110 protein-coding genes and 3 tRNA genes (2 of these 113 running past the window's edge) are annotated in these 112,222 nt (G+C 62.0%); 56 read left to right on the plus strand and 57 right to left on the minus strand.

Annotated elements, in window-relative coordinates:
* From pdxH to K3758_RS08750, 10 genes are all read left to right on the plus strand, one after another.
* On the plus strand, positions 1 to 531 hold the 3' portion of the coding sequence (gene pdxH, locus K3758_RS08705; RefSeq protein WP_259943996.1) for a pyridoxamine 5'-phosphate oxidase. Its footprint begins 75 nt before the window's first position; 531 of the gene's 606 nt are visible here — the last part of the coding sequence; its start codon lies off the left edge, out of view; it ends in the stop codon at positions 529 to 531.
* A 20-nt stretch (positions 532 to 551) separates the two neighbouring features.
* On the plus strand, positions 552 to 1,100 hold the full coding sequence (locus K3758_RS08710) for a cold shock domain-containing protein (RefSeq protein ID WP_205570849.1): 549 nt from the start codon (positions 552 to 554) through the stop codon (positions 1,098 to 1,100).
* The gene (locus tag K3758_RS08715; RefSeq protein WP_259943997.1) at positions 1,076 to 1,582 is read left to right on the plus strand and encodes a DUF192 domain-containing protein; all 507 of its coding nucleotides are present in this window, start codon (positions 1,076 to 1,078) and stop codon (positions 1,580 to 1,582) included. The genes K3758_RS08710 and K3758_RS08715 overlap by 25 nt, the downstream gene beginning before the upstream one ends.
* A gap of 77 nt (positions 1,583 to 1,659) precedes the next feature.
* Positions 1,660 to 1,736: transfer RNA gene (locus tag K3758_RS08720), tRNA-Pro, on the plus strand.
* Between the two features lie 697 nt (positions 1,737 to 2,433).
* Entirely contained in the window at positions 2,434 to 6,090 is a 3,657-nt protein-coding gene (locus tag K3758_RS08725) for a vitamin B12-dependent ribonucleotide reductase (RefSeq protein ID WP_259943998.1), read from the plus strand.
* Positions 6,091 to 6,752: 662 nt separating this feature from the next.
* On the plus strand, positions 6,753 to 9,146 hold the full coding sequence (locus K3758_RS08730; RefSeq protein ID WP_259943999.1) for a TonB-dependent siderophore receptor: 2,394 nt from the start codon (positions 6,753 to 6,755) through the stop codon (positions 9,144 to 9,146).
* Positions 9,147 to 9,207: 61 nt separating this feature from the next.
* Positions 9,208 to 9,891, plus strand: a complete 684-nt coding sequence (locus K3758_RS08735) for a Fe2+-dependent dioxygenase (RefSeq protein WP_259944001.1) — start codon at positions 9,208 to 9,210, stop codon at positions 9,889 to 9,891.
* 3 nt (positions 9,892 to 9,894) lie between these two features.
* Positions 9,895 to 10,740, plus strand: coding sequence for a tonB-system energizer ExbB (gene exbB, locus K3758_RS08740; protein WP_259944002.1), 846 nt, complete (start codon positions 9,895 to 9,897; stop codon positions 10,738 to 10,740).
* A gap of 5 nt (positions 10,741 to 10,745) precedes the next feature.
* The gene (gene exbD / locus K3758_RS08745) at positions 10,746 to 11,204 is read left to right on the plus strand and encodes a TonB system transport protein ExbD (RefSeq protein ID WP_259944005.1); all 459 of its coding nucleotides are present in this window, start codon (positions 10,746 to 10,748) and stop codon (positions 11,202 to 11,204) included.
* The gene (locus K3758_RS08750) at positions 11,201 to 12,046 is read left to right on the plus strand and encodes an energy transducer TonB (protein WP_259944009.1); all 846 of its coding nucleotides are present in this window, start codon (positions 11,201 to 11,203) and stop codon (positions 12,044 to 12,046) included. Before exbD ends, K3758_RS08750 begins: the two co-directional genes overlap by 4 nt.
* Here the strand turns inward: K3758_RS08750 and K3758_RS08755 are convergent.
* The 4 genes from K3758_RS08755 to K3758_RS08770 form a co-directional block, all read right to left on the minus strand.
* Positions 12,031 to 13,131: an alpha-hydroxy acid oxidase gene (locus tag K3758_RS08755; protein WP_259944013.1), complete on the minus strand. Its 1,101-nt coding sequence runs from the start codon at positions 13,129 to 13,131 to the stop codon at positions 12,031 to 12,033. The two genes, K3758_RS08750 and K3758_RS08755, sit on opposite strands and share 16 nt — an antisense overlap.
* Before the next feature lie 196 nt (positions 13,132 to 13,327).
* On the minus strand, positions 13,328 to 14,395 hold the full coding sequence (tcuB, locus tag K3758_RS08760; RefSeq protein WP_259944016.1) for a tricarballylate utilization 4Fe-4S protein TcuB: 1,068 nt from the start codon (positions 14,393 to 14,395) through the stop codon (positions 13,328 to 13,330).
* Entirely contained in the window at positions 14,385 to 15,770 is a 1,386-nt protein-coding gene (tcuA, locus tag K3758_RS08765; protein ID WP_259944020.1) for an FAD-dependent tricarballylate dehydrogenase TcuA, read from the minus strand. Before tcuA ends, tcuB begins: the two co-directional genes overlap by 11 nt.
* A complete protein-coding gene (locus K3758_RS08770; RefSeq protein ID WP_259944023.1) occupies positions 15,767 to 16,447 on the minus strand; it encodes a GntR family transcriptional regulator in 681 nt (226 codons plus the stop codon). The genes tcuA and K3758_RS08770 overlap by 4 nt, the downstream gene beginning before the upstream one ends.
* Positions 16,448 to 16,535: 88 nt before the next feature.
* Between K3758_RS08770 and K3758_RS08775 the strand changes: the two genes are divergently transcribed.
* Entirely contained in the window at positions 16,536 to 17,582 is a 1,047-nt protein-coding gene (locus K3758_RS08775) for an AbrB family transcriptional regulator (RefSeq protein WP_259944026.1), read from the plus strand.
* Here the strand turns inward: K3758_RS08775 and K3758_RS08780 are convergent.
* The 6 genes from K3758_RS08780 to K3758_RS08805 all read right to left on the minus strand — a co-directional run bounded on the left by K3758_RS08780 (position 17,557) and on the right by K3758_RS08805 (position 23,803).
* Complete coding sequence (locus K3758_RS08780; protein WP_259944030.1) at positions 17,557 to 18,531, minus strand: D-2-hydroxyacid dehydrogenase family protein; 975 nt, start codon at positions 18,529 to 18,531, stop codon at positions 17,557 to 17,559. The two genes, K3758_RS08775 and K3758_RS08780, sit on opposite strands and share 26 nt — an antisense overlap.
* Before the next feature lie 10 nt (positions 18,532 to 18,541).
* Entirely contained in the window at positions 18,542 to 18,700 is a 159-nt protein-coding gene (locus K3758_RS08785; RefSeq protein WP_162931835.1) for a hypothetical protein, read from the minus strand.
* Positions 18,701 to 18,707: 7 nt separating this feature from the next.
* Positions 18,708 to 19,523, minus strand: a complete 816-nt coding sequence (locus K3758_RS08790; RefSeq protein ID WP_259944033.1) for a universal stress protein — start codon at positions 19,521 to 19,523, stop codon at positions 18,708 to 18,710.
* 1 nt (position 19,524) lies between these two features.
* The gene (locus K3758_RS08795) at positions 19,525 to 20,613 is read right to left on the minus strand and encodes a 4-oxalomesaconate tautomerase (RefSeq protein ID WP_259944035.1); all 1,089 of its coding nucleotides are present in this window, start codon (positions 20,611 to 20,613) and stop codon (positions 19,525 to 19,527) included.
* An 11-nt stretch (positions 20,614 to 20,624) separates the two neighbouring features.
* Positions 20,625 to 22,655 carry a tripartite tricarboxylate transporter permease gene (locus K3758_RS08800; protein ID WP_259944036.1) on the minus strand — a complete coding sequence of 677 codons (2,031 nt, stop codon included), beginning with the start codon at positions 22,653 to 22,655 and terminating at the stop codon, positions 20,625 to 20,627.
* 71 nt (positions 22,656 to 22,726) lie between these two features.
* Positions 22,727 to 23,803 (minus strand): tricarboxylate transporter, encoded by a 1,077-nt coding sequence (locus K3758_RS08805; RefSeq protein WP_259944038.1) that lies wholly within the window; start codon positions 23,801 to 23,803, stop codon positions 22,727 to 22,729.
* 150 nt (positions 23,804 to 23,953) lie between these two features.
* Between K3758_RS08805 and K3758_RS08810 the strand changes: the two genes are divergently transcribed.
* The gene (locus K3758_RS08810) at positions 23,954 to 24,625 is read left to right on the plus strand and encodes a response regulator transcription factor (protein ID WP_259944041.1); all 672 of its coding nucleotides are present in this window, start codon (positions 23,954 to 23,956) and stop codon (positions 24,623 to 24,625) included.
* Positions 24,622 to 26,022 (plus strand): sensor histidine kinase, encoded by a 1,401-nt coding sequence (locus K3758_RS08815; RefSeq protein WP_259944044.1) that lies wholly within the window; start codon positions 24,622 to 24,624, stop codon positions 26,020 to 26,022. Before K3758_RS08810 ends, K3758_RS08815 begins: the two co-directional genes overlap by 4 nt.
* Here the strand turns inward: K3758_RS08815 and K3758_RS08820 are convergent.
* Positions 26,000 to 31,852, minus strand: coding sequence for a DUF11 domain-containing protein (locus K3758_RS08820; protein ID WP_259944047.1), 5,853 nt, complete (start codon positions 31,850 to 31,852; stop codon positions 26,000 to 26,002). The two genes, K3758_RS08815 and K3758_RS08820, sit on opposite strands and share 23 nt — an antisense overlap.
* A 345-nt stretch (positions 31,853 to 32,197) precedes the next feature.
* Here K3758_RS08820 and K3758_RS08825 point away from each other — a divergent pair, with 345 nt between their 5' ends.
* Positions 32,198 to 32,536, plus strand: coding sequence for a hypothetical protein (locus tag K3758_RS08825; protein ID WP_067622059.1), 339 nt, complete (start codon positions 32,198 to 32,200; stop codon positions 32,534 to 32,536).
* A 6-nt stretch (positions 32,537 to 32,542) separates the two neighbouring features.
* Here K3758_RS08825 and K3758_RS08830 read toward each other — a convergent pair whose 3' ends face one another.
* Together K3758_RS08830 and K3758_RS08835 are read right to left on the minus strand one after the other, a co-directional pair.
* Positions 32,543 to 33,253, minus strand: a complete 711-nt coding sequence (locus K3758_RS08830) for an endonuclease/exonuclease/phosphatase family protein (protein ID WP_259944052.1) — start codon at positions 33,251 to 33,253, stop codon at positions 32,543 to 32,545.
* Complete coding sequence (locus K3758_RS08835; protein ID WP_259944053.1) at positions 33,250 to 34,620, minus strand: phosphatidylserine/phosphatidylglycerophosphate/cardiolipin synthase family protein; 1,371 nt, start codon at positions 34,618 to 34,620, stop codon at positions 33,250 to 33,252. The genes K3758_RS08830 and K3758_RS08835 overlap by 4 nt, the downstream gene beginning before the upstream one ends.
* 456 nt (positions 34,621 to 35,076) lie before the next feature.
* Between K3758_RS08835 and K3758_RS08840 the strand changes: the two genes are divergently transcribed.
* The 5 genes from K3758_RS08840 (at position 35,077) to K3758_RS08860 (ending at position 40,490) form a co-directional block, all read left to right on the plus strand.
* The gene (locus K3758_RS08840; protein WP_067621921.1) at positions 35,077 to 35,676 is read left to right on the plus strand and encodes an outer membrane protein; all 600 of its coding nucleotides are present in this window, start codon (positions 35,077 to 35,079) and stop codon (positions 35,674 to 35,676) included.
* Between the two features lie 353 nt (positions 35,677 to 36,029).
* Positions 36,030 to 37,400 (plus strand): cysteine--tRNA ligase, encoded by a 1,371-nt coding sequence (gene cysS, locus K3758_RS08845; RefSeq protein ID WP_259944055.1) that lies wholly within the window; start codon positions 36,030 to 36,032, stop codon positions 37,398 to 37,400.
* The gene (gene cimA / locus K3758_RS08850) at positions 37,397 to 39,013 is read left to right on the plus strand and encodes a citramalate synthase (protein ID WP_259944056.1); all 1,617 of its coding nucleotides are present in this window, start codon (positions 37,397 to 37,399) and stop codon (positions 39,011 to 39,013) included. Before cysS ends, cimA begins: the two co-directional genes overlap by 4 nt.
* On the plus strand, positions 39,010 to 39,729 hold the full coding sequence (locus K3758_RS08855) for a trans-aconitate 2-methyltransferase (RefSeq protein WP_259944057.1): 720 nt from the start codon (positions 39,010 to 39,012) through the stop codon (positions 39,727 to 39,729). The genes cimA and K3758_RS08855 overlap by 4 nt, the downstream gene beginning before the upstream one ends.
* Positions 39,726 to 40,490: a squalene/phytoene synthase family protein gene (locus K3758_RS08860; RefSeq protein ID WP_259944058.1), complete on the plus strand. Its 765-nt coding sequence runs from the start codon at positions 39,726 to 39,728 to the stop codon at positions 40,488 to 40,490. The genes K3758_RS08855 and K3758_RS08860 overlap by 4 nt, the downstream gene beginning before the upstream one ends.
* Positions 40,491 to 40,494: 4 nt before the next feature.
* Here the strand turns inward: K3758_RS08860 and K3758_RS08865 are convergent, their stop codons facing one another.
* Positions 40,495 to 41,706, minus strand: coding sequence for an MFS transporter (locus tag K3758_RS08865; RefSeq protein WP_259944059.1), 1,212 nt, complete (start codon positions 41,704 to 41,706; stop codon positions 40,495 to 40,497).
* A 123-nt stretch (positions 41,707 to 41,829) separates the two neighbouring features.
* Between K3758_RS08865 and K3758_RS08870 the strand changes: the two genes are divergently transcribed.
* The 3 genes from K3758_RS08870 to K3758_RS08880 are packed head-to-tail and all read left to right on the plus strand — an operon-like array spanning position 41,830 to position 43,867.
* Positions 41,830 to 42,576, plus strand: coding sequence for a precorrin-6A/cobalt-precorrin-6A reductase (locus K3758_RS08870; protein WP_259944061.1), 747 nt, complete (start codon positions 41,830 to 41,832; stop codon positions 42,574 to 42,576).
* Entirely contained in the window at positions 42,573 to 43,205 is a 633-nt protein-coding gene (locus K3758_RS08875) for a DNA-3-methyladenine glycosylase (RefSeq protein ID WP_259944063.1), read from the plus strand. Before K3758_RS08870 ends, K3758_RS08875 begins: the two co-directional genes overlap by 4 nt.
* Positions 43,202 to 43,867: an alpha/beta hydrolase gene (locus K3758_RS08880; RefSeq protein WP_067267442.1), complete on the plus strand. Its 666-nt coding sequence runs from the start codon at positions 43,202 to 43,204 to the stop codon at positions 43,865 to 43,867. Before K3758_RS08875 ends, K3758_RS08880 begins: the two co-directional genes overlap by 4 nt.
* Here K3758_RS08880 and K3758_RS08885 read toward each other — a convergent pair.
* Positions 43,864 to 44,307, minus strand: coding sequence for a VOC family protein (locus K3758_RS08885; protein WP_259944065.1), 444 nt, complete (start codon positions 44,305 to 44,307; stop codon positions 43,864 to 43,866). The genes K3758_RS08880 and K3758_RS08885 overlap by 4 nt on opposite strands.
* 145 nt (positions 44,308 to 44,452) lie before the next feature.
* Here K3758_RS08885 and K3758_RS08890 point away from each other — a divergent pair, with 145 nt between their 5' ends.
* Positions 44,453 to 45,037: an HNH endonuclease gene (locus K3758_RS08890; RefSeq protein ID WP_067621954.1), complete on the plus strand. Its 585-nt coding sequence runs from the start codon at positions 44,453 to 44,455 to the stop codon at positions 45,035 to 45,037.
* 3 nt (positions 45,038 to 45,040) lie between these two features.
* Here K3758_RS08890 and xth read toward each other — a convergent pair whose 3' ends face one another.
* Entirely contained in the window at positions 45,041 to 45,823 is a 783-nt protein-coding gene (gene xth, locus K3758_RS08895) for an exodeoxyribonuclease III (protein ID WP_259944066.1), read from the minus strand.
* A gap of 348 nt (positions 45,824 to 46,171) precedes the next feature.
* Between xth and K3758_RS08900 the strand changes: the two genes are divergently transcribed.
* Positions 46,172 to 46,435 carry a DUF6749 family protein gene (locus K3758_RS08900; protein ID WP_259944069.1) on the plus strand — a complete coding sequence of 88 codons (264 nt, stop codon included), beginning with the start codon at positions 46,172 to 46,174 and terminating at the stop codon, positions 46,433 to 46,435.
* A gap of 53 nt (positions 46,436 to 46,488) precedes the next feature.
* Entirely contained in the window at positions 46,489 to 47,550 is a 1,062-nt protein-coding gene (locus tag K3758_RS08905; protein WP_259944072.1) for a DUF6902 family protein, read from the plus strand.
* A gap of 16 nt (positions 47,551 to 47,566) precedes the next feature.
* Here the strand turns inward: K3758_RS08905 and K3758_RS08910 are convergent, their stop codons facing one another.
* Positions 47,567 to 47,890 carry an iron-sulfur cluster assembly accessory protein gene (locus K3758_RS08910; RefSeq protein ID WP_067627534.1) on the minus strand — a complete coding sequence of 108 codons (324 nt, stop codon included), beginning with the start codon at positions 47,888 to 47,890 and terminating at the stop codon, positions 47,567 to 47,569.
* A 96-nt stretch (positions 47,891 to 47,986) separates the two neighbouring features.
* On the opposite strand from K3758_RS08910, the gene K3758_RS08915 reads away from it, so the two are divergent.
* The 7 genes from K3758_RS08915 (at position 47,987) to scpB (ending at position 55,217) form a co-directional block, all read left to right on the plus strand.
* Complete coding sequence (locus K3758_RS08915; RefSeq protein ID WP_259944077.1) at positions 47,987 to 49,144, plus strand: deoxyguanosinetriphosphate triphosphohydrolase; 1,158 nt, start codon at positions 47,987 to 47,989, stop codon at positions 49,142 to 49,144.
* A 48-nt stretch (positions 49,145 to 49,192) separates the two neighbouring features.
* Positions 49,193 to 49,813, plus strand: a complete 621-nt coding sequence (locus tag K3758_RS08920) for a hypothetical protein (RefSeq protein WP_259944079.1) — start codon at positions 49,193 to 49,195, stop codon at positions 49,811 to 49,813.
* Between the two features lie 117 nt (positions 49,814 to 49,930).
* Positions 49,931 to 51,676 carry an arginine--tRNA ligase gene (gene argS / locus K3758_RS08925; RefSeq protein ID WP_259944081.1) on the plus strand — a complete coding sequence of 582 codons (1,746 nt, stop codon included), beginning with the start codon at positions 49,931 to 49,933 and terminating at the stop codon, positions 51,674 to 51,676.
* 79 nt (positions 51,677 to 51,755) lie between these two features.
* Positions 51,756 to 52,763: an SPOR domain-containing protein gene (locus tag K3758_RS08930; protein ID WP_259944083.1), complete on the plus strand. Its 1,008-nt coding sequence runs from the start codon at positions 51,756 to 51,758 to the stop codon at positions 52,761 to 52,763.
* Positions 52,763 to 53,770, plus strand: coding sequence for a beta-N-acetylhexosaminidase (nagZ, locus tag K3758_RS08935; RefSeq protein WP_259944086.1), 1,008 nt, complete (start codon positions 52,763 to 52,765; stop codon positions 53,768 to 53,770). Before K3758_RS08930 ends, nagZ begins: the two co-directional genes overlap by 1 nt.
* Positions 53,763 to 54,557 (plus strand): ScpA family protein, encoded by a 795-nt coding sequence (locus K3758_RS08940; protein ID WP_259944089.1) that lies wholly within the window; start codon positions 53,763 to 53,765, stop codon positions 54,555 to 54,557. The genes nagZ and K3758_RS08940 overlap by 8 nt, the downstream gene beginning before the upstream one ends.
* A 3-nt stretch (positions 54,558 to 54,560) precedes the next feature.
* Complete coding sequence (scpB, locus tag K3758_RS08945) at positions 54,561 to 55,217, plus strand: SMC-Scp complex subunit ScpB (RefSeq protein ID WP_067628995.1); 657 nt, start codon at positions 54,561 to 54,563, stop codon at positions 55,215 to 55,217.
* A 256-nt stretch (positions 55,218 to 55,473) separates the two neighbouring features.
* Here scpB and K3758_RS08950 read toward each other — a convergent pair whose 3' ends face one another.
* The 8 genes from K3758_RS08950 to K3758_RS08985 form a co-directional block, all read right to left on the minus strand.
* A complete protein-coding gene (locus K3758_RS08950) occupies positions 55,474 to 56,550 on the minus strand; it encodes a 2'-deoxycytidine 5'-triphosphate deaminase (RefSeq protein WP_259950043.1) in 1,077 nt (358 codons plus the stop codon).
* Positions 56,551 to 56,628: 78 nt separating this feature from the next.
* Positions 56,629 to 56,705: transfer RNA gene (locus tag K3758_RS08955), tRNA-Pro, on the minus strand.
* A gap of 67 nt (positions 56,706 to 56,772) precedes the next feature.
* Entirely contained in the window at positions 56,773 to 57,822 is a 1,050-nt protein-coding gene (locus K3758_RS08960; RefSeq protein WP_259944094.1) for a MerR family transcriptional regulator, read from the minus strand.
* Positions 57,823 to 57,825: 3 nt separating this feature from the next.
* Positions 57,826 to 58,128 (minus strand): integration host factor subunit alpha, encoded by a 303-nt coding sequence (gene ihfA / locus K3758_RS08965; protein ID WP_067265868.1) that lies wholly within the window; start codon positions 58,126 to 58,128, stop codon positions 57,826 to 57,828.
* A gap of 109 nt (positions 58,129 to 58,237) precedes the next feature.
* Positions 58,238 to 59,209, minus strand: coding sequence for a beta-ketoacyl-ACP synthase III (locus K3758_RS08970; RefSeq protein WP_067628999.1), 972 nt, complete (start codon positions 59,207 to 59,209; stop codon positions 58,238 to 58,240).
* Entirely contained in the window at positions 59,206 to 60,282 is a 1,077-nt protein-coding gene (gene plsX / locus K3758_RS08975; RefSeq protein WP_259944096.1) for a phosphate acyltransferase PlsX, read from the minus strand. Before plsX ends, K3758_RS08970 begins: the two co-directional genes overlap by 4 nt.
* Positions 60,283 to 60,332: 50 nt before the next feature.
* A complete protein-coding gene (rpmF, locus tag K3758_RS08980; RefSeq protein WP_067629003.1) occupies positions 60,333 to 60,539 on the minus strand; it encodes a 50S ribosomal protein L32 in 207 nt (68 codons plus the stop codon).
* A 201-nt stretch (positions 60,540 to 60,740) separates the two neighbouring features.
* The gene (locus K3758_RS08985; protein ID WP_259950045.1) at positions 60,741 to 61,292 is read right to left on the minus strand and encodes a DUF177 domain-containing protein; all 552 of its coding nucleotides are present in this window, start codon (positions 61,290 to 61,292) and stop codon (positions 60,741 to 60,743) included.
* Positions 61,293 to 61,382: 90 nt separating this feature from the next.
* Here K3758_RS08985 and K3758_RS08990 point away from each other — a divergent pair, with 90 nt between their 5' ends.
* The 3 genes from K3758_RS08990 (at position 61,383) to K3758_RS09000 (ending at position 64,502) form a co-directional block, all read left to right on the plus strand.
* Entirely contained in the window at positions 61,383 to 61,847 is a 465-nt protein-coding gene (locus tag K3758_RS08990; RefSeq protein ID WP_259944100.1) for an outer membrane protein assembly factor BamE, read from the plus strand.
* A gap of 65 nt (positions 61,848 to 61,912) precedes the next feature.
* A complete protein-coding gene (locus K3758_RS08995) occupies positions 61,913 to 62,635 on the plus strand; it encodes a GNAT family N-acetyltransferase (RefSeq protein ID WP_259944101.1) in 723 nt (240 codons plus the stop codon).
* Positions 62,636 to 62,690: 55 nt separating this feature from the next.
* Positions 62,691 to 64,502 (plus strand): ABC-F family ATP-binding cassette domain-containing protein, encoded by a 1,812-nt coding sequence (locus tag K3758_RS09000; protein ID WP_259944103.1) that lies wholly within the window; start codon positions 62,691 to 62,693, stop codon positions 64,500 to 64,502.
* Here K3758_RS09000 and K3758_RS09005 read toward each other — a convergent pair.
* The 3 genes from K3758_RS09005 to tyrS form a co-directional block, all read right to left on the minus strand.
* Positions 64,499 to 65,110, minus strand: a complete 612-nt coding sequence (locus K3758_RS09005) for a hypothetical protein (RefSeq protein ID WP_259944105.1) — start codon at positions 65,108 to 65,110, stop codon at positions 64,499 to 64,501. The two genes, K3758_RS09000 and K3758_RS09005, sit on opposite strands and share 4 nt — an antisense overlap.
* Positions 65,110 to 65,865 (minus strand): 3-hydroxyacyl-CoA dehydrogenase, encoded by a 756-nt coding sequence (locus K3758_RS09010; protein ID WP_259944106.1) that lies wholly within the window; start codon positions 65,863 to 65,865, stop codon positions 65,110 to 65,112. Before K3758_RS09010 ends, K3758_RS09005 begins: the two co-directional genes overlap by 1 nt.
* Positions 65,866 to 65,977: 112 nt before the next feature.
* Entirely contained in the window at positions 65,978 to 67,228 is a 1,251-nt protein-coding gene (gene tyrS / locus K3758_RS09015) for a tyrosine--tRNA ligase (protein ID WP_259944108.1), read from the minus strand.
* A gap of 66 nt (positions 67,229 to 67,294) precedes the next feature.
* Here tyrS and K3758_RS09020 point away from each other — a divergent pair, with 66 nt between their 5' ends.
* Positions 67,295 to 68,422: an anhydro-N-acetylmuramic acid kinase gene (locus tag K3758_RS09020; protein ID WP_259944110.1), complete on the plus strand. Its 1,128-nt coding sequence runs from the start codon at positions 67,295 to 67,297 to the stop codon at positions 68,420 to 68,422.
* 6 nt (positions 68,423 to 68,428) lie between these two features.
* On the opposite strand, the gene K3758_RS09025 is transcribed toward K3758_RS09020, so the two are convergent.
* Genes K3758_RS09025 through K3758_RS09035 form a run of 3 tightly spaced genes read right to left on the minus strand, consistent with a single transcriptional unit; the run spans position 68,429 to position 71,184 of the window.
* Positions 68,429 to 68,971 carry a GNAT family N-acetyltransferase gene (locus K3758_RS09025; protein WP_259944111.1) on the minus strand — a complete coding sequence of 181 codons (543 nt, stop codon included), beginning with the start codon at positions 68,969 to 68,971 and terminating at the stop codon, positions 68,429 to 68,431.
* Positions 68,971 to 70,248 (minus strand): phosphopyruvate hydratase, encoded by a 1,278-nt coding sequence (gene eno / locus K3758_RS09030; RefSeq protein ID WP_259944113.1) that lies wholly within the window; start codon positions 70,246 to 70,248, stop codon positions 68,971 to 68,973. Before eno ends, K3758_RS09025 begins: the two co-directional genes overlap by 1 nt.
* Before the next feature lie 33 nt (positions 70,249 to 70,281).
* Positions 70,282 to 71,184 (minus strand): DMT family transporter, encoded by a 903-nt coding sequence (locus tag K3758_RS09035; protein WP_067939274.1) that lies wholly within the window; start codon positions 71,182 to 71,184, stop codon positions 70,282 to 70,284.
* A gap of 129 nt (positions 71,185 to 71,313) precedes the next feature.
* Between K3758_RS09035 and K3758_RS09040 the strand changes: the two genes are divergently transcribed.
* A complete protein-coding gene (locus K3758_RS09040) occupies positions 71,314 to 72,375 on the plus strand; it encodes an AbrB family transcriptional regulator (protein WP_259944117.1) in 1,062 nt (353 codons plus the stop codon).
* A gap of 10 nt (positions 72,376 to 72,385) precedes the next feature.
* Here the strand turns inward: K3758_RS09040 and K3758_RS09045 are convergent, their stop codons facing one another.
* Entirely contained in the window at positions 72,386 to 73,084 is a 699-nt protein-coding gene (locus K3758_RS09045) for an NYN domain-containing protein (protein WP_120351010.1), read from the minus strand.
* Positions 73,081 to 73,500 (minus strand): Fur family transcriptional regulator, encoded by a 420-nt coding sequence (locus K3758_RS09050; RefSeq protein ID WP_067629018.1) that lies wholly within the window; start codon positions 73,498 to 73,500, stop codon positions 73,081 to 73,083. Before K3758_RS09050 ends, K3758_RS09045 begins: the two co-directional genes overlap by 4 nt.
* 348 nt (positions 73,501 to 73,848) lie before the next feature.
* Here K3758_RS09050 and K3758_RS09055 point away from each other — a divergent pair, with 348 nt between their 5' ends.
* Positions 73,849 to 75,159: a DEAD/DEAH box helicase gene (locus K3758_RS09055; RefSeq protein WP_259944123.1), complete on the plus strand. Its 1,311-nt coding sequence runs from the start codon at positions 73,849 to 73,851 to the stop codon at positions 75,157 to 75,159.
* A gap of 27 nt (positions 75,160 to 75,186) precedes the next feature.
* Positions 75,187 to 75,366 (plus strand): hypothetical protein, encoded by a 180-nt coding sequence (locus tag K3758_RS09060; RefSeq protein ID WP_259944126.1) that lies wholly within the window; start codon positions 75,187 to 75,189, stop codon positions 75,364 to 75,366.
* Between the two features lie 2 nt (positions 75,367 to 75,368).
* On the opposite strand, the gene K3758_RS09065 is transcribed toward K3758_RS09060, so the two are convergent.
* The 4 genes from K3758_RS09065 to mazG all read right to left on the minus strand — a co-directional run bounded on the left by K3758_RS09065 (position 75,369) and on the right by mazG (position 79,067).
* The gene (locus K3758_RS09065; RefSeq protein WP_259944128.1) at positions 75,369 to 76,778 is read right to left on the minus strand and encodes a YdiU family protein; all 1,410 of its coding nucleotides are present in this window, start codon (positions 76,776 to 76,778) and stop codon (positions 75,369 to 75,371) included.
* Positions 76,778 to 77,227, minus strand: a complete 450-nt coding sequence (locus tag K3758_RS09070) for an N-acetyltransferase (protein ID WP_067629022.1) — start codon at positions 77,225 to 77,227, stop codon at positions 76,778 to 76,780. Before K3758_RS09070 ends, K3758_RS09065 begins: the two co-directional genes overlap by 1 nt.
* A complete protein-coding gene (locus K3758_RS09075; RefSeq protein WP_259944130.1) occupies positions 77,224 to 78,165 on the minus strand; it encodes a nucleoside hydrolase in 942 nt (313 codons plus the stop codon). The genes K3758_RS09070 and K3758_RS09075 overlap by 4 nt, the downstream gene beginning before the upstream one ends.
* Positions 78,166 to 78,242: 77 nt before the next feature.
* Positions 78,243 to 79,067: a nucleoside triphosphate pyrophosphohydrolase gene (gene mazG, locus K3758_RS09080; RefSeq protein ID WP_259944134.1), complete on the minus strand. Its 825-nt coding sequence runs from the start codon at positions 79,065 to 79,067 to the stop codon at positions 78,243 to 78,245.
* 64 nt (positions 79,068 to 79,131) lie between these two features.
* Between mazG and K3758_RS09085 the strand changes: the two genes are divergently transcribed.
* The 3 genes from K3758_RS09085 (at position 79,132) to K3758_RS09095 (ending at position 81,797) form a co-directional block, all read left to right on the plus strand.
* A complete protein-coding gene (locus K3758_RS09085; RefSeq protein WP_259944137.1) occupies positions 79,132 to 80,301 on the plus strand; it encodes a M20 aminoacylase family protein in 1,170 nt (389 codons plus the stop codon).
* Positions 80,301 to 81,266 carry an agmatinase gene (gene speB / locus K3758_RS09090; protein ID WP_259944140.1) on the plus strand — a complete coding sequence of 322 codons (966 nt, stop codon included), beginning with the start codon at positions 80,301 to 80,303 and terminating at the stop codon, positions 81,264 to 81,266. The genes K3758_RS09085 and speB overlap by 1 nt, the downstream gene beginning before the upstream one ends.
* A gap of 105 nt (positions 81,267 to 81,371) precedes the next feature.
* Positions 81,372 to 81,797, plus strand: a complete 426-nt coding sequence (locus K3758_RS09095) for a DUF1499 domain-containing protein (protein ID WP_259944143.1) — start codon at positions 81,372 to 81,374, stop codon at positions 81,795 to 81,797.
* On the opposite strand, the gene K3758_RS09100 is transcribed toward K3758_RS09095, so the two are convergent.
* Positions 81,735 to 82,034, minus strand: a complete 300-nt coding sequence (locus tag K3758_RS09100) for a hypothetical protein (protein ID WP_259950046.1) — start codon at positions 82,032 to 82,034, stop codon at positions 81,735 to 81,737. The two genes, K3758_RS09095 and K3758_RS09100, sit on opposite strands and share 63 nt — an antisense overlap.
* A gap of 60 nt (positions 82,035 to 82,094) precedes the next feature.
* Between K3758_RS09100 and prfA the strand changes: the two genes are divergently transcribed.
* From prfA to K3758_RS09115, 3 genes are all read left to right on the plus strand, one after another.
* A complete protein-coding gene (gene prfA, locus K3758_RS09105) occupies positions 82,095 to 83,150 on the plus strand; it encodes a peptide chain release factor 1 (RefSeq protein ID WP_259944145.1) in 1,056 nt (351 codons plus the stop codon).
* Positions 83,147 to 83,989: a peptide chain release factor N(5)-glutamine methyltransferase gene (gene prmC / locus K3758_RS09110; RefSeq protein WP_259944148.1), complete on the plus strand. Its 843-nt coding sequence runs from the start codon at positions 83,147 to 83,149 to the stop codon at positions 83,987 to 83,989. Before prfA ends, prmC begins: the two co-directional genes overlap by 4 nt.
* Positions 83,990 to 84,198: 209 nt before the next feature.
* The gene (locus tag K3758_RS09115; protein WP_259944150.1) at positions 84,199 to 84,807 is read left to right on the plus strand and encodes a DUF4167 domain-containing protein; all 609 of its coding nucleotides are present in this window, start codon (positions 84,199 to 84,201) and stop codon (positions 84,805 to 84,807) included.
* A gap of 64 nt (positions 84,808 to 84,871) precedes the next feature.
* Here K3758_RS09115 and K3758_RS09120 read toward each other — a convergent pair whose 3' ends face one another.
* Genes K3758_RS09120 through lptF form a run of 7 tightly spaced genes read right to left on the minus strand, consistent with a single transcriptional unit; the run spans position 84,872 to position 92,883 of the window.
* Entirely contained in the window at positions 84,872 to 85,450 is a 579-nt protein-coding gene (locus tag K3758_RS09120) for a hypothetical protein (protein WP_259944152.1), read from the minus strand.
* 2 nt (positions 85,451 to 85,452) lie between these two features.
* Positions 85,453 to 86,295, minus strand: coding sequence for a 16S rRNA (adenine(1518)-N(6)/adenine(1519)-N(6))-dimethyltransferase RsmA (gene rsmA, locus K3758_RS09125; RefSeq protein WP_259944155.1), 843 nt, complete (start codon positions 86,293 to 86,295; stop codon positions 85,453 to 85,455).
* The gene (gene pdxA, locus K3758_RS09130; protein ID WP_259944158.1) at positions 86,292 to 87,266 is read right to left on the minus strand and encodes a 4-hydroxythreonine-4-phosphate dehydrogenase PdxA; all 975 of its coding nucleotides are present in this window, start codon (positions 87,264 to 87,266) and stop codon (positions 86,292 to 86,294) included. The genes rsmA and pdxA overlap by 4 nt, the downstream gene beginning before the upstream one ends.
* The gene (locus K3758_RS09135; protein ID WP_259944161.1) at positions 87,263 to 88,501 is read right to left on the minus strand and encodes a peptidylprolyl isomerase; all 1,239 of its coding nucleotides are present in this window, start codon (positions 88,499 to 88,501) and stop codon (positions 87,263 to 87,265) included. Before K3758_RS09135 ends, pdxA begins: the two co-directional genes overlap by 4 nt.
* Positions 88,489 to 90,654 (minus strand): LPS-assembly protein LptD, encoded by a 2,166-nt coding sequence (locus K3758_RS09140; RefSeq protein WP_259944164.1) that lies wholly within the window; start codon positions 90,652 to 90,654, stop codon positions 88,489 to 88,491. The genes K3758_RS09135 and K3758_RS09140 overlap by 13 nt, the downstream gene beginning before the upstream one ends.
* A gap of 1 nt (position 90,655) precedes the next feature.
* Positions 90,656 to 91,753, minus strand: a complete 1,098-nt coding sequence (gene lptG, locus K3758_RS09145) for an LPS export ABC transporter permease LptG (protein WP_259944165.1) — start codon at positions 91,751 to 91,753, stop codon at positions 90,656 to 90,658.
* Complete coding sequence (lptF, locus tag K3758_RS09150; protein WP_259944167.1) at positions 91,750 to 92,883, minus strand: LPS export ABC transporter permease LptF; 1,134 nt, start codon at positions 92,881 to 92,883, stop codon at positions 91,750 to 91,752. The genes lptG and lptF overlap by 4 nt, the downstream gene beginning before the upstream one ends.
* Positions 92,884 to 93,014: 131 nt before the next feature.
* Between lptF and K3758_RS09155 the strand changes: the two genes are divergently transcribed.
* Positions 93,015 to 94,487, plus strand: coding sequence for a leucyl aminopeptidase (locus K3758_RS09155; protein ID WP_259944169.1), 1,473 nt, complete (start codon positions 93,015 to 93,017; stop codon positions 94,485 to 94,487).
* 7 nt (positions 94,488 to 94,494) lie between these two features.
* A complete protein-coding gene (locus K3758_RS09160) occupies positions 94,495 to 94,953 on the plus strand; it encodes a DNA polymerase III subunit chi (protein ID WP_259944170.1) in 459 nt (152 codons plus the stop codon).
* A 51-nt stretch (positions 94,954 to 95,004) separates the two neighbouring features.
* Here the strand turns inward: K3758_RS09160 and K3758_RS09165 are convergent, their stop codons facing one another.
* From K3758_RS09165 to K3758_RS09180, 4 genes are all read right to left on the minus strand, one after another.
* A complete protein-coding gene (locus K3758_RS09165) occupies positions 95,005 to 95,478 on the minus strand; it encodes a hypothetical protein (RefSeq protein WP_259944171.1) in 474 nt (157 codons plus the stop codon).
* A gap of 149 nt (positions 95,479 to 95,627) precedes the next feature.
* Positions 95,628 to 96,209: a TIGR02281 family clan AA aspartic protease gene (locus tag K3758_RS09170; protein ID WP_259944172.1), complete on the minus strand. Its 582-nt coding sequence runs from the start codon at positions 96,207 to 96,209 to the stop codon at positions 95,628 to 95,630.
* A gap of 45 nt (positions 96,210 to 96,254) precedes the next feature.
* Positions 96,255 to 96,893 carry a MarC family protein gene (locus K3758_RS09175; RefSeq protein ID WP_259944174.1) on the minus strand — a complete coding sequence of 213 codons (639 nt, stop codon included), beginning with the start codon at positions 96,891 to 96,893 and terminating at the stop codon, positions 96,255 to 96,257.
* A 91-nt stretch (positions 96,894 to 96,984) separates the two neighbouring features.
* The gene (locus tag K3758_RS09180) at positions 96,985 to 98,850 is read right to left on the minus strand and encodes an ABC-F family ATP-binding cassette domain-containing protein (RefSeq protein ID WP_259944176.1); all 1,866 of its coding nucleotides are present in this window, start codon (positions 98,848 to 98,850) and stop codon (positions 96,985 to 96,987) included.
* A 106-nt stretch (positions 98,851 to 98,956) separates the two neighbouring features.
* On the opposite strand from K3758_RS09180, the gene ndk reads away from it, so the two are divergent.
* The gene (ndk, locus tag K3758_RS09185; protein ID WP_067266630.1) at positions 98,957 to 99,379 is read left to right on the plus strand and encodes a nucleoside-diphosphate kinase; all 423 of its coding nucleotides are present in this window, start codon (positions 98,957 to 98,959) and stop codon (positions 99,377 to 99,379) included.
* A 63-nt stretch (positions 99,380 to 99,442) separates the two neighbouring features.
* On the opposite strand, the gene K3758_RS09190 is transcribed toward ndk, so the two are convergent.
* Positions 99,443 to 99,865 carry a DUF4112 domain-containing protein gene (locus tag K3758_RS09190; protein ID WP_259944185.1) on the minus strand — a complete coding sequence of 141 codons (423 nt, stop codon included), beginning with the start codon at positions 99,863 to 99,865 and terminating at the stop codon, positions 99,443 to 99,445.
* A gap of 363 nt (positions 99,866 to 100,228) precedes the next feature.
* Entirely contained in the window at positions 100,229 to 101,143 is a 915-nt protein-coding gene (locus tag K3758_RS09195) for an MBL fold metallo-hydrolase (RefSeq protein WP_259944187.1), read from the minus strand.
* A gap of 44 nt (positions 101,144 to 101,187) precedes the next feature.
* Here K3758_RS09195 and K3758_RS09200 point away from each other — a divergent pair, with 44 nt between their 5' ends.
* Together K3758_RS09200 and K3758_RS09205 are read left to right on the plus strand one after the other, a co-directional pair.
* Positions 101,188 to 102,510: an ATP-binding protein gene (locus K3758_RS09200; protein ID WP_259944188.1), complete on the plus strand. Its 1,323-nt coding sequence runs from the start codon at positions 101,188 to 101,190 to the stop codon at positions 102,508 to 102,510.
* A 69-nt stretch (positions 102,511 to 102,579) separates the two neighbouring features.
* The gene (locus K3758_RS09205; RefSeq protein ID WP_259944189.1) at positions 102,580 to 103,029 is read left to right on the plus strand and encodes a DUF4442 domain-containing protein; all 450 of its coding nucleotides are present in this window, start codon (positions 102,580 to 102,582) and stop codon (positions 103,027 to 103,029) included.
* 26 nt (positions 103,030 to 103,055) lie between these two features.
* Here K3758_RS09205 and K3758_RS09210 read toward each other — a convergent pair.
* A tRNA-Ile gene (locus K3758_RS09210) sits at positions 103,056 to 103,132 on the minus strand.
* A gap of 128 nt (positions 103,133 to 103,260) precedes the next feature.
* Between K3758_RS09210 and purM the strand changes: the two genes are divergently transcribed.
* The 3 genes from purM to rnd all read left to right on the plus strand — a co-directional run bounded on the left by purM (position 103,261) and on the right by rnd (position 106,137).
* On the plus strand, positions 103,261 to 104,307 hold the full coding sequence (purM, locus tag K3758_RS09215) for a phosphoribosylformylglycinamidine cyclo-ligase (protein WP_259944190.1): 1,047 nt from the start codon (positions 103,261 to 103,263) through the stop codon (positions 104,305 to 104,307).
* Complete coding sequence (gene purN, locus K3758_RS09220) at positions 104,304 to 104,900, plus strand: phosphoribosylglycinamide formyltransferase (protein ID WP_259944191.1); 597 nt, start codon at positions 104,304 to 104,306, stop codon at positions 104,898 to 104,900. The genes purM and purN overlap by 4 nt, the downstream gene beginning before the upstream one ends.
* 79 nt (positions 104,901 to 104,979) lie before the next feature.
* Complete coding sequence (gene rnd / locus K3758_RS09225; protein WP_259944192.1) at positions 104,980 to 106,137, plus strand: ribonuclease D; 1,158 nt, start codon at positions 104,980 to 104,982, stop codon at positions 106,135 to 106,137.
* A 57-nt stretch (positions 106,138 to 106,194) separates the two neighbouring features.
* On the opposite strand, the gene K3758_RS09230 is transcribed toward rnd, so the two are convergent.
* A complete protein-coding gene (locus tag K3758_RS09230; protein ID WP_259944193.1) occupies positions 106,195 to 106,713 on the minus strand; it encodes a hypothetical protein in 519 nt (172 codons plus the stop codon).
* A gap of 126 nt (positions 106,714 to 106,839) precedes the next feature.
* Between K3758_RS09230 and K3758_RS09235 the strand changes: the two genes are divergently transcribed.
* Positions 106,840 to 107,250, plus strand: coding sequence for a SufE family protein (locus K3758_RS09235; RefSeq protein ID WP_259944194.1), 411 nt, complete (start codon positions 106,840 to 106,842; stop codon positions 107,248 to 107,250).
* 4 nt (positions 107,251 to 107,254) lie between these two features.
* Here K3758_RS09235 and K3758_RS09240 read toward each other — a convergent pair whose 3' ends face one another.
* Together K3758_RS09240 and K3758_RS09245 are read right to left on the minus strand one after the other, a co-directional pair.
* Positions 107,255 to 107,899 (minus strand): DUF1638 domain-containing protein, encoded by a 645-nt coding sequence (locus K3758_RS09240; protein ID WP_259944196.1) that lies wholly within the window; start codon positions 107,897 to 107,899, stop codon positions 107,255 to 107,257.
* Between the two features lie 50 nt (positions 107,900 to 107,949).
* On the minus strand, positions 107,950 to 108,648 hold the full coding sequence (locus tag K3758_RS09245) for a B12-binding domain-containing protein (protein ID WP_259944197.1): 699 nt from the start codon (positions 108,646 to 108,648) through the stop codon (positions 107,950 to 107,952).
* Positions 108,649 to 108,849: 201 nt separating this feature from the next.
* Here K3758_RS09245 and K3758_RS09250 point away from each other — a divergent pair, with 201 nt between their 5' ends.
* A complete protein-coding gene (locus K3758_RS09250) occupies positions 108,850 to 109,926 on the plus strand; it encodes a PA0069 family radical SAM protein (RefSeq protein WP_259944201.1) in 1,077 nt (358 codons plus the stop codon).
* Positions 109,927 to 109,929: 3 nt separating this feature from the next.
* On the opposite strand, the gene bmt is transcribed toward K3758_RS09250, so the two are convergent.
* Both bmt and K3758_RS09260 read right to left on the minus strand, forming a co-directional pair.
* Complete coding sequence (gene bmt, locus K3758_RS09255) at positions 109,930 to 110,943, minus strand: betaine--homocysteine S-methyltransferase (RefSeq protein WP_132443426.1); 1,014 nt, start codon at positions 110,941 to 110,943, stop codon at positions 109,930 to 109,932.
* Positions 110,944 to 111,075: 132 nt separating this feature from the next.
* Complete coding sequence (locus K3758_RS09260; RefSeq protein WP_259944203.1) at positions 111,076 to 111,393, minus strand: DUF1476 domain-containing protein; 318 nt, start codon at positions 111,391 to 111,393, stop codon at positions 111,076 to 111,078.
* A gap of 167 nt (positions 111,394 to 111,560) precedes the next feature.
* Between K3758_RS09260 and purC the strand changes: the two genes are divergently transcribed.
* A protein-coding gene (gene purC / locus K3758_RS09265; RefSeq protein ID WP_067629081.1) for a phosphoribosylaminoimidazolesuccinocarboxamide synthase crosses the window boundary here: on the plus strand, positions 111,561 to 112,222 show its 5' portion. The gene runs 100 nt beyond the window's last position; 662 of the gene's 762 nt are visible here — the first part of the coding sequence; it begins with the start codon at positions 111,561 to 111,563; its stop codon lies beyond the right edge, outside the window.

Below are 112,222 nucleotides of genomic sequence, written 5' to 3' on the forward strand. Positions count from 1 at the left end.
ACGAGCGAGCCGAATGACCCCAACGCCATCGCGCTGAGCACGGTAGATTCGCAAGGGCTGCCAAACGCCCGCATGGTGCTGTTGAAAGAGATCGAACCGGACGCCTTTGTCTTTTACACCAATTACGAAAGCCAAAAGGCCCAGGAACTGGATGGCGCGGGCAAGGCGGCTTTTGTCATGCATTGGAAATCATTGCGCCGTCAGGTGCGGGTGCGCGGGCTGATCAGCCGCGAAGACGGGCCAAAGGCCGATGACTACTACGCATCGCGCTCGCTCAAGAGCCGCTTGGGGGCTTGGGCCTCGCGCCAATCGCAGCCTCTTTCAGGGCGCGGGGCGTTGATGGCCGAAGTCGCCAAAGTGACCGCGCAGCAGGGGGTGAACCCCACACGTCCGCCGTTCTGGGGCGGCTACCGGATCACCCCGCTGGAAATCGAATTCTGGGCAGATGTCGAATTCCGCCTGCATGACCGTTTTCAATGGCGCCGCGCGGATGCCGCAGCGCCCTGGGCCGTCACACGGCTCAATCCTTGATAGGACGGCACGGATTAGCGATGAAAGATGTGTCTGATACCCAACCGGCAGAAACGCCGGGACTAAACGATCCCCTTGAGGGCGTGGTCAAATGGTTCGATCCGCTCAAAGGCTTCGGCTTTGTCGTGGCCGACGCGGGCGGGGCCGACATATTGCTGCACGTCAATGTCCTGCGCAATTTCGGCCAAAGCTCTGTCGCTGATGGGGCCCGGGTGACGGTGCGGGTGCAGCAGACCGATCGCGGCGCGCAGGCGGTCGAGGTGCTCGCCGTCACGCCCCCCAGTGAGCCGCCCGCCGCCGTGGTCGAATTCGCAGGATTTGACCCCGATCAACTTGCCGCTGCCGAGTTCGAGCCCGCCCGTGTGAAATGGTTCGACAAGGCCAAGGGTTTTGGGTTTGCAAATGTCTTTGGCTGCGCGGAAGATGTGTTTCTGCATATCGATGTACTGCGCCAATCCGGACTTTGTGATTTGCAACCGGGCGAAGCGCTTGCCATGCGGGTGATTGTTGGCGATCGGGGCCATCTGGCGGCGGAGGTAAGTTCATGGGACGCGGTGATAGACGGCTGAATGTACGACATCTGACAGGGCAAATTGCAGGGGCGGCGCTAGCCAGCCTGCTGCTGACCGGTGCGGCGCTGGCCGAGGTCTGTCGCGCCGATAGCGTGAGCCTGCGGGGCGACTGGGGCAAGGCGCGGTTCTCCGTCGAAGTGGCGGATGACACGGCGGAACGCGCCAAGGGGCTGATGCACCGGCGCTCTCTGCCGCTGAGTGCGGGGATGCTCTTTATCTATGAGACCCCCCAACCGCTGAGCTTTTGGATGCGCAACACGCTGATCCCACTCGACCTGCTGTTCATCGACGATCGGGGCGTGGTGCAGAAAATTCACCACTCCGCCATACCACTGGATGAGACACCGATTCCGGGCGGGGATGATCTGCTGTCGGTCTTGGAGATTAACGGCGGTCTGGCGAAACGTCTGGGCATCACCGGAGGCAGCGAAATCCGCCATCCGGCCTTTGCTGGGAACACCCCGGCCTGGCCTTGCTAAAGACTTCGTCGTTTTTCTGAGTTTAAGGTCAATCGGGGCTTTTCAATCGGCGGGCTTATGGCTAAAGAAGCCCCAGTCGGAGCGTGGCGCAGCCTGGTAGCGCACCTGTTTTGGGTACAGGGGGTCGGAGGTTCGAATCCTCTCGCTCCGACCACTTTCTTCCAGTCTTGAGATTATCTCAGTCCTTAGCGATCTAGGGGCTGTATCGGCTGGGATATTTCCACTCTGCACAAGATATAGTGTCTGCCGCCTGTGCTTTGGCAGATTTGCGCCAATGCCCGCGATGACCGTGATGATTCTGTCGCGGTTTTGCATTGAGCTGACGGGCAGGGGTGCTGGACCGCCTTCGGCGGCGATGTGCGGCCAGCTTCGGCGGGGCTGTCGCCCGCTCGGGCGCCCGGGGCTGTGGATGAATTCGACCAATCCCTCAAGCACCGCCCCTAACTCTGCCGGGGCAATGGATTATTTGGAATTCAGCGCTGCACCGGGCTTGCGGGTATCTCTGGGGATATCCTGAGGCTGAATCACTTCGCGCGCGGATGGCGCAAATAGGGGCGCATCGGTCAACTGTCTTGCCGGAAATAAAACGTAAAAAAACCGTTGACCGATTAGGTCTATCTACGTCAGTTTGTGGGGGTCAAGTAGAGCGCCACAAGATGTTGTGTGCAACGCAGCCGGTGCTTTGGCAGTGGGGACAGAATACAAGAACCAGTGTTTCAATGGGATTCCAGCCGCCTGCGTCAGCAGGTGGCACGGCGAAGCTCTGTCCAAACTGCCAACAAACGGGGGGAGGCGGTCTGCTTAGAGCGGGTCGGCTAAAGATTTTAAAAGTTTAGAAAAGGGCAGCGACGATGAAGATTGAACGGAATTTCACCAAAGCCGGGCAGGACGCCTATGCGGATTTGGACTTTGTCACCACGGTGTCAGAGATCCGCAACCCTGACGGTTCGGTGGTGTTCAAGCTCGACAACGTCGAAGTCCCGAAATCCTGGAGCCAGGTCGCAAGCGACGTGATCGCGCAGAAGTATTTCCGCAAGGCGGGCGTGCCAAGCGCCACGCGCCGCGTCAAAGAAAAGGGCGTGCCAGAGTTTCTCTGGCGGTCGGTCCCTGCCGAGGGCGCCGAGATGGGGGGGGAGACCTCCTCCAAGCAGGTCTTTGACCGTCTGGCGGGCGCTTGGGCCTATTGGGGATGGAAGGGTGGTTATTTCTCGACCGAAGAAGACGCCCGCGCCTATTACGACGAAATGCGCCACATGTTGGCCAGCCAGCGCGCGGCTCCCAATAGCCCGCAATGGTTTAACACCGGGTTGCACTGGGCCTACGGCATCGATGGCCCGGCGCAGGGGCATTACTACGTCGACTTCAAAACCGGGAAACTGACCCGTTCGAAGTCTTCCTATGAGCACCCGCAGCCTCATGCCTGCTTCATCCAATCGGTCGCCGACGATCTGGTGGGCGACGGCGGTATCATGGACCTCTGGGTTCGTGAGGCGCGGCTTTTCAAATACGGCTCAGGCACAGGCACCAACTTTTCATCGCTCCGCGGAGAGGGCGAGAAGCTGTCGGGCGGCGGCAAGTCGTCGGGTTTGATGGGGTTCCTTAAGATCGGGGACCGCGCCGCTGGCGCCATCAAATCCGGCGGCACCACCCGTCGCGCGGCCAAAATGGTGATCGTCGACGCCGACCACCCCGATATCGAAGATTTCATCAACTGGAAGGTGCTCGAAGAGCAGAAGGTGGCAAGCATCGTCGCCGGCTCCAAGATGCACGAGCAGAAGTTGAACCTCTTGTTCGACGCGATCAAGGCATGGGACGGCGCCGCGGTGGATGCCTATGACCCCGCCAAGAACGACCAACTAAAGGCCGCGATCCGCGAGGCCAAGAAGGTCGCGATCCCCGAAACCTACGTCAAGCGCGTGCTGGATTACGCCAAGCAGGGCCATACCGGCATCGAATTCCCGACCTATGACACTGATTGGGACTCTGAGGCGTACAACTCGGTCTCGGGCCAGAACTCCAACAACTCGATCCGGGTCACCAACGCCTTCCTCAAGGCGGTGGAAAAGGACGCCGATTGGGAATTGATCAGCCGCACCGAGAACCGTGTGGTGAAAACCATCCGGGCCCGCGATCTTTGGGATCAGGTCGGCCATGCCGCATGGGCCTGCGCCGATCCGGGGATCCAGTACCACGACACGGTGAACGACTGGCACACTTGCCCCGAAGACGGTGCGATCCGCGGCTCGAACCCCTGTTCGGAATACATGTTCCTTGACGACACCGCCTGCAACTTGGCGTCGATGAACCTGCTGACCTTCCTCAAGGACGGCGTTTTTCAGGTCGAGGATTACATGCATGCCTCGCGTCTGTGGACCGTGACGCTGGAGATCAGCGTGATGATGGCGCAGTTCCCCTCCAAGGAGATCGCGCAGCGCTCTTATGACTTCCGCACACTTGGGCTTGGCTATGCCAATATCGGCGGGCTGTTGATGAACATGGGCTATTCCTACGACAGTGACGAGGGCCGTGCCCTTGGCGGGGCGCTGACCGCGATCATGACCGGCGTGGCCTATGCAACGTCGGCGGAAATGGCGGGCGAATTGGGGGCCTTTCCGGGCTATGCCAAGAACGCCGAGCATATGCTGCGCGTCATCCGCAACCACCGCACCGCCGCCTATGGCAAGGCGGATGGCTATGAGCAGCTTTCGGTCAAGCCAGTCCCGCTGGATCACGCCAATTGCCCACAGGCTGGGTTGGTCGACATCGCCAAATCCTGCTGGGACGAGGCGCTGAAGCTGGGTGAGGTGCATGGCTACCGTAACGCCCAGACCTCTGTCATCGCACCCACCGGCACCATCGGTCTGGTGATGGATTGTGACACCACGGGGATCGAGCCCGACTTCGCGTTGGTGAAGTTCAAGAAACTCGCCGGGGGCGGGTACTTTAAGATCATCAACCAATCCGTGCCCGCAGCGCTTGAGAAACTCGGCTACGGCTCGGCCCAGATCGAAGAGATCGTCAGCTACGCCGTGGGCCACGGCACCATCGGCAACGCGCCTGCGATCAACCATACCACGCTGGCGGGCCACGGCTTTGGCGCGAATGAGTTGGCCAAGGTGGATGCCGCGCTGAAGCAGGCATTTGATATCCGTTTCGTGTTTAACCAATGGACGCTGGGCGAGGCGTTTTGCACGCAGGTGCTGGGCATCCCGACCGAAAAGCTGAACGACCCAACCTTCGATCTGCTCCGCTCCCTCGGTTTCAGCAAGGCGGATATCGAAGCGGCCAATGACCACGTCTGCGGCACCATGACGCTGGAAGGCGCGCCGCACCTCAAGGCAGCGCATTACGGCATCTTCGATTGCGCCAACCCCTGCGGCAAGAAGGGCAAACGCTATCTGTCGGTCAACAGCCACATCCATATGATGGCGGCGGCTCAGAGCTTCATCTCGGGGGCGATCTCCAAGACGATCAACATGCCGAATAACGCCACCATTGAGGACTGCCAAAAGGCCTATGAGCTAAGCTGGTCCTTGGGGATCAAAGCCAATGCGCTTTACCGCGACGGTTCAAAGCTGAGCCAGCCGCTGGCAGCCGCGCTGGTCGAAGACGACGATGACGCCGCCGAAACGCTGGAAAGCGGCAACGCGCATGAGAAAGCCGCCGTGCTGGCCGAGAAGATTGTCGAAAAGGTGATCGTCAAAGAGATCATCAAATCGCACCGCGAGAAGATGCCGCAGCGCCGCAAGGGTTATACCCAAAAGGCGAATGTCGGCGGGCATAAGGTCTATCTGCGCACCGGCGAATACGAAGACGGCAAGCTGGGTGAAATCTTCATCGACATGCACAAGGAAGGCGCGGGTTTCCGGGCGATGATGAACAACTTCGCCATCGCGGTTTCCGTGGGCCTGCAATACGGCGTGCCGCTGGAGGAGTTCGTCGACGCCTTCACCTTCACCAAATTCGAGCCCGCCGGCATGGTGCAGGGCAACGACAGCATCAAACAGGCGACCTCGATCCTTGACTATGTGTTCCGCGAACTCGCCGTGTCCTACCTCGACCGGACCGATCTGGCGCATGTGAAGCCTGAAGGCGCGACCTTTGACGATCTGGGCCGGGGTGAGGAAGAGAACCTTGGGAATGTGAGCGAGTTGAGTGAGAACGCGGCGAATAAATCGCTTGAGGTGCTCAAGCAAATCAGCTCGTCCGGGTATCTGCGCAACCGCCTGCCGCAAGATCTTGTGGTGCTGCAAGGCGGCCAAAACGCGGACGCAGATGCGGGCCTGCAGGGCCTCGCGCCACAGATCAGCGGCAGCGGTGACATGGCCTTGGCGGTGAAGTCCTCCACTGCCGTGAGTTCCGGCGGGGTCAGCCTTGATGCGCGGGCCAAGGCCAAGATGCAGGGCTACGAAGGCGAAGCCTGCGGCGAATGCGGCAACTATACGCTGGTTCGCAACGGCACCTGCATGAAGTGCAACACCTGCGGCGGCACCAGCGGCTGTAGCTAAACGGGGTTGTGGCGCTCATTTGCGAGGGTTTTGAAGCCCGAGGGCGCCTAAGTGCTCGCAATTTAAAAAGGCAAAGCTTCAGGTCCATTGGGTCTGGAGCTTTATTTATGTCCGGGTGCTACGTCTGTACCCACTGGTTCAGACGTTTTGCGCTTTCCGATGTCGGAGATACGAAATCGCGTGGCCGTCTTACTGATCGCGGTCTGCAGACGCGCTGCGCGACGCCGAAGACACCCTCTGTGAACCTGACTTCCGCTGGTTCTTGGGGGCACCGGTTCGATGCGCCCCCGCCCGAATAGCGAAGACGCAGGCTGCTACCACGCTAGAGCCCAGCCGCTTTCACCGCCCATCCAGCCTCAGTCATGAAATCCTTCACTGCCCGCGCCCGGGCGCAAACGCCGCTCCCCAAGTGGTGTAGCCTCACAACAGGGCGCTATACTTGACTATTTTAATAAGGTTCATATCTTTACTTACTAAAATACGCAGGTTAAGCGGTGGCCCATTCAAATAGCCAGCCGTTGGAAGCGCGGTCAGCAAGAAAAAATCTTCTCCGCGAGGGACTTATGCGCCGTACCAACGACAGTCAAAACTGCACAGACAAAATTCACAGACATTCCACGCTGGTGGTCGGGGGCTTCGGGGCCTCCTTGGCCATGGCTTGCATGGCCACACCCGGCGCCGCGCAGGACAGTGATCTGATCATCCTGCCAACAGTCGAGGTCGAGACGACCGAAGAACCAACCCCCCAGCCGGCGGCAAAGCCTGCGCCTCGCGCCGCCCAGCCAGCGCCACGCCGAGCGGCCCAGCCGCGTGCCGCTGAACCCACTGTCTGCACAGCTGCATTGGCGGGCACCCCCGTCTGCGCCGCCGAAGAAGCCGCGGAACGCCAAGCGCAGGAACTGGCCGATGCGCAGGCCCGCGCGGCCGCAAAAGCGGCGGCAGGCGGCAGTTCGTACGTTGATCAAGACGCCCCATTCAAAGCCAATACGCTTGCCAACAGTCGGATGCCCGGCCCGCTGAAAGACAATCCGCGCACGGTGACAGCGATCACCCAAGAGGTCTTGGAAACCACCGGCACAACCAGCGTGCGTGAGTTGGCGCGGTCGACACCGGGCATTTCGCTTGGCTTCGGCGAGGGCGGGAACTCCTTTGGGGACAACATTTATATCCGCGGGTTCAAAGCCAACAACGACACCTATACCGATGGCATCCGCAGCCCCGGCACCGGTGTCGCCGAGACGTTCAACACTGAGCAGGTCGAAGTCACCAAAGGCCCGGCGGGCACAGTCGGCGGGCGCGGTACCACGGGCGGCGCGATCGATGTGATCACCAAAAGCCCGCAGGATGTTGATTTCACCAAAACGGTGACCACTGTCACCGACGCGACCACCGTGCGTCAGACCATCGACACCAACAAGGTTATCAACGACCGTCTGCAACTGCGTTTCAACGGAATGCTGCAAGATGGCGAAGTGGCCGGGCGCGATGAGATCACCGATGACCGCCGGGGTGCTGCACTGGCGCTGAAATTCGCGGCGACCGATGCGCTGACTTTGGAAGGCAACCTGAGCTACACCAAGATCGAGCAGACGCCCGATTGGGGGGTGCCCTACGTCAACAACGAAGACCTGGGCCTGGTCGGTCCGGTCACGGAATACGGCATCGACCGGGATACTTTCTACGGGGTGCCGGGCCGCGATTTCCAGACTGTCGAAGAGACGGTGGCCACGGCCAAGGCAACCTATGCCTTTGACAACGGCATGACGCTGACCAACACATTCCGTGCGGCACGGTCGACCAACGACTATGTTTTGACAGCACCCAGCAGCCTGATCGACAATGATTCCACCAATCCCGAAGATTGGGACGTCGGGCTCAGCTTCAAAAGCTGGAACCAGCAAACCGATGTGCTCGCCAACGTTCTGGAACTGAGCGGAGCCGCCCAATTCGCCGGCGCGTCGCATGCCTATGTGTTTGGCCTTGCCACCTCGCGTGAAGAGATTGAGAAGTTGAGCTACTCAAACCTCTCCAGCGAGGATTATGAGCCACCGGCTGGCCAACGCGGCTGCACCGTCAGCGCCGTCAATCCCGATCCCATCGGGGAAGGCTGCTGGAGCGGCGAAGAACCCGTATTGGGAACGGACCTTACGGAAACGACGGTCAAGACCACCTCCCTCTATGCGCTGGATACCGTGACCCTGTCGAACCGCCTAAAGGTCAACGGCGGGCTGCGGGTGGATATGTATGACATCTCGCGTAGTGGCGGCACCGGCGAAGATGCCTATGAGCTGTCGCGCGATGATGTCATGCTGAACTGGAACTTGGGGGCGACCTATGCCTTCACCGACCGTCTGAACATCTATGCAGCGGCGGCTACTTCGACCAACCCGGCGGGGCAGGAACTGGAAGCGGGCGGCGGTTTTTACGGCGGGCTGGATGATAACGGGTCAGGGCTTGCACCCGAAGAGAACACCTCGCTTGAAATCGGTGCGAAATACAGCTTCACGCCGAACCTTCTGTTCACTGCGGCGCTCTATCAAACCACCAAAGACCAAGCGCGTGAGGATATCGGGCCGCGCGGTGCGACCGTCACCTCCGACACGCTGAAGTACCGCATGCGGGGTCTTGAACTCGGCGTTGCGGGCAAGGTGACCGAACGGCTGAGCCTTTTCGGCGGCGCCAACTTCATGGACAGCGAAGTCTTGCGCAGTGCCGACAGCGACAACATCGGTCTGTCGGTGGCAAATGTCGCACATGAGCAGTTGAACTTGTTGGCCACCTATCAGGTGACGGACCGTTTGATGCTCGGCGGGCGGGTGAACTATCAAGGTGCGATTGATCTGGGCAGCGTGGCCGCCAATGGCCGGTCCATTCCCGACGCCTTTACCTTTGATTTGCTGGGTGAATACGAAGTCGCCGACAACACCATGTTGAAGTTGGCCGTCACCAATGTCGCGGATGAAACGGTCTATGACGCCGCTTACCGTTCGGGCACGCCATTCACCTATGTCGCGCCGGGCCGTGAAGTCTCCGTCTCTCTGGAAATGAAGTTCTAAACCGCAGCCATCAAGGCGGGCAGCCCTCCTGGGGTTGCCCGCTGACAGCAAGAGGTATGATATGCTGATCACGATCCCTTCGATCCTGAGCAAAGACGACGTCAAACAGGTCCGCGCGCATCTTGATGCAGCTGATTGGGAGGACGGAGCCAAAACCGCAGGCGCGCAATCACGGGAGGTCAAACGCAATCAACAATTGCCGCCAACCTCGGACACGGCGCAAACATTGGGTAAGTTCATCTTGCAAAAGCTGACCAGTGATCCGCTGTTTCTGTCTGCCGCGCTGCCCGCAAAAATCCTGCCGCCGATGTTCAACAAATACGCGCAGGCCGAAACCTTTGGGGCGCATATCGACAATGCCATTCGGGTGAACCCGCTGACCCAGGAACGGCTGCGCACCGATCTGTCGATGACGCTATTTCTCAGCGAGCCAGAAGACTACGACGGCGGCGAATTGGTGATCGAGGATCACTATGGCCGCCAGACCGTGAAACTGCCTGCGGGGGATATGATCCTTTATCCGGCCACCAGCCTGCATGAGGTCACCCCCGTGACCCAAGGGGCGCGGGTGTCGTCGTTTTTCTGGCTGCAAAGCATGATCCGCTCTGACGCAAACCGCCGCATCCTGTTCGATCTGGATCAATCCATCCAGGCGCTCAGCGACAGCATCGGGGCCAACGATCCCGAAACAGTGCGTCTGACCGGGATCTATCACAACCTTATTCGCACATGGGCCGAGACTTAAACGATGAAGCTTTTTCTGGTTTTTCCCGCTGCTGCCTTTTGTATCGCCGCAGCCCCCGCCGCCGCTTTCGATCTTGAGACGGTAACCACGCTCCTTGAGCAGGCCGAGCATGACGAGATGTCGCCCCTTGGCATGTTCATGGCGGCCGATTGGGTTGTCAAAGGCGTCATGCTGTCGCTGCTCTTTGCCTCGGCTCTGGTCTGGGTGATTTTTGTCGCACGGGTGATGATCCTGCGATGGGAACGCGGCGTGCTGCGCCGCCGGTATCGCGATCTGGACAAGGCAGGCTCGCTGGTTGCGGCGCGTGCGCGTTTCGCCAAACGCAAAGGCGTCATGGGGCAGATGGTGCGCGCAGCCGAGCGTGAGCGCGCAGCCTCGGGCACGAGTGCCGGGATGAAGGCAGGGATGAAGGCCGGGATCAAGGAACGCGCGGGGTCGGAAATCGCGCGGATTGAGGCCGGGGCCGCCCGGCGCATGGGGCTAGGGGCAGGGGTCTTGGCCAATGTCGGCTCGGTTGCCCCTTTTGTTGGGCTGTTCGGCACCGTTTGGGGGATCATGAACAGCTTCATCTCGATCTCGGAAAGCAACACCACCAATCTGGCCATCGTGGCGCCGGGCATTGCCGAGGCATTGTTGGCAACGGCCATCGGTCTTGTCGCGGCGATTCCTGCGGTGATTTTCTACAACATCCTCGCGCGGGGCTTGGGGGGCTATAAGGTGATGCTGGCCGATGCGGGCGCGCTGGTCGAGCGGACCTTGTCGCGCGATTTGGACCTTGCCGATGATGAGATGGCAGGGGCACGACCCGCCTACCATCTGGGGTCCGTTTCAGCCCCGGCGGCGGAGTAGGCGGCGTGGGTGCGCGGCTGCGCGGTGACGACGAGGGCGATCTCAGCGAAAACAGCGAGATCAACGTCACCCCCTTTATCGATGTCATGTTGGTTCTGCTGATCATCTTCATGATCGCGGCCCCGCTGTCGACGGTCGACATCCCGGTGGAACTGCCCGTAGCGGTCGCCGAAGCCCCGGAGCGCCCCGCCGAGCCGGTTTTCATCACCATCACTGAAGACCTCGCCCTTTCAGTGGGCGAGACGGCCACGACGCACGACAGGCTTTATATCGACGTCGGCATCGCCACCTTGCAAAAACGCGACACGCGGATCTTCATCCGCGCGGATAAATCCGTGCCCTATGGTGAGTTCATGCGGGTGATGAACATCCTGCGCGCAGACGGGTTTCTGAAAGTCGGGCTGGTCGGACTGGATGAAAATGTAGAAGAGGCAGCCATGCCTGAGCCGGAGGCGGCGCAGTGAGCCTGACCTACGCCTCGCGCAGCGTCAGGCCCGTTTTCTGGGGCGTCGCGATCGCCCTAAGCGGTGCGCTGCATGCAGGGCTTCCCGTCTTGCTGCTTGATCAGCCCCCCGCCGCAGAACCCGCCGAGCCCAAGACAGAGGGGATTACCGGCGCGATGATGTTCGATCTGTCGGACATCATCGCGGCCCCCTCGGCCTTGCAAGAAGACAGCGTGGCGCAGATCGAGGCCCAGGATGCGCCGACGGTAACCGAAAGCCCTGAAGTTTTGGAGGCCGCTAAGGCCGCCGAACAGCCAATTCTAAGTCAGATACCCTATGACGTTGAGGACGAGAGCCTGAAATTCGGCGTGGCCGCCCCCGAGCCCGAAGCCGAGACTGAGGAGGTGGCCGAAGAGATCGCTGCCGAGCAGGACCCCGAGCAAATCGACGCGGAAAGCCAGATCGGCGCCGAAGCGCGGCAGGCCTCTGAGCAGTCTGTCGCCGGGGTTGAGGCAGAAACCGAAGCGGAAACCGCCAAGGCTGAAAGTGAAGGGCTGACCGCCGAGCAGACGGAAGAGATCCGCGACTGGCAGAAAAGCATCGTGTTGTTGATCAGCGGTGCCAAAACCTATCCGGCCAAGGCGCGTAGCGACCGGATCGAAGGCGAGGTGCAGGTGCGTTTCACGCTGGACCGCTACGGCGCGCTAATCGCGGCTGAGGTGGCGCATTCCTCGGGTTCAGAAATCCTCGACATGGCTGCCGTGCAGACGGTCAAGACGCTGGAAAAGATGCCCACGCCGCCCAACTATCTGAAAGGCGACGAATTCACGCTGATCATCCCGCTGCGTTATAGTTTCAGGTGAACCATATCGCGCTCTATGTCTTGCACCGTTGCGCAGCCGCTTAGCAACATAGCGATTTCCAACTCGTCGCGCAGCAAGCGCAACACATGGCTGACGCCCAAATCGCCAGCCACCGCCAATCCGCAGGCGATGGGCCGCCCGATCAAAACGGCCTTTGCCCCGAGGGCTAGCGCGATCAGGATATCAACCCCGCGCCGGATGCCTCCGTCCATCAACACAGGGTAATCCGGTCCGACCTTGGCAACTATGGCGGGCAGGGCGCTTAGCGTTGAGGGCCCGCGGTCCAGCACCCGGCCACCATGGTTTGACACGATGACGCTCGCCGCGCCGATCCTCTGCGCCTGCGCTGCATCCTCTGGATGCAGGATGCCTTTCAGCAGCAGCGGAGCCTCTATCGCCTCAATCAGCCAAGCGACATCTGCCCATGTGGGCAGGGTCTCGGCGATGTGGTCAAAGATGATCGACTGCGCGTCTTCACGCGGCGTGAAGGCAGGCGGCGTGAACCGCGCAAGGTTGACCGCGCTGACATCAGCCGGCAGCTGAAACTGCGCCTCGATTTCGCGGTCCCGCACCCCTTGGACGGGCGCATCAATGGTCAGGATCAATCTGGTGAAACCCGCGTCCAGTGCCATCTGCGCAAGCGCTTGCGTGGCCTCTCTGCTCCCCAACCAGTGCAGCTGAAACCAGTCACTGCCGGGGCCGCTGCTGCGCACCCTGTCGAGCGGTTCGCTGCTCTGCGCGCTCAGCACCATCTTGATCGACTGGGCCTCGGCCGCGCGGGCGGTTGCCCTCTCGCCTGCGTCATGCAGCAGTCGGTGATAGGCAAAGGGCGCAATCAGAAAGGGCGCAACAAGCTTTTGTCCCAGCAGCGACACCTCTGTCGACCCGCCCCGCAGATCGCGCAGCATCCGTGGTGTGACCTGCGCCTGCTGAAAAGCGGTTTCATTGGCTGAAGCGGTCTGCCCATCCCCGGCACCGGCCAAGAAATACGCGCGGTTGCGCGGGCTCATCCCTGCGCGTGCACGGCTGTAATAATCGTTCAATGTGCGGGGCAATTGGTCTGAATCAGGGGCTGTAAAACTCAATGTTCCGGCTCCATGCAACGCCCGACCTTGCAAGCCGCCAGAGCCTATGCTTCGACGGATAGGCGTTATTTACCGCAATTGGATGCTGGGTAAAACCCAATGCTGGCCTTATCGGCTCAGAGGATGAACATTCCCAACATTGGTTTTGTCATGAACCTGCGCCGCTGCGGGTCCGGCCCACGCTGTACCATTTCTCTCAACCCCCCTCACGCCGCTGCGCATCACGTACCAAAGCCGCCATTCGGTAAAACCCATGCGCCATTTTGGTGAAGGGTGTCAGCAAAAAGAACGCAAGCACGGCGCCGAGGTGAATAACCAACAGGCCCGGCATCCAGCCAGAACCGCTTGCCGCATAGAGCAACAGCCCGCTCAGCCCGACAAACCCCAGCAACCCGGTAAATGCGATCTCTCCGCCAAAAGCGTTGGTCGCACCGAGTGATTTATCTGACCGCAGCTTGAGCCAGACCATTTTCCCACAGCCCAACACCAACAGAACACCGCCCGACAGTCCAAGGATTTTGGGGGCGGAGAACAGCCCGTAAGGAGCGGGCATACCAAGCAGGTAATGCATCAGCGTCGCCACGCTGGTCGAAGCAAAGCACAACAGAAAGCCGTACATGATTGCCTGATGCGCATAGCGGCGGGCGTGGGTGAAACGGTCTTCGTCTTCAAAGTTGCAACCGTCGCCATGCCCGCCCTTGAGGTTGCGCATGTTCGCGATTGAGGCGATGGCGCCGCGCAGATGGGGCAGACGAACCGGGGCACCGCCGACTGTTTGCCAGTAACGGCGCAGCCCGATGGCGATGCTAATCAGCGGAAACAGAAAGGCGGGCAGAAAGATGGCCACCATCGCATTGTGGGACAGCACCGCATAGAAACCTACGCCCCCCGCAGCGGCCAACGCGCGGGCGGCCCAGAACAGCAGGGCAAAGCCCAAGACAGTGACGAGCACAATGGCAAGGCCGTTTTTCTGGAAGGCCTTCCCGGCGGCACGGGGAAAGGCGAACTCCTCCCAACTGTCTTGGCGCACATCGGCCAAGGCTTGGGGCAGGTTCAGGTCAAATTCATGCGGAGCGGTGTATTGGCAGGCGTAATAGCAGCCCCGGCAGTTGTGACAAAGGTTCGCCAGTTGCGTCAGATCCCCGTCAGAAAAGGCGCGTTCGACCTGAAGGGCAGGGAAGACCGAACAGTAGCCCTCGCAATAGCGGCAGGCGTTGCAGATTTCGGCCTGACGGCGTGCTTCTTGGAGTAGATCAATTTGCATGGGCTGCGGCCTCCTTGCCTGCGATACGTCCGAAAACGGTGCCGATGGTCATGCCAAATCCGGCAAGATAGCCTTGGCCCAAGATCGAGCCCGCCATGGTTTCGCCCGCCGCCCAGAGGTTGCTGACCGGGCGGTCGCCGATGGAGCATTGCGCGTTTTCGTCCACTTTCAGGCCAAGGTAGGTAAAGGTGACGCCGGTCCTGAGGGAATAGCCGTAGAACGGCGGCTCGGTGATCGGTCGCGCCCAGTTTGTCTTGGGCGGGGTCAGACCCGTGGTCGCTACGCCATCAAGTTCGGTGGGGTGGAAGGCACTTTGATCGCCGCAGGCTTCGTTGAACTCGGCCACGGTGTGCTCCAGCGCATCAGCGGGCAGGCCCATCTTTCCCGCCAGTTCCGCCAGCGTATCGGCCTTGATCGGGGGGAAGACCGAAGGCATGAACAGGTTCAACGATTTCGCGTCGATGATGACATAGCCGACCTGATCGGGCTGGGCGGCCACCAGTCGGCCCCAGATGGCGTAGCGTTTGGGCCAGACATCCTCGCCCTCGTCATAGAACCGCTGTGCGTCTTTGTTCACGACAATGGAGAAGGGCACGCAGTCAAGCCGCGTAACGATTCCGCCGTCGAACTTCGGCGCGCGCCCGTCAATGGCGACCGCGTGGCACTGGGTCGGGTCGCCCACCTGTGCAATGCCTTGATCCAGCAGGTCTGCCAGAACCACGCCGCGATTGTAGGGTGTGCCCCGGATCAGGAAGTTCTTCGCCGCCGGCCCCCAGGCGCGCGCCAGCCAATCGGTGTCCGCCTGAAAGCCGCCAGAGGCCACGACCACGGATTTGGGCGAGAGGCTCTTGGCGGCCCCCTCGTGGGTGTAATCCACCCGCGTCACCCGGTCGCCGTCCAACTCCAGATGGGTGACGGCAGCTTCATAGAGCACATCCACGCCCAATCCTTCGGTGGTGCGGTAATAGGCATTCACAAGGCTTTTGCCACCGCCACGGAAGAAGGCGTTGGTGCGGGCAAGGGACAGGGTGCCCGAGAGCGAAGGCTGAAACCGCACGCCATGTTCTTCCATCCACGGTAGGCATTCCTCCGACGTGCGGATGGCGAGACGGGCGAGGTGCTCATCCGTCTTGCCACCCGTCACCTTCATCAGGTCGGCAAGATATTCGTCTTCGGTGTAGCTTTCGACCAGCGGCCCCAGTGGTCCGTGGTGCATGCAGCGAAAGTTGCGGGTATGGCGCGAATTGCCGCCCCGGTAGGGTTTTGGCGCGGTCTCAAGGATCAGCACGCGGGCGCCCGCTTCTGCGGCGGTGATCGCGGCACAAAGGGCTGCATTGCCGCCGCCGATCACGACGATATCGTAAGCCTCGGTCACAGCAGGTCTCCGTCATAGGTCTCATCACGCGAGGGCTGCGCGCGCAGGGCGCGCACCCGGACCCGTTGGGCCGCTTCGATATGCGCGCGCATGGCCGCTTCGGCGAGGGCAGCATCGCGGGCCTTGATCGCATCGAGAACCCCAAAGTGCTCTTCCACCGCATTCTCGGCGCGGGCAGGGTCGGTCAGCGTCGTCGGGCCGAGGATCATCAGCGTCTTTTGCAGCGTATGGATTGACCGGGTCAGGAAGCGGTTCTTCGCAGCGTCCAGAAGGGCTGCGTGGAACTGACGGTTGAGCGTGAAGGCCTCAGGCACATTGCCCAAGGTGGCGAGCTGCTGGTTCATGTCCTGAAGCTCTTCGATCTCGATGTCCGATGCGGCGCGGGCGGCCAACCGTGCGGCGGTGCCCTCCAACACGGCGCGCATCTCGTAAAGCTCCATCACCTCGGCATAGTCCAGCGTGCGGATGCTTGCGCCTTGGCGGGGGATATGGGCCACGACGCCATCGGCCTCCAACTGGCGGATCGCTTCGCGCACGGGGGTGCGGGAGACGCCCAAGCGCTCGGCCAGCTCCGTCTCACGCAGGCGGTCGCCGGGGTTGAGCCGTCCGGCGCGCAGTTCATCCATCAACTGATTGTAGGCAGAGTTGCCCTGCGGTGTGCGGTCTTCTTCGCTCATGAAACCCCCTCTGATAGGTATTGCATACAGGTGGATACAATCGTATCCAGAAAGGGTCAAGCCCGGAAGAAAAAGTGAGTTGAACCCTATGCGCCTCTCCCAACCGACCCGCCGTCGTGCGCTGACCTTGATCCTCGCCGCGGCTGGTACTGCGCTCTTTTGGTGGCTCGATCTGCCGCTGCCATTCCTTTTCGGGCCGATGGCCGCCTGCCTTATCGCGGCATTGTCGAAGGTGCCGATCAAAGGCTTCGGCCAAGTCTCGGTCGCGGCGCGCACGATCCTTGGGGTGGCGGTTGGGGCCTCGATCACGCCTGATCTGTTCTACCAACTGCCACAGATGGCGATGTCGGTGACGCTGGTCCCGGTCTTTATCGCGCTGATCGGGATTATCGGCGTCCCGTTCTTTCGGCATGTGTGGGGCTTCGACGCGCCGACGGCCTATTACGCCGCGATGCCGGGCGGCTTGCAGGATATGGTGATCTTTGGCACCGAAGCGGGGGGCGATCCGCGGGCGCTGTCGTTGATCCACGCAACGCGGGTGTTGATTATCGTCACCCTCGCGCCTGCTTTTCTGACGCTGGCTTACGGGGCAGGGCTGACCAATCCCATCGGCGCGCCGGTAACGGAACTGCCGGTGGGGGAGATGGCCTTGATGGCCGCCGCCGCCCTGATCGGCTGGAAAGGAGGAGAGAAGATCGGCCTTTTTGGCGCGTCCATCCTTGGCCCCATGATCGTGACCGCCGTTCTGTCACTGGCCGGCCTGATCCACAGCCGCCCGCCAGCCGAGGCCATCCTTGCCGCGCAGTTCTTCATCGGCTGCGGGATCGGGGTGCATTTTCTGGGCGTGACATGGGGCGAGCTGACGCGGGTGGTGCTGGCGGGCATCGCCTATGTACTAGTGCTCGCCGTCTTGGCCGCAGGTTTCACCGGGCTCGTCACCTGGGCTGGGTTGGGCGATCCGGTCGAGGCGTTCCTTGCCTTCGCGCCGGGCGGGCAGGCCGAGATGACGGTGCTGGCCATCGTCACCGGGGCCGATCTGGGCTTTGTCATCACGCACCACCTGACCCGCATCGTGTTGGTGATCGTCGGCGCGCCGCTGGTCGCGGGGCTTATGGCGCGTAGACGGAAGGGTTGATCATATGGATCGGCGCGCCCGCTGCATAGGCGTTCACCTGTTCGAATATATCCGCGAATTGCTTGTCGAATTCGTCTTCGGTGACAAAGCCGATATGCGGGGTGGCGATCAGTCTGGGGTGCGAGAGCAGCGGGTCATTGGGATCCGTTAGCGGCTCGGTATCAAAGACATCCACTGCCGCTGCGCCCAGATGCCCGGCGTTGAGCGCTTGCAGCAGCGCGCCTTCGGCAATGAGCCCGGCGCGCGAGGTGTTTACCAGAACCGCGCGGGGCGACATGGCGCTGAGGTCTTCCGCGGTGACACTGCCGCGGGTCTTAGGTGTTAGCCGGAGATGCAGGGAGACCACGTCGCAGGACCCGAAGAACGCCACGCGGCTCGCGGCGACGGGTTCCCCATCAGCTTTCGCCCGCGCGCGCCCGGCGTCAGAGCCCCACCAGATAACATCCATGCCAAAGGCGCGGGCATAGACCGCCACAACACGCCCGATGCGTCCATAGCCATAAAGCCCCAGCCGACGCCCGCGCAGGCTGCGCCCTACGCCCATCTGCCAGTTGCCCGCCTTGGCGCTCGCCATCTGCTGCGGGAGTTGCCGCATGGCTGAAAGGATCAGCGCAAAGGTTAGTTCAGCTGCCGCGTGATTGGCCCCATCCGCGCCTTTGTTGGAACACAGCAGCACGCCCTTATCGGTGCAGGCCGCGACATCCACATGCGGATAGGCGCCGCGCTGCGAGATCAGGCGCAAGTTCGGCAGGCGCTCCAGCAGCCCGCGCGTCACCTTCGTCCGCTCGCGAAAGAGCACCACGCAATCGGCATCCCGCAAATGGTCGGCCAAGATCGCCTCGTCAGAATGATGGTCTGTCCAGACGGTGACTTCGTGCCCCGCCAGCAGGTCAAAGCAAGGCAACCCGCGCAGGGTGTCGAACCAGTCGTCGAGGATATGAACCTTCATCCCGGGCACCCTATGCGGAAAGCGCGTTGATCGCTTTGCTGACCCGCTCATGCAGGATGAGCAGATCAGGGTCGCGATCCTTCTGCGTGCCGATGCTGGCGATCAACTCGGCGCGCAGTTTTTCCAGATCACGGCGGGCGACGTGGATTTTCTCGTAATTGGTCATCATTCGCTTCTCAATGGGACAACAAAACGGGGATTTTGATCTTTTCCAGCACCTCGGCGGTCACGCCACCAAGGAAATCTTCGCGGAACTTGGAGTGCTCATAGGCACCGAGCACCAGCAGCGAGGGATCGTGCCGCTCGCAGTAGGACAGCAGGGTCTGCGCCACCGGATGGGTGGTGGGAAAGTTCTCATGCACCGCTTCGACGCCGTGGCGGTCAAGATGGGTCATCAGATCGGGAATCGGCCAAGAGGTGCGTTTGCCGACCGTCAGAACACTGACCCGGCCATCGGCCTCAAGCAGGCGCAGGCTGTCCGACAAGGCCCGCGCGGCGGCGCGGCCCCCGTCCCATGCCAGCGCCGCGTGGCTGTGCTGCGCGCCCGCGTCATAGCCTGCCGGAACCACGATCACCGGACGCCCAGATTGTAGCGCGATCCGGTCTGGGTGGTGGGTCACATGGGCATCATCGCTTTCGGCCCGCGCGCCGACGATCAGCATATCATAGTACCGCGCGCCTTCGGAAAGCAGCGTGTCGACGCGGCCCGTCTCCTCGCGGAAATCCAGTGCGTCGCCCAGACCAACGGCCGGGCGTAGCTCTTCGAACCGGCGGGTGACTTCGGCCAAGATTTCGCTGTTGGCAGCCTCCAACAGGGCGCGGGCCTCTTCGGGGATCCAGCGCGAGCGGCGGTCGATCACCTCATGGGCGGTATGGGCAAGGATCGCCGTGACATGCGCGCCGCGCTGTTTGGCGAGGGAAGCGGCATAGCGCAGCGCGGCGACGGAGGCGTCGGATCCGTTGAAAGCGACAAGAAGGTTCATCACGGGCATGTCAGTGACCCTCCCAAATGCGCGAGGGGACAAAGACACAGCCATCCGCCAGCTTGCGCGCCGTCCGCAGCAGCCCGGCAGAGTTCAGCGCAAAGCCGTCAGACGTGTCGTAATCCACCAGCACGTCAATCGTGCCGGAGGCATGTTCGAGCACCACATCGGCGGGGCTTTGGGTGGGGCGTTCCAACAGGCCATCGGCCACACTGCCGGGCGTGAGCGCGCAAGACGCGAGGCATTGCGCCCCGGTCACCGCCATGGAGGGGTGCGTGTTCCACGGCATGAAATAGCGCGTCGCGATGGTGCCGCCGTCGCGGGCCGGGGCCAGCAGACCGAACTTTGGCGTGACGGATTTTGCCACGTCCCCCATGCCCATGGCGGCTCCGGCCTGAAGGCGAATTGCCTCCATCCGCGCTAAGAAATCTTTGTTCGCGTCGAGTTCGGCGACGCTCTCATAGCCCGTCAAACCAAAGTCCGCCGCGCGGGCGATGACCATCGGCATGGCGACATCCATGCAGGTGACTTCGATCCCGTCAAAGGTATCGCGGATGTTGCCCGTGGGCAAAAACGCCCCGGTCGAAGATCCGACGACGCCCATGAAATTCAACGCCACGGCGGCGCCGGCACCGGGCACGCCCGCGATCTCGGTGTCGCCGTCATAGGTGAGCACGCCGCCGGGGGTTAGGACTTTGGACAGCACCTTGGCCCCGGTGTTGACGGCGTGGATTTTGACATCTGTCACATCGCCGGTGGGGTGGACGAGGCCCAATTCCACCGCCGCTGGCCCGACGCCCGACAGGATGTTGCCGCAGGTCGGTTTGAAATCGACCAGCCGATCCTCGACCGAGACTTGGGCAAAGAAATAGTCCACATCGGCCCAACCGTCGTCCGAAGGCGAAAGCATCGCGACCTTGGTGGTCACCGCCGCGCCGCCGCCGATCCCGTCGATGTTCAGCGGATGGCCGGAGCCGACCACGGCGAGCAGCACTTCGGCCAGCGTTTCGCGGTCTTCGGGCAAATCCGCGCGGTTGAAGTATGGCCCCCGCGAGGTGCCGCCGCGCATGAAGAGATAGGGGATAGCTGTCTGTGTCATCTCTAAACTCCTCAGTTCAGCGGCCAGGGCAGATCGACTGCGCCTTGCAGCAGACCCGGCGGGAAATCACGGTTGAGTGCCCCGGCCATGACGCACATCAGCGCGATGCCGCAGGCCGTCAGGATCAGGGTTTTCGGCCAATGCGCCTGCGCGCGAACCCTCAGGAAGCTGATCAAAAAGCCCAAGAGCGCGAGGATAAAGCCGACGAAGTAGGTCGCGACGATCAGACCCACGAACCACGCGAGCGTGCTCCACAGGCCATAGGGCGCATCCGCGTCCTCGCCCGAGACTTCCTTGTCGGCAAAAATCGCATCGCTTTCGGGACGCAGGATCATCTGCACCAGCAGGATCAGCAGCGCAGCCAGGGCGATGCCCCCCACGACCAGCGGCACGATCTTGTCGGTCATGTTGTAGTCGGGGATCAGCGAGGCATTGATCAGCGCGGCCACGACGTAGCCCATGAGGGCCAGCAAAAAGACCAATGGCGCGCGTTTGGAGCCGGACTGGACATCGCCTTCGGCCATGATCGACTTGGCCTGCCGCAGACCCAGCACGACCGAGATCACGGTGATGATCAGCAGCACGATGACGATGGGGGAGAAGACATACTCCATGCCTTCCTCAAAAGATTTGCGGAACCGGAAAGAGGCGATTTGGAACGCTTGGTTCGAGAATTTCTCGACCGGGTTGGACAGAACGAAACCAATCAAGAAGGCTGGGCGCGACCAGTCGAAGCGGCGCAGGAAGATGCCGATCAGGCCGATCACGAAGAGCGCGAGGATGTCTTCGAAGTTCTGCCCCGACTGGAACGCCGCGAAAGAGATCAGCATGAACAGGAACGGCGCAAGGTAGGTGAAACGGATGGTGGTCAGCTTGGCGATGCCGCCCGAAGCCGCGATGCACAGAAGCGTGCCGACGACATTGGCCAGCGCCAGCAACCAGACGATCGAATAGGTGATGTCGAGGTTGTCGCGCAGCATCGAGGGGCCGACTTCGATCTCGCCGGAGCCCAGCAGGGCGATGGCACCGATGAAAATCGCCATCGAGCCGGAACCGGGAATACCGAAGAGCAGGGTAGGGACCAAGCCGCCGCCCTCTTTCGCGTTGTTCGAGCTTTCCGGCCCGATCACGCCGCGCACTTCGCCTTTACCGAAATTCGATTTGTCTTTCGTCGTTTGAACCGCGTGGCCATAGGCGATCCAGTCAACGACTGACCCACCAAGGCCGGGGATGACGCCAACGACCACGCCGATCAGCGAACAGCGCACCGACAGCCATTTGTTGGCAACCCAGTCGCGCACGCCCTCGCCCCAGCCCGCGCCGAGTTTGGCTTCTTTGGAAATCGCCCGGTCTTGGCGCAGAAGCGAGACGATTTCTGGCACGGCAAAGATGCCAAGGCCGACGATCACCAGTTTCAAGCCGTCTGTTAGATAGGGGATGTCATAGGTCGCCATGCGCAGGGAGCCGCCCGCGTCCGCCTCACCGATGGTGCCGATCAGCAGGCCGAGGCCCGCGGCCGCGAGACCTTTGAGCGCCACGCGACCCGCGAGTACCGCCACCATCGACAGGCCGAGGATCGAGATCATCAGCATCTCGGGCAGGCCGAAGGACAAGACGATGGGCCGCGCGATGACGATGAACATCGTCAGGAACGCCGCGCCGACCAGACCGCCGAAGAGCGATGAGGTGAACGCCGCCGAAAGCGCCCGCGCGGCTTGGCCTTTCTTGGCCATCGGAAAGCCATCGAGCACCGTGGCTTGGCTGGCCGAAGACCCCGGAATGCCCATGAGGACCGAGGCGAATGTGTCAGAGGTTGGCACCACCGCGACCATGCCGATCATCAGCGCCAGACCCAGCACAGGGTCCATGCCGAACATGAAAGGCAAGAGCAGCGACAGCCCCGCGATCCCGCCGAGGCCGGGAAAGACCCCGACAGCGAGGCCCATGACCACGCCCAGCACCAGATATCCCAGAACCATAGGTTGCAGAATGAGAGCCCATGCCTGGCCAAGCGCAGGCAGAGCGGTTGCGAACAGATCCATCGCACCGACCTCGAAATGTTAGAATAAAGGGGGGCGGCCCCGGAATTGACCCGGGGCCGAGAGGGTTCCGCTTACTTCAGCGAAACGCCATAGGCTTCTTGCAGCCAGTTGGTGACGAAGGCTTTCGCCTCCGCAGAGACGGTCGTGCCGCGCTTCGTCGCCTTTGCCGCGCCTTCGCCTACGAAGACGGGGTACTTACCGACACGTTTCTCGGCAATCTGGGCAAAGTCTTCGCGGTTGCGCACCGCGTCAAAGGCCGCCGTGTAGGTCGCGATCACATCGTCGGGTGTGCCTGCGGGCAGGAAGGCAATCTTTTGCACAGGGAAACCTGCGATAAAGAAGGCTTTCCATGCGTCCCATGCCTCGCCTTCGGTGGCGCAGCCTTCGGTCGCTTCGCAAACTTCCTTGAAAGTCGCGATGTCGGGGAAGGTGGGGTCGCGAACGATGTTGCCGTCCTCGTCCAGTGCGCCCCAAGTCATCATCGGCACGGCCTGACCTTTTTCGACCAGATCCGCTGAGGCCCCGAGGTAGCTCGACGAGGTCTGATAGTCGATCGTGGCCTCGCCGCGCTCAAACATCAGACGGCCATCGCCACGGCCCTTGATGCCAAAGACAGGCTCGACGTTCATGCCCAGCATTTCCCATGCCAGCAGCGGCACGAGGTCAAGGCGCGTGGCCCCCTGCGAGCCATAGATGAAGTTGACGTCTTTGAGGTTATTGGCAGTGCCGTCGAATTTCTCACCGTCTGTGGGGTTCAGATAAGCGACCCCACCGGTGCCCGAGGCCATGACCGGGTTCCAGTCGCTGTACTCATAGCGCACCCGCGGATCGTCCAGCAGATAGGGGAACTGGGTCGAACCGGAGGTGCCGAAAAGGACCGTACCGTCGTCATGCTCTTGCTCTTGGAACCAGTTGGCGCCTTTGGTTGAACCTGCACCCGGCATGAACTTCACGACGACCGTGGGGTTGCCGGGCAGTTCTTCGGACAAAAGCGGCGCAAAGAAGTTGGCCCATTTGGCCGAGCCGCCGGTTTCCGAGAAGGGGATGACCCACTCGATGGTTTTGCCTGCAAAATCGACCTCGGCCAGCGCCGGGGCGGCGAGGCAGGCGGCGGATGCAGCGGTGGCGGCGAAATACTTGATAGTCATAGGTGTCCTCCCGTAGACATTCTGTAGCGGTCAGACTTTCACATCTGCCGTCGTTCGGATTTGTTTTAGGGAACGAATCCCTCCTCCAACACGGGCACACTGCCTTTCCAACCTTGCGCGAAACTTGCGCATCAGGATTAAGTTTTAATCATGCGCATAGCAGTCATCGAAGACAATGAGGCCCTTGCTCAAGGAATTGCCCATCGCCTGCGCGATCGCGGCCACGCGGTGGACCTGCTGCACGATGGGGAAGACGCGGATGCTTTTCTGCGCCATGAGGGGGCAGACTTGATCGTACTGGATTGCAATCTGCCCGGCTGTGATGGGCTGGAGGTTCTGAGCCGCCTGCGCCGCCGGGGCGATGGAACGCCGGTGATCCTGCTGACCGCGCGGGCAGAGACGTCAGAGCGGGTTGCCGGGCTGGATGCCGGGGCCGATGATTATCTGACCAAACCCTTCGAGATGGATGAGTTGGAGGCGCGGCTGCGGGCCATGGCGCGGCGCAAGAACCTTGAATTCGCCGCCCGCGACGCGATTGGCCCCTTGGTCTTTGACCGAACCAACCGCCAGTTGTTGAAGGACGAACAGCCACTGGCCTTCCCCCGCAAAGAACTGGCGACGCTTGAATGCCTTCTCGAAAGGCGCGGGCGGATCGTCTCGAAATCACAACTGATCACCCATGTCTATGGCACCGGTGCCGCGCAGGAAGACAGCGCAATCGAGCCGCATGTCTCCCGTCTTCGCAAACGGTTGGAGCCCTTCGGCATCCGCATCAAAGCCGCGCGCGGGCTGGGCTATATGCTGGAGGTCGATAGCGCATGACCTCGAGGTCGCTGCGCTCCCGGCTGTTCATGCTGATCCTGCCGCCGCTGCTGTTGCTTTCGATCTTTCTGGGATTTTGGCGCTTTGAAGTGGCGCAGCGCACCTCTGAAACCCTGTTCGACCGGAGCCTGCTGGCAGCAGCTTTGGCGATTTCCCGCGATGTGGCGATTTCGGGCGGGGACGCACTTTCGCCCAGCACGCGGGATTTCGTCTCGGACGCCGGGGGCGGTGAGCTTTTTTACCATGTCACGGGCCCCGGTGGCATTTACATCACCGGTTATGCCTATCCACCCGTCTCTGGTGGCCGGGCGGGCGAGGATCGGCTGAACTACACGATGGCTGAATACCGGGGCGAGCCTGTGCGCGTTTTGCGGATGCGGGAGAGTACGACCATCGGCAACCTGACGGGCGATACGATTGTCACAGTCTGGCAAAGGGACAGTGATCGCAATGCCTTCGCCGCCGCCTTGGCGCGCCGCGCGGCGGCTTTGATCGCCAGTCTGATGGCGGCCCTTGCTTTGGTGGTCTGGTTCGGGGTGAAGATCGGCCTGCGCCCCTTGAACGATTTGCAAGATGCGATCCAACACCGATCCCCCGATGACCTGCGCGATATTCGCCGCCCGGTCCCGGCTGAGGCCTTTGGTATTGTCGCCACGTTGAACCGGCTGTTCGGGCAGGTGCGCCAGAGCATTGAGGACCATCAGGTCTTTATCTCCAACGCCGCGCATCAACTGCGCAACCCCGCTTCAGCTTTGTTGTCATTGGCCGAGGTTTTGCCAGATGTCAGCGACCCGCAAGAGCGTCGATTGAGAGAACGCGAATTGATTGCTGCGGCCCGCAAATCAGCGCGGCTGGCCAATCAGTTGCTGTCTCTTGAACGGTTGCGCTACGACGAGGTCCCTGCATTCGATACGCTTGAGCTCAACGCTGTCGCTGCCGAAGTGTGCAGTGACTTTGCCCCCACCGTCCTGTCGCGGGACATTGGCTTTGGCTTTGAACCATGCACCACACCGCTACATGTTGCGGGCGACACTGTGCTGCTCGCCGAAGCGATCACCAATTTGCTTGAAAACGCGCTGACCCATGGCGGCGGCGGCCTCACCGCGATCGGCGTCAGCACCATGGTAGAGGGGCAATTTGCGGTTTTGGCTGTAGAGGATGACGGCACCGGCATTCCCGAAGGCAGTGCCGAGGCCGCGTTCGAGAGGTTCGGCCAACTAAGCGAAGGGCAAGGCAGTGGTCTTGGTCTTGCGATTGTTAAAGATGTCCTGCGCCGTCACGGCGGCCAAGCCGAACTGGTGCCGCAAGACAAGGGTTTGATCGTAAAGATCAAGATCCCACTGTCTGCGCCGACTGTCTGGCCGGCGGTTCCGATCAAGGGGTCACGCGGACCTTGAAAAACACACTCCCTTCGGCGCCTGCGGCATGCGTCCCGCTGCAATCCCACCGCAGGGGGCCTTCATATCCCGGAAGGTTGTCGCTTGGGTTTGCGAGATCGCAGATCAGCGAGGGGCTCACGGTTTGCGGTGTGGCTACGGCCTCCGACAATTGCGTATAGGGCGGCGTTCGGTCGTAAATAACGATGGCGGATGCAATGCGCTGGCTCGGGTTCACCACTGTGATGCGGTATACCAGTACATCCCCGGGCGAGGCTTGATTTGAATAGCCCTCACCCGTGCCTTGCGTTTCGTTCTGTACAGTTTTCACCAGAACGAGCTGACTGCCACCGACTTCGACCGTCACGCGATCCGTATCGGTTGTAATGTGCGAAGCAGTGGTTTCGGAAAAGTCCGTGGCGGCTTGCACCTCGTAGGTCAAAGCGCTGCCCGGAGGCAGGCCGCCACCCGCCGAGACCCTTGAAATGAGGCAGAGTTCGTCACCCGCTTGCACGGAAATTGGCACGGTCAGCGGGGTGTCGGGCGCGCCATCGCAATCGTTGTCGATAAAGAGTGCAACCGAGAATGCGCCGACCGCAGGCTCGGAAATGCTCTCTACTGTAAAGGTGGTGATCCCAGATGAACTGGCTCGATAGAGATGGGGCAGAAGGGCGATTTGGCCCGCGCCGATGTACGCGTCACGGTCCTCACTCAAAGTGGGAAGTGGAATAATGCCCAAGGTAAGTCCGCTGTAATCGGTCTCAGGAGAAGGGGTGAAGCTGAACGAGCCATCATGTGGATCGCTGTTCACCAATCCCGGCAGTGAGCCCGGTCGCTCGGAAATCGCTCTCCACCCTTCGGCGGGCACCGTTGAGACGGTCAGGCTGCCGGTGTAGTTCGGCGCGAGCCGATAGGCCCATCGTCCATCGGCGCCGACCTGCGGGCTTGCCAAAAGCGCACCGGCATCGTCCAGCAGCTGAATGGTTCCTGCATTCGTGCCTACCTCGTCGCCCGTGGCAGAGCCATCATGCGCGACCCCGCCGCGACCATCATCCCGGATCAGCTGGCCTGAAATTTCACCGCCCGAGGTTGCGAGAGCGATCGTGACGCTGGCTTCGTCGTCGTCGGCAATCCCGTCCTGCAAGTCATCTTGGGCCAGACCAACGGCTGGATCGCTGTCGAGGTCGGGTAGGGAACTGCTCACGATCTCGACAACGTTTGTATAGTTGCCACCCGCCGTGACACGGACACGTATGGTAAGGGTTTCTGTCGCACCCGGCAGGATTTCATCGACGAACCAAAGTCCCGTACTTGGGTCGAAGTAATCGCCGGTCGGAGGGGCCGTGTCGCTGATATAAGCGAAACCTGCGGGGATGTTTTCAATCACCTGGACCCCCGAAGGCGAGCCGGGGCCGTCATTCGTCACGCTGATCACCCAGTCGATGATGTCGCCTTCGACAGCGGTTGTGACGGGAGAGGTGGTGCCCGCCTGGAAAGCCTCTTTGGTGATCGAGAGGTCAGAAAACTGCGGATCGAAACCAAAGTCATAGGCCACTGTGAAGGCACCGGAATCGGCCTTTACACCGACGAGGGGGTTCGACGTCCCGATCTGCGCCCCGGGGAGGAGGTCGGCATCATTGACATCCACCTCTACCCGGTAGGTGGTGCCCGCAGGCAAACCGACAAAGGCATAAGTTCCGTCAGGCTCAGTATCGACTGTCTGGAGAAAACTGTCATCGTCCAGATCATTTGGCGTTGCGTTATCGGAGTACAGATCCACCCGGATCCCGCCCGCCAAGTTCTCTTCCGCGCCGTCTTTTATGTCGGAACCGTCTTGATCGATATAGATGTTGCCGCCCAGTCCGGACAGTACGAAAGGTGTCCCGCCGCGGCACGAGGTGCCATCGCTGAAACCGCCCTCATCCGTTCCCGTGGCCAGCCTTAACCGATTGCCGGTCGACGTATCGATTAGGAAAATAGAGTTCGATACCTCTTCATAGGCGTACATCTGGCCGTTCTCGTCAAAGAAAACCGCAGACCAGATGCCCGTGTAAACACTAGGCCCAAATTCCACCACCGTGGTGAAACCGGCGAGACCATTGTTCGCGAAGACGCGAAACAGGCTGCCGGTGTTTTCGTTGATGCCGTAGATGAAGCCGTCCAATGGATTTACGGCGAAATCGGACACCGTGACAGCTTGAGAGAGGGTCAATTGCCCGGCATCAATGGGATTGTTGGGGTCGGCCAAATCCAACAACTGCCAGGTGACATCGTCTACTTCGTAGACCAGTGTACCGTTGGGCAAGATATCGCCCGCATCTTCGGCCCGTTCGGCGCTGTTTGGGAATGAAGGCATTTCTGTAAAGTTTCCGGTGCCGTCCACGCGCCACAGTTCATCTTTGCCGGGGCGGACGCCATAGATATAGCCATCGAGTTCGTTGTATCCCCAGCCAGCTGCCAGCCGGCGCGGCGCTGTCCCGATGGGTTGCGATGACATGGAGTAGCCCGACCCGGTGTCGGTAAAGCGCAGTTTGCGCAACTGCGTTGGATCGTCAGACAGCAGGTAGAGGCCACTGTCGCAGGAAACCGGAGGAACATCGCCGGAAACTGTCAGCCTGTAGTCCTCAACCTCTCCGTCAAGTGCGAGGGGGACAACGCCCTCGGTGGTTGACCACCTGAACCGCGCGAATGTCGGCGTGAGCACGGAACTTCCCGGCACGTTTACATCAAATCGGATCTCGCCATTCAGGGTGCCGTCTTTATCCGAAGCGCTGCCGTCCTGCAGATCAGAGGCGATCTGCTCTGTGGCGTCGAATAGTCCGTTGCCGTTAAAGTCAATCCACACCTGAAGATAGGCCACGCCGCCTGTCAAACTGCCGACCCCGCCGGTCACCTCGTTTACAAACACGGTTATTTCAGTCGTGCCGCCAGCAAAGAGCTGGGGGAGCGTGACCCCGTCTTCGTCGTCATTACCGTCAAGATCGTCGCCCAAAGCATCGGCACTTGCTTGAGAGGCAGCCTCGGGGTCAGGAGGGAGGGCCCCTAAGTAGGTCCCCGCGATGCCGGTTTCAGCGATGATGTGCAAAGGGTCGCCATAGCTTGCCGGAGCATCACCGCGATCGACCAGAGGGGCTGCGGCGATGTTGATCGGGTAGTCTTCGACCTCCCCATCCAAGGAGACATCCGCCACGCCGACAACCGGGGTCGTAGACCACCGAAAGCGGGCAAAGGTCTGGTCCAATACCGCGTCACCCGGGACAATCACGTCAAATTGGATCAGGCCATCGCCTGCGACCTGATCCCCACCGGTGCCATCATCTTGCAAATCGCGCGCGATTTCTTCGGCGGTTGCAAGGGCCATGACATCGTTGCCGTCGTAGTCGATCCAAGCGGTCAAAAAGCCACCGTCGCCTTGGACACGTGCTTCTAGTGTTGCGATAAAACCTTGGATGAGCGGGGGAATCGTTATGCCATCGTCATCGTCCGACCCCGCATCATCGGCGTTCCCTGGCCCCGCATCGCTTGTCAAAGCATCGCCCAGATAGACCTTGGGCTCTGACCCCATCGTATGGAGTGCATCCCCATATATCGATGGCGCGTCAGTAAAGTCGGCACAGGCTTGGATGTCGGTCAGTTGCAGAGATCCGGCGAAGTTTGCGCTGTTGTTTTTGCGGGTGCCATGATCGATCACGACCCGATCAACCGGGGCGCCAAATCCGACTTCTACGGCAAAATTCTCGGGTAAGGCTGTTGTCGAGAATGTGCTGTCGCGCTCTGCCAAGACAGAACCATCCGCATTGGCCCGGCGAAACATGGAGGCCGAAAGCGGGCCGTCCGCGATGGCAGGTTGCACGCGCACGCCGTTGCGTTCGCCGTAGATCGCTACGGATTCGTCAAATTCCAAGCTCGTGACGTAGAAAAGGACGGAGTCCATCGGGGTGTCAAAATCAATATTCAAGGTTGCATATTGCTGTGTGAATACGGGGTTTCCGCCATACCCGGCGGAGTAGAGTTCATTTGCGTTTCCGATCGCGGCTGCGCGGCCAAATCTAGCGTCAGCGTTTGCGGTTGCAGTGAGTGAACCGCCGACGCCGTAGCGGGTGAAAGTAGACGTCGCGCCGAGGGCTGCGGGGCTGTCTGATGTCCAATCGACGATCGAAAACCGCGTTCCAGAACAGGTTGGAAGCGTATCGGCTGGCACGGTGGTAACGTTAACGCTGACGCTGTCGGTGTCGGCCCCGCCTTCGTCGCTGGAATTTGCGGCATCGGCGGTGATGCTGCCTCCCGCCGCGGTAGAGACATAGGCATCAAACTCGATGGCGCCGCTTCCAAGACCGTTCAAACTGGGCATCGGAAGGAGCGGGAAAGTGCCGTTTGTCGGGGTGGAGGCAGGGCGGATGTCTTCGCCCGAGATGACTTGAAAGTTCGTCGTACCCGAAATTTCGGGCGGCAGGGTCACCGAGGTTTGCACATTGGTCATAGGGCTGAGCGACGTATTCACATAGCTCACACGGTAGGTCAGCGTGGCGCCCTGCGGAACGTCGCCCCCCGAATACGGGGTGCCGTTCACCGCCGTGATGGAGATTGATACGAAAAGGTCTTCAGGCCCCGCAGGTGAGACGGCTGAGGTTCCGGCGACCCAATAGCGCCATGGGTTGTCGTTCCCGGCAGAGGCGCCTTCGGCGGAGTCTCCGCCGTGACCTTCGGCATTGAAATATCCAATGTTGGCCGGGTCGCTGACCTTTACCTCCATGACGGCGTAATAAGTCTCTCCCTGCGCGATCCCGCCGAAGGCGTAGCGCACTGCGTTTGTGCCGCTCGGCAAAACGGACGCGGCGCTGCTATTAAGGTTAAAACCCGCGGTCGTTTCGGTGCAGGCTTCGTAAGAGTTAACGCCCGGGTCCAGCGATTCGGGAAAGACGGATCCGGCGCCAGTGGCAGGCCCGTCTGGCCCCGCGAGCAGCGGATCATCCGCTTCGCAGGAACCGGGATAGCTGATCCGGTTCCAAGGGCCGATGGTGCCATAGCGGTCCCAATCGGATCCTGAATCCGGGCCTGCCACGGGGCTGCCCGCGCGAAAGGGTGTCGCCCCCCGACCGCCCGTGATCGTGGTCTCTTCTTGGGTTGAGAAACCGTTTGGGTCGATTGTCCCCCCAGAACCGAAGGCGTTGATCTGAACCGCGTCCCATTTGTTGTGAACGCGGGCGGTGCCCGTGCCGCCAACGCTGCTCCAAGGGCTGCCATTCGTGGGATTGACGAGGTACCCGTTTTCTAAAGTAGCGATATCCGATCCGTTTGCGAACAATGCAGTATCCGGACGGGTTGAGTAAAAAATACCAGTATCGCCATAGATATAGGCCAGCCCGGCGTTACAGTTGGCGATGGAAAAACCCGCTGCTTGGCACTGCGCCGTGTCAGAAGGAGCCCAGCCGTTTGCAGAAATATCAAACGTCTGCTGCCCTTTCGGACCCCAACCCTTAGACACGCCAGACCCCGTCGAGGCGCGCGCCGGGCGGGCGTCTTGGGCCGCGCCTGTAGCATCAGTTATATAGGCGGATGCGACTTCGGTCCCGGTGGGCACATACAACGTGGCATAGCCGCCCGGACCATCAAGCGTGCCTTCGGCTATGACGGGAAAGTCGGCAATGATGGCAATGTTATCACCGGCTGAAATCGGCGGCAGCCCCGCCGCGACCCGGTCCGCGATCTGCTGGCGGCTGGCATCGGTCAGGGAAACGCCGCCGCCGCCCAGCCACGCGCCGTGCGAAAGCACCATGGTTGAAAAACAGAGCCAAAAGAATGCCCCCAGAACGGCCTTGGCGCTCGCGCAGAATAATCTAAAGAATATCATGACTTACTCTCAATTTGTCCTGCACTAGGCTTTCATCGGGTAACTTTTGCGTCAATCTGAGCAGGTGGGTCTCGGGCATATGCTTTGGGTTAGGTCTGCTAGGCCTTAGAGAGATTTCTTAACCGCGCAGGGTTAACTATGTATTGAAGGACCTTTGGATCGGATGTCTGTGGTTGTTGGAGGCCGGGGCGCTTGGTGTTGCCGCCGGCGTCGGCGCCATGACGACATCCGGGGTTGAGCGCGGCCTTATAGGCCCCGACGTCAGGTGGTGGCCGTGAGGCAAAACAGTCGTTAACCAAAATTAAACCAGTCCCTCCCTATCAAGGATGTGAAAGGGAGAATTTGATGAAACGTCTTGTTATATTGGGATTTCTCACCGGATCGCTGGCGGCCTGTGTCGAACCTCCGGCCTCACCAATGGAAGCCGCGGCGCGGCGGGCGGCAGCGGCGGAATTGACCGCCAAACAATGTGCAGGCTTTGCGGGCGGTTATGAGAGCGTGCGCAAATTGCGGCACGATGCGAACCAAAATATCGCCACGGCACGGCGGCTTGGGGCGACGGATGCGACGATTGCCAAGGCGCGAACGGATGTGCGCATGGCCTTTGATATGCAGGTCGCCTTCTCCAATCCGCAGCAGGCTTGCAACATGATGGTAGGCGAGCTGGCTTGGGCTACGGGGTGACCCGCTCTAGCGATGCGCCACGTCGAGCCAGATCGGCAGATGGTCCGACGCGCGGCGGGTCTGCGAGGTCTCGACCACGCCGCCTTGGCGCACTGTGAGATGCTGATCCAACGCCATGCGATCAAGAAAAGCCACGGGCATCCGGGCGTGATAGCTTTTGCCCGGTGCATGGATCGTAAAGCGTTTCGCCAAGCGGCCCAGCCCGACCTTTTGGGACCATTCGTTCAGATCGCCCGCGATCAGCGTGGGGCAGTCGGCGCAGGCATCAAGATGGGCGATCATAGCGCTCAACTGTTCCTTGCGGGAGGGGCGCAGCAGGCCGAGATGCGAGGCGATGACGCGCAATTGCCGCGCGCCGATGTGCAGATCGGCCACCATGGCACCGCGCGGCTCGACCCCCGGCAGGGTCAGATGCGCCACCTGATCAATCTTGGCAGAGGGGCGGACCAAAACGGCATTGCCGTGCCAACCGATGCTGACATCGCTTGGTGTTGGCACGGGGCGCATGCCCGTGACCTCTTCGACCCGATCCAGCGGCAGGGCAGAGGGGCGCGGGGCGCGGCGGCGGTCGGCTTCTTGCAGCACCACCACATCTGCATGCAGGCTGCGGATGATCCGCATGATCCGCTCCGGATCGCGGCGTCTATCGGTGCCCAGGGCCTTGCGGATGTTATAGCTGACGATGCGCAGCGATTGGGGGGCGACGGCGGGGATCATAGAACAGGCGCTCCCAAACGAAACAGCCCCTCGGCCACCTTGCGGATCATCCCCGTCGGAGGCTTCTCCATGGCGCAGTGTTCGGAGAGATGTTCAAACCAGTCATGCAGCTTCGCGACCGACCCCGCGTCATAGACAAAAAGCGTGATCTCAAAGTTCAGCAACATGCTGCGCACGTCGAAATTGGCGGTGCCCACAAGCCCCATATCGTCGATGATCCCGGCTTTGGCGTGGATCATCCCGGGCTGGTAATACAGCACATGGCCGCCAGCTTCGTGCAGGTCGCGCAGGTAGGCACCGCGGGCAAAATCCGCCAGCCGTTGGTTGGAGCGTTCGGGCACCAGCACCCGCACGTCCACACCGCGTCGGGCAGCAGTCGTCAAAGCCGCACCAAGCGCTTCGGTCGGCACGAAATAGGGGGTCACGAGCCAAATCCGCGCCTCGGCCAAATGCAGCGCGCGGATCAGACCGTCGTGCAGCGGGTCTTCGGTGATATCGGGGCCGGAAGGAACCAATTGCACCGTGGCGGTCCCGCCCGTATGCGCCGCGACCGAGGGGGCAGGGTCCAAAGCCTCCCCGCTGGCCACGCCCCAATCCGAGCGGAAAACATCGCCGAAACTCTGCACTGCGCGCCCCTCGAGCAAGAAGGCCAGATCGGTCCAGCCGTCCTCAAGCGCCGTGGGGCCGAGGTAGTGCGCGCCGATGTTCATGCCGCCTGAAAAGACCCGCGCATCATCCGCGATGATCATTTTGCGGTGGTTGCGCAAGTTCAGGTGGCCAGAGCCCGGCACTTGCAACAGCGGTGAATAAAAGCGCACGTCACCCCCTGCCGCACGCAAACGACGCAGCGCGGCTGCCGGGCCGCGCAGGGTGCCCAAGCGGTCCATCAGCAGCCGAACTTTGACACCGGCCTTGGCGCGTTCGGTCAGCGCGTCGACAAAGATGCGGCCGGTGTCGTCATTGGCAACGATGTAGAAAAGCGCGTCGATCCGTTTCTCGGCCCCTTGGATCAGCGCCATCACGGCTTCATGCGCCGCTGTCGGATCACCCAAGAGCCGCAGGTCTTGCCCATGGGCGGCGGCGGGCAGGCCGAAATACTGCATCGTCGCGTCCAGCGTATGCACCGGACGGGGCGGCGGCCCTCCGGTTTCCCCTTTGAGGAAATGCACCGGGGAGTAGCGCGAAGATTGTTTGCGAAAGCCCAGCCCGAGAAACAACGGCACCGCGACCCATGGCAGCGCGATGATGAACAGCAGCCAAGCCGCCGTCGATTGCGGCGTGCGGCGCTGTTGCAAAATCACGATCGCCGCCAGCAGCGTCAGGATCACGATGATGACGATCTCTAAATGAGTGGTGATCCAAGACATGGGGTGGGGTCTGCTCCTTCTTGCTGACAATAGAGGCAAATAACGCGTTCCCCTTTGACAGCAAGCCTTGGTCAGTGTCAGTCGTCGAGGAATGATTTTAGTGTGGTTTTTGGGGTGGTGGCTTTGGGACGTGGGTCTTCCATGCAATCCTACCGTCGGTGCAGGAACGATCCACGCAGGCTTTTTGCGCTTGGGTGACCGTTACTAGGGCTGAATTATCCGTATTGCGGCGGCAAGTATTTGATGCAGCTTGATAATTGTTGCCAAGTCCCAAGGCGGCAACACACTTGATACATAACTTAAGCGGCGCTTGGCCGAGGGTATGTTGCAAATGTGCGACAATCAGCGCATCGCAAATCTGTGAAGTGAAAAACCTGAAACCCAATACTAGATGAGGCGTTGCGTGAGTGACCCTGCGGCGAGGATCGCAGGTCACCTGTATTTAAGGAGCAGAACATGAAACGCACGACAACAATCGCCAGCATCGCCCTGATCGCATCCAGCGCCTTCGCGGGTGCAGCAGCAGCCGGTTCGCTGGAAGACACCACAGTTGAAGCACCGGTTTTCACACCTGCGCCGACACCCGTGGCCGTTGATGGCGACTGGACAGGCTTCTACACCGGTCTTCAGGTTGGTCAAACCGACATCGACAGCGACAGCGGCACCCTTGACGGTGACGACACGTCCTACGGTTTCCACGCCGGTTACGACTATGACTTCGGCAAGTTCGTACTGGGTGGTGAACTCGACTATGACAAAACCGACATCGATCTGGGCAACACAGGCGTCGCTGCGGATTCCGTTGCACGCGCCAAGCTGAAAGCCGGTTACGACTTCGGCAACACGCTGGTCTATGCAACAGCTGGTGCAGCCCGCGCCGACACCGACGTTGGTGATGAAACAGGCCCCTTCGCTGGCTTGGGCGTCACATATAAAGTCACAGACCGTTACACCGTCGGTGGCGAAGTGCTGCAGCACAAATTCGATGACGTAGGCGGCACAGGCGACGATCTGGACGCGACAACCATCTCCCTGCGTGGTTCCATGCGCTTCTAATCTATCTTGGCGGGGTAACTCGCTTTGATAGGGGGCCGGCTTCCGAAAGGAGGCCGGCCTTTTTTGTGCGGACAGGCCGCGTGGCGGGCATGTCATCTGGCAAAGATGGGCAATGCTGCCCCCAAGCAGGCTGTCTTCGACCGTCATGGCCGCGCGCTACGCGCATAAAACTTAACCGGACAAGGGGCTTGGCGGAGGGCGGCGGACTTGCTACAAGCTTGTCATGAACACCGCAACGCTCATTATTTGCTGCATTACCCGCTGAGACATCCGCGCGGGCCGCTGTTCACGTCATTCCCATTCTGACAAAACTATGCCAAGCCCGCGTCACACCCGCGCAAGGACGCCTGCCCATGACCCGTGACCTGACGATCAAGCTGCACAACACCGCCACCCGGAAGAAAGAGGATTTCACGCCGATTGATGCGCAGAATGTGCGGATGTATGTCTGCGGTCCCACGGTCTATGACCGTGCGCATCTGGGCAATGCACGGCCCGTGATCGTGTTTGATGTGCTCTACCGTCTGCTGCGGCATGTCTATGGACCCGAACACGTCACCTATGTGCGGAATTTCACCGATGTGGATGACAAGATCAACGCCCGCGCCGCGGACAGCGGGCGCAGCATTGGTGAGATCACGGCCGAAACGACCCAGTGGTATCTTGACGACATGGCCGCCGTCGGCGCGCTCGAGCCTGATCACATGCCCCGCGCCACGCAGTATATCCCGCAGATGGTCACGATGATCCGCGGGCTGATCGATGAGGGCTACGCCTATGAGGCCGAAGGCCATGTCCTGTTTCGGGTTCGCAAATATACAGGATATGGCGCGCTCTCGGGCCGCTCGGTCGACGATATGATCGCAGGCGCGCGGGTTGAAGTGGCCCCTTATAAAGAGGACCCGATGGATTTCGTGCTGTGGAAACCCTCGGACAAGGCCACGCCCGGTTGGGATTCGCCGTGGGGGCAGGGCCGTCCGGGCTGGCATATCGAATGCTCCGCCATGGCCCATGATCTGCTGGGAGAGCGGTTCGACATCCATGGCGGCGGCATCGATTTGCAATTCCCGCATCATGAGAACGAAATCGCCCAGTCGAAATGCGCGGGCCACGGCTTTGCCAACTACTGGCTGCACAATGAGATGCTGCAGGTCGAGGGCAAGAAAATGTCCAAGAGCTTGGGCAATTTCTTTACCGTGCGCGATCTGCTGGATCAGGGCGTGCAGGGCGAGGTGATCCGCTTCGTCATGCTCTCAACCCATTACCGCAAGCCGATGGACTGGACCGAGAAGAAGCGCGAGGAGGCCGAGAAGACCCTTCGCAAATGGTATCTTCAGGCGGCGGAGGCTGAGGCCGCGACGCCTTCACCGGACCTCGTCACGCTCTTGGCGGATGACCTTAATACCCACGGTGCGCTGACCGAATGCCACCGTCTGTCGAATGCGGGCGATACGGCGGGTCTGCGCGGGGCGTTGGTCCTTCTGGGGTTGATGGACGATCTGATTCCCGAATGGGCAGCGGTGCAGGCGCTGGACCTCAGTGACATTGAGGCCTTCCTCAGCGATGCCCGCGCCACGGCGATGGAAACCAAGGATTTCGCCGAGGTGGACCGCATTAAAACGGCGCTGACCTCCGTGGGCATCGAAGTGCAGATGAGCAAGGACGGCGTGAAACTGACACCTCCGCCAGGCTTTGATCGCAGCCAGTTGGAGGGGGTATTGTGACCCGCGAACGCCTCACCCTCTACGACACCACTCTGCGCGATGGGCAGCAGACCCAAGGCGTGCAGTTCTCCATCGATGAAAAGCGCCAGATTGCCGAGGCGCTCGACACGCTCGGAGTAGACTATATCGAAGGCGGCTGGCCCGGTGCTAACCCCACCGACAGCGCATTTTTCGAGGCCGCTCCGCAGACGAAGGCACGCCTCACCGCCTTTGGCATGACCAAACGCGCGGGCATGTCAGCCGAGAATGACGACGTGCTGGCCGCCGTGCTCAACGCCGGGACGCAATCTGTCTGTATCGTCGGCAAGACCCATGACTTCCACGTCAAAACCGCCCTTGGCATCACGCTGGAGGAAAACACTGGCAACATCGCCAAATCCGTCGCCCATCTGGTCGCTCAAAGGCGCGAGGCGCTGTTTGATGCCGAACATTTCTTTGATGGCTACAAGGCCAACCCCGACTACGCGCTTAAGGCGGTCCGCGCGGCCTATGGGGCGGGTGCGCGCTGGATCGTGCTTTGCGACACCAATGGCGGCACGCTGCCCGAAGAGATTGGCCGCATCACCCGCGATGTGATCGCCGCAGGCATCCCCGGTGACCGGCTGGGCATCCACACCCATGACGACACCGAAAACGCCGTGGCCTGCACGCTGGCCGCCGTCGACGCGGGCGCGCGCCAAATCCAAGGCACGCTGAACGGACTGGGCGAGCGGTGCGGCAACGCCAATCTGACCACGGTGATCCCGATCTTGCTGCTGAAAGACCCCTATGCCAGCCGCTATGAGATCGGTGTGAGCCGTGACGCGCTGCGCGGGCTGACCCGCACCAGTCGTATGCTGGACGAAATCCTTAATCGCGTGCCGATGAAACAGGCAGGTTTCGTAGGGTCGTCGGCCTTTGCGCATAAGGCGGGGCTGCATGCCAGCGCCATCGCCAAAGACCCCAGCACCTATGAACATATCGACCCCGCACTGGTCGGCAATACCCGCGTCATTCCGATGTCGAACCAAGCCGGGCAATCCAATCTGCGCAAACGGCTGAGCGATGCCGGTCTGGCCGTGGCCAAGGGCGATCCGGCGCTTGGCCGGATCTTGGAGGTGGTCAAGGGCCGCGAGGCGCAGGGCTATGCCTATGACACCGCACAGGCGAGTTTCGAGCTTCTCGCCCGCGACGTGATGGACCAGTTGCCTCATCTTTTCGAGGTGGAGCGCTACCGCGTCACGGTCGAACGTCGGCGCAATGCCGAAGGCCGGATGGTCAGCCTTTCCGAAGCGGTCGTGGTGGTCGATGTCGACGGAGAAAAGCGGCTCTCGGTCTCGGAATCGCTGGACGAAGATGGCGCAGACCGTGGCCCGGTCAACGCGCTGTCCAAAGCACTGGTCAAAGACTTGGGCAAATACAGCAGCCTGCTGGATGACATGCGTCTGGTTGACTTCAAAGTCCGCATCACCCAAGGCGGCACCGAAGCCACCACCCGCGTCATCATCGACAGCGAAGACGGGCAGGGGCGGCGTTGGTCCACCGTGGGCGTCAGCGCCAACATACTCGACGCCTCCTTCGAGGCATTGCTAGATGCGATACGTTGGAAATTGATCCGGGACCGCGCCCAATGACAGATGATATGACCGCCTTTTTCACGCTGCACCGTGATCTGCCGCGCGAGGGGCCGGGAGAGCCTTCGGACGTGAACTGGGCCGTGGAGCAGGTCGACCTGCCCGCGCGCGCCGAGATTGCCGATGTGGCCTGCGGCCCCGGCAGTGACATCGGCGCACTCCGCGCGGCGATCCCGCAGGGGCATGTCACCGCACTCGATAAAACCGCGCATTTTGTCGACACCGCGCGGGGGCGTTTCGTTGCAGATAGCAATGTTACCCTGTTGCGCGCCGATATGGCCGCCATCGCCAATGAATACGACCTGATCTGGTGTGCCGGCGCGGTCTATTTCCTTGGCGTGACAGAGGCGCTGACCCGCTGGCGCAAATCGCTGCGCGCGGGTGGCGTGGTGGCATTCTCCGAGCCTTGCTGGCTGACCGATACCCCTTCCGAGGAGGCCCGCGCGCAATGGGCCGACTATCCAGCGATGAGCGACGCCGATGGCATTGCCGAACGGGTGCGCGCGGCGGGCTATGAGGTCGTGGCGACCCGCGTTCTGTCGGAGGAGGCTTGGGAGAATTACTACACCCCTTTAGAGGCCCGCATGGAAAAGTTGCGCCCCGGCGCGGATGACGAATTGAAGAGGATGCTTGATGCCACTGAGGCGGAAATCGCCTGCTGGCGCGCGCACGGGGACGAATTTGGGTACCTACTGACGGTGGCGCGCCCCGTATGACTTTCGACGCCGACCTAAACGCCTGCGCCGCCATGGTAGAGCGCGCCGACCCTTGGCGCTTTCGCGCAGCCATGGCCGCCCCAGTCGAGACGCGCAAGCTGCTGTTCCCGCTCTACGCCTTCAACGTCGAGGTTGCCCGCGCGCCATGGGTCACCCAAGAGGCGATGATCGCCGAGATGCGCCTGCAATGGTGGCGCGACGCGCTGGAAGAGATTGCCAAGGGCGGTCCCGTCAGGCGTCACGAAGTCACCACGCCGCTGGCCCGCGCCATCGCGCCCGAGGATGCGGAACTGCTGGATGAACTTGTCGCCGCGCGGCGGTGGGACATCTACAAAGACCCCTTTGAGGATGCTGGTCACTTCGAGCGCTACATCGATCAGACCGCAGGCCATCTGATGTGGGTCGCCGCGCGCCGCCTTGGCGCGACGGAGGAAGCGGTGGTGCGCAATGCGGCCTATGCCACCGGCATCGCCGCTTGGCTCTGTGCGATTCCGAATTTGGAAGAGGCGGGCCGTGTGCCGCTGCTCGATGGCACGGCGGAAGGGGTTTCGGCCCTCGCCAAGGGGGCGTTGGACCGCCTGAAATCAGCGCGGGCCAAACGTGCGCAGATCCCAAAGGCGGCGCGGGCCGCATTGTTGCCTGCCGCCCATGCCGGACCTGTCTTGCACGCGGCTGTGGCAGACCCGCAAAAAGTCTCCGAAGCAAGCTTGCCTGACCCGCGCCGCCATTTCGCGCTGCGGGCCATGGCGTCTCGCTGGTAGGCGCTTAGCTCAGTTGCGTTTCTTTGCGGCTGCGCAGCACCAGCCAGATCAGCGAGCCACCGGCCAGCACCAAGAACGGCACCATAGCAAAGTTCACCGCTGCCCAGCCTTCTTGTGCCGTGCCGCCCGAACAGTTCATCAAACCGCCCGAGGCGAGCGAGGCGACGGTCACGCCGCCAAACACCAGCAGGTCATTCAGGCCCTGCATCCGCCCGCGCTCATGCGGCTCATGCGCGCCCGCAAGCATCGTGGTCGCACCGATAAAGCCAAAGTTCCAGCCCAGCCCCAAGAGGATCAGCGCGACAAAAAAGTTGCCCAGCTCCGCCCCCTGCAGCGCCACCAGACCTGCGGCGGCAAGGATCGCAATGCCAAGGCCCATGATCCGCTCAACGCCGTACCGATTGATCAGGTGGCCGGTAAAGAACGACGGCGCGAACATCGCCAGCACATGGCCGGTGACCACATAGCCTGCGTTATCTTGGCTAAAGCCACAGCCGACGACGGCCAGCGGGGTCGAGGTCATCACGAGGTTCATCAGCGCATAGGCCACCATGGCGCAGATCACCGCCACGGCGATGCGCGGCGTGGTCAGAAGCTCCCAGCGGCTGCGGCCCTTGGGCGCGTCATGCGCCGGGATCGGCGGCTTGGGGATGTCGATGAAAAGAAACAGCAGCGCGCCCACAACGTTCACCGCCACCACGGCCAAATAGGTGCCAAGGAAGGGCACCACGAGGCTGCCAGAGGTCGCCGTGGCAAGCTGCGGCCCGATGATGGCCGAGACCAGACCGCCCGCCATCACATAAGAGATCGCCTTGGGCCGGAAGTCATCCGAGGCGGTATCGGCGGCGGCGAAACGGTAGAACCCTTGGGCAGACATATAGACGCCCGTCAGCAGGGAACCGAGCAAAAAGACCGGGAACGACGCCAGATAAAGCCCATAGGCCGCGACCGCGCCGCCCAATGCTCCGCCCGAAGCTCCCAGAAAAAACCCCGCCCGCCGGCCAAACCGTTGCATGATGGCCGAAACCGGCGTGGCCGAGAGCATGGAGCCCAGCACGATCATCGAGATCGGCAGCGTGGCCAGACAGACATTGGTCGCCAGCGACTGACCGGCAAGGCCACCCACGAGGAAAATCATCGGCATCTGAGCACCAAGAAAGGCCTGCGCTGCCACCAGCACCGCTACGTTGCGCCGGGCGCGTCTGTCGTCGATCATGTCTGAATTCCTCACATCCCGCCAAGGCGTAGCCCTGCCGATGGGTAAGGGCAAGCCCAGGCCCGTTTTTTGCGCCTCCGATCCCGCTTGCGCCCGGCGGCAAGCTCGCCGATGATTGCGCCGATGACCGCCCCAAACCGCCCTTCGCTGAACCTTCTTCTGCTCGCTGGCACTGCCGAAGCGCGGCAGCTTGGCGTCGCCTTGGCTGAGGCTGGTCACAGGGCCACCGCATGGCTGACGGAACCGCCGCGCGGCAGCAATCCGATGCCGATGGCGTTTGAGATGCGCGACCCAGAAGATACCGCCGCCTTGCTGCGCGACATGGCGGGTTTTGACGCGGTTTTGGACCTCAGCCATGGGTTCGACGCGGGGCTGAGCCACGCAGGCTTTGCCGCTGCCGCCGCGTTGGATAAGCCCTTTGTCAGTTTTGCGCGCCCCGGCTGGGCTTTGGATGATCCGCTGTTGCGGTCGGTCCCTGATGTGCCCGCCGCCGCCCGTGCGGTGCCGCCCGGGGCCCGCGTCTTTGCCGCCACCGGATGGGCCAGCCTGCCACAGTTTCTGCCGTTTAAGGGGGCGCGCCTCATGCTGCGCCAGACCAGTCGCCATGACCGGCCCGCGCCCTATGACTTTGTGGATCTCATCTTTGGCGATCCGCCTTTCACGGTGGCGACCGAAACCGCGCTGTTTCGCGAGTTTGGCGTTGACCTGCTGATCTGCCGCAACCTTGGCGGCGCGGCCAGCCGCCCCAAGGTCGACGCCGCACTTGCCCTTGGCTTGCCGGTGATCCTCATCGAAAAGCCGCGCCTGCCAGAGGGGGCGCGCTGCCTGACCGACCTTGACGCGATGATAGACTGGGTGGCGCAGCTGTGAGCCTCGCGCCCCCGATTACCTGTGACGCCGATGTGGCCGAGGGAGCCGCTTGGCTGGCCGAGGCTGAGCCGCGTTTTGCCATGGCGCTTGCACGCACCGGTCCGCTGCCCCTACGTCTGCGCCCACCGGGTTTTGCGGGCTTGCTCGACATTATCGTGGGGCAGCAGGTGAGCGTGGCCTCTGCCCGGGCGATCTATGCGCGGCTGGTGGAGGCGGGGTTGGACCGCCCTGAAAACGTCCTGCGCGTGGGCGACGACGGTCTGCGGGCCGCGGGTCTGAGCCGCCCCAAGGCACGCTATGTGCTGGCCTTGGCAGAGCGGGAGTTTGACTTTGACGCGCTGCACTGCCTGTCCGATGACGAAGCCATTGCCGCGTTGGTCGCCATGCCGGGCATCGGGCCGTGGACCGCGCAGGTCTATGTGATGTTCTGCATGGGCCGTCGCGACATCTTTCCAAGTGGCGATCTTGCGTTGCAAGAAGCCGCGCGGGGGCTGTTTGATCTGCCCGCGCGCCCGACGCCGAAAGATCTTACCGCCATGGCCGCCGCTTGGTCACCTTGGCGGTCGGTTGCGGCGCGGCTGCTCTTTGCCTACTACCGGGTGTTGAAACAAAAGGAAGGATTGTCATGACACGGGTTTTGAACGCCGAGCGCCGCGCGCCGGTCTCTGGCACCACACGGTCGGTGGTGGTGTTCCTGCATGGCTATGGCGCGAATGGCGCCGATCTGCTGGGCCTTGCCGATCCGCTGAGCGAGCATTTGCCCGACACGCTTTTCGTCGCACCCGACGCGCCCGAGGCCTGCGCCGGTGCGCCCATGGGCTATCAGTGGTTCCCGATCCCTTGGATCGACGGATCATCCGAAGAGGAATCGATGCGCGGCATGATGAGCGCGGTCGAAGACCTCGACGCCTTCCTCGACGCGCTGATGGTCGACGAAGACGTGCTGCCCGAACAGGTCGTGCTCTTCGGCTTTTCCCAAGGCACGATGATGTCGCTGCATGTGGCCCCACGGCGCGAAGATGCGGTGGCGGGGATCGTGGCCTTCTCGGGCCGTCTGCTCAACCCCGAAGCGCTGGCCGAAGAGGCGCAGGTGAAACCGCCGGTGCTGCTGGTTCATGGGGATGCCGATGACGTGGTGCCGCCGCAATCCTTGCCGCAGGCCGCCGAAGCGCTGCAAGAGGCGGGGTGGCAAGACGTTTACGCCCATGTGATGAAGGGCACGGGCCATGGCATCGCGCCCGATGGGCTGAGCGTGGCGCTGGCCTTCATGCGCGACAAACTGGGGCTTTAACCCTTCATCTCGTCCCAAAGCCAGGGTTCGGCGAACTCGACCGAATTGCCAGCGGGGTCGCGCACATAGAGCGAGCGCGCCCCGTTGGGCCATTCAAAACTGGTGTCGATCTCGACCCCGGCGGCCCGCAGCCGCGTCTCCATCGTGGCGATCTCATCGCGATTCATCGCAAAGCAGACATGCCCCGGGCCGCGCGCGCCATGGGGCGGGACCGGCATTTTCGGGTTGCCGGGCGGTTGCGCCGTGGCGGTGGGGTTGAAGACCAGCAAGACCGAAGGGCCAAGGGCAAAGAACATATGCCGGCCCGGCACCTCCTGAAACAGTTTCAGCCCCAGAATGTCGCGGTAAAACCCCCGCGCCGCGTCTAGATCATCGACATAGACGGCGGCTTCGAGCAGGGATTGCGGGGCGGGCGCATCGGGCAGGGGGCTTTTCGACATGCCACAAGGTTAACAAACTCTGCCCATCTGTCACGCCTCTGTCGTAATCTTTGGGCAAAACCGGCGACATCTAGTGGTTCACCTTTGTCTTGCCAGAGAGAAACCGCGAGATATAGTGACTAAAACGGGCAGAGGACGCGACCAGATGGACGGCGATTTCAGGACCGAATTTACCCGCCACCCGGCGGCGCTCAAACACCACCCCGCGCTGGTGCTCAACGCGGACTACCGACCTTTATCCTATTACCCGCTGTCGCTTTGGCCATGGCAGGAGGCGGTAAAGGCCAAATGGCTCGACCGGGTCGAGATCGTCGCCGAATATGACGAGGTGGTGCGCAGCCCCTCTACGGTGATCAGGATCCCCTCGGTTGTCGTTCTTAAAGACTATGTCAAACCTCAAAAGCGCGTGGCCTTCACGCGCTTTAATTTATTTCTGAGGGATGAATTCCGCTGCCAATACTGCGGCGCGAAGGGCGATCTGACCTTTGACCATGTGGTACCGCGCGCCGCCGGTGGGGTGACCAGTTGGCAAAACGTGGTCGCCGCCTGTAGCCCTTGCAACCTGCGCAAAGGCTCGCGGCCCCTGCACCGCACGGGGCTTGCCCTGCGCAAACCGCCGCGGCAACCCGCCGCCGAAGAGCTGCGCAACATGGGGCGCAAATTCCCGCCCGGCCATCTGCATGAAAGCTGGATGGATTTTCTCTATTGGGATGCCGAGCTTCAGGCCTGAGGCTTAGATATCCAGTTCGACCCAGATCGGCACATGGTCCGAGGGTTTGTCACGCCCGCGCACATCGCGGTCAATCTGGCAATCGCGCAGCCGGTCCGCCACGGTCGGAGACAGCAGAAAATGGTCAATGCGGATGCCGTTGTTGCGGTTCCAGGCGCCGGCCTGATAATCCCAGAATGAATAATGCCCCGGCCCTTGGGTGCGCGCCCGAAAAGCATCTGTCAGCCCGAGGTTCACCAGCCGCCGCCACGCCGCGCGGGATTCGGGGCGAAAGAGGGCGTCTTCGCGCCAGCTGTCGGGTTTGGCCGCATCTTCGGCCTGCGGGATGATGTTGTAATCGCCCGCCATGAGGAAGGGCGTTTCTTCGGCCAGTAGCGTCTCGGCACGGGCTTGTAGCCGCGCCATCCAAGCGAGTTTATAGTCATACTTTGGCCCCGGCACCGGGTTGCCATTGGGCAGGTAAAGCCCGCAGACCCGCAGCGCCATATCGTCACCCACGACCGTGGCCTCAATCCAGCGCGCCTGATCGTCTTCGTCATCGCCGGGCAGGCCGCGGGTCACATCCTCCAGCGGGAGTTTCGACAGGATCGCCACACCGTTGAAAGATTTCTGCCCGTGGGTCTCGACGTTATAACCGCGCTCTTCGAGCATATCGCGGGGGAAGGCCTCGTCGACCGACTTGATCTCTTGCAGCACAACCACGTCCGGCTGCGCCTCGTCGAGCCACTCGGGCAGGGCCGCGGCGCGGGCTTTGATACCGTTGATGTTAAAACTCGCGATTTTCATATCCGGCCCTCTTTCGACGTGGGTCTGCTATCGCGCAAATGCGGTGGCGGAGCAAGAGGGAGGGTTGCGCGCTTAGGGTGATTCTCTCTAGGGGTCTTCTAGTATGACTAGAACCACGCACGTCTTTCCCACTGCATTGTTCTGCAACAGCTTTGTGGAAAGCTTTTAGTTCGCACCTCGCAGAAGAGGGAAAGTCGAACAATTGGTCGAAACTGTGGCGCGAACCTAATGTGGATAACTTAGCCAGTACAATAACTTAGGCGAAAAATCCTTGGCGAGACCCGTTTAAAGTGCATCAGTAATTGTACTACATCTTTAAATTGCAAAGCCCTTTGAAAGGACACCACGATGACCGCTATTCCCGCAGGTAACTTCGCCCCCGTAACAGCGCCTGAAACACAGGACAAGCCGATGATGCTCGGCGCAGGGGTTGGCCTTTTCACCACCGGTCTTAACCGCGGAGGCGGTGACATGCTGATGGGTGAGGGGACCGAGATGTTCACCACCGGTCTGCACCACGACAGCGGCAGCATCGCGCAGGGGGCGGGGGTCGGTCTTTTCACAACCGGCCTCGCGTCGACAGAGGCGCAGGTGCTGCGCTTCGATGCCTGAAACTGGTTCAAGCGGGCGGCCCCGTCGCCCGCTGTTTCCCATCTGGAGGCGCTATGATGACCAATGTTGTTCTGCTGAGATCTGCCGACTGCTGTGACCCGGACACTCAAACCGCCCGCTTGATCCGCAGCTTTGCGACAGAGCGTCGCGCTCAGGGGGATGTTTTTTGGCTCAAGGAAAACGCCGAACTGCTTGGAGTGCTGGCAAGCACGGGGGCTGCGCTGGACGCCGAGGCGCTTGAGCCGCTCGGCGCATTCCACGCAGGGTGCCGGGATCTGCTGCGCGATTTCCCGCAATACTACCGTTTTATCCTGTCGATCTGCCTCGACCTCGAGGCCATCGGCCTGCCAAAGCAACAGGGTGCGGCGCTCTGCGGCAGGGTTGCGCGGGCGGATCTGGAAGGCGCGGAACTGTCGGACCTGCAACGCGCCGAGGCCCGCCGTCTGCTGCGCCGTCGGGGTGTCGGGCCGCAGGTCGGTGACGGGGCGCTTGGCCAGCGTCTGCGCGACTTCGTCTCGCGCAGTGTCACCTTTGCCATGCCCAATCGAAAGGCGGCTTATGAGCTGACACATATCATTTTCTACCTGTCGGATTATGGCGGCCAGATTCCCGAACTGCCAGACGAGACACTAAAGAGCCTGCATTTTACTGGGTTGCTGGCCTTTCTGGATCAGGACATGGATCTGCTGGCCGAGGTCTGCGCCGCGCTGCGTTTCAGCGGCAATTACCCAAGCCCACTGTGGGAAGATGCCATCGCGGCCTACCACCGCGCCCTGCGCATTCAAGCCGAGCCGGATGCCCCCATGCAGGACGATTATCATGAATTTCTCGTCACCGGCTGGGCCGTGAAAATCGCAGACCGTCCGTCACAGGCCCAAACCATTCCGCAAGGCGCGCTGCGCTTTCACGCCGCCCGCAGCGGGCATGGTGCGCTGCGCCCGCTGGCGGCTTGCTTGAATGATATGGGGGCGCAGCGGCGCGCGGATTGGGGGTATATGCGCCCCCATGTTCTGTCTTATCTCGGACCTGACAGCCATGCGATCTTGCTCGCAGCCGAACGCTCTGGCCCGCATTTCGAACAGTTTTTCGAGGGGTTCGCACGGGCGCGCGCCTGAACGCGCCCGGATGTGCTCACATCGAAAAGGACGTGCCGCAGCCGCAGGCCGCCGTGGCATTGGGGTTCTCAATCGTGAACCGCGCGCCGATCAGTTCTTCGGTGAAGTCGATCACCGCATCGGCCAGAAACGGCAGGGACACGCTATCGACCACCACCTTCTGACCGCTGCCTTCCAGAACGAGGTCATCCTCGGCAGGCTCGTCCAGCGCAATGTCATACTGGAACCCTGAGCAGCCGCCGCCTTCGACAGCGACGCGCAGGGCCTTGCCTTCGTCGGCGGCGCCGATCTCGGCAAGGCGTTCAAAGGCGCGGGGGGTGACTTTAGGGGGCAGGTTCATCTGCGGGCTCCGATGCATCGGTTTTCATTCGCGTTCCCCTAACATATAGAAACCACAAGGACAGGTCACAAGGACCGCGAGAGAGGACCAGCCGCAATGCGCGCAGAATTCGCCTCGGATCCGGACACCGCCAAGGGACGGTTGGTGCCGGAGGAGGAAAGCACGTTTCGCTCCTGCTATCAGCGGGACCGGGACCGGATCATCCACGCCTCCGCCTTTCGGCGGCTCAAACACAAGACTCAGGTCTTTGTGGAGCATGAGGGCGATTATTTCCGCACCCGTCTGACCCATTCGATCGAGGTGGCGCAGGTGGCGCGCACCATCGCGGGCGCGCTGCGCTTGAATGGTGAACTGACCGAGGCCGTGGCGCTGGCGCATGATCTGGGCCACACGCCCTTTGGCCACACCGGCGAGGATGCGCTGCACAAGCTGATGGCGCCCTACGGTGGGTTTGACCACAACGCGCAGGCGATCAAGATCGTCACCACGCTAGAGCGGCACTATGCCGAATTCGACGGGCTGAACCTGACGTGGGACACGCTCGAAGGGATTGCCAAGCACAATGGGCCGGTCATGGGCAGCGTGCCCCATGCGCTGGCTGACTATAACGCGCGCCATGATCTGGAACTGCACACCCATGCGAGTGCAGAGGCGCAGGTGGCGGCACTTTCCGATGACATTGCCTATAACAACCACGACCTGCACGACGGTCTGCGGGCAGGGCTGTTCACCGAAGCCGAGATTGCCGAGCTGCCCATGGTCGGCGCGGCCTATGCGGAAGTGGACCGGCTCCACCCCGACACCGACAGCTACCGCCGCCGCCATGAGGCGCTGCGCCGGGTCTTTGGCGTGATGGTCGGCGATGTGATCGAAACATCGTCTAAACTGCTGAAAGAGTCGGGGGCCACATCGCCCGATGACATCCGCCATCTGGGCCGTCCGGTGATCCGCTTTTCGGACCCTGTCTGGCAGGACCTGCGCGAGATCCGAAAGTTCCTTTTCACCCGGATGTACCGCGCCCCTTCGGTGATGGAGAATCGTGAGAAGGTCACCAAGGTGGTCGAAGATCTCTTTCCGCTGTTTTTATCCCAACCCAATCTGTTGCCGCGCCACTGGGCGGCGGCAATCGAGGCGGCAGAGAATGAAACCACGCTGGCGCGGATGGTCTCGGATTACATTGCGGGCATGACTGACCGATTTGCGTTGCAAGAACACGCCCGTCTCTTTGGCAGTGATTTGCGCAGCTTCCGCTAATCTTTGCGGCATGGTAGCCTGCCTTTTGTGATCCATAGGTGACGTGACATGATACAAACCCCCGTTCTGCCGGAAAGCCTTGCCGGTGACGCGACCTTTGCGATCCTTTCGGCGGGTCAAGCGCCGGGCCCAACGGTCGCCAAACGCGCGGCTGGTCTGGGGGCCGAAGTCGTGGCGATGGACCGTGATCCCGCCGTGCTGGCACGGCTGATGAGCCAGTCGACCGCAAGGGTCGAAGGGCTGGCGCTTGCCGGGGATCTGGTCAGCCGGTTCGAGCCTCTTTACCGCAATTGGGGCGGCACGCCGCTGCATTTGGTGTTGAACCTGATGCCGCTTGACCCAGACGATTGCGCCAAGGGGATGGACGCGCAGATCCGGGGGCTGTCTGCCCTGGTGCGGGCCTTGGGCCGTGGCTTGGTGGCCGGGCAGGGGTCTGTCGTGACCGTCCTGCCGCGGCCCAGCCAGCCGCTGGCGCTTGCCGGTCATGGGATGATCGGCGCTTTCGAGGCCGCCAATGCCGCGCTCGATAAGGTTTTTGGCGCACGCGGGCTGCATTTCCACCTGATTACGGTGCCCGAGGGGCAAGCCGACCTCGCGGCAGACAGCGCGCTGTTCCTGGGGTCCGAGGCTGGCCGACGGCTCCGAAGTGGGCGTTTGGACCTCGGCTGATACCGCCGCTTCAAACGCCATCCCTCACATGGGCCCTCACATCGGCCATCGCGGCCTGCCGCTTGATTGACTGCACCCCCGCACATGATAAACGGGCGGGGAACAAGGATACCCGACATGAACCTATTTGCCGAAATTCGCCATCTTATCATTGCGACGCTGGAACAGATGGTCGCGCAGGATGCCCTGCCTGCGACCCTGAACTTTGACCCGATCACCGCCGAGCCGCCGCGCGACCCCGCGCATGGCGATATGGCGACCAACGCCGCGATGGTGCTGGCCAAGCCCGCGGGCATGAAGCCGCGCGATATCGCCGAAGCATTGGCCGCCCAGTTGCAAAACGATGCGCGCATCACCTCTGCCGAAGTGGCCGGCCCGGGCTTTATCAACCTGCGGCTTTCGCCTTCGGTCTGGCAGAACGTGGCCCGGCAAGTCTTGAACCAAGGCACCGACTTTGGCCGCGCGATCCTTGGCGCGGGTCAGCGGGTGAACGTCGAATATGTCTCGGCCAACCCCACCGGGCCGCTGCATGTGGGCCACACCCGTGGCGCGGTCTTTGGCGATGCGCTGGCCAGCTTGCTGGATTTCGCAGGCTACGATGTGACGCGCGAATATTACATTAACGACGGCGGCGCGCAGGTCGATGTGCTGGCGCGCTCGGTCTACCTGCGCTACCTCGAAGCCAATGGCAAAGAGGTGGCCTTTCCCGATGGCACATACCCCGGCGACTACCTGATCCCGCTGGGCGAGGCGTTGGCCAAAATGTATGGCGACAAGCTGGTCGACCAACCTGAGAGCGAATGGCTCGATCATATCCGCGACTTTGCGACCGATGCGATGATGAACCTGATCCGTGAGGATCTGGCAGCCCTCGGCGTTGAGATGGATGTCTTCTACAGCGAGAAATCCCTCTACGGCACTGGCCAGATCGAAGCGGCGATTGCTTCTCTCGAAGCCAAAGGGCTGATCTACGAAGGCGTGCTGGAGCCGCCAAAAGGCAAGAAGCCCGAAGATTGGGAACCGCGCGAACAGACGCTGTTCAAATCCACCGAACACGGCGATGACGTGGACCGCCCGGTCAAGAAATCAGACGGGTCCTGGACCTATTTCGCCCCCGACATCGCCTATCACTACGACAAGGTCAGCCGCGATTTCGACATGCTGATCGACGTCTTTGGCGCGGATCATGGCGGCTATGTCAAACGGATGAAGGCGGCTGTTTCGGCATTGAGCGATGGTCATGTGCCGCTCGACATCAAGCTGACGCAATTGGTGAAACTCTTTAAAAACGGCGAGCCGTTCAAGATGTCCAAACGGGCAGGGACCTTTGTGACCCTGCGCGATGTGGTTGATCAGGTGGGCCCCGATGTCACGCGCTTTGTCATGCTGACGCGCAAGAACGACGCGATGCTCGACTTTGATTTCGACAAGGTGCTGGAACAAAGCCGCGAAAACCCAGTGTTCTATGTGCAATACGCCCATGCGCGGGTGGCTTCGATCCTGCGCAAAGCCCAAGAGGCCGGAGTCGAGGTTGCCGATGCCACGCTGATGGATGCGGATCTGACCAAGCTTGACCATGATGCCGAGCTTGGCCTGCTGCGCAAACTGGCCGAATGGCCGCGTCTGGTCGAAACCGCCGCGCGCAGCAACGAGCCACACCGGGTGGCCTTCTACCTCTATGAACTCGCGTCCGATTTCCACAGCCTCTACCACTTGGGCCGTTCCGAAGACGGGCTGCGTGCGTTGCAAGAAGGGGACGCTGCCACATCGCAGGCAAAAATCGCCCTGTCGCGTGCCGTTGCGATTGTAATTGCGGCGGGTCTTGGTATTCTTGGGGTCACACCGGCGCAGGAGATGCGATAACCGCACCAGCGCGCCGAAAACAGGCAACCCCATGACCAGACCCGCGTGGCGATGTATCACGCCGGGCAAAGAGGCAGAGATGGCAGATTTCACGTCTTCCCCGACGACGGCGGGCTATGCGCCCGATTCCGCGCATGGCTACGCAGTGGGCAGCGGGCCCAAGACCCTGACAACGCTCACCAATATCGCAGGCGCTGTGGTTTCCTTGGCACTTGTCGCGGGGATTGGTGTTTGGGGCTACAAGCTGCTGGTGCGTGATGTGACCGGCATTCCGGTGGTCCGCGCCATCGAAGGCGAGATCCGCGTGCGCCCCGATGAGCCGGGCGGCGAATTGGCCCGCCATCAGGGCCTATCGGTCAATGTCGTTGCCGCCGAAGGCAGCGCCGGTCGCCCCGCAGATCAACTGCGCCTCGCGCCGCGTCAGATGGAATTGCAAGACGAAGACCAGCCCGTTCAAGTGGCGATGGTTGCCGCAAAGACACAGGGCAATGCGACCCCCGCAGTCGCCCATGAGAATGACGGCGACCTGATCGATGCCTCCGCCGCGATCCGTTCTGGCAATGTTCAAGACCTCGTGGCGCAGCTGACCAATGGTGTCGCACCGCTCTCCGGGGCGGGCGCCTCTGGTGATCCGGTCGATGCCGCCGTGGCGATGGCGCTGGCCGATACCTCCGTGCAGCCGAAAGTCGTCAAGGCCGTATTGAACGCGCCCGGCGTGCGCAACTCCCTGCGTCCGCGCCGCCGCCCGGCAGGCGGTGCCGTGGTGACACCCGCCGCAGTCCAGAGCAATCCGGTCGCAGCCGCCGCCCAAGAGGTTGATCCCGCGGCCCTTCCCGCTGGCACCCGGATGGCCCAGCTTGGTGCCTTTGACAGCCCCGAGGTTGCCCGCGAACAATGGGACCGTTTGCAGGGCCGTTTCGGTGCCTATCTCGAAGGCAAGAACCGCGTTGTACAAAAGGCCACCAGCGGCGGGCGGGTGTTCTATCGCCTGCGTGCCATGGGCTTTGACGACATCGCCGATGCGCGGCGCTTCTGTTCGGCACTTGTGGCCGAAAACGCGGATTGCATCCCGGTGGTGATGCGCTGATGCGCCCCTTCGGGGCCACGATCCTCGACGCGATGGGCCATCAACTCAGCGTCGAGGAAAAAGCGTTCTTTCGTGACGTGCGGCCCTTCGGCTTCATCCTTTTCGCCCGCAACATCGTCAGCCCGGATCAGGTCCGCGCGCTATGTGATGAGATGCGCGAGGCAGCAGGCCATGAGGCGGTGATCACCATCGACCAAGAGGGCGGCCGCGTGCAACGCATGCGCGCCCCGCTGTGGCGCGATTGGATGCCGCCGATGGAACTGGCCGCGCGCGCCGGGGAACGGGCGACGAAGGCCTTTTACTTGATGTACCGGATCATCGCCCATGAGCTGCACAGCGTCGGGATCGACAGCAACTGCGCGCCACTGATCGATGTGGCGGGGCCCAACACCCATCCGTTTTTGCGCAACCGGTGCTATGGCGAAACGCCGGGGCAGGTGGCCCAGATTGGCCGCGCCGTTGCCGATGCGCTGCTGGCCGGGGGCGTGCTGCCGGTGATGAAACATATGCCCGGCCATGGCCGCGCGACGCTCGACAGCCATCACAATCTGCCCCGCGTGGATGCCCGCCGCATTGATCTGGAGGCCGTGGATTTCGCGCCGTTCCGCAGCCTGCGCGACCTGCCGATGGGCATGACGGCACATCTGGTCTATGACGCGCTGGACGACACCCCCGCGACCCTGTCGCCCGAGGTGATGCGGATCATCCGCGATGATATCGGCTTTGACAACCTTGTGATGACCGACGATATTTCGATGAAAGCCCTGCAGATGACCCCGGCCGAAAGCACCCGTGCGGCCATTGCGGCGGGCTGTGATGTCGCGCTTTTTTGCAATGGACCGCTGGAAGAACGCCGCGCCGTGGCCGAGGCCGCAGGCGAGATGACTACAGCTGCCCAGACCCGCGCGCTGCGTGCGTTGGATGCGCGGCAAACCCCCGATGACGTTGACATCGACGCCCTCAGCGCCCAGCTTGAGACGCTTCTGGGCGGGGAATTGCATGGCTGACACGACATTCGAGGAAGACAGGGACGGGGCCGGCGGCTCCGTGGCCGACCGGCTGGCTGCCGAGGCGTTCATCATTGATGTCGAAGGCTATGAAGGGCCGCTTGACCTGCTGCTGTCGCTGAGCCGGACGCAAAAGGTCGATCTGCGCAAGGTTTCAGTGTTGCAACTGGCAAGGCAGTACCTGGCCTTTGTCGAGCGTGCCAAAGAGCTGCGGTTGGAACTGGCGGCGGATTACCTTGTTATGGCCGCATGGCTGGCTTTCTTGAAATCACGCCTTTTGCTGCCGCCGGACCCCACCGAAGAAGGCCCCTCGGGCGAAGAAATGGCCGCGCATCTGGCTTTCCAACTGGAACGCCTGCAAGCGATGCGGGACGCTGCCGCACGCCTGATGGCGCGGGATCAACTGGGCCGGGATTTCTTTGCCCGCGGCCAGACCCAAGAGATCACGATCGTCAAAAAGGTCACCTATACCGCGACGTTGCTGGACCTGATGCAGGGCTATGCGCGCACCCGCACGCGGGAGGATTTCCGCCCCTTTGTGATGGACCGCGACAAGGTCTTTACCATGGAAGAGGCGCTTGAACGGATGCGCGGGTTGATCGGCTATGCGGGCGATTGGGGTGATCTGAACAGCTACCTGCCCGAGGGCTGGGAAAGCGATCCTGAGCGCCGCCGCTCAGCGACCGCAGCGACCTTTGCGGCCTCTCTGCAATTGGTCAAAGAGGGGCATATGGAGATCCGTCAGAAAGAGATTTTCGCCCCCATCCAACTGCGCAAGAAGGATTGATGCGTGTCGGAAGAGATTGAAACGAAAGAAAAGAAACTGTTCGACGCGCCCTCGCTGGCCGAACAGGAGCGTATGATCGAAGCCGTGCTTTTCGCCAGTTCCGAACCAATCACGCTGCGTGAATTGGAACAGCGGCTGCCGCGCGGCTCTGACGTGGGCGAGGCGATGGCCTTTCTGCGCCACCGCTATCAGGGGCGCGGCGTGCAGGTGATGAAAGTCGGCGACGCCTATGCTTTTCGCACCGCGCCGGACCTTGGCTTTTTGATGCATCGGGAAACGGTCGAGACCCGCAAACTCAGCCGCGCCGCGATCGAAACCTTGGCGATCATCGCCTATCACCAGCCAGTCACCCGCGCCGAGATCGAAGAGATTCGCGGCGTGGCCGTGTCACGCGGCACGGTGGATCAGCTGCTTGAGATGGAGTGGATCCGCTTTGGCCGCCGTAAGATGACGCCGGGCCGTCCGGTGACCTTTGTGGTCACGCAGGAGTTTCTGGATCACTTCGGTCTGGAAAGCGCACGGGACCTGCCGGGGCTGAAAGAACTGCGCTCTGCTGGGTTGCTGGAAAACCGCCCGCCCGCCGGTCTGCTGCCCACCGTGGGCGATGGCGAGGACGAGCCGGAAACCACCGAAGGCCAGAGCGAGCTGTTCGAAGATTGATCGGGGCCGGGGCTGACTTACGCCCCGCCGCCACTACATCAGGGGGGCTGATCCAAGGGAGAGGGCTGATGAAACCGATCGTCAATATGGTTCTGCGCCATGTCATGCGCCGCTTAATGTCACGAGGTACTGGCGTGGGAAAACGGCCTGCGGGCAAAGGCCGCACGCGCGGGAGCAGCGCTTTCAATGCGCGCAATGCGCAGCGGGGGATACGCTTGCTGCGCCGATTTCTTCGCTCGCGGTAGGCAGGGGTCGGTCAGACGGAGCGGAAATGCTTCGACAGCTTCAAACCCTGACCTTGGTAGTTCGACGCGATGTCGGCGCCGTAAAGCTGGCTGGGGATCTGCGCCATATGCTCATAGACCAAGCGCCCCACAACCTGCCCATGCTCCAGCACAAAGGGCGCCTCGTGACAGCGCACCTCAAGTACCCCGCGTGAGCCTGCACCACCTGCTTCGGCATGGCCAAAGCCCGGATCGAAGAAGCCTGCATAGTGCACGCGGAACTCTCCGACCATTGCCAAATAGGGTGCCATTTCAGCGGCATAGGCGGGCGGGATCGTCACCGCTTCGCGGCTGACAAGGATATAAAACGCGCCGGGATCAAGGATGATCTGGCCATTGGTGCTGTGCACCTCCTCCCAATAGGCGGCGGGGTCGTAATGGCCGATTTTGTCGAGGTCGATCACCCCGGTATGCGGCTTCGCGCGGTAGCCCACAAGGCTGGTGCCGGGCAGCCGCAGATCGACGGAAAAGCCCAACCCTTCGTCGATCACGGCAGTGCCATCCACCAGTGGCGTGGTGTCATGCAGCGCGCGCAGGGCGTCATCATCGAGCGTCGCATCCCCGCTGCCAAAGCGGATTTGATTCAACCGCATACCGGGACGCACGAGCACCGAGAAGGAGCGGGGGCAGATCTCGGCATAGAGCGGGCCGGTATAGCCCGGCGCGATCCGGTCAAATTCGGTGCCGCCGTCGGTGATGGTGCGGGTCAGAAGATCAAGCCGCCCGGTGGAGCTTTTGGCATTCGCCACGGCAGAGACGCCTTCGGGCAGGGCCAGCTGCTCCATCAGCGGCACCACATAGACGCAGCCTTTTTCAAGCACGGCCCCGTCGCTGAGGTCGACGCGGTGCATCTCGAATTCTTCCAAACGATCCGCGACCTTGGCCCCGTGCCCCGCAAGGAAAGACGCGCGCACGCGATAGGCGACATTGCCGAGCCGCAGGTCAAGGCTGGCGGGCTGGATTTGCGCCGAGGTCACCGCCGGATCGGCGGCAATGGCACCGCTGTCGATCATCGCTGCAATCTGCTGGTTGGGGAGCACCCCGTTCATCGCATTGGGCATCAAACGGGGCCTTTCAAATGACAAACGCCCGCGCGTTACCGGCGCGGGCGTATTGTTGTAGTCGGTTGGTCGGGCTAGCAGGACTCGAACCTGCGACCTTCCGTCCCCCAGACGGACGCGCTACCAGGCTGCGCCATAGCCCGACTACGTGGGCTTCATACCCGATCTCGCAGGGGGCGCAAGAGGGAATTGCCAAACTTTTCATCGCGATTAGTAATTTGTTTCGGTGCCGGGTTCCGCGGCCATCCGCGCGCGCAATTCGGCCAGATCCAGCAGCAGACCGGCAACCCGAGGTTGCACGTCACGCGGCAGACGGTGGACACGGGCGCCCACGCTCAGCAGCCCCGGGCTGGCGGGGAAATCGGCTTCGGGGGTGAAATCAGGCAGATCGATGATCGCGGGTTTGGGCGTGTCGTCGAGCTCGTCTTCCTGGCGTGTGGCTTCTGCGGTCTCAGGCGTGGGATCGGGCGCCGTGTCGGTTGCCTGTTCAGGTTCGGACGCCAGCGGGCGTTTGAGAAAATCGGGGAGGCTGGCGTTTGATGCCGGTTCAGGCTCGGACGGTTCTGGCTTAGATGGGATGGACATAGCCGGGGCGGGCTCAACCGCTGCATCAGCGGCGGGTTCATCTAATTGCGGCGCATCCGGCGTCGCGCTGTCAGACGGGGCCAGCGGATCAGGCGTGGCCCGTGGGTGGTCATCGGCGGGCGGCACGGGCGAGCGGCGCGGCATCGCCACAGGCGCGGCCTCCGCTGCTTTCGGTGTCTCTTCGACAGGCGTCGCCATCGCTGCGCTTGCGGGCTCTTCGACGGGCAGGGCGTTCTTATCCAGCTCGGCGGCAGGCTCTGCCTCTTCGGCGTCTTCGCCCGAGACATCGGCCTCGGGCGCAGCGTCAGACTTTGCGCCGCCAAAGTTCAGAACCACCCCGGTTTCCGGGCGAATGATGTCAGGTTTGGGGGCGGGCCGAGGCTCCGCAAAATCCAGCTCATCAAGCGGGGCGGAGAGGGAGGACACATGGGTCATCCCTTCCTCGCGGAGGATCTTTTGGACGCCTTTGATGGTCAGCCCGTCATCGTGCAAAAGTTTCTTGATCCCACCCAGCAACAGCATGTCGGCCGGGCGGTAATAGCGCCGCCCGCCAGCCCGTTTGATGGGTTTCACTTGGGTGAACTTACTCTCCCAGAACCGCAGAACATGGGCCTGAATACCGAGCCAGTCAGCGACTTCGGAGATGGTGCGAAAAGCGTCCGGCGATTTGACCATGGGTCAGGACTTGTTGCCTTCGGCAACGCGGTCTTTCATCAAATGCGAGGGGCGGAAGGTCAGCACCCGGCGCGGATTGATCGGAACCTCTTCGCCGGTTTTCGGATTGCGGCCCACACGCGCGGTCTTGTCGCGTACCGAGAAGGTGCCGAAAGAGGAAATCTTGACCTGTTCCCCGTCGACCAGAGCGTCGGACATATGCTCAAGCACTGCTTCGACCAGTTGAGCACTCTCATTACGAGAAAGACCGACTTCACGAAATACAGCTTCGCTTAAATCCATGCGCGTCAATGTCTTGTTCGGCATTATATCCCCCATGCTTTCCAATAGCATATGCTGCTCAGAATTTTAGAGTCAACATCAATGCCCGGATCGAGCACGATTCGGCAGAGATTTTCCACGTTAGCTCAGGGACTTACCAGCGCAGAACAACAGAGCCCCACGCCAGACCGCCGCCAATGGCTTCGGTGACGATCAGATCGCCCTGTTTGATCTGGCCGCGCTCACGGCCCACAGACAGCGCCAGCGGGATCGAGGCCGCCGAGGTGTTGCCGTGGTCCTGGACGGTCACGACCACGCGCTCCATCGGCAGGTTTAATTTCTTTGCGGTGCCTTGGATGATGCGGATGTTGGCCTGATGCGGCACGATCCAATCGACATCTTCGGCGCTGACGCCGGCGCGGTCCATCGCGGTATTGGCGGTGGCGGCAAGTTTCTCGACCGCGTGGCGAAACACTTGGTTGCCCTGCATCCGCAGATAGCCGGTGGTGCCGGTCGAGACGCCGCCATCGACGTAGAGCAGATCGCGGTAGCGTCCGTCAGAATTCAAATCCGTCGCCAGGATGCCCCGGTCGGACGGGCTGTCGCTGCCGTCTTGCGCCTCAAGCAGCAACGCGCCCGCGCCATCGCCAAACAGCACACAGGTCGAGCGGTCAGTCCAATCCATGATCCGGCTAAAGGTCTCGGCTCCGATCACCAGCACATTGCGCGCCTGACCGGATACGATCAACGCATTGGCGTTTGCCAGCGCATAGACGAAGCCAGCGCAGACCGCCTGCACGTCGAAGGCAAAACCACTGGTCATGCCCAATTCGGCCTGCACCATGGTCGCGGCGGAGGGGAAGGTAAGATCAGGCGTGGAGGTGGCCACGACGATCGCGTCAACGTCAGAGACATCGCGCCCTGCGTCTTCCAGCGCCTTGCGCGCTGCGGCGCTGGCCATGGTGGAGGTCGTCTCTCCTTCGGCAGCAAAGTGGCGGCGTTCGATGCCCGAGCGCGAGCGGATCCATTCGTCATTGGTGTCGAGGGTCGCTTCAAATTCGGCATTTTCCACGACACGGGCGGGCAGGTAGTGGCCACAACCAGTGACAACGGCGCGCAGGCTCATTTGACGGACTCCTCGGCTGGCAGCGTCGCGGCGACGCGGGCGGCCAGCTTGTCATTGAATTTATTCTGCGACAACTGAGCGGCGAGTTTGATCGCAGCAGAGATGCCGGTCGCATCGGCAGAGCCGTGCGATTTCACCACTGTGCCGTTCAGACCCAGAAAGACGCCACCGTTTACACGGCGCGGGTCGATCTTTTTGCTGAGTCGGCGCAGGGATGTATAGGCCAGCAGCGAGGCCAGCCGGGACAGGGGCGAATATTTGAACGCCTCGCGCAGGCGGTTGCCGATCATACTCGCGGTGCCTTCGCCGGTTTTGATCGCGACATTGCCGGTAAAACCGTCGGTCACGATGACATCGGCACGGTTGCCCGAGATATCGCCGCCCTCAACAAAACCGACGAATTCAAACCCCGTGGCATCGCCTTGGGCTCGAATCAGATCATAGGCTTCTTTAAGTTCGGTGCGGCCCTTATGCTCTTCGGTGCCGACGTTCAGCAGACCGACGCGGGGGCGCTCCAAATCCATGCCGTTGCGGGCATAGGAGGTGCCCATCAGCGCAAAACGCAACAGATCATCGGCGTCGGCGCGCACATCGGCGCCCACGTCAAGCATCACGTTAAACCCCTGCGGGTTGGAAGACGGGTAGAGCACGGCAATCGCAGGGCGATTTACGCCCGGTAATTTACGCAGCCGTATCATCGACATCGCCATCAGCGCGCCGGTATTGCCGCAAGAGACAGCCACGGCCGCCTCTCCGCTGCGCACGGATTCGATGGCTGACCACATGGAGCTGTCTTTGCCGGTACGCACGACTTGGCTCGGCTTGTCGTCCATCGTGACGACATCCGTGGCGTGACGTATTTCGCAACGGCCCGACAACTCGCCGCGTTTGGCGATCAAAGGCTCCAGCTGATCACGGGGACCATGCAGGATAAAACCAATGTCGGGATTTGCTGTCGCAGAAAGCGCACACCCGGCAACAACTGCTGCCGGGCCTTCGTCACCCCCCATCGCGTCGACCGAGATCAGGGTGTGTCCGGCTTTCGCGTTGGGGTGATCGGGCTGGGCCGTCATCAGTGCGAATGCCTCACTGCCTTAGAGAAAACCTTGGAAACAAGCGTAGCTTATGCTGCGTCGTCTTCCAGGTCTACTTCTTCGGTCAGGGCGACAACTTCGGTGTCGTCATAGTGACCGCAAGCAGCGCAGATGTGGTGGGGGCGCTTCAGCTCACCGCAGTTCGAACATTCGTTCGGGTTCGCTGCGGACAGCGAATCGTGGGCGCGGCGGTTGTTGCGGCGGGATTTGGATACTTTATTCTGTTGGACAGCCATGTCTGGTGCCTTTGCCTTCGGGGTTGCTGACGTGCATGTGGCAGGCCGCAACCGTGTTTCAATTCGGACCCCGTTTCGGGCGTGACGACGCTTTAGGGCCGCAGCCGCGCAATGTCCAACCTTAATTCGGGTGAGGGCGGCAAAATAACGCGAATTCGCCGCGATGCAAGCGTGAATACCCGCGGTTTTCCGCCTGTTTCTTTAGGTTTCGTCTTTCTTTAGCGCATCGCGCAGGGCACCCAAGCCCGCGAAGGGCCGCGCGTCTTCGTCGGTCATCGGCTTTTGCCCGGGTTCGGCATGGACCATCTGGCCCAGTTCGACATCGCCCTTGCGGGGGTATTCCGGGACTTCCAACGCCAGCGCCTCAATCATCACCTGCGCAGGGTCGATCCATTGACCCAGCGGTTCGGTGGTGTCGTCCTCGGGCATTTCGACCTCCTCCTCATCGGGGAGTTCGAAATCATGGACGAAGCGGCGGGTGATATGCGCGTCGATGCGCGTGGTGACGGGTTCCAGCGTGACCACGCAGGGCTGCACCACGGTCGCGCCCAGTTTCCCGTCAAGCTGCCAGTCCTGTTTGCCGAGGGGTTTGATGCTCCCTGAAAAGCTGAGTTTGCGCAGCGCGGAGAGGGTCAACTCCTCGGCGATCTGCGCCAGCGCCTCTGCCTCAGGGCGCAGCGCAAAGCCGTTTGGCTCCGTCTGGGACAGGTCAGCGACCCGTAGAGCGGTGGGCGTAGGTGGTTTGCGCGACATGAGATCCGACTTTCGTTTCTTGTACACTTGGGGTGCCTTGGTGTATGCGAAATAAAAGCCATAATCCGTCAGGGCAAGAGGGCAGAGCAAATGCGCAAATCGAAACAGACCGGCAAGACGAGTCTCCGGCTCGCAGGTATGGGCCTTGCACTGCTTCTCACAGCCTGCAGCCCGCAGTATGAAAACCACGGTTATGTGCCGCCGCAAGACCAGCTTGAGCAGGTCGTTGTTGGCAGCGATACCAAGGCAAGCGTCGCCCAAAAGATCGGTGTGCCCACCGTTTCAGGTGTTTTGAGCGATGATAGTTACTATTACGTTAAGATGCGCAAACGGGCTCTGGGCTTTCTGGCCGCCAAAGAGATCGAGCGTGAAGTGGTGACCGTCAGCTTCAATGAGGCCGGTGTGGTGTCGAATGTCGAACGTTTCGGGCTGGAACGCGGGCAAGTTGTGCCGCTGTCGCGCCGCGTGACGACATCGCCAGTCGCCGACAACACCTTCCTGCGTCAGCTTCTGGGCAACCTCGGCCGCTTTAGCCCCTCGGCATTCGGCAGCTAAGTTTCCCCCGGCCTGTCCCGCCGGACGGTCGGCGGGGCAGCGGACAAGCGAAGGCGACCTCGCAGATGACCCATGCGCCCGCGGGCCGATATCTGACGCGCGAAGCCATCACGCCTGCTGACATTACCCGTGCGCAGACGCTTCGGGCGCAGTGTTTTCAGACCGGAACCACCCCAGACAGAGACCCCTTCGACGCGGCTGCACAGCATTTTCTGGTCGAGGACCGCGCCAGCGGTACGCTGATCTGCTGCTTTCGCCTGACGCGGTTTCAGGGCACGAGCCTTGGCCAAAGCTATGCTGCGCAATTCTATGACCTGAGCCGCTTGCACGGTATGGAGGGCGCCATGCTGGAACTTGGGCGCTTTTGCATCCATCCAGATTGGCACGACCCCGATATTCAGCGCCTTGCTTGGGGGCAGTTGGCGCGAGAGGTCGACCGCAGCGGTGCGGCGCTTCTGTTCGGCTGTTCCTCCTTTGCGGGCACCGATCCAGCCGCCTACCGCGATGCCTTTGCCCTCTTGAAACAGCAGCATCTTGCCCCGGCACACTGGCGGCCAGCCGCCAGAGCCGCGGATATCCACGCCTACGCCCGCGACAGTCATACCGCCGATCCCCGGCGCGCGCGCCAGCAGATCCCGCCGCTGCTGCGCAGCTATCTGGCGATGGGGGGATGGGTCAGCGATCACGCCGTGATCGACCGGCAGATGAACACGCTGCACGTCTTTACCGGGCTAGAGATCGCCGCGATCCCACCCAACCGCGCGCGGCTCTTGCGCGCATTGGCCTGACCCGGGCGCGCCTTTGGACATTGACCTTACCCGCGCCGAGAGATAGCTGGCGGGCATGGCACGCGCACCCCTTTTACAACTCACCGACATTTCGCTGACCTTTGGCGGCGATCCTGTTTTCGAAGACCTCTCACTGGTGATTCAGACCGGCGACAGGCTGGCTTTGGTTGGCCGCAACGGCTCGGGCAAATCGACCCTGATGAAGGTCATGGCCGGGCTGGTGGAGCCCGACAGCGGTGCGGTGATTGCCGGGCCCGGCGTGTCGGTCGGCTATATGGAGCAGGAACCCGATCTTACGGGGTTCGAAACGCTTGGCGAGTTCGCCGCCCACGGTCTTGATCCGGGCGAGATGTACAAGGTCGAACGCGCGGGCGAGGGGCTGAAGTTCGACCCCGCACGCCCCGTCGCCACCGCTTCGGGCGGCGAACGTCGCCGTGCGGCACTGGCGCGGCTGATGGCAGAAGAGCCAGAACTCATGCTGCTGGACGAGCCGACCAACCACCTCGACATCGAAGCCATCGCTTGGCTCGAATCCGAGCTAAAGGGCACCCGCACGGCCTTTGTCATCATCAGCCACGACCGCGCTTTCCTGCGCGAATTGACCCGCGCTACCCTTTGGGTGGACCGCGGTGCCGTGCGCCGACAGGACATCGGTTTTGAGGGCTTCGAGGCTTGGCGCGATCAGGTCTGGGAAGAAGAGGACATGCAGCGCCACAAGCTGAACCGCAAGATCAAGGCCGAGGCCCGTTGGGCGGTCGAAGGCATCTCTGCGCGGCGCAAACGCAATCAGGGCCGGGTGCGGGCGCTTCAGGATCTCCGCGCCGAACGGTCGGCCCAGATCAAACGGCAAGGCACGGCGGCCATGGCCTTGGAGGCCGGGCCGAAGTCTGGCCGCAAGGTGATCGAAGCTGCGGGGATCGCCAAGAAATTCGGTGACAAACAGATCCTGCGCGATTTCTCGATCACTGTGCAACGCGGCGACCGGATCGCGCTGGTGGGGCCGAACGGCGTGGGCAAGACCACACTGCTGAACATGCTGATCGGGAAAGAACAGCCCGATTCAGGCGAAATTAAGCTCGGCACTAATCTGGAGCTGGCACTTTTCGATCAGGCCCGTGCGCAGCTTGACGGGGACATGACCCTTTGGGACAGCCTCACGGGGGATCCTGACATGCGCGTGTCGGGCAAGGCCGATCAGGTGCTGGTGCGCGGACAGCCCAAACATGTGGTCGGCTACCTAAAAGAATTCCTCTTTGACGAGGGGCAGGCCCGCGCGCCTGTGCGCTCGCTCTCAGGCGGGGAAAAGGCGCGGCTGCTGCTGGCCAAGATCATGGCGCGGTCCTCGAACCTTTTGGTGCTCGACGAGCCGACAAACGATCTGGATGTCGAGACGCTTGACCTGATGCAAGAACTCTTGGGCAACTACGACGGCACCGTGCTGCTGGTCAGCCACGACCGTGACTTCCTTGACCGCGTGGCCGCCACCACCATCGCCATGGAAGGCGACGGGCGTGCCACAGTCTATGCCGGCGGCTGGAGCGACTATCTGGCGCAGCGCGGCCAGGATGATTTTTCCGACAGCGTGGTAAAGTCCAAGCCCGGCAAGGCCGAGCCGAAAGCAGAGAAGAAACAATCCGCCTCAGGTCTCAGCTTTACCGAAAAGCACCGGCTCGAAGCGCTGCCGGGTGAGATTGAGCGTCTTGAGGCGGAGATCGGCAAACTCGAAGAACTGCTCAGCGACGCTGAGTTGTTCACCCGTGAGCCGGTGAAGTTCCAAAAGGCCACCGATGCGCTGGTGCAGCGGCACGAAAAGCTGTCCGACGCCGAGGAAGAGTGGATGGCGCTGGAGGAAAAGGCGCAGGGTTAACCCCCCGCGTCTTTCAGGGCGATCTGCGGCCGGTATCCATTGCGGAAGGCGGCGACGCTGCTGGGCGGAGTGAGCAGGGTGACACGGCCCCGAGGGCGTGGTTGCGCCGGGCCGTAGCCTGACGGCTGATAGGGGTGGAAGGCATCGCCGAACAACACCCCACTCTGGCCTTCATGATCTAAGACAAAGGCCCCGTCTGGCAGGTCGTGCACCACCACATCCGGATGGCGGCGCTGTCGAAAGACGCGCGGCACGGCGCGTTCGGCGTGCAACTGACGGTCAAGGGCCGCAGCAGGCCTCGACACATCGCAGCACGCCCGAAACTGCCGGTAATCCGCGGCGCGGCATTCAGCGCAGGGCCGGTGACCAGCGGCAAAGGCCACAGCCTCATCCAGAAAGAAAAGCTCGGTATAGTGCCGCGGGGCCATCAATTGCCGTCGACGGCCCTTGAAGCTGAGCACACAGCACACCCAATTCTGATGCGCCCAACGGCGTTTGGGGTGTAGACCGTTTGCATCGTGCAGGATACCGCGATTGCCCATGAACCCACCCCGCGCGGGGTGGGCGATGATCTCTCCATCAGGCTGGACGCGGTTTTGCAGCGGCATCAGCGCATCCGCAGCGCCCCATCAAGGCGGATAACCTCGCCGTTGAGATAGCCCATTTCAACGATGAACCCGGCCAACCGCCCGTATTCCGACGGATCACCGAGGCGCTGCGGGTTGGGGACATCCTTGGCCAGATCCGCTTGCACTTCTTCCGGCAGACCCGCCAGCATCGGCGTTTTGAAGATACCGGGCGCGATGGTCATCACGCGGATGCCGTCTTTGGCCAGATCCCGCGCCATGGGCAGGGTCATGCCTACGATCCCGCCCTTGGACGCGGCATAGGCGGCTTGGCCCTTTTGACCGTCGAAAGCGGCGATTGAGGCGGTGTTGATGATCACCCCCCGCGCGCCATCGACTTCGGGAGTGTTCTTGGCCATGGCCACCGCTGCAAGCCGTGCCACGTTGAAACTGCCGACAAGGTTGATGTCGACCGTGCGCTGAAAGGCGTCCAAGGGGTGCGGCCCGTCGCGGCCTGTGGTCTTGATCCCAAGCGCAATGCCTGCGCAGTTCACCGCCGCCGTGATCCAGCCCATCTTTTCCTGAGCATGGTCCACCGCTTTTTGGACCGAAGCCTCATCCGTCACATCGGTCATGACGAAATGCCCGCCGATTTCCTTGGCCACAGATTCGCCCCGTGCGGCGTCACGATCCAGCAGGGTGACCTGTGCCCCCTGTGACGCAAAATAGCGCGCCGTGGCTTCGCCAAGCCCCGATGCGCCCCCGGTGATGATGGCGGCTGTACTGTCTAGTTTCACGATGGCTCCCCCCCGATATGAACGCTTGTTCAGTTCAACACGAAGTCTCGCCCCATGCAAGCGATGCCGTTGCGGCGGAAAGCGGGGAAGGCCGTGGCCTTCCCTGCGGCAATCAGCCGACCTGCACCAGCGCGTGGCGTTTCTTACCCGCGCTCAGCTTGATCGGAGAGGACAGCGCGCCCGCATCCAGCATCAAGCCCGCATCGGTCAGCGGCTGGTCATCGATCCGCGCGCCATTCTCAGCAATCAGGCGCTTGGCCTCTTTACCGGAGCCCGCGAGGCCAGATTTCACCAGCAGTTGCACGATAGAAACGCCATCGCCCACATCCGCCGCCGAGAGGGTCAGGGTGGGCAGGTCATCACCCACGCCGCCTTTTTCAAAAACTTCACGCGCCGTGGCTTCGGCGTTGCGCGCCGCTTCTTCGCCGTGCAGCAGGCCGGTGACCTCATTGGCCAAACGCACCTTCGCCTCATTGATCTCGGACCCGGCGAGCGCACCCAGACGGTCGCATTCATCGACCGGCAACTCGGTGTAGAGTTTGAGGAAACGGCCCACATCGGCATCGGTGCAATTGCGCCAGAACTGCCAGAACTCGTAAGGCGAAAGCATATCGCCGTTCAGCCAGACCGCGCCGCCGGCAGATTTGCCCATCTTCTTGCCGTCGCTGGTGGTCAGCAGCGGTGAGGTCAGGCCGTAAACTTCGCCGTCGATCACGCGGCGCGTCAGGTCGATCCCGTTGACGATGTTGCCCCATTGGTCGCTGCCGCCCATCTGCAGGATACAACCGTAGCGACGGTGAAGCTCCATAAAGTCATAGGCTTGGAGAATCATGTAGTTGAACTCAAGGAATGACAGCGATTGCTCGCGGTCCAACCGCGATTTCACGCTTTCAAAGCTGAGCATCCGGTTGATTGAGAAATGCCGCCCGATGTCGCGCAGGAAATCGAGGTAGTTCAACTCATCCAGCCACTCGGCGTTGTTGAGCATCAAAGCATCGCTCGGCCCATCGCCATAATCGAGGTAGCGGGCAAAGACCTGACGAATGCCTTCGATATTGTCGTCAATCGCCTCGGGCGTCAGCAGGGGGCGTTCATCCGACCGGAAGGATGGATCGCCCACCTTGGTCGTGCCGCCGCCCATCAGGGTGATCGGCTTGCCGCCGCATTTCTGCAACCAGCGCAGCATCATGATATTGACCAGATGGCCCACGTGCAGCGATTTGGCAGTCGCATCATAGCCTACATAGGCGGGGGCTGCGCCATTCATAAGGGCGTCGTCCAACCCCTGATAATCGGTGCAATCGGCCAGAAAGCCGCGCTGCATCATCGTGTGGATGAACTCCGATTTGGGATGGTATGTCATGGTGACTTGCCTCAAAACTGTATTGCGGGGCAATCTATATGCGTACGAGCGGCAAAGGAAAAGGCCATGAATAGGGCCATGCACAGGCAACATGTCGGAACCGGTGTGGTGACGGCTCTGGGAATGATGTCGGGCACCTCTCTGGATGGGGTGGACGCCGCGATTTTGCGCACCGATGGGCAGGACATTACCAGTTTTGGGCGCAGCGCCTATCGCAGCTATTCGACTGAGGAACGTCGGGTGATCGCCGCCGGATTCGGGAAATGGCACGGGGGTGAGGTTGAGGCGGCAGCCCAAGCTGTCGAGTCCGCGCATCTGGCGCTGTTGGATGACCTGTTGAAAGATGAACCCGGGGTCGAGCTTGTCGGTTTCCACGGCCAGACCCTTGTCCATGCGCCGCGGATGCAGGGCACGCTGCAGGTCGGTGACGGGGCGCTATTGGCGCGCGCCATCAACTTGCCCGTCGTCTGGGATTTTCGCAGCGCCGATGTCGAACTGGGCGGAGAGGGCGCGCCTTTGGCACCGTTCTTTCACCATGCCTGCGCGCGATTTGCCGGGCGGGAAGGCCCGGTGGCCTTTTTGAACCTCGGCGGCGTGGGCAACCTCACTTGGGTCGATCCGCGCGTTGCGCGCCCAGAGGAAGAAGGCGCGCTGCTGGCTTTCGATACCGGCCCGGCAAATGCGCCGATCAACGATTTGATGCAGGCCCGCCTTGGCCAAGACTTCGACGAAGGTGGCAAGCTGGCCGCGCGGGGCAGGGTGGAGCATGGTGCGCTGGAGCTCTTCCTCGCCGAGCCATACTTCGCACGCATGCCGCCCAAATCGCTCGACCGGAATGATTTCGCGGAAATGGTGGCGCTGGTGGGCGAACTGTCCGATGCTGACGCCTGTGCCACCCTGACCGCCATGTGCGCCGCTGGCGTGGCCGAAGCGATGCAGCATTGCCCGGCCCCGCCTGAGCGGGTCTATGTCACGGGGGGCGGGCGACATAACCCGGTGCTGATGCGGATGCTGGACGTCAGCCTTGATTGCCCTGTCGCTCCGGTGGAGGACATCGGGCTGGATGGCGATATGCTGGAGGCACAGGCATTCGCCTATCTCGCCGTGCGCGTGGCGCGCGGCCTGCCGACCTCATGCCCCGGCACCACTGGCGTGCGTGCCGCAGTGGGTGGCGGCACCGTCAGCCGAGCATAGCCGCGTTCAGGTAGGTCCGGCGCTTGCCGGGATGTCGGTCAGAGGCAGTTCATAAAAGCAGATCGCCTTACGGGCGAAATCGGGCATCGGCTGATAGGGACCCCGCTCAACAAACCCAAGCGAGGCATAGAGCGCGCGGGCAGGGGCAAAGGCGATGGAAGTGTCGAGATAGACCTTCTCAAACCCATCTTCCCGCGCCTGATCAATCAGCCTTTGGCAGATTGCACGGCCCGCGCCGGTGCCACGGGCGGCATCCGTTACAAAGACGCGCTTGATCTCACTCTCGGTATCGCTCAGCGCATGGGACATGCCGCAGCCCAGAGGGATGCCGTCACGTTCCGCCAGCAGGATGATGCCGCGCGGGCGGGCGTGTTCCTCGGCCAAGCGGTCCATGAGAGCGCTGTATTTATCGTGCGGATAGAAGGTCTCAACAATCCGCCGCTCGGTCGGGGCGAAGGTGTAAAGAAAGTCGCGGTAGGCCCAGCAAAGGTCGACCACCGCCGCGAGGTCCGCAGCGGTGGTGACAGGGCGAATGTCTATGCCAGACATCAGCCGCGCAGGATCGAGCGGCCCGCGTATTGTGCGGTCTCGCCCAGCATTTCCTCGATACGGATCAACTGGTTGTACTTCGCCAGCCTGTCAGAGCGCGCCAGCGAGCCGGTCTTAATCTGACCGCAGTTGGTCGCCACGGCGAGGTCTGCAATGGTGGCGTCCTCAGTCTCGCCCGAGCGGTGGGACATCACGTTGGTGTACCCCGCGCGATGCGCGATATCGACAGCCTTGAGCGTCTCGGTCAGGGTACCGATCTGGTTGACCTTCACCAGCATGGAGTTGGCGCAGCCGCGTTTGATGCCGTCGGACAGACGCGCGGGATTGGTCACGAAGAGATCATCGCCCACCAATTGCACCTTGCCGCCCAAGACATCTGTCAGTGCCTTCCAGCCGTCCCAGTCATCCTCGGCCATGCCGTCTTCGATGGAGATGATCGGATAGTCGTTCACGAGGGCCGCGAGGTAGTCGGCGTTCTCTTCGCTCGACAGGGTTTTGCCTTCGCCGGAGAGGACATATTTACCGTCTTTGTAGTATTCCGTCGCGGCGCAATCGAGGGCGAGATACATGTCTTCGCCGGGCTTGTAGCCTGCTTTTTCGATCGACTTCAGAATGAAATCAAGCGCATCGCGCGACGAGCTGATGTTCGGGGCAAAACCGCCCTCGTCGCCAATCCCGGTCGATAGACCCGCGGCGGAGAGTTCTTTTTTCAGCGTGTGAAAGACTTCGGCGCCCATGCGCACGGCTTCGCGGATGTTCTCCGCGGCGACCGGCATGATCATGAATTCCTGAATGTCGATCGGGTTGTCGGCATGTTCGCCACCGTTGATGATGTTCATCATCGGCACGGGGAGAACGCGGGCGGTGGTGCCGCCGATGTAGCGGTAGAGCGGCTGCGCGCAGTAGTCTGCGGCGGCCTTGGCGGCAGCCATCGACACGCCCAGAATCGCATTTGCACCAAGGCGGGATTTGTTCTCGGTGCCGTCGAGTTCGATCATCATCTCGTCGATCTCAACCTGCTCGGTCGCGTCGATCCCGACCAGCGCCTCTGCGATCTCGCCGTTGACGGCGGCGCAGGCTTCCAAAACGCCTTTGCCGAGGTAGCGGGATTCGTCGCCGTCGCGACGCTCGTTCGCTTCATAGGCGCCGGTGGAGGCACCGGAGGGAACCGCGGCGCGGCCCAAGGTGCCGTCTTCGAGGATAACGTCGACTTCGACCGTCGGGTTGCCCCGGCTGTCGAGGATTTCGCGGGCGTGGATGTCGATGATCGTGCTCATGGGCTTTGTCCTCATGTTCGGGTTTGCAGCGGTTTACCCCGGCAGGCCCGGCTTGGAAAGACCGCGGCGGGGCCGGGGGGTGATTTTGCGTTCGCGCAGCAGGGTATAGACGCCCGAGGCGATGATGATCGCGGCCCCCACCAGCGTCAGCGTGTCGGGGGATTCGTCAAAGACCACGATCCCTGCGACCAGTGCGAATAGCATCCGCATGTAACGAAAGGGCGTGACGAAGCTGACTTCGCCCACGCGCATGGCGGCCACGATGGCGTAATAGGCCATCACACCGATCACCATCGCGGCGGCAAGATAGACCACCTCGGCCCCGCCGGGCATGGCGGCGGGGGTGCCAGCGGCCAGCATCAGGATCAGCCCTGCCGGGACCAGCACGATAAAGGCAAGAAAGCTAAGCTGCATGGAACTGATGCTTTTGGGAACTTTGCGCGTCGCCAGATCGCGCAGCGCAAGGCCGATGACACCTGCCACGGCAAAGAGCGACAGCGCGTTGAACCCCTCCAACCCCGGGCGGACGATCAGCAGCACGCCGAGGAACCCCACGACAATCGCGCTCCAACGGCGCCAACCAACGGGTTCCCCCAGAAACAGCGCCGCACCAAGGGTCACGGCCAGCGGGGTCGCCTGCAAAATAGCAGAGGCCGAGGAAAGCGGCGTAAGCACGATGGCGGTCACGAAACACAGGGTGCCCAGCACCTCACCCACGGCGCGCAGCAGGATCGGCCCGGTGAGCATATCCGCAGAGAACAACCGCCGCCCCTGAATGCGCAGGATCACGGCAAAGATCGCCCCGCCGCCCGCGCCCAACAGCGCGATGATCTGCCCCACGGGGAGGGCATCGCTCGTCAGTTTGACGAACATATCCTCAATGGCGAAACCGGCCATGGCCAGCACCATCAGCATCGCGCCGCGCAGATTGTCCATGTTATCGCCCTTTCACACCGGATATTGCCAATCGCCCATGAACCTTTTGCGATGAAAGGGCAAGTGCCCAAAATACGCGTCATGCGTGTGGCTCTGGCGCCCGCTGCGGCAGGGTGCTAGCCATCAGGCATGAGATGGCCCAGCCTTTCCCTTGCCCCGCGTGACACCCTGCTGACCCTCGCCGTCGGCGGTTTTGGCGCGCTGCTGTTTTGGTGGCTCAACGCGCCTGTCTATATGCTGCTGGGGCCGGTGATCGCGGTGAGTGGTCTGGGGCTGGTCGGTCTGCGCACGGCGGTCGACCCGCGGCTGCGGGATGCCTGTTTCGTGGTCTTGGGCATCGCTGTCGGCGCGGGTTTTAACCAAGATGCGGTGAATGCCATGGTGCGTTGGCCATTGGCCTTTGTGTTTATGACAGGGGTGATCTGGGGGATTATGGCTGTCTGCCGCTGGATGCTGGCGCGGTATTTTGGTTTCGATGCGCGTTCCGCGCTTCTGGCCTCGGCCCCCGGGCATCTGAGTTTCGTCATGGCGATTGCCAGCGACGGAGGCTCTGACGTGCCGCGGATTTCGATCACCCAGTCGGTCCGGCTTTTGGCATTGACCATTGTCGTGCCTTTTGCCGCTTTGCTGATGGGCGTCGATATGACCGGCAATATTGCCCCGGCGGGCGCGGGGATGGGGGTGCTTTCAAACTTCGTGATGATCTTTGCGGCCGTGGTTGTGGGGCTGATCTTTGCCCGGCTTTCGGTGCCCGCACCGCTGCTGATGGGGGCGATGGTGGTCTCTGCCATCGCGCATCTGACCAAGTTGGAGACCGGGGTGCTGCCGGGTTGGCTGATCCTTATCGCCTATCTGGTGCTGGGATGCCTGATCGGCACGCGGTTTTCTGGCATCACGCCCGCACGGTTTGTCAGCGGCCTTGGCGCGGGGCTGGCGATTACCGGCGTGGCCGTCGGACTGGCGGGGCTGGGTGCTGTGCCGGTGGCTTGGGCGCTTGGCATGCCGCTGGGCCATGTGTTGGTGGCCTTCGCGCCCGGCGGCCTTGAGACGATGATCGCGCTTGGCGCGGTGCTGGCCGTGGTGCCGGGGTTTGTCGCCGCCTGCCACATCATGCGGCTGGTGGTACTGAGCGTGCTGTTGCCCGCCATGCTGTCGCGCGTCTCCCGCCGGGAAAAGCGCCCCGCCGAGTGATACGCAGGCGTTAAGGTTTCAGCCGCACCATCAGCCGATTGCCTGTCTTTCGGGTTTCCAATGCCTTCAGATCAGCCGCCAAGGCGCTCAGCTTGCCATGGCCATAAGTCCGGCTGTCGAAATCCGGATGCGCTGCCTGAATCGTCTGGCCAATCTGGCCGAGATTGTACCAATCGTCTTCGGTGTCGATCTTATCCATCGCGGCTTTGAACAGGGGCAGGGCGTCGGCCACTTTGGCGCTGGCGCGGGACGTCGTGTCCGGCTCCGCGCCGTCGAGGTTTTCAATTAGAATGAAGCGGTTATAGACGTTGCGCAGCGAATCGTGGGTCTTCTTTTCGCCGATGCCGATCACCGTCACCCCATCCTCGCGCAGACGGTTCACCAGCGCGGTGAAGTCACTGTCGGACGAGACGATCACGATGATATCGAAGCGGCGGCTGTGCAGAATGTCCATCGCCTGAATGACCAGACCTATGTCGCTGGCGTTTTTGCCCTTGGTGTTCGCGGTTTCCTGATGAGCTACCAATCCGAGCTCACGAATGGGGGCTTTCCAGCCCTTGAGGTGATCATTCGACCAATCGCCATAGACGCGGCGCAGCGCGGGCTCTCCGATGGTTGTGACCTCCCGCATGATGGCCGCGGCATGTTTGGCTGGGACATTGTCGGCGTCGATCAACACAGCCAGAAGCGGGCGGTCACGGTCGGTCATGGGTCATCCTTTTTAATCGGCACACCGTAAAGTTCCATCCGGTGCCCCTGCAGTTTGTAACCCAATTTACGCGCGATACGTTCCTGAAGCTCTTCAATTTCGGCGTCGACGAATTCGATCACCTCGCCGGAATTCACGTCGATCAGGTGGTCGTGATGTTCGCGCTGCGCATCTTCATAGCGCGCCCGGCCATCGCCGAATTCTAACTTGTCGAGGATGCCAGCCTCTTCAAACAGTTTCACCGTGCGGTAGACCGTGGCGATAGAGATGCCGCTGTCGATCTCAGTGGCGCGGGCCAGCAGTTCTTCGGCATCGGGATGGTCGTCACTGTCGTGAATCACCTGCGCGATGACCCGGCGTTGACCTGTCATGCGCAGGCCCATGGCCTCGCACCGTTTGATGATCGGGTTGCGCATCGTTTCGCCCTTCGTCCGTCGGACCACGTTCCTAACATTCTAGCGCGGCCAGACGCCACCGCAATTGAACCCTGCCGGTTGACTTTTGCCCGCGCGCAGCCCATGTGGGGGTCAAGCGAAGCCTTCTGCCGCGTGAGCAGTATCAGCGCCAAGTCCCATGAGGGGCCACTGGATGCTGACGACAAGGCCCGCCGATGTTCCCAAAATCACGCGTGGGGCCAAGCGCGACAGACGGGTGTGAGGCATGTGGCCTGCGCCCGCGATCTGGCTTGCGCGACCCCGTGGCGCTCAGACTTGGGCGCGGCGAATAAGGATGGCGCGCGCCCCTGCGTGCCGGAAAGTGAACGAATGAGCGATTTTGACATGATGGGCCTGCCAAAGAAACTGGTGACCCGGTTGAATGAAATGGGTCTGAAAGATCCAACCCCGATCCAACGACAAGCAATCCCCCAAGCCATGAATGGCCGCGACGTGATGGGCCTTGCCCAGACCGGCACCGGCAAGACGGCGGCCTTTGGTGTGCCGCTTATCGCGCAGATGATGGAGCTTGAAGGCCGCCCCGCGCCGCGCTCAGTGCGCGGGCTTGTCTTGGCCCCGACACGCGAGCTGGCCCAACAGATCGCCGTGAACCTGCGCGGCTATGCCGAAGGCACGCCGATCAAAGTGGCGATGGTTGTCGGCGGTCAGTCGATCAACACGCAGATCAAGCGTCTGGAGCGCGGTGTCGATCTGTTGATCGCCACGCCGGGCCGTCTGCTGGACCTGCTGGACCGCCGCGCGGTCAAGCTCGACACCACGACCTTCCTCGTGCTGGATGAGGCCGACCAGATGCTCGACATGGGGTTCATCCATGACCTGCGCAAAATCTCGAACCTGATCCCGAAAGAGCGTCAGACGATGCTGTTCTCGGCGACCATGCCCAAGCTGATGAATGAGATCGCCAACAGCTATCTCAACAGCCCAATCCGCATCGAAGTCTCGCCTCCGGGCAAGGCGGCGGATAAGGTGACCCAAGAGGTGCATTTCATCGCCAAGGCCGAAAAGACCGAACTGTTGAAAGAACTGCTGGCCAAGCACAAAGGCGAGCGCGCGCTGGTCTTTGGCCGTACGAAACATGGCTCGGAAAAGCTGATGAAGACACTGGTCAAAGCCGGTTTCGACGCGGCTTCGATCCACGGCAACAAAAGCCAAGGCCAGCGTGACCGCGCGATTGCGGGTTTCAAAAATGGCGACATCACTGTGCTGGTCGCCACCGATGTGGCGGCCCGTGGCCTCGATATCCCGGATGTGAAACACGTCTATAACTTCGACCTGCCGAATGTGCCCGACAACTATGTGCACCGGATTGGCCGGACCGCGCGGGCGGGCAAAGACGGCGCTGCCGTGGCCTTCTGCGCACCGGATGAAATGGGCGAGTTGAAAGCGATTCAAAAGACCATGGGCATCTCGATCCCCGTGGCTTCGGGCCGTCCGTGGGAAGTGATCGATGAGCCGTCCAAGCCCAAAGGCCGTGGCCGCGGGCGCGGTGGCCGTCCCGGTGGCGGCGGTGGTCGTCCCGGTGGTGGTGGCGGGGGCGAAGGCGCTGGCAAGCCTAGCGGTGGTCGTCGCCGTCGGCGCGGTGGCGGCGGCGGGAAGCCGGGCGGCCAGCAGGCAGCCTAAGCCGACACTTAGAAGTTGAACGACCCAATGGCGCGCTGTGACAACCACAGCGCGCAATTGACTTATCCGGCCCGCGTGGCTGCGGTCTTTGCGGTGCTTTTAGGCTGGAAGATCCTGTCGGAAGACATCGGGCCCACCGTTTGGTTCGCCCTGCTGCTGGTGGCGACAGGGATCCACCTGATCAACCGCATATCCCGGCGCCCTTAGGCTCAGGTGCCGCAGAAGGTCGCCGGGACGATCTCATCTTCGGTCGGCGGGCGCTGAAGCTCGGGATCGGCCTCTTCAAAGGGCGTCGCCAGCGCAGTCATCAAGCGCTCGAACGGGGCCATGTCGCCCGCAACGACGGCTTCGATCATCTGCTCAATCCGGTGGTTGCGCGGGATTACGGCGGGGTTCGCCGCCTGCATGACCGCCTGCGGGTCCGGCTCATCCTTGATCCGGCTGCGCCAGTTTTCGGCCCATGTGTCAAAGGCATCGCGGTTGGTAAAGTGATCACGCACTTGGTCGGTCCCAAGGGAGCGGAACGTGTTGGTGAAATCCGAGCCGTTCGTTTGCATCAGGCTCAGCAGTTCATTGATCAGATCCACATCCTCGGGCCGAGGATCGGAAATGCCGACTTTGGCCGCAAAACGCCGCAGCCATGCGGCTTCAATCAACTCGGGCATGTCATGCACGATTTCGGTGGCGTCTTCGACGGCGGTCTCTTTGTCGCCCATCTGCTGCAAAAGCGAAGTCGCAAGCTGCGCCATGTTCCACAGAACGATCTGCGGTTGGTTGCCGTAGGCATAGCGGCCCTGCCGGTCGATGGAACTGAACACGCGGCCCTGATGAAAGGCATCCATAAAGGCGCAGGGGCCATAGTCGATCGTCTCGCCTGAGATGCTGCAATTGTCAGTGTTCATCACACCGTGGATAAAGCCGAAGGACATCCATTGCGCCACCAGCTCTGCCTGCGCGGCACAGACCGCGCGCAAAAGGCCAAGCGGGCCATCGGCCTCAGGGTAGTGTCGCGCGATGGCATAGTCGGTCAGGGTTTTGAGCGCCTCCACCTCACCGCGATGGGCAAAGACCTGAAAGGTGCCGACACGCAGATGGCTTGCGGCGACGCGGGTGACGATGGCGCCGGGCAGAGGGCCGCTTTCGCGCAGGATCGGCTCCCCAGTGGCGACAGCAGCGAGGGCACGGGTGGTCGGCACGCCGAGCGCATGCATCGCCTCGCTGATCAGATATTCGCGCAGCACCGGCCCAACCCAGGCGCGGCCATCGCCCATACGCGAATAGGGCGTCGGGCCGGAGCCTTTGAGCTGAATGTCACGGCGATTGCCCTCGCTGTCGACGACCTCGCCCAGCAGGATCGCACGGCCATCGCCAAGCTGCGGGTTGAAATTGCCGAACTGATGACCGGCGTAAAGCTGCGCCAAGGGGGCCGCCCCTGCGGGCACCTCATTGCCGCCGAATACCTGCGCGCGGGTCTTTGCATCGCCGCCTTTGATTCCCAGCGACGCCGCCAGATCGTCGTTCCATGCCAAGAGCTTGGGCTCTTTTACCGGCGTCGGGTCGAGCCGGGTAAAAAACCCGTCGGGCAGGGTGGCATAGCTGTTATCAAAGGGAATACGCATCACAGTTTCCGAGACATAAGCATGTAATCTTCGCGGGGGCGGAAGCCCGCACGGGTATAGACTTTGAGCGCCGCTTTGTTGGTGCGGTCCACCTCAAGATGAATGGCGCGCAACCCGCCCGCGGCAAGCGCCCGTGGCAAAGCGATCAGCGCTTCCGAGGCAATGCCGCGCCCTCGTACGCCGGGACGGACGTAGATTTCATCAATGATGGCGTCCAGCCCGCCGAATTCAACCGACCAGCCGAAACAGATCACCACATAGCCAATCGGCGCGCGGGGCGGGCCGATCAAATAGGCGGCCCCATGGGGGATCCCCTCCAGCAGCGGCGCCAATCCGTTGCGCCGCTGCTCGTCGGTCATCTCAATGCCCGCTTCGGCGTGAAAGGCCGTGACCAGCCCGACCAATTTATCAAGATGCTCAGGCGCGCCGAGGGTGAGATGTGCGCTCATAGACGGGCCAGCCTTTCGGTGAGCAGGGCAAAGAACCCATCGGCATCAAGGTCGCCCACGAAAAGCGCGTTGGGCGCGCGTTCTGTCACGCCCCACCAATCGGCTACGGTCATGCCCATGGTCAGTTCAGACACGGTCTCGATCTCGACGTTGATATGGCGGCTTTTGAACAGATCGGGGTTGATCAGATAGGCGGTCACACAGGGGTCGTGCAGCGGCGCGCCTTCGGAGCCGTATTTTTCCTTATCGAACCGCTCGAAGAAATCGGTCATTTCGGCCACAGCGACACCCACCGGCGTGCCAATCGCGCGGAAGGCATCGTTGCGTGGTTTGGTGACCAGTGCCTTATGGGTCACGTCAAGCGGCATCACGACGATGGGAATGCCAGATTTGAACACGATATCAGCGGCTTGCGGGTCGACGTAGATGTTGAACTCGGCCGTGGGGGTGATATTGCCCCCTTCGAAATAGCCACCGCCCATCAGCACGATCTCTTGCACCTTTTCGGCGATATCGGGCGCCTTTTGCAGGGCGGTCGCAATATTGGTGAGCGGGCCCAAAGGGCAGAGGGTCACGCTGCCTGCGGGATGGGCGCGGACCTGTTCGATGATGAAATCGACGCCATGCCCCTCGGCCAGCGGCATGGTGGGGTCGGGCAGGTCGGGGCCATCAAGGCCGGTCTTGCCGTGCACATGTTCTGCCGTCACCAAGTCACGGCCCAGCGGGCGGTCGCAACCGGCAAAGACCTTTACATCCCGGTGCCCCGCCAATTCGCAAACGATGCGCGCGTTTTTCGAAGTCAGCTCCAGTGGCACGTTGCCCGCGACACAGGTGATGCCCAGCACGTCGATCTCTTCGGGGCTGGCCAGCGCAAGGAGGATCGCGACGGCGTCGTCCTGTCCGGGGTCGGTGTCGATGATGATTTTGCGCGGGGTCATGGGCTTACTTTCGTCAAATTGCTTGGGGCAGAGCCTTGCCGGAGGCTCATGTCTTTGTCCAGCCGCAGGCCCGGCGATTAGCCGCGTTCCGCCAGTTTCACGGCATCCCAAAGCGCATCCATCTCGGCCAGATCACTGTCCTGAGGGGTTTTGCCCATGGCCGCGAGCCGCGTTTCGATCCCCTCGAACCGGCGGGTGAATTTGGCGTTTGCAGCGCGCAGGGCGGCTTCGGGGTCCAGCCCAAGGTGGCGGCCGAGATTGGCCATCACAAACAGCAGATCGCCGTATTCCTCCTCAACCTCGGCCTGCGAAAGCGTATCTTTCGCCTCGACCAATTCGGCGGCCTCTTCGGTGATTTTGTCCAGTACCTGTGTCGTCTCGGGCCAATCAAAGCCGACCCGCGCTGCGCGTTTTTGCAATTTCATCGCGCGCAACAAAGCGGGCAGGCCAATCGCTACCCCATCCAACGTGCCTCCCTGCGCTTTGCCCGCCCGCTCAGCGGCTTTGATCTTTTCCCAATCCACAGTCTGCTGCTCGGCGCTTTTGTCGCGGGATTCGTTGCCAAATACATGCGGGTGCCGCGCAACCATCTTGTCGCTGATATTGCGCACTACAGATTGAAAGGTGAAATGCCCTGCTTCTTCGCCCATTGCGGTGTGATAGACCGATTGCAGCAATAGGTCGCCCAGCTCGCCCTCCAGCTCCACCCAATCCCGCCGGGCGATGGCATCGGCAACTTCATAAGCCTCTTCAATGGTATAGGGGGCGATGCTGTCGAAATCCTGTTCGATATCCCAGGGGCAGCCGGTGTCGGGATCGCGCAGGCGGCGCATGATTTCAAGCAGCCGTTCAATGCCCGCATCGGAATCGTGAATGAGATCGGCTTTTGTGTTGTCCGGCATTGCAGGCCCCGTATGTCTGGTGTCAGATGCACCCTGACCAAACCAACCCCAAGGAGTCCAGCCCATGCCCGTGGTAAACCGCATCAATGCCTTTGCGGAGGATATGACAGCGTGGCGGCGCCATTTGCATAGCATCCCTGAGTTGGATCTGGAATGTCATGAGACGGCGGCCTTTGTCGCCGAACGGCTGCGGGAATTTGGCGTCGATGAACTGCACGAAGGCATCGCGACAACCGGTCTGGTTGCCATCATCAACGGACAGGGCGCAGGGCCGACGATCGGCCTGCGCGCCGACATGGATGCCCTGCCCATACATGAAGCGACGGGCAAGGACTACGCCAGCACCCGCATGGGCAAAATGCACGCCTGCGGGCATGATGGGCATACCACGATGTTGCTGGGCGCCGCGCGTTATTTGGCCGAAACACGCAATTTCTCGGGCCGAGTGGCGCTGATCTTTCAACCCGCTGAAGAGGCCAGCGGTGGCGCCGGTATCATGGTCGAAGAAGGCATCATGGAGCGGTTCGACATCGCGCAGGTCTACGGCATCCACAACATGCCCGGGTTGGACGAAGGCGCGTTTTTCACCACCCCGGGGCCATTCATGGCAGCGGTGGACGAGTTTCACATTCACATCAAGGGCAAAGGGGGCCATGGCGCGATGCCCCATGACACCCGCGACCCTGTGGTGGCGGCCTGCGGCATCGCCACGGCGATCCAGACCATCGTCAGCCGCAATCATCTCGCGGCACAGGATCTGGTGGTTTCGGTCACGCAAATCCACACCGGAAGCGCCGACAATATCATTCCAGAGACCGCCTATATCAACGGAACCGTGCGCACCTTTGACCGCGAGGTGCAGGAGATGGTGATGCGCCGCATGCAGCAGATCGTGGACGGGCAGGCGGCAAGCTATGACGTCTCAGCCGAGCTGGTCTATGAGGTCGGCTATCCTGCCACAGTCAACGATCCCGCCAAGACCGAAACCGCCATCGCGGCGGCAAGCGAAGTGGTGGGCGCGGACCGCGTGCATGGGGACTATGGCCGCGAAATGGGCGCGGAAGATTTCAGCTTTATGCTTGAAAAACGCCCCGGTGCCTATCTGTTCCTCGGAACCGGTAAGGGCGCGGGGCTGCACCATCCAGAATACGACTTCAACGACGAGATCGCGCCGCTGGGCGCATCCTTTTTCGCCCGTATCGTTGAGCGGGCACAGCCAGCAGGAGGCAAGTAATGGCACTGGAAGACGCGGCCAAGCAGATGGATATGGCCTTTACCCGCGAGGACCTCAAAGGGCCGAGCTATGAGTTGACCTTTGGCGGGGCGACCTCTTTCCTGCGACGTAAATACACCAAGGATCTGACCGGTGTGGACATCGCGGTAACCGGCGTGCCCTTTGATCAGGCCGTCACCAACCGACCCGGCACCCGCCTTGGCCCCCGCGCCATCCGCGAGGCGAGTGCCTTGCAAGCGCCTGACGCGCCCTATGGCTGGGACTTTGACGTGCTGAGCGAATTCGCCATCGCGGACTATGGCGATCTGGCGTTTGATTATGGCCATGTCAGCCAGTTTCCCGCCGCTCTGACCGCACATATCAAGACCATTTTGGATGCCGGCGCGGCCTCTGTCGTACTGGGCGGGGATCACTATATCTCATTCCCGATCCTCAAGGCCTATGCTGAGAAATACGGTCCGATCAGCCTGTTACAGTTCGATGCACACACGGACACATGGCAAGACGACGACATGGGCCGGATCGACCACGGCACGATGTTCTACAAGGCGGTCAAGTCCGGCATCGTTGACCCTTCGACCAGCGTGCAGGTTGGCATACGCACAACCAACGAAGACACGATGGGCGTCAACATTATCGATGCCCGTGAGGTACATGAGAAGGGGCCGCAGGCCACCGTGGCTAAGATCAAAGAAATCCTCGGCGATCGGCCCTGTTACCTGACCTTCGACATTGACGCGCTCGATCCGGCCTTTGCCCCCGGCACCGGCACGCCGGTCTGGGGCGGTCTGACCTCGGCGCAGACCTCGATCATGCTGCGCGATCTGGCCGGGATCAACATCATGGGCGGCGACGTGGTTGAGGTCTCTCCGCCCTTCGACACCACAGGCGCAACGGCGATCGCGGGCGCGCATGTCGCGACCGAGATTTTGTCGCTGCTGGGCCACCGCATGAGAACCGCGTGAGCGAAGGCCACAACATCATTGGGCGGCCCTCAGGCCTGGGGGCCGCCCACCTGACCGCGACCACCTGCGTCGCCTCAAATCGCCGACCTTTGAAAGGTGCTTAAAATGCTGTTCTGGATCATCGTGATCGCCCTCGTCGCCTTGGTGGCCTATGTCCGATTTGCGCCAACCGACACCGCGCGTTGGCATGCGCAGGCCGAAGGGCAAAAGATGGGCAAGACCCAAGGCACCAACAGCTATATCTGGCGCGCACCGGTTGACGGCGACGGGGAAGAGACTTTGGCGCAGCTTGATAGTGCCATCATGCAGACCCCGCGTACCGAGGCTGTCGCCGGATCACTGGCCGAGGGGCAGGTCACCTATGTCACCCGCACGAAATTGATGGGCTACCCAGATTTCACCACCATCGGCGTCTATGGCGCTGATCCGCGCTACATGGAAGTCTATGGCCGCTCGCGCTTTGGCCGGTCAGATCTGGGCGTCAACGCCAAGCGGGTAAATGCTTGGCTCGCTCAGGTTGAGGCGCGATGACAGGCAGCCTTGCTGCACCTCGCGCCACATCGGCACGTTGAGCGACATCTGACATTGCGCCATGAACATGCGCCCTCCGACCTGTAGGCAGATGGTTTCACCCAGTTCCACACGGGCGCCGGTACTGTTGGTGCAATAGCAATCAATCGTCTTGCCGCCCGGCGCTTTGACATCCGCAAGGGCAGGGTGCAGGGCCGTCAGGGCCACAAGGCAGGTGAGCGGCATGATGCGTTTCATAGCCAATGATAGCATAAGCCGCCTCTTGACCAAAGCTTTTGCATAAGCGACAGGAACCTCATGATCCCGATGCACCGCCTCGCGCAAATCTCGCAACGCCTCCAGTTTCTGGAGGCCAGCATGTCTGCGGGCTCCGATGGAGCCGATTTCGCAGCCCTCGCCAAGGAATACAGCGATCTCAAGCCGGTGGTGGATCAAATTGATCTTTACCAGCAGCTTCAGCGCGACCTTGAAGAGGCCGAAGCAATGCTGAAAGACCCCGAGATGGCCGAGCTTGCCCGCGAGGAACTGCCGCGTCTGCGGGCACGTCTGCCGGAGGTGGAGCAAGGGTTGCAACTGGCGCTTCTGCCGCGCGATTCCGCCGATGCGAAGCCCGCGATGCTGGAGATCCGCCCCGGCACCGGCGGCGATGAGGCGGCGCTGTTCGCGGGCGACCTGCTGCGCATGTACCAACGCTATGCCGAGGCGCGGGGCTGGGGCTTCGACCTCATCGAAAGCCAGATGACCGAATTGGGCGGCGTGAAGGAAGTCGTGGCCCATATCACCGGGCAGAACGTTTTTGCCCGGCTGAAGTTCGAAAGCGGCGTGCACCGCGTGCAGCGCGTGCCTTCGACCGAAAGCGGCGGGCGCATCCACACCTCGGCAGCCACCGTGGCGGTGCTGCCCGAAGCCGAAGACGTGGACATCGAGATCAACGCCAATGACCTGCGGATCGACACGATGCGCTCTTCGGGCGCTGGTGGGCAGCACGTCAACACCACCGATTCCGCCGTGCGCATCACCCATATCCCAACCGGGATCGTGGTGACCTCATCCGAGAAATCCCAGCACCGCAACCGCGACAAGGCAATGCAGGTGCTCAAAGCGCGACTCTATGACATGGAGCGCAGCCGGATCGACAGCGCACGGTCCGCCGACCGCGCGGCGCAGGTGGGCACAGGCGACCGGTCCGAGCGGATTCGGACCTATAACTTCCCACAAGGGCGCATGACCGATCACCGGATCAACCTGACGCTCTACCGGCTTGAGGCCGTGATGCAGGGCGATCTGGATGAGATCGTCGATGCGCTGACCGCCGACGCCCAAGCGCGGCAACTGTCGGAGATGGAGGGGTGAGCCCCCAGACTGCCGCCCAAGCCATGGCCGCTGCCGCCGGACGGCTTCGTGCCGCAGGCGTGCCCGATCCGGCGCGGGATGCGCGGCTTTTGTTAGCCCATGCCGCCGCCGTGGATGCCGCTCGCGTGACCCTGATCGCGCCCGAGGAAATCGCCCCCGAGGTCGCCGAACGCTTTGAGCAGCTCATCGCCCTGCGGGCCGTGAGGGTGCCGGTCTCACAACTCATTGGACGGCGGGCATTCTATGGCCGCGACTTTGCGATCAGCCGCGATGTGCTTGACCCGCGGCCAGAGACGGAAACCCTGATTGATCTGGCCCTCAGCAATGATTTCACCCGCATTCTCGACCTTGGCACCGGGTCGGGCTGTATCCTCGTCACCCTGTTGGCCGAAAGGGCGCGCGCGACGGGGCTGGGCGTTGACCTTTCCGAAGCCGCCTGCCTTCAGGCCAGCGCCAATGCGGTGCAGCATGGGGTGGCCGAACGGGCCGACATCCGTCAGTCCGATTGGTTCAGCGCCGTTGACGGGCGCTTTGATCTGATCTTGTCGAACCCACCCTATCTGGCTGCCGATGAAATGGCAGCGGTTTCTCCGGAATTGCGTCAGCACGAGCCTGAAATGGCACTAACCGATGGGCAGGACGGGCTGAGCATCTACCGCATCATCGCCGCCGAGGCGCAGGGCTATCTCACGCCCGAAGGCCGGGTCATGGTCGAAATCGGCTGGCAACAGGGCGAAGCGGTGCAGGAAATCTTTGCCGCCGCAGGCTGGGGACGGGTGACGCTGGCGCATGATCTGGATGGGCGGCCAAGAGTCGTTTCAGCCGATAAACCGGCGTGAAATCGCGAAAAAACGGCTCTTTGGCGGGTTCAGCGGCAGTTTCTTCTTGCCCAAGCCTGTCTGGCATGGTTAGTCAGGGGTGTTGCAGCGGTGGATGCCATAGGCGGTCCCGCGCGGCACTATGCCCAACATATCGCTTAGGCCGGGTTCAAGACGTGCTTTGCACCCCCCGGTGAACGACACACAGCACACAAGGCTGACATCATTCCATGAATTCTCCCAGATCACGCTCCCGGTCGAAGAATAACCGCAAACGCTCGTCGCAAGGTGGCGGCGGCAATGTCGTCAACCGTGTTTTTGACAGCTCCGGCCCCGAGGGTAAGGTGCGCGGCACGCCGCAGCAGGTTATCGAGAAATACAACCAGCTGGCCCGCGATGCACAGTTGAGCAATGACCGTGTTGCAGCCGAGAACTTTCAACAGCACGCCGAGCATTATCTGCGTCTGCTGAGCGAAGCGCAGCGCGAGGTGGATCAGCGCCGCGAAGAGCAAGAGCGCCAGAACCGTGAGCGCCAAGCCGAGCGGGATCGCGAACGCGCAGAGCGTCAGGAGCGCGAGGCGCAGCAGGGCGGCCAGTCTCAGGGCAACCAGTCGCAGGACGATCAGCCGAAGGCGGACAAACAGCCCGAGCCTGCGCAGCAGCAGCAAGCCGAGGCCGAGACGAACAGCGAAGAGAGCACGCTGGTCGACACGCCCGAGAGCAAGCCCAAGCCGAAACGCGCTCCGCGTCGCAAGCCCAAGCCGAAAGCGGCAGAGGCACAGCCGCAGGACAATGGCAGCGATGGCGACGGTAACGACACCGCCAAAGCCGCAGAATAACAAAAAGCCCCGCAAATTGCGGGGCTTTTTCGTGCGGGGCATTGGTAGGGCGCGCGGGGTGGGCTTACCCTTCCATCCCCGCCTGCACATATCTGACACGCCCGTTACGCCGCAGCACTTCTTCACGCGGCTCCCAGTCGTAGCGCGGGTCGCTTATGACCGGCGACCAGAATAACTCGCCGCCCTGCCGCCATGGATCAAGGACAAGCCCTGCCTCCATCTGGGCACCCGCGGCCGAGATGATGGCCGTCGAATGATCCAGCAACAACCGCGAGTCGCCATTGGCGATGGCGCGGTGCATGTCGAGGGTGGCGAACCCTTCGGCCAGCAGCCGTTTCTCCAGATCCTCTGCCCAATGCCAACACAGGCCCCGTGGCTTGCTGCCGTTGTTGACCTTCACGTTATGGATCAGCGGCGGGTCGGTGATTTGATAGGCAATCGCCAGCTCATGGGTATGACGGTAGGCGATCCGCGCTGCACGGGCGGCCTCTGCCGGGTCCACACTCGGAGAAAGTTCTGTAATGGCACGGGTCAGCGCCGAAATATCGGCCTCAGTCCCCAGTGGTGGTGGCCCGTTGCGGGGCATGGCACAGGCGGAAAGCGTCAGCAGCAGCGTGCAGACGAGCAATAGACGGTAGAACATTTTCACCCCTTGGCGATTTCACGGGCAAGGGCGCAGAAGCCCTCTAGCGGCACCTGCTCGGCCCGGTCGGTGGGTTTCAGCCCGGCGGCGTGAAGGCGATCTTCGATATCCGGCGCGGCGCACTTGAGGGCTGAGCGCAGCATCTTTCGACGTTGATTGAACGCCATCGCGACCACGCGGCTGAGCACGGCGGGATCAGCCGGATATCGCGGCTCGGGCAGGGCGGTCAGATGCACCACGCTCGACGATACCTTTGGCGGCGGCGTGAAAGCCCCCGGCGGCAATTGCATGACGATCCGCGCATCACTGCGCCATTGTGCCAGCACGGCCAGCCGCCCATAGGCTTTGGAGCCGGGCGTCGCGACGATCCGCTCGGCCACTTCGCGTTGGAACATCAGCGTCAGGCTTTGCCAAAACGGCGGCCACGCGGGCGGGGTGAGCCAGCGCACCAGCAACTCGGTCCCGACGTTATAGGGCAGGTTGGCGGCCACGCGGATCGGCGGGGTCAGATGGCTTAGCGGGTCGATCTCAAGCGCGTCGCCTTCGATCACGGTCAGGCGACCGGGGTAATGTTCCGCCACCTCGGCCAGCGCGGGCAGGCAGCGGCGGTCCTTCTCGATCGCCAGCACATGACGCGCGCCCTCGGCCAGCAGCCCACGGGTGAGGCCACCGGGGCCGGGGCCGATTTCCAGCACGTCGCAATCGGCCATATCCCCCGCTTGCCGCGCGATTTTGGCCGTGAGGTTCAGGTCCAGCAGGAAGTTCTGGCCGAGCGATTTCCGCGCGGCCAGTTCGTGTGTGTTGATCACCTCGCGCAGCGGCGGAAGGTTGTCGATTGCACTCATGTTTTCTGGCCCATCTGCCATGCCAATTTGATCGCTTCGATCATGCTGGTCGGGTTGGCGCGCCCTTGGCCCGCGATGTCAAAGGCGGTGCCGTGATCGGGGGAGGTGCGCACGAAAGGCAACCCCAGCGTCACATTCACCCCCCGGTCAAAGTCCAGCGTCTTGATCGGGATCAGCGCTTGGTCGTGATACATCGCCACCGCCGCGTCATAGCCTGCGCGGGCGCGGGCGTGGAACATCGTATCGGCGGGCAGCGGCCCGGCCAGCGCGTAGCCTTCGCCTTGCATTTCGATAATCAGCGGCGCGATCCAGTCGATCTCTTGCTGCCCCATGCTGCCGCCTTCGCCCGCGTGGGGGTTCAGCCCGGCCACAGCAATGCGCGGACGTTCTACGCCGAAACGGCTCTGCAATTCCTGCGCCGTGATCTCAATCGTGCGGCGCAGCCCCGCGGCTGTCAGCGCCTGCGGGACCTGATCCAGCGCGATGTGGATGGTGGCGGGCACGACGCGCAATTGGTCGGAGGCCAGCATCATCACCACGTCGTCGACACCAGCAAGTGCTGCGAGATATTCGGTATGGCCGGGGTAGGCGAAATTCGCGCCATCCTGCAGCGCCTTCTTGTGGATCGGCGCAGTGCAGATGGCGCAAGCGGCCCCCGTCTGCACCAGATCGACCGCGCGGGCGATCACGTCAATCACCCCCTGCGCATGGCCGGGCTGCGGCACCCCGGCGAGCGCGGCACTGTCAAAAGCGTGCGACAACACAGGCAGCGCATCGGCACTTGGCCCGCCCACATCATCCGCACTGTCGATCAAACGGTGCGGGACATCCGTGGGCAGGTGGCGCGGGTCGCCGATCCAGAACATCGGGATGTCAGACGAAAGCGCCGCCCAAGCACGGGCGGCGATCTCTGGGCCGATACCTGCGGGTTCACCGCAGGTGATGGCCACCGGCCGGGAGGGGCTGCTCATTGGCGGGTGATACGGGCTTCGGCGCGGGCCTGTTCCAACAGTTGCGTGGCGTAGCCCTCAAGCTTGCGCTGCCGGATTGAGCTTACCACCGCGTCGCGGTTCACATCGGCATTGGCCGCCGTGGTACGGTTGCACAGCATGAGGAACACCAAGGTCTCCCCGTTGGCACGGGTCAGCGCGGTCGAGACTTCGCCGGGGTCGAGTTTGGCCAGTTCGATGGCCACGTCCTGCGGGATCTCTGCTGGTGCCTTTGAGCCGCGGTCGAGCACATTGGCGGGCTGTCCCTTGGCAACGCCATAAAGGTCGTCGCATTGATCCACCTGACCGCGCAGTTGTGCCGCGCGCGACAGGGCGGCCTCGGACCGGCCACCGGGGATGTAATAGGCGGCGTAGTCAATCTCGGAATATTCAACGCTGGGCTTGCCAGTCTCTTCGATGCCGCGCAGCTGGAACAGGGCCACGGCATTGGGGATCGGCAGCGGGGCCGTCACCTCACCGGGGGCCAGCGCCAGCAGGATCGGGCGCAGGCTGGCGGGCAGATTTTCAAGCGGGGTCCAAGGCATCTTGCCGCCGCGCCCGCGTGAGGCGGTGGCGGAATATTGGCTCGCATAGGAGGAGAACTCAGCCTCAGTCCGGCTCTGCGCGATCCGCGCGGCCAGCGCATTCACCTGATCGGCGTTCTGCGGCGGGGCGGGGATGATGATCTCGGACAAAAGCACGCGCAGGCCATTGTTGCCCCGGCTGCTGCCAAGGGCGCGGTCGACCTCTTCGTCGGTGATGTCGACGCGGCCATTATAGCGCGCGCGGATCAGGTCACGCCACGCGGCGCTGATCACGATGAAGTCACGAAAGGTCTCTTCCGAGATCTGCGCCTGACCCAGAACCTTGAGAAATTCTTCGGTCGTCAGATCCGCGCGGCTGGCAAATTCGGACATGCCGGATTGAATGCCCTCTGGTGTGACTTCAAGCCCGGCTTGGTCAAGCACTTGCCCGCGCAGCCGGTCGTCGATCAGACTGTCGATCACGCTGTTGGTATCCGTTCCCGGTGCGCCGATCAGCTGCATGAAACGCTGCCGCTGCTGGACTTCGTAACCGGTGATGACCTCGTCGTTGACACGGGCCACGGGCGCAAAAAGGTTCTGCGCCGCTGCGGATTGGCCGACGACCAACGCGAGGGCGAGCGCCGCAGTGCCACGGATCCCGGCACGGACTGTCTGTTTCGTTACTTCCCACATGAGCGTACGTATCTTTCTGTTCCGGTGTTTGCGGCAAAGCCCCTGAGGCCGATGTTAAAACCGATATCCGTTGAGGGCTCAACACTTGTTGAGGATGAATAGCTGCGGTTAACGGAAAGGTCGACCTGCACGCATTCATTGTTGTAGCTCAGGCCAAGACCTGCCGTCGCGGCGCGTTCATCAGCGAGGTCGAACCGCCATTCGGCCGAAGCTTGCCATTGGCTGTTGATCGAATAGCTGCCGTCAAAGGTGATCTCTGACACATCTTCGTCGCGGTCCTCTGCGGCGTCTTCATGCAGCCAGACATAGCTGCCCGCGATCTGCCCGCGTTTGAAATCCCAGATGCCGCGCAGCTCGGCCTTAGCGACTTCGAAATCATCATCGATCAACCCGCGCCCAATGAGCGCCAAACCCTCGTTGCTGCGCAATTGCCCGGCCAGCAGGAAATCGGAATGGGTTCCCTGCAACCCCGAGCTAAAGGTGAAGGCATCATCGGCCTTGGCCCGGATGACCTGCCCAAAAGAAAAGCTGGTATCCAAACCGGTCGGATCAATCCGCGCCCAGTTCACACCGAAAGCCGCGACCGCGCCGCGTTCACGCCGGTCGGGGCGCGGAAAGCGGCTGAGCGACAGGAAGTTGCCCTCGTCATATTCGACCAGCGTGCTTTCCTCATTCGGGATGTTGAGCCGGTCACCCCCGGTCCAACCGAATTGCACAATCGGTTCGAACTGTTGCACCACACCGCGCGCCTCGCGGCGCTGCATGGGGTAGCGAAATGCAACAGAGGCATGCGGCACGAGGTCATAGTGCCGCTCACTGTAAAAGGCATCCTGCGCGATGTTGAACAGACCAAAGCTCGCCCCGGCCCGGAGATCGGTGACCAGACCGTTGCCAAAGGTAAAGCGCCGCAGCCATTCAGCCTCGCCATTGAGCCGCGATACATCGCGCCCGTCGGCTTCGCCATCGCCGTCGCCATCGGTGCTGAGATCAGAGGCCCGGCGGTGGCTATGGGCCTCAAGCGTCAGACGAATTTCGCCGCCAAGTGACGTGGGGAAATAGCGCCGCTGGTGTTCGCCGTCCAAGACCAGATTGGGCAACAGATCATTGTCTTCGCCATCGCGCAGCGATTGGTAGTTCAGCAGGCTTGCGCGCACATATTGATCGCGCCGCGCGCGGCTGACGGTCAACTCGCTGGTCAGACGGTCTTTGTCGGAATAGCCGTAGTCACTGAGGTAGGACCGGTCGCTGGTGACCTCGATCCCGAAGTAAAGCTTGTAGTCCCGCCGCAGATCGAAGGTGCCGGTGCCAAACAGGTAGCCACGGGTCTCACCCGGCTCCAATTCGTCATCGGTGATCGCGCCGTCAAATTCGATCCGGCCAGAGACGAAAGCCTGACGGTAGCGGAATTCAAGCGTGCGGGTTTCGGCGGAAAGATAGGGCGTCAGCGTCAGATCGCGGTGATCGCCAATCTTGATGAAATAAGGCAGTTTCAGCCCCACGCCCAATTGCGAGGTTGAGCGGACTGACGGGGCGAGAAAGCCGGTCGCGCGGTCCAGTGTCGGATCGGGCAGGCGCAGGCGCGGCAGATAGGCGACGGGCACATTCTTTATGCGAAACTGCGCTTCGTCAAAGTAAAGCTGCTGCGCCAGTTGGTCATGCACCACCCGTTTGGCGCGGATCTGCCAAAGCGGCGTTTCGCCATCTTCGCAAACTTTACAGGATGTTACGGCGGCTTTGTAAAGTTGGCTGTAGCGCCCTTCGACCCGGTTGATCTGCACGGCAGCGAGCTGCAATTGCTGCTCAAGGATCATCCGCGCACCGCGCAGCAGCCCCGATTGCAGCCCCGCGTCAAGCGACGCCGCATCGGCGAGGATCGTGGTATTCTCGCCCTCCGACAGCACAATCGGCCCTTCGATGCTGAGCGCGCCGGTGGCCTGATCATAGCGGATCGCCGTGGCGCGCAGCCGCGTCTCACCTTGGAAGGCTTCGACATTTCCCTGCGCAACCAAGACCTTGTCACGGGTAATGAACACCTGATCGGCCACCAGAACGGCGGGGCGGTCGCTGGCCGGGGCGGTCTGGGCACTGACCGTCAGCGGCGCGAAAGTCAGGGGCGCAAAAGTAAGGGCAAGTCCAACAAGGGCCGCGCGCATGTCAGCCATCCTCCGCGTGCAAAAGCAGGCCTAACGCCAGAAAAATCGCGGCCACGGGCGGTGCCCAAGCGGCGAGTGTCACGGGGATCTGGCCGTTTTCGCCAAGGATCTGTGCGAAACTGCGAATGAAATACAAACCGAACCCCAGCAAAATCGAAGCCAGCACAGCAACGCCGGTCCCCCCAAAGCGGGTATGGCGCATGGTGAATGCGCTCGCAACCAGAACCATGGCGACCAGAAAGAAGGGCCGCGCCAGTTCGGCCTGCAACCAGACCTCATGCTGGCGGGTGCTGAAACCCGCCTGTTCCAACTGGCGGATGAACTCTGGCAACTCGTAGATAGACACGGCAGCGACACGGCCAATGCTCTCGCGGATGCGCTCAACGGTCAGGGATGAGGGGATGGTCAGGGTCTCATACTCTTCAGAGGCGCCTTCGGCGTTCACCCCGGCCTCCAGCGGCCAAATCTTGGCGCCGGTCAATTCCCAGTCGCCACCGCTCAGCTGCGCGCTTTCGGCTTCGATCCGGCGGATCGGACCTTTCTCGGCGTCATAGCTGATGATCGTCACATTATAGAGAACGGAGGCATCGCTATTGGTGCGCCACGCGCGAATGACCGATTGGCCTTCTTCCGTGCCCTGACGCAGCCAAAGCCCCTCGTCGCTCACCGACAAGGCCGAGCGACCGTTGGAGCGGTATTTCTGGGTCAGTTGCTCGGCCCGTTCACTGGTCGCCGCGACAATGGGGTTGAGAAAGGCCACCGCCAGCGTGCCGATGATTAGGGCCACCACGACCGGTGCCACCAACGCGCGCAGGGCAGAGCGGCCTGCGGCACGGGTCACCACCAACTCCGAGGACCGCGCAAGACCGATGAACAGCGCCACCGTGGCAAGGATCATGATCAGCGGCAGGATCATATTGATGGTCTGCGGCATATGCAGCAGCGTCATACCCAAGACCTGATCCCAGCCCACATCATCATCGGCAAAGCGCCGGGCCTGATCCACACCATCGACCAGCATCACCAAGGCGGCCAGCACCCCGGTGATGACGAGAAAGCTTATGAAAAAGCGTCGGGCGAAGTAGAGATGGAGGATCATGCGGCCGCCCCTTTGCCACGTAGCCGCCGCCTTATCCAGCGCGGATGTGCCGCCTGCCAAAGCATTGCCAGCGTCAGCACGGCCCCGATGAGCGAGGGCAGGTAGGCCAGCGGCCAGAGGGCCGCGGTCTCACGGATTTGCACCACCATCGTGCCCCGCAGCCCGTCAATGGCGATGAGCAGGCCAAAGGCGATCACCGCCTCGCGCCAGACGCCAAAACGGGAAAAGCCGCCAAGGATCAAAGTGGCAAAACCGATCATCGCCGCGACGAGGCAAAACAGCGGTTGCGCAAAACGGCCATGCAGCTCTTCGGCGACGACGCCCGCTGTGGTGTCGGTTTGTGCCGCAACCCCGGCCCAATTCCAAAGCAGATCGGGCGTCACCATGGCGCTGACCGATGGGTCGATCGCATCGCCACTGCTCACCAAGGGAGAAATATCAAAGGAAAAGTCGCGGAATTTGGCCGTGGCCAAACGGTTGCGTTCGGTGTCCAGCCGCTGCGCCATACCGCTGAGCATGATCAGCGTCGTGCTGTCGCCATTGCGCGCCAGATAGGCTTCGGCGGCGGTATAGATCACCCCCTCATCGGCCTTGCGCCGATCCGACAGAAAAACATCACGCAGCACACCGTCGTTGTCGATGGCCCGAGTGTAGAAGGTCACATCGTCGGAAGGGTGCAGAAAAGTCCCCTCTGTCAGCAGTCGCGCGGTGAGATTGCGCGAGATCTCGGCCTCGCGCTGTTTCAACTGACCCTGCGCCATGGGCACCAGAAAATGGCTGAGCACCGTCATCATCACCGCCACACACAGCCCGAAGACAAAGACAGGCCAAGCCAGCCGCCAAGGGCCCGAGCCTGCGGCCTGCAGCACGGTCAACTCAGATTCGCCCGACATGCGGTTGGTCACATAGACCGAAGCGGCAAAGGTCGCGATGGGCAGGACGGTGACGATAAGCTTGGGCAGGCCAAGGGCCGTGAACTCCAAAAACACCAGTGCAGATTGGCCATCGCCGATCAAACGGTCGAATAGGACCACCGCGCGGTTGATCCAGAACAGCGCCACCAGCACTAGAGCAAAAAAGCCGAACATAACCAGAAGTTGCGACAGCATGTAGCGGTCAATTCTTGCCACTCTGATCCCCCGAGATGCTCTGACGGCCTTTGCGCAGATCTTAAAGCAATTCGCGGGGCGGGAAAACTGCTATCTGGCCATGCGCGGCGCGTCGCGATAGGTCTGGGGCAAAATCAACCATGAGGCACGCCATGACCGATCTGACCCCCATCACTTTCGCCGAGACCGACATCGACCGTATCGCGGGGCATTCCGGTCGGGTCGCGGTGTTTCTTGAACCCGAGGGGCGGCTTGATGCCGGGGCGCGGCGGGTCAATCGGCTGACCAAAGGCGCCTTGCAGCGGCTGGTGGAAAGCGAGCGTTTCGCGGCGCTGAAGCCCGGTGACATGCTCAGCATGGGCTATCCCGCTGGCATGGCAGCTGAGGCGGTGGATGTGGTCCACATGCCGCGCCGCGCCGAAGTGATGACCGCGCGCAAAGCCGGGGCCGCGCTGGCCAAGCGCCGGGGCGACAGTGATCTTTTGTTGCTTACCGCCGCGACCCGCCGGGTGGCGGATGTGGCCTTTGGTTTGGCGATGCGGGACTATGGGTTTGAAGATCACAAATCCGCCCCCAAGCCGCGTAAAGGCAGTGTTGAGGTGATGTGCTCCAAACCCGAGGAAACTCGCGAGGCCGCGGCGCCGTTGATGGCGGTGGCCGAGGGCGCTTTCATGACGCGCGATCTGACCAACGCGCCTGCCAACATCCTGACCACAACCAATTTTGCCGAACGTCTGGCGGAAATGGAGAGCTTGGGCCTTAAAATTGAAGTGCTGGATGAGGAAGAGCTCGCAAACCTTGGTATGCGCACGCTTTTGTCTGTGGGGCAGGGGTCTGACAGCCCGTCCAAAGTCGTCGTGATGCGGTGGGAAGGCGGTGCAGATGATGCGGCCCCGCTGGCGCTGGTCGGCAAGGGCGTCGTCTTTGACACCGGCGGCATCAGCCTCAAACCCGGCGCGGGCATGGAAGACATGACCATGGACATGGGCGGCGCGGGCGTTGTTTCGGGCGTGATGCGGACGCTGGCGCTGCGCAAGGCCAAGGCGAATGTTGTCGGACTGGTGGGCATTGTCGAGAATATGCCTTCGGGCAATGCGACCCGTCCGGGCGATGTGATCACAACCATGAAAGGCGACACGGTGGAGGTCATCAACACCGACGCCGAGGGGCGTTTGGTGCTTTGCGATGTGATGTGGTACGCGCAAGACCGCTTCAAACCTGCCGCGATGATCGATCTGGCGACGCTGACGGGTGCGGTAATTATCGGGCTGGGTCACGAAAACGCTGGCGTTTTCTCGAACGACGACGGGCTGTGCAACGATTTCCTGAAGGCCGCCGAGAGTGAAGGCGAGGGCGCATGGCGCCTGCCGCTGGGTCAAGGCTATGACGATCAGTTGAAAAGCCGGATCGCCGATATGAAAAACATCGGCGGGCGTCCGGCGGGGTCGATCACGGCGGCACAATTCCTCAAGCGTTTCGTTAAGGATGAGACACCTTGGATTCACCTCGACATCGCTGGGGTCGCCTCGCTGAAATCCGAGAGCACATTGGCCCCCGTGGGCGCGACGGGCTGGGGCGTGGCGGCGCTGAACCGTCTGGTCGCCGACCGTTTCGAGAAGGGCTGAGCCGGATATGGGGGCGGCTTACTTCTACCACCTGACCCAGCGACCTCTGGTCGAGACGCTGACGATGCTGCTGGAAAAGTCGCTCGCCAACGGGTGGCGCGTGGCCCTGCGCGGGACCGATCAGGCGGGGCTGCAAGCGCTCGACCGGGCGCTGTGGACCTATTCGGACGACAGTTTTCTGCCCCATGGCATGGCGGGCGGGCCGCAGGATGCAGAGCAACCGGTGTTGCTGACCTTGGAGGATGGCACGCCCAATCGCGCGGACTGTTTGATGGCGGTGCATGGTGCCAATGTCACCGCCGAAGAGATCGCGTCGCTGCAACGGGTCTGCGTGCTGTTTGACGGGCATGATCCCGTGGCGCTGGATCAAGCACGCGGCCTGTGGAAGCGGCTGAAATCCGAAGGCGCATCTGCGCAATATTGGTCTGAGGAAAGTGGTCGCTGGGAAAAGAAGGCCGAGACCTAAAGCCCAGCGGAGCAGGGGCAGGGCCGCAAGGCCACCGCCCCTGACTGCTGGTCAGGCCGCTTTGTCGAGGGCGGGTTTCGCGGCAGCCGTGGCTTTGCTTGCGCTGGCCTCTGGCACATCCGGTTCGACCTTGCTGACGTATGATTTGGCAGCTTCGACCGCGCTGTTGTTCACCGGTGCGATCGTATCCAGCAAGGCGCGGGTGCGCTGGCTGTCGACGCTGCGCTGTGCAGCCGCACGGGCAAAGGCTTCGTTATCCGCGGTCGTGGCCTTTGGGGCCGTCTCGGTCGGCTTTGCCTGAGCCTCCGCCTGTACCGCTTCGCTCTTGGCAGGGGCTTGCACGGACTGAGGTTTGGACGCTTCTTGGGCTGCCGCGCTGTTTTGCGTGGTCTGACCATTGCTGGCCGTCTGGGTTTCGGCCTGCTGGGCGTCGTTTTGGTTTTCCTCGGTAGCCTGAGCGGGCTCAGACGCCGGGGGTTTGCTTTGTTGATAGGAGGAAGACCCCCCTAGGATACTCGTTAGCATAAAAGCATGTTCTCCAAAATTAGATACAGTTGTGCCCTGCAGGTATCCGAGCAAAAGGGCGAAAAACCGGCTAATTAACGGCAAATGCGGCGTCATTTTGCGGCGAATTTCATTCTTTTTGCACAATGCGCGGGCAGCTAATGCCAGATTCACCGGCTCAAGCGCAGCTCACCGCCGCTGATCTCGATCCGGCCCCAGCGTTGCAGGTATCCCATCCCCAAAAGCGATTGGGACATGACCCCGTCATTCACCACCGCGGGAACATTGCGGTCAACCGCCTCGCCCACCACGACCTCGTCCAGCCGCACGAAAGCGGTGCGCGTCTCGCCATTGGCGGTGCCCGCGCGGCCAAGGTAATCAAGCCCCTCGGGGTCAATGCCAATCCGCGCCGCGTCGGATTTGGTCAACACGATGTCAGACGCGCCAGTATCGACGACGAAACGCACCGGAGCGCCGTTGATCTGGGCCGTCAGGTAGTAATGCCCATCGCGCCCGCGCGGCAGGACGATCTCACCCTCTTGGTTGACGGAGAGCTGTTGGCGGGCGGTGTCGCGGGTGATGTCTTGCCACAGGCCGACCCCGGCCGCCGCGCCGGTAAAGATCAGCCCCCAGACCGCCGCCTGTTGCAGCGTCTTGTTCATATTGGGCCGGCTTTGCAAAAAGAACCAGCCCGCCAGCATCGCCAGCAAAACGATGAGGTAGATCAGATGTGCTGTATCGATTTCGGCCATGAATGCGCCCCCTTACACCTCATATAGGAAGGGGCCGGGCAAATGTCAGCCGGGCGTGGGGCCGGGGCCAAAGCCAAAGGCCGCCAGCCCGTCGAGCACGAATTGAACCGAGAGGGCCGCCAGCAACATGCCCAGCAGACGGGTGATGATGTTGATGCCGGTCTTGCCCATCGCCCGCTCTAGCGCGCCACTGACCTGCATCGTCAACGCCATGACCACCAGCGTCAGCGCGGTGATCACGATGATGGTCAGCAGCCCTTCGCCGCCCGGTTTCTCACCCGTCAGCAGGATCACCGAGGCGATGGAGCCGGGGCCAGCAATCAGAGGAATGGCCATAGGGAAAACCGACGGATCGTCGTGGTCATCCTCATCCGCGCGGTCTTCGCGGCGTTTGGTGCGGCGGTCGAACAGCATGTCGAGCGCGGTGATGAACAAAAGGATACCACCCGCCACGCGAAAAGCGGGCATCGAAATGCCGATAAAGCTCAGCACCGCCTCGCCAAAGGCGGCAAAGATCAACAGCACCAACCCGGCCACGCCTACCGCGCGCCATGCGATCTTGCGCCGCTCTGCGTTACTCATCCCGCGGGTAAGCGCGAGGAAGACCGGCGCGATGGCGATGGGGTCGATCACCACGAACATCGTGACGAGGGCGGTGATCATATAGGCGGTGTCGAGGGTCATGGGACTTCCTTGGCGCGGGGCTTCTTGCCAGAATGCACGAGGGCCGCCCTTTAGGCGACCCCTGCGATGTGATAAAGTGAACGCTTCCGGGTCAGGCCGTGGCCTTCTCCAGCTTTTCCTGTGCGCCCATCCAAAGCGATTCCGCGCGGTCCAGCGCCTCCATCACCTCGGCGTATTTCTTGTTCCAGACTTCAAGCTCACCGGTTTTGGCGTCCTCGTAAAGCGCGGGATCGGCGAGTTTCTTGGCGAGCTTGTCGCGCATCTCGTTGATTTTTTCCATGCGTGCTTCGGCCTTGCGGACTTCGCTGCGCAGGGCCAGCACCTCATCGCGGCTGGCGCGTTTGGGTTTGGGGGCTTCTTTGGGCTGTTTCGATGGGTTCTTGCTGACAGGCTTTTCGGGTGTCAGCAGCATCTTGCGATAGGCTTCGAGGTCTTCCTCATAGGGTTTGACCGTGCCGTTCGACACGAGCCAAAGCCGGTCGGCCACCAGCGACAATAGGTGCATGTCGTGGCTGACAAGGATCACCGCGCCTGAGTAGCGCGTCAGCGCCTCGACCAGCGCCTCGCGGCTTTCGATGTCGAGGTGGTTGGTCGGCTCATCGAGGATCAGCAGATGCGGGGCGTGCAGCGTGGCCAGCAGCAGCGAAAGCCGCGCCTTCTGCCCGCCTGACAGGCGGCCCACCTCGGTTTCGGCCTGTTCCGGACCAAGACCAAAGCCCGCCAATTGTGCGCGCAGTTTCGATTGCATCACACCGGGGCGGGCGGCGATCATATGTTGCAGCGGCGTCTCTTCGACGATCAGCTCGTCCACTTGGTGCTGGGCAAAGAATCCTACCCGCAGCTTGGAGGAGTTGACCTGCCGCCCGGCCATCAGCGGCAGCCGGTCCGACAAAAGCTTGGCCAGCGTCGATTTGCCCTGACCGTTCTTGCCCAGAAGGGCGATCCGGTCGTCTTGGTCGATGCGCAGGTTCAGGCGCGTGAGCACCGGGTTGTCGTCGCTGTAGCCCACCGCGCCATTCTCGATGTTGATGATCGGCGGCGAGAGTTCCTCGGGCTCGGGGAAGGTGAAGACCTTGCGCGCCACGTCCTCGGGCGCGGTGATCATGTCCATCTTCTCGATCATCTTGAGACGCGATTGCGCCTGTTTGGCCTTGCTTGCCTTGGCCTTGAAACGGTCCACGAAGGCCTGCATGTGATCGCGCCGGGCCTGTTGCTTCTTGGCCATCGCCGCCTGCAGCGCGCGTTTCTCGGCGCGCTGGCGGGCGAATTGGTCGTAGGGGCCTTGGTAATAGGTCAGCTTGCGGTCTTCGAGGTGCAGGATGCCGCCCACGGCACGGTTTAGCAGGCCGCGGTCGTGGCTGATGATCAGCACGGTGTGGGGGTATTTCGCCAGATAGCTTTCCAGCCATAACGCGCCTTCGAGGTCGAGGTAGTTGGTCGGCTCATCCAAGAGCAGCAGGTCGGGCTGGGCAAAAAGCACCGCCGCCAGCGCCACGCGCATCCGCCAACCGCCCGAAAAGGCAGAGCAGGGCATCTGTTGTTCTTCGTCGTCAAAGCCCAGACCCTTGAGGATCGACGCGGCGCGGCCTTCGGCAGACCAAGCGTCGATATCTGCTAGACGAGTCTGGATGTCGGCGATGCGGGTCGGGTCTTCGGCGGTTTCGGACTCTAGCATCAGCCGGGCACGCTCCACATCGGCAGCCAGCACCGTGTCGATCAGCGTGGTCTCGGAGGACGGCACTTCCTGCGCCACGCCGCCGATCTTGGCGCGGGACGGCAGAGAGATGTCGCCACTGTCGAGCGACAGCTCGCCACGGATGATCTTGAACAGCGTGGTCTTGCCCGCGCCATTGCGCCCGACGATGCCCACCTTGTGGCCCTCGGGGATCACGGCGGAGGCTTCCTCAAACAGTGGGCGGCCTTCGACGGAGTAGTTGATTTCTGAAATGCGTAACATGCACGCCGTTTGGAGCAAGCCGGGCCGAAGGTCAATCACGGCTTTTCATGTGTCAGACCCCATGCTAGGGAGCGCGCAAATCAACACCCGCTATGGAGTACAGCCAATGGCCCTCGAACGCACTTTCTCGATCATCAAGCCCGACGCAACCCGCCGCAACCTGACCGGCGCCATCGTCAAGAAATTCGAAGACGCTGGCCTGCGCGTTGTCGCACAAAAGCGCATCCACCTGACAAAGGCGCAGGCGGGCGAGTTCTATAAGGTGCACGCTGAGCGTCCCTTCTACGACGAACTGTGCGAGTTCATGGCCTCCGCGCCGATCGTTGCTCAGGTTCTCGAAGGTGAAAACGCCATCGCGAAAAACCGCGAAGTCATGGGCGCCACCAACCCTGCGGACGCCGCCGAAGGCACCATCCGCGCAGAATTCGCTGAAAGCGTTGGCGAAAACTCCGTTCACGGTTCCGACGCGCCGGAAACCGCAGCGGTTGAGATCGCCTACTTCTTCTCCGGTCTGGAACTGGTCGGCTAAGCCACCATTCTTCGGAAAACGAACGAAAGGGTCGCCTTCGGGCGGCCCTTTTGCATTTGGGGATCAATTATTGAGCGTGGGGTGATGCGAAGACATGCGCCCTTCAACGTTGCCCGTGGTCGGCGCTTTGGCGGCTTGGTCCTTCAGGTGACGTTCCAGCAGATCGACGTTGCGCAGTTTCGACTTCCAACCGATGTCAAAAAGATCACCCACCAGCGGGACCGAACCGATAACGTAATCGATCCCGGTGTTTACCAACATCTTTGCCAGCATCCCCTTTGGTGCGCCCATCCGGTGCGATTCTTTAAGGATATAGGCGGAAGGAAGCAGGGCGAGCGTATCGCCCACCACGGGCACGAAACCCAAGATCGAATCCCATCCCATGCGCACACCGACAATCGGCAATTTGAAGGCGCTGTCCATGCTGACCGCCAGACGGCGCAGACGGGCGAGGTCGGCTTCGTGAGAGGGGGCGTGGGGTTCCATATCTGTCCTTGCGTGTTGCTCTAGGCTGCAAACGCGCGGTCAGGCTGCAAAGTTCCCCAAAGCACCGGCCCCATCCGGCGCGACACGGGGCCTGCTCAAAGGCTGGCGTAATCGGTAATCAATGGTGTGGGACGCTGCGGTGGCTGGGCCGAGCTGCCCTTGGGCGTCTGCTCAGGCTTCGGTTTTTGCGGTTGCGGCGTTCTGTCAAGTCGGGCCATCGGGTAGCTCCTTTGCTGCTCGCTGGGGTTTGATGTCTCTCACCCTCGCAACCAGCTTGAGCGCGGTTCAGGTCCATAAAGGGGCCGAATTGCGCCCAGATTGGGGCATTTGTTGCGATTTTGCGACGCAATCCGCGGTTTTCGCCTATGAGGTGAGGGCGAAATGCGCCTCTGCCTGCAAGACGCTCTGCGGGGCAACGCGGCCCCGGCCTGTCAGATCGACCAAATGCGCCAGCACGTTTCGCGTGGCAGCCCCCAAAAGCGCGGCGGGGGTCTCGGTATAGATCACGCGGGCGAGGTCCTCAGCCGTGGCGGGCCCGGCGGTCAGCGCCTTAAGGATCGACGCCTCTCGCGCGCGGCGGTGCGCCACCAACCAGTCGAGCCGCGCATTGGGATCAAGGACCGGCGCGCCGTGGCCGGGGTAGAACACCCGCCACTGACGGGCTGCCAGCTTTTCGCAAGAGGTCATGAAATCGGTCAGATCCCCATCAGGTGGCGAGACCAGCGAGGTGGCCCAGCCCATGACGTGATCCGCCGTGAGACAGGCATCCCCCCAAGCGAGGCAGAGGTGATTGCCGATATGACCCGGCGTGTGCAGCACCTCCAGCGCCCAGCCATCCCCCTCCAGCATGTCGCCGTCAGCCAAAAGGTGATCAGGGTAAAACCCGTGATCAACACCTTCACCGCCGCCGATCAGCCCCGCCTCGGCCAATCCCTGCATTACTGGGGACCGGCCCGCCGTGGCGTCGCCAAAAGCCCAGACCTCGGCCCCGGTGCGCGCGGCCAAGGGACGGGCGAGGGGGGAATGGTCGAGATGCGTATGGGTCACAATGATATGGCTGATCCGCTGGCCCGGCTGGAGCGCGGCGAGGATCGCCTCAAGATGCGCGGGGCTGTCGGGCCCGGGGTCGATCACGGCCACCTCGGACTGGCCCAGAAGATAGGTATTTGTGCCGCGATAGGTCATTGGCGAGGGGTTGGGCGCCACGATACGGCGCAGCCCGGGCTCCAAGGTTTCGGCAAGGCCAATCTCGGGGTCGAAGTTGTCGGGCGGCAGCATGGTTTCACCTTTCGCTGGGGCAGGGGGCTGGCTAAGGTCTAGCCATGAATTTTGCCTGGCTCAAACGATATGTGCCGCGCGGCATCTACGGACGCGCCGCGTTGATCCTGCTGTTACCGGTGGTGTTTTTGCAGTTGGTCGTTGTGGTGATCTTTGCCCAGCGACATTTCGAAGGCGTCACCGGACAGATGACCGACACGGTCCTGCGCGAGTTGGAACTGGTGATGCTGGCGGTCGGCACCGCACCCGATGCCCAATCGGTGCCCATGGCGGTAGAGGCGCGGGCGGGGCCGCTTGATTTCGTGGTGACCCGCGCCAATCGTCCGTTGCCGGATGAAGACAGCATGCTGTGGTACGATTATTCGGGGCGGGTGCTGATCCCCCGGCTGCGCAGCAAGATGGACGGTATCGAGGCGGTGGACCTCAGCGACGACGATTTTGTCGTGCTCTATATCGAGAGTGTGCATGGCCCGTTGCGCATCCAGTTTGAACGGCGGCGGATCTCGGCCTCCAACCCGCACCAGCTTTTCGTTTATACGGTGTTTTTCGGGGTGCTTTTGAGCGTTATCGCGTCGATCTATCTGCGCAATCAATTGCGCCCGATCAAACGCTTAGCCCGTGCAGCCGAAGCCTTTGGCCGTGGGCGGCATGAGCCCTATACCCCCACTGGCGCTGTCGAAGTGCGCGCGGCGGGCAACGCCTTTGTCGACATGCGCGCACGGATCGAACGACAGATCGAGCAGCGCACGCTGATGCTCTCAGGGGTAAGCCACGATCTTCGCACCCCGCTGACCCGGATGCGCCTTGGCCTGTCAATGATCGACGAAGAAGATGCGGCCCCGCTGCTGGCCGATGTAGATGACATGCAGCGCATGCTGGATGAGTTTCTTAATTTCGCCAAAGGTGCCGCCGAGGGAGAGCCGGAGAAGGTGGCGCCGCACAGTTTCATCAGCGCCATTGTCGAAGACACGCAGCGCACCGGGCGCAAGGTCACGCTGTTGCCGCCCGAGGGCGCGGGCGAGGGGATCGTGAAGCTGCGCAAGGTGGCAATGCGCCGGGCGGTGGATAACCTGATCTCCAACGCCGTGCGCTATGGCTCGCAGGCCGAAGTCTCAGTCATGCTGAGCGACCGCACCCTGCGTATCCGGGTCGAAGACGACGGCCCCGGCATCCCGGAAGAGCGGCGCGACGAGGCAACGCGGCCGTTCTCGCGGCTTGATCCTGCGCGCAATCAAGACAAGGGCGGCGGCGTTGGGCTGGGCCTCGCCATCGCCTCCGACATTGCGCGCGCCCATGGCGGGGTGCTGCGGCTGGGGGAATCGGCGCGGCTTGGTGGGCTGCGTGCAGATATTGTCATCGCGCGGTGACCCCGCGGCAGGATTGTGCCCCGCGCGCGGCTTTGCCACAGTGAGCCGACCCTAGAACGGAGCGCAGCCATGACCCCCTACGACATGATCAAAGCCCATCTCGACACCGCCGTGCCTTTTGCCGCCCATGTCGGGGTGAAACTGCTCAAGATCGACGACGGCACCGCCAGCGCCGAACTGGTGCAGCGGCATGAGACCTCCAACCACATCGGCACGCAGCACGCAGGCGCGATGTTCACCTTGGGCGAAGCGGCCTCGGGTGCTGCCATGGCCGGGGCAATTGCGCCGGTGATAATGGACATGCGCCCCGTCGCGGCCATGGGGCAGATCACCTTTAAAAAGATCGCCGAGGGCACACTGACCGCCCATGCCGAAACCTCGCGCCCCGGTGCCGAGCTGCTGACCGCGTTGCAAGAGGACGGAAAAGTCGCCTTTGACGTGGCGGTCGACATCCAGAATGAGGCGGGTGAGACGGTCGTAGAGATGCAGGTGAACTGGCATGTCAGCGCCAAACGCTGAGGTTTGGGCGCACGGCGGGGGCGGTATGGTAGGCCCGGCAGGACTTGAACCCGCAACCAAAGCGTTATGAGCGCTCTGCTCTAACCAATTGAGCTACAGGCCCGCCATGGGCGTTTGGGTATGACGCCGCAGCCCGAGCGTCAAGACATTAGCTGCACCAAATGATTGCAGTGACCCGCACAATACTCTAACTCCGCGCGCAAGGGAAAATGCGCGCCGGGGGCCATGACCATGACAAAATCCGACAACGGAATCACCTATGCCGAAGCAGGCGTGGATATTGACGCAGGCAACGCGCTTGTAGAGCGGATCAAGCCAGCGGCGAAATCCACCGCGCGGCCCGGCGTTATGTCTGGCCTTGGCGGCTTTGGCGCGCTGTTCGATCTTAAAGGTGCAGGGTTCACCGACCCGGTGCTGGTTGCGGCGACGGATGGTGTGGGCACCAAGCTGCGCATCGCCATTGATACCGGCAATGTCGACAGCATCGGCATCGATCTGGTTGCCATGTGCGTCAACGATCTGGTTTGCCAAGGTGCCGAGCCGCTTTTCTTCCTCGACTATTTCGCGACCGGCAAACTGGAACTCGACAGTGCCGCCCGGATCATCGAAGGCATCGCCAAGGGCTGCGCCGATTCCGGTTGCGCCCTGATCGGGGGCGAGACCGCTGAAATGCCGGGCATGTATCACGCGGGCGATTTTGACCTCGCCGGTTTTTCTGTCGGCGCGATGGAGCGCGGGACGGAACTGCCGCGCGATGTGAAAGAGGGCGACGTGCTCTTGGGCCTGCCCAGCGACGGGGTGCATTCCAACGGCTATAGCCTTGTGCGCAGAATCGTTGAGCGCAGCGGTCTGGGCTGGGGCGACGATTGCCCATGGGGCGAAGGTGATCTGGGCAGTGCGCTGCTGACGCCGACCAAGCTTTACGTCAAGGGCGCCGTTGCGGCCCTGCGCGCCGATGCCGTGTCGGCACTGGCTCATATCACGGGCGGTGGCCTGACTGAAAACCTGCCGCGCGTGTTGCCCGTGGGGCTGGCGGCTGAGATTGACCTGAACGCATGGGACTTGCCGCCGGTCTTCAAATGGCTGACCGCCGAAGGGGGCATGGCCGAGGCCGAGATGCTAAAGACCTTCAACGCTGGGATTGGCATGGTTGCCGTCGTCTCTGCCGATAAGGTCGAGGCTGCGAAGGCCGCCTTTGTCGAGGATGGCCACGCCGCCATCGAAATCGGGCGTATCACGACAGGCAATGGCGTCACCTATTCCGGCGCTCTGCTTTGACCAAGCGGGTTGCGATCTTCGTCTCGGGCGGTGGCTCCAACATGCGGGCGTTGGTCGAGGATATGACCGGCGACCATGCAGGCCGCCCCTGTCTAGTGCTGTCCAACAACGCGGATGCGGGCGGAATCGCTTGGGCGCAGGGGCAGGGGATCGCGACGGAAGTGGTCGATCACCGCCCCTTCGGCAAGGATCGCCCGGCCTTTGAGGCGGCGCTCAGCGCCGCGCTTGAGGCCCATGCGCCAGACATCATCTGCCTTGCCGGCTTTATGCGCAAATTGACCGAAGGGTTTACCGATGCTTGGGCCGGGCGGATGATCAACATCCACCCCTCGCTACTGCCAAAATACCGCGGGCTGCACACCCATGCCCGCGCGCTTGAGGCGGGTGATACCGAACATGGCTGCACCGTGCATGAAGTCACTGCCGCTTTGGATGATGGCCCCATCCTTGGCCAGGCGCGCATTCCGGTTCTGCCGGGCGACACGGCAGAGACCTTGGCCCAGCGGGTGCTGGTGCAAGAACATCGCCTTTACCCCGCCGTGCTGCGCCGTTTCGCCGCGGGTGAGCGGGAGCCGGTCATGCTGACGGGCTGACGCTGGTCAAAGCTTTCCTTGTGATGTACCTCTTTGACAAAGCCCGATGACCGGGCGTGCAACTTGTCAAAGAGCATTTATGAAAACCATCACCACGACCGCCGACCTCGCGCAATTCTGTGAAGAAGCTGCGCGCCATGATTACGTGACCGTCGACACGGAATTCCTGCGTGAGCGGACCTATTACTCCAAGCTCTGCCTCGTCCAACTTGCCATGCCCGGCACCGACGACAGCAACGCCGTGCTGGTCGATCCATTGGCCGACGGCATCTCGCTTGAGCCGCTTTACGAGCTGTTCCGCGATACATCGGTGGTCAAAGTGTTCCACGCGGCACGACAGGATCTTGAGATCTTCTACGTCGACGCCAAGGTCTTTCCCGAACCGCTGTTCGACACGCAGGTGGCCGCGATGGTCTGCGGCTTTGGCGAACAGGTGGGCTATGAGACCTTGGTCCGCAAGATCGCGCATGAGTCGCTGGACAAGACCTCGCGCTTTACCGATTGGTCCCGCCGTCCGTTGACCGACGCACAGAAGACCTATGCGCTGGCCGACGTGACCCACCTGCGGCAGATTTACGAGTTTCTGGCGCGCAAGCTTGAACAGACCGGCCGCGCCCGTTGGGTGGCCGAGGAGCTTGAGACACTGCTCAGCCCCGATACCTATGTGACCCAGCCGCAGGATGCGTGGAAGCGGGTCAAGACCCGGACCAATTCGCCGAAGTTTCTGGCGATCGTCCGCGAATTGGCCGCCTTTCGTGAGGATTACGCCCGTACCCGCAATATCCCGCGCAACCGCGTGTTCAAGGATGACGCGCTGGTCGAATTGGCGAGCCTTAAGCCCTCTAACGGCGAAGAGCTGAACCGCGCCCGTCTGCTGCTGCGCGAGGCCCGCAAAGGGGAAATCGCCGAGGGCATTTTGAAAGCCGTGGCCGCAGGCGTGGCTTGCAAAGCCGCCGACATGCCGCAACCCGACCGCAAGCGCGACAAGCTGCAGGTGAACCCGGCGCTGGCCGATCTGCTGCGGGTTTTGCTCAAGGCCAAGACCGAAAGCGCAGGCGTCGCGGCCAAGCTCATCGCCTCGGCCAGTGATCTGGATATGCTGTCGGCGGGAGAGCGCGACGTGCAGGCCCTGCGCGGCTGGCGGCATGAGGTCTTTGGCGCCGATGCGCTGCTGCTCTGCGAGGGCAAGATTGCTTTGGCCGCCGATGGGACGGATGTGAAAGCAGTCAAAGTCTGAACTGAAAAGAGCCGCCCGATTAGGGCGGCTCTTTCTTATGGTGCGTGGCTTGGCCGCTTAGCGGCGAGAGACCAGCGCATTCATCTGCCCTTCGACGCGAATCTCGCGCACCCCGGCCAGCATTTGATCTGTCAGACGACGGCCCGCGATGACCTCACGGGTGGGGCGGCTGCCTTGCGGTGTCGCCTTGTCGGGGCGTACCCCTTCCAAACGGTAAGTCAGAACACCGTCGACAGGCGTCTCATCAATCGTCGCTGGGGTTAGCTGCACCGCATAAATGCCCTGCCGCGCGGCAAGGCCCGTGGCGCGTAGGATCGCACCGCCCGGGACCGGCTCGATCGTCAGGTCGGTGATCTGCTCGAAAGGGCGCCCCTCATAGGTGTCGGCCTCAACCGCGCGCCGGGCGAACAGCCCGCTACGCTGTGGAATCAACGGGTTGTTGCTCTCTTCCGGGGTGGACGGGGCCGAACGCGCGGGGCCGAACCAATTCAGCGGGTTGATGCGGCTGTCACGGACCGTGCCGCAGGCGGATACCAAAAGGGTCGAGGCCAAAAGAGCGAGGAGTGTCTTGCGCATGGGATCCGCCGTTAAGTTAACTTGTCTTGTGCTACCCCATCACGCCAGCCATGGGAAGGGGGTGGACCTTTGCGCATCGGCATCCTACCTGTCAGGCAATGGAATTCACCCAAAGAGAGTGCACAGATGGCCACGCCTGCCTTTGAAGAACTGGTCGAGGATTTCGAGTTTCTGGACGATTGGGAAGACCGCTATCGCCATGTGATCGACCTTGGCAAAGCGATGGACCCGCTGCCCGAGCCACTGCGCGTGCCGGCGACCAAGGTCGACGGCTGCGCCTCTCAGGTCTGGCTCCATGCACAGTTTGACGACGGCAAGCTGCATTTTGACGGCGCGAGCGACGCGATGATCGTCTCGGGGCTGATCGCGGTTTTGCGTATGCTGTTCAACGGCTTGGCGCCTGCTGAAGTTGGCAAAGTCGACGCAAAAGCGGAGTTGGGGCGGCTGGGGTTGAACGACCACCTTTCGGCGCAACGCTCCAACGGGCTGCGGGCGATGATTGAGCGCATCCGCGAAACGGCTGCACAAGAAGCGTGAAGGTTTACAGGTCGCGCAGAGCGGTCTGTAGATCTCCATAGCCCGTAAATCGACGTTCGAACGTAAGGCCGAGCCGCGCGGCGCAATCTCGCGCCTTTTGGGTCAGCGCCGGGTCATCGGTCTGCGCCTGATAGACGAGTTTTTCGTAATTGCCGAAATACATATCGCGCAGCTCTGGATGCCGGTCGAGGCCCATGGGCTTGATGATGAACGCCTCAAACTGCCGCACCAGAAAATCGGTGAGGTAGAAGGTGGTGATCTCATCTTCCGAGGCTTTGGCGAAGCTCTCGTTGCCCTGGAAAAAGCTGTAGCAATGTGGCCCTGCGACCATCTGCACCCCCATCTCTTCGCAGGCCCGCTCCAGCCCGCCGCCCGTCCCGCAATCGGCGTAGACGACAAAGAAATCGTCATAGTCTGCGCGGTGTTTGGCGACCGTGTCGCGCACCGCTTGGGTGATCTTTTCCGGGTAGAGGTGATATTTCGCGGGCAGGCAGGTGAGATCCAAATGGGTCCAGCCGTTCGCGGCCTTCAGATCCAGTATCTCACGGGCCAGCGCGCCACAGGCGATCAGCAAAATGCGGCCCGCGCGGGTGGGCGCGAGCCCCTCTTGGGTGAGGGTCCGATCATCTGGAAGGTTGCTGTCGCTCATGGCGTCACCATCACATGTCACCGGCGCCAACGCAAAGCGGGGACGGCAGCTCAGGCGTTGGCGGAGTTGTGTTTCCGGCCCATCCAGTCTTTGGCCGTTTCCACTGCCACGGCAGCATCGCGGCAATAGGCGTCAGCCCCGATGGCCTTGCCAAACTCTTCGTTCAGCGGCGCGCCACCGACCAACACGATATAGTCATCGCGCTTGCCCTGTTCGATCAACGTATCGATCACGACTTTCATATACGGCATGGTCGTTGTGAGCAGGGCGGACATGCCAAGGATGTCGGCCTGTTCAGCCTCAAGCGCTTCGAGGTAGGCTTCGACCGCATTGTTGATCCCAAGGTCTACAACCTCGAAACCCGCGCCTTCCATCATCATGCCGACGAGGTTTTTGCCGATGTCGTGAATGTCGCCTTTGACGGTGCCGATCACCATCTTGCCCACACGCGGCGCGCCGGTTTCGGCGAGCAGCGGCTTGAGGATGGCCATGCCGCCCTTCATCGCATTAGCGGCCAGCAGCACTTCGGGCACAAAGAGGATACCGTCGCGGAAATCCGCGCCTACGATGGTCATGCCGCCGACAAGCGCTTTGGTCAGAACTTCGTAGGGTTCCCAACCGCGGTCGAGCAGGATTTGCACCCCTTCTTCGATCTCTTCCTTAAGACCGTCATAGAGGTCATCGAACATCTGCTGGACCAGTTCTTCGTCGTCCAACTCGGCCAGGATGATATCGTCTTCTTCTGACATGGTGTTTCCTTCTGCTGGGCGTGCAGGTGCATGACACTTGGGCCCTTGTCTCACGGAATGTTAGCGCCGGGGTCGCGGTTTGCGACATCGGCCGCGCCATGCGCGACGCCTTGGGGGCAAACTACTGCTTTTTGCGGTGTAAGGACAAGGGTTTGCGCAAGTTTACTTGCTGATGTTCGCGCAATGTTCTAACCTTCTTTCATGGATAGGGAAGACCAGCGATTCCGCGTGCTTGGCCGCGCGGCAGGCAGCAATGATGCAGGCCGGTTTGAGCGTCACGCCCACGTGGCCGAAGATGACGGTTGGGCGCGGGAAGAGGTGCTTCCGGTGCTGCGAACCAGCACAAGCATCGAAGTGCCGCGCAAGGTTATCACCTACAACCGTTCGCCGGATCTGCCTTTTGATCGGTCGATCAACCCGTATCGCGGCTGCGAGCATGGCTGCGTCTATTGTTTTGCGCGGCCCAGCCACGCTTACCTTGGCTTGTCGCCGGGGTTGGATTTTGAAACGCAGTTGATCGCCCGGCCCGAAGCCCCGGAGGTGTTGGCGCGGGAGTTGCGCGCGAAACGCTACGAGGTCGCGCCCATCGCCATCGGCACCAACACCGACCCGTATCAGCCGATCGAAAAAACCCATGGCATCATGCGTGACTGTCTTGAGGTGCTGTCTGAATTCAATCACCCAGTGGCAATTGTCACCAAGGGCAGTCTGATTGAGCGCGACATCGACATTTTGAGCAATATGGCCGGGCGTGGATTGGCGGCGGTGGGGATTTCGGTGACCACGCTCGATACCCGCCTCAGTCGATTGATGGAACCGCGCGCGCCAGCGCCGCAGCGGCGGTTGCAGGTGATCCGGAAGCTGTCAGAGGCCGGAATTCCGGTGCGGATCATGGCATCACCCATGATCCCGGCGCTGACCGACCCGGAGTTGGAGGCGATCCTTGCCGCCGGACGCGATGCCGGGGCGCGGCACGCCAGTTGGATCATGCTCCGCCTGCCGCGTGAGGTGTCGCCGCTGGTGCAAGAATGGCTCGCCACCCATTACCCCGACCGTGCTGAGCGGATCATGGCGCGGCTGCGCGATATGCATGGTGGGAAGGAATACGATGCAGGATGGCACAAGAGAATGCGGGGCGAGGGGCCCTATGCGGAGATGGTAGCGCAGCGTTTTGATCTGGCGGTCAAACGTTTGGGGCTGACCCGCGCGGGCGTGCCGCTGCGCTGCGATTTGTTTCGACCGCCCTCCGAAAAGGGCGATCAATTGAGCTTGTTCTGAAGCTTAGCTCCGGCGGCGGCCACGGCGCGGCGCGCGCACTGGACCTTGACCATCGGTGCCATCACTTTCGGACGAGAAATCACCGATCTCTTCGCGGATCTGCTCAAGCGTCGGGGCCGGGCCTTTTTCCGTGCTGTCGAGCGCTTCGCGCATCGCGACCAGATGCTCGGGCAGAGTGCCGCAGCAACCGCCGATGACGCTGGCCCCGGCGTCCCGCGCCATGGTCGCATAGCGCGCCATCAACTCGGGCGTGCCGTCGTAATGGATGTGGCCTTCGACGTATTTCGGGATGCCCGCGTTGCCCTTGGAGATGATCGGCAGCGTGCCATTCTTGGCGGCGAAACCGAGTACCGTGCGCAGCAGGTCAGACGCGCCCGTGCCGCAGTTGGCACCATATGCCAGCGGTGTGTTGTCCAGCCCGTGCACCATATCGACCATCCCTTCGGAGGTCAGGCCCATCATCGTACGTCCCGCGGTGTCAAAGCTCATCGTGCCGCACCATGGCAGCCCCGCCAGCGCAAAGCCTTCGGCAGCGGCGCGGTATTCTTCGGGGGCGCTGATCGTTTCCAGCCAGCCAATATCGGCACCACCAGCTTTGAGGCCGTCGGCAGTCTCATGGAACATCTCAACGGCGAGGGAATGGGTCAGGGTGCCGACCGGCTCCATGATCTCACCCGTGGGGCCGACAGAGCCTGCGACGATGACTTTGCGCTCGGCGGTATCGGCCACTTCGCGTGCCAGTTCGGCAGAGACGCGGCTTAATTCATGCACCCGCTTTTCGGCGCCGTGCAGCTTGAGCCGCGAGGCATTGGCCCCAAAAGAGTTGGTCAGGAACAGGTCACTGCCCGAATCCACCGCGAAACGGTAAAGCTTGATGATCTTCTTCGGCTCATCGGTGTTCCACATCTCAGGCGCGTCGCCCGACATCAGCCCCATGTTGAACAGATTGGTGCCCGTGGCCCCATCCGCGAGCAATGTGCCCTTTTCAGCCAAAAGATCGGTGAATGCGTTGCTCATGGGGGCTCCTGTAGGGTATGGGAATTTCGCCTGATGTCATGATGCCTTCATGGGGGCAATCTCATAATATTCATCTTCATTATGAGGACAGGCAGGGCGGGTCACCCCGGCGCGTGGCCGGGGTGGAATGGGTTAGCTGGTCTCGCTCAGCAGCTGCGCTTTGGCCTCGGCCATCAGCGCCTGCATCTTGGCGCGGATCGTTGCCTCATCGGCGCGGTCGCCCAGATCGCCCGAGACTTTGCGGTAAACATCCTCATCGCCCGCTTCTTCGAAATCGGATTTCACGACCTCTTTGGCGTAGTCGTCGGCGTCGCTGCCCGATTTGCCTAAAAGTTCAGCAGCCCAGAGGCCCAGAAGTTTGTTGCGGCGCGCTTCGGCGCGGAATTGCATGTCTGCATCATGGGCGAACTTGCTTTCAAAGGCATTTGCACGGTCGTCGAACTTGCTCATAGCGGGTCTCCGATTGCTGGTGTTACCCTATTCATATGCGGTCGCCTCCTCGTTCCCACAAGTGGCGCGTCAAAGGTGACGGGCCATGCTTGCAGCAGCGGGGTGGTTGCACTAAGAGAAGCGCAAGCGGCAGGGATGTTCCCGGCCCCCTGTTGGAAAGGATGCCCATGGCCCGGCGCAACAAGATCTACGAAGGCAAGGCAAAGATCCTCTATGAAGGTCCTGAGCCCGGCACCATCGTGCAATATTTCAAAGACGATGCGACGGCCTTTAACGCCGAGAAGAAAGCCACGATCGAAGGCAAGGGCGTGTTGAACAACCGCCTGTCCGAGTTCTTTATGACCGGGCTGAACAACATCGGCGTGCCGACGCATTTCATCAAACGCCTGAACATGCGTGAGCAGCTCGTGCGGCAGGTTGAGATCATTCCGCTCGAAGTAATCGTGCGCAACTATGCGGCGGGCTCCATGTCCAAGCGTCTTGGCATCGAAGAGGGCACGCAACTGCCGCGCCCGATTGTCGAGTACTGCTACAAGGACGACGCGCTTGGTGATCCACTGGTCACCGAAGAGCATATCGCCGCCTTTGGCTGGGCAACCCAGCAAGATATGGACGATATCCTGAGCCTCGCGCTGCGGGTCAACGACTTCATGTCGGGCGTGATGATGGCCGTCGGCATCAAGCTGGTGGACTTCAAGATCGAGATTGGCCGCGTTTACGATGGTGACTTCCAGCGTCTGATCGTCGCCGATGAGATCAGCCCCGACAGCTGCCGCCTGTGGGACATCGAGACGGGCCAGAAGCTCGACAAAGATGTGTTCCGCCGGGA

Origin of the sequence: Sulfitobacter sp. W002, from assembly GCF_025142135.1 — a bacterium.
GTDB lineage: Bacteria > Pseudomonadota > Alphaproteobacteria > Rhodobacterales > Rhodobacteraceae > Sulfitobacter > Sulfitobacter profundi.

Bases quoted from the DNA above. Each gene is read 5' to 3' on its own strand.
- K3758_RS08710 (WP_205570849.1), top strand. From the start codon at position 552: ATGAAAGATGTGTCTGATACCCAACCGGCAGAAACGCCGGGACTAAAC.
- K3758_RS08715 (WP_259943997.1), top strand. From the start codon at position 1,076: ATGGGACGCGGTGATAGACGGCTGAATGTACGACATCTGACAGGGCAA.
- K3758_RS08725 (WP_259943998.1), top strand. From the start codon at position 2,434: ATGAAGATTGAACGGAATTTCACCAAAGCCGGGCAGGACGCCTATGCG.
- K3758_RS08730 (WP_259943999.1), top strand. From the start codon at position 6,753: ATGGCCACACCCGGCGCCGCGCAGGACAGTGATCTGATCATCCTGCCA.
- K3758_RS08735 (WP_259944001.1), top strand. From the start codon at position 9,208: ATGCTGATCACGATCCCTTCGATCCTGAGCAAAGACGACGTCAAACAG.
- exbB (WP_259944002.1), top strand. From the start codon at position 9,895: ATGAAGCTTTTTCTGGTTTTTCCCGCTGCTGCCTTTTGTATCGCCGCA.
- tcuB (WP_259944016.1), bottom strand. From the start codon at position 14,395: ATGCAAATTGATCTACTCCAAGAAGCACGCCGTCAGGCCGAAATCTGC.
- K3758_RS08770 (WP_259944023.1), bottom strand. From the start codon at position 16,447: ATGAGCGAAGAAGACCGCACACCGCAGGGCAACTCTGCCTACAATCAG.
- K3758_RS08775 (WP_259944026.1), top strand. From the start codon at position 16,536: ATGCGCCTCTCCCAACCGACCCGCCGTCGTGCGCTGACCTTGATCCTC.
- K3758_RS08780 (WP_259944030.1), bottom strand. From the start codon at position 18,531: ATGAAGGTTCATATCCTCGACGACTGGTTCGACACCCTGCGCGGGTTG.
- K3758_RS08785 (WP_162931835.1), bottom strand. From the start codon at position 18,700: ATGATGACCAATTACGAGAAAATCCACGTCGCCCGCCGTGATCTGGAA.
- K3758_RS08790 (WP_259944033.1), bottom strand. From the start codon at position 19,523: ATGCCCGTGATGAACCTTCTTGTCGCTTTCAACGGATCCGACGCCTCC.
- K3758_RS08795 (WP_259944035.1), bottom strand. From the start codon at position 20,613: ATGACACAGACAGCTATCCCCTATCTCTTCATGCGCGGCGGCACCTCG.
- K3758_RS08800 (WP_259944036.1), bottom strand. From the start codon at position 22,655: ATGGATCTGTTCGCAACCGCTCTGCCTGCGCTTGGCCAGGCATGGGCT.
- K3758_RS08805 (WP_259944038.1), bottom strand. From the start codon at position 23,803: ATGACTATCAAGTATTTCGCCGCCACCGCTGCATCCGCCGCCTGCCTC.
- K3758_RS08810 (WP_259944041.1), top strand. From the start codon at position 23,954: ATGCGCATAGCAGTCATCGAAGACAATGAGGCCCTTGCTCAAGGAATT.
- K3758_RS08815 (WP_259944044.1), top strand. From the start codon at position 24,622: ATGACCTCGAGGTCGCTGCGCTCCCGGCTGTTCATGCTGATCCTGCCG.
- K3758_RS08820 (WP_259944047.1), bottom strand. From the start codon at position 31,852: ATGATATTCTTTAGATTATTCTGCGCGAGCGCCAAGGCCGTTCTGGGG.
- K3758_RS08825 (WP_067622059.1), top strand. From the start codon at position 32,198: ATGAAACGTCTTGTTATATTGGGATTTCTCACCGGATCGCTGGCGGCC.
- K3758_RS08830 (WP_259944052.1), bottom strand. From the start codon at position 33,253: ATGATCCCCGCCGTCGCCCCCCAATCGCTGCGCATCGTCAGCTATAAC.
- K3758_RS08835 (WP_259944053.1), bottom strand. From the start codon at position 34,620: ATGTCTTGGATCACCACTCATTTAGAGATCGTCATCATCGTGATCCTG.
- K3758_RS08840 (WP_067621921.1), top strand. From the start codon at position 35,077: ATGAAACGCACGACAACAATCGCCAGCATCGCCCTGATCGCATCCAGC.
- cysS (WP_259944055.1), top strand. From the start codon at position 36,030: ATGACCCGTGACCTGACGATCAAGCTGCACAACACCGCCACCCGGAAG.
- K3758_RS08855 (WP_259944057.1), top strand. From the start codon at position 39,010: ATGACAGATGATATGACCGCCTTTTTCACGCTGCACCGTGATCTGCCG.
- K3758_RS08860 (WP_259944058.1), top strand. From the start codon at position 39,726: ATGACTTTCGACGCCGACCTAAACGCCTGCGCCGCCATGGTAGAGCGC.
- K3758_RS08865 (WP_259944059.1), bottom strand. From the start codon at position 41,706: ATGATCGACGACAGACGCGCCCGGCGCAACGTAGCGGTGCTGGTGGCA.
- K3758_RS08870 (WP_259944061.1), top strand. From the start codon at position 41,830: ATGACCGCCCCAAACCGCCCTTCGCTGAACCTTCTTCTGCTCGCTGGC.
- K3758_RS08880 (WP_067267442.1), top strand. From the start codon at position 43,202: ATGACACGGGTTTTGAACGCCGAGCGCCGCGCGCCGGTCTCTGGCACC.
- K3758_RS08885 (WP_259944065.1), bottom strand. From the start codon at position 44,307: ATGTCGAAAAGCCCCCTGCCCGATGCGCCCGCCCCGCAATCCCTGCTC.
- K3758_RS08890 (WP_067621954.1), top strand. From the start codon at position 44,453: ATGGACGGCGATTTCAGGACCGAATTTACCCGCCACCCGGCGGCGCTC.
- xth (WP_259944066.1), bottom strand. From the start codon at position 45,823: ATGAAAATCGCGAGTTTTAACATCAACGGTATCAAAGCCCGCGCCGCG.
- K3758_RS08900 (WP_259944069.1), top strand. From the start codon at position 46,172: ATGACCGCTATTCCCGCAGGTAACTTCGCCCCCGTAACAGCGCCTGAA.
- K3758_RS08905 (WP_259944072.1), top strand. From the start codon at position 46,489: ATGATGACCAATGTTGTTCTGCTGAGATCTGCCGACTGCTGTGACCCG.
- K3758_RS08910 (WP_067627534.1), bottom strand. From the start codon at position 47,890: ATGAACCTGCCCCCTAAAGTCACCCCCCGCGCCTTTGAACGCCTTGCC.
- K3758_RS08915 (WP_259944077.1), top strand. From the start codon at position 47,987: ATGCGCGCAGAATTCGCCTCGGATCCGGACACCGCCAAGGGACGGTTG.
- K3758_RS08920 (WP_259944079.1), top strand. From the start codon at position 49,193: ATGATACAAACCCCCGTTCTGCCGGAAAGCCTTGCCGGTGACGCGACC.
- argS (WP_259944081.1), top strand. From the start codon at position 49,931: ATGAACCTATTTGCCGAAATTCGCCATCTTATCATTGCGACGCTGGAA.
- K3758_RS08930 (WP_259944083.1), top strand. From the start codon at position 51,756: ATGGCAGATTTCACGTCTTCCCCGACGACGGCGGGCTATGCGCCCGAT.
- nagZ (WP_259944086.1), top strand. From the start codon at position 52,763: ATGCGCCCCTTCGGGGCCACGATCCTCGACGCGATGGGCCATCAACTC.
- K3758_RS08940 (WP_259944089.1), top strand. From the start codon at position 53,763: ATGGCTGACACGACATTCGAGGAAGACAGGGACGGGGCCGGCGGCTCC.
- K3758_RS08950 (WP_259950043.1), bottom strand. From the start codon at position 56,550: ATGAACGGGGTGCTCCCCAACCAGCAGATTGCAGCGATGATCGACAGC.
- K3758_RS08960 (WP_259944094.1), bottom strand. From the start codon at position 57,822: ATGGTCAAATCGCCGGACGCTTTTCGCACCATCTCCGAAGTCGCTGAC.
- ihfA (WP_067265868.1), bottom strand. From the start codon at position 58,128: ATGCCGAACAAGACATTGACGCGCATGGATTTAAGCGAAGCTGTATTT.
- K3758_RS08970 (WP_067628999.1), bottom strand. From the start codon at position 59,209: ATGAGCCTGCGCGCCGTTGTCACTGGTTGTGGCCACTACCTGCCCGCC.
- plsX (WP_259944096.1), bottom strand. From the start codon at position 60,282: ATGACGGCCCAGCCCGATCACCCCAACGCGAAAGCCGGACACACCCTG.
- rpmF (WP_067629003.1), bottom strand. From the start codon at position 60,539: ATGGCTGTCCAACAGAATAAAGTATCCAAATCCCGCCGCAACAACCGC.
- K3758_RS08985 (WP_259950045.1), bottom strand. From the start codon at position 61,292: ATGTCGCGCAAACCACCTACGCCCACCGCTCTACGGGTCGCTGACCTG.
- K3758_RS08990 (WP_259944100.1), top strand. From the start codon at position 61,383: ATGCGCAAATCGAAACAGACCGGCAAGACGAGTCTCCGGCTCGCAGGT.
- K3758_RS08995 (WP_259944101.1), top strand. From the start codon at position 61,913: ATGACCCATGCGCCCGCGGGCCGATATCTGACGCGCGAAGCCATCACG.
- K3758_RS09000 (WP_259944103.1), top strand. From the start codon at position 62,691: ATGGCACGCGCACCCCTTTTACAACTCACCGACATTTCGCTGACCTTT.
- K3758_RS09005 (WP_259944105.1), bottom strand. From the start codon at position 65,110: ATGCCGCTGCAAAACCGCGTCCAGCCTGATGGAGAGATCATCGCCCAC.
- tyrS (WP_259944108.1), bottom strand. From the start codon at position 67,228: ATGACATACCATCCCAAATCGGAGTTCATCCACACGATGATGCAGCGC.
- K3758_RS09020 (WP_259944110.1), top strand. From the start codon at position 67,295: ATGAATAGGGCCATGCACAGGCAACATGTCGGAACCGGTGTGGTGACG.
- K3758_RS09025 (WP_259944111.1), bottom strand. From the start codon at position 68,971: ATGTCTGGCATAGACATTCGCCCTGTCACCACCGCTGCGGACCTCGCG.
- eno (WP_259944113.1), bottom strand. From the start codon at position 70,248: ATGAGCACGATCATCGACATCCACGCCCGCGAAATCCTCGACAGCCGG.
- K3758_RS09035 (WP_067939274.1), bottom strand. From the start codon at position 71,184: ATGGACAATCTGCGCGGCGCGATGCTGATGGTGCTGGCCATGGCCGGT.
- K3758_RS09040 (WP_259944117.1), top strand. From the start codon at position 71,314: ATGAGATGGCCCAGCCTTTCCCTTGCCCCGCGTGACACCCTGCTGACC.
- K3758_RS09045 (WP_120351010.1), bottom strand. From the start codon at position 73,084: ATGACCGACCGTGACCGCCCGCTTCTGGCTGTGTTGATCGACGCCGAC.
- K3758_RS09050 (WP_067629018.1), bottom strand. From the start codon at position 73,500: ATGCGCAACCCGATCATCAAACGGTGCGAGGCCATGGGCCTGCGCATG.
- K3758_RS09055 (WP_259944123.1), top strand. From the start codon at position 73,849: ATGAGCGATTTTGACATGATGGGCCTGCCAAAGAAACTGGTGACCCGG.
- K3758_RS09060 (WP_259944126.1), top strand. From the start codon at position 75,187: ATGGCGCGCTGTGACAACCACAGCGCGCAATTGACTTATCCGGCCCGC.
- K3758_RS09065 (WP_259944128.1), bottom strand. From the start codon at position 76,778: ATGCGTATTCCCTTTGATAACAGCTATGCCACCCTGCCCGACGGGTTT.
- K3758_RS09070 (WP_067629022.1), bottom strand. From the start codon at position 77,227: ATGAGCGCACATCTCACCCTCGGCGCGCCTGAGCATCTTGATAAATTG.
- K3758_RS09075 (WP_259944130.1), bottom strand. From the start codon at position 78,165: ATGACCCCGCGCAAAATCATCATCGACACCGACCCCGGACAGGACGAC.
- mazG (WP_259944134.1), bottom strand. From the start codon at position 79,067: ATGCCGGACAACACAAAAGCCGATCTCATTCACGATTCCGATGCGGGC.
- K3758_RS09085 (WP_259944137.1), top strand. From the start codon at position 79,132: ATGCCCGTGGTAAACCGCATCAATGCCTTTGCGGAGGATATGACAGCG.
- speB (WP_259944140.1), top strand. From the start codon at position 80,301: ATGGCACTGGAAGACGCGGCCAAGCAGATGGATATGGCCTTTACCCGC.
- K3758_RS09095 (WP_259944143.1), top strand. From the start codon at position 81,372: ATGCTGTTCTGGATCATCGTGATCGCCCTCGTCGCCTTGGTGGCCTAT.
- K3758_RS09100 (WP_259950046.1), bottom strand. From the start codon at position 82,034: ATGAAACGCATCATGCCGCTCACCTGCCTTGTGGCCCTGACGGCCCTG.
- prfA (WP_259944145.1), top strand. From the start codon at position 82,095: ATGATCCCGATGCACCGCCTCGCGCAAATCTCGCAACGCCTCCAGTTT.
- K3758_RS09115 (WP_259944150.1), top strand. From the start codon at position 84,199: ATGAATTCTCCCAGATCACGCTCCCGGTCGAAGAATAACCGCAAACGC.
- K3758_RS09120 (WP_259944152.1), bottom strand. From the start codon at position 85,450: ATGTTCTACCGTCTATTGCTCGTCTGCACGCTGCTGCTGACGCTTTCC.
- rsmA (WP_259944155.1), bottom strand. From the start codon at position 86,295: ATGAGTGCAATCGACAACCTTCCGCCGCTGCGCGAGGTGATCAACACA.
- pdxA (WP_259944158.1), bottom strand. From the start codon at position 87,266: ATGAGCAGCCCCTCCCGGCCGGTGGCCATCACCTGCGGTGAACCCGCA.
- K3758_RS09135 (WP_259944161.1), bottom strand. From the start codon at position 88,501: ATGTGGGAAGTAACGAAACAGACAGTCCGTGCCGGGATCCGTGGCACT.
- K3758_RS09140 (WP_259944164.1), bottom strand. From the start codon at position 90,654: ATGCGCGCGGCCCTTGTTGGACTTGCCCTTACTTTTGCGCCCCTGACT.
- lptG (WP_259944165.1), bottom strand. From the start codon at position 91,753: ATGATCCTCCATCTCTACTTCGCCCGACGCTTTTTCATAAGCTTTCTC.
- K3758_RS09155 (WP_259944169.1), top strand. From the start codon at position 93,015: ATGACCGATCTGACCCCCATCACTTTCGCCGAGACCGACATCGACCGT.
- K3758_RS09160 (WP_259944170.1), top strand. From the start codon at position 94,495: ATGGGGGCGGCTTACTTCTACCACCTGACCCAGCGACCTCTGGTCGAG.
- K3758_RS09165 (WP_259944171.1), bottom strand. From the start codon at position 95,478: ATGCTAACGAGTATCCTAGGGGGGTCTTCCTCCTATCAACAAAGCAAA.
- K3758_RS09170 (WP_259944172.1), bottom strand. From the start codon at position 96,209: ATGGCCGAAATCGATACAGCACATCTGATCTACCTCATCGTTTTGCTG.
- K3758_RS09175 (WP_259944174.1), bottom strand. From the start codon at position 96,893: ATGACCCTCGACACCGCCTATATGATCACCGCCCTCGTCACGATGTTC.
- K3758_RS09180 (WP_259944176.1), bottom strand. From the start codon at position 98,850: ATGTTACGCATTTCAGAAATCAACTACTCCGTCGAAGGCCGCCCACTG.
- ndk (WP_067266630.1), top strand. From the start codon at position 98,957: ATGGCCCTCGAACGCACTTTCTCGATCATCAAGCCCGACGCAACCCGC.
- K3758_RS09190 (WP_259944185.1), bottom strand. From the start codon at position 99,865: ATGGAACCCCACGCCCCCTCTCACGAAGCCGACCTCGCCCGTCTGCGC.
- K3758_RS09195 (WP_259944187.1), bottom strand. From the start codon at position 101,143: ATGCTGCCGCCCGACAACTTCGACCCCGAGATTGGCCTTGCCGAAACC.
- K3758_RS09200 (WP_259944188.1), top strand. From the start codon at position 101,188: ATGAATTTTGCCTGGCTCAAACGATATGTGCCGCGCGGCATCTACGGA.
- K3758_RS09205 (WP_259944189.1), top strand. From the start codon at position 102,580: ATGACCCCCTACGACATGATCAAAGCCCATCTCGACACCGCCGTGCCT.
- purM (WP_259944190.1), top strand. From the start codon at position 103,261: ATGACAAAATCCGACAACGGAATCACCTATGCCGAAGCAGGCGTGGAT.
- rnd (WP_259944192.1), top strand. From the start codon at position 104,980: ATGAAAACCATCACCACGACCGCCGACCTCGCGCAATTCTGTGAAGAA.
- K3758_RS09230 (WP_259944193.1), bottom strand. From the start codon at position 106,713: ATGCGCAAGACACTCCTCGCTCTTTTGGCCTCGACCCTTTTGGTATCC.
- K3758_RS09235 (WP_259944194.1), top strand. From the start codon at position 106,840: ATGGCCACGCCTGCCTTTGAAGAACTGGTCGAGGATTTCGAGTTTCTG.
- K3758_RS09240 (WP_259944196.1), bottom strand. From the start codon at position 107,899: ATGAGCGACAGCAACCTTCCAGATGATCGGACCCTCACCCAAGAGGGG.
- K3758_RS09245 (WP_259944197.1), bottom strand. From the start codon at position 108,648: ATGTCAGAAGAAGACGATATCATCCTGGCCGAGTTGGACGACGAAGAA.
- K3758_RS09250 (WP_259944201.1), top strand. From the start codon at position 108,850: ATGGATAGGGAAGACCAGCGATTCCGCGTGCTTGGCCGCGCGGCAGGC.
- bmt (WP_132443426.1), bottom strand. From the start codon at position 110,943: ATGAGCAACGCATTCACCGATCTTTTGGCTGAAAAGGGCACATTGCTC.
- K3758_RS09260 (WP_259944203.1), bottom strand. From the start codon at position 111,393: ATGAGCAAGTTCGACGACCGTGCAAATGCCTTTGAAAGCAAGTTCGCC.